Genomic DNA, 115,343 nt, shown 5'->3' with positions numbered 1-115,343 from the left:
CGCCGAGCAGCCCGCCGCCGGGCAACCGCCCCTGTCGGGCGTCAACATAGCAGGCGGGGAGTTCAATTCCGCGCGCAAGCCCGGCGTCTTCGGCAAGGATTATGTCTATCCCGACGCAAGGACGGCCCAGCCCTTCATCGACATGGGGATGCAGATCGTCCGCGTGCCGATCCTCTGGGAACGGGTGCAGCCGGAGCCGCTGAAGCCGCTTTCCACGACAGAGATGGCCCTGATCGACAAGTCGTTCGCCAGTCTGGCGCCGTTCCGGACCATCGTGCTGGATGTGCATAATTACGGCCGGTACGACGGCCAGCGGCTGGACCAGATTTCCAATGGGTCGGCGATGCTGGCCGATCTGTGGCAGCGGCTGGCGGAGCATTACAAGGGCAATGGCGCCGTCGCCTTCGGCCTGATGAACGAGCCCTATGGCATGACGCCCGCCGCCTGGCGGTCGCTGGCGGACGGCAGCGTCGCGGCGATCCGGCGGACGGGGGCGGCCAATCTCATCCTCGTGCCGGGTTCCAAATATAGCGGCGCGCATAGCTGGACCACGGGCGGATCGAACTCCAACGCGCTCGCCTTCGCCGATTTTCGCGATCCCGGCGGCAATTATGCGTTCGAGATGCATCAATATCTGGATGCCGACAGTTCGGGCACGGCGACGAGCTGCGTCAGTCCGGACCTGATCGACGCGCGGCTGGCGGGTGCGACGACATGGCTGCGGACCAATGGCCATCGCGGCTTCCTGGGCGAATTCGGCGCGCCGCCGGACGACAATTGCCTGCGCGGGCTGGAGGTTCTGCTCGCCCATTTGCGCGCCAATGGCGACGTCTGGATGGGATGGGCCTATTGGGCGGGCGGCGCCTGGTGGGGCGCCCGCTATCCGATGAGCGTTCAGCCGAGCGGCGGCCCCCGGCCGCAAGCCGCGGTGCTCAGCAAATATATCGTTGCAAGGGAGCCATGATGAAGCAGTTTTCCGTCATGAGCGCAGCCGCCACGGCGGCCCTCATGATCCCGCAGGCGGCCCTGTCCCAGACCGAGGTGGAGGTTCCGCCCGACGGATTGCGGGTCCGGCCGACCGTGCGCCTGCTCTACGACAGCAACATCCTGCGGCAGAATGACGACCTGGTCGCCGGAGAGCAGGACGACCTGCGCATCACGCCCAGCGTCGACGTGACCTACCGCCGGCAATTCGGTCTTCACCGGCTGACGGTGATCGGGTCGGCGGGCTATGATTTCCACCAGCGTTTCGAATTTCTCGATCGAGAAAGGATCAGTCTTCAGGCCGATGCCGATCTGTCCGTATCCGGTTACTGCCATGTGCAGCCCAGGGCGCGGCTGAATTTCGCGCAATCGAACCTTTCCGATCAGGGCGTGGTCGTCGGCAATACGCAGCGGACGCAGGATTACAGGGTCGCGGTCGACTGCGAGAAGCCCTATGGCTTCTTCCCCGTGGCCGCCGTGGGCTATCTGAATACCAGCAACAGCGCCTCTTCGCGGCGGATATTCGACATCGACACGTCCACGGCGATGGCGGGCATCGGCTATTCCAAGGCCAGCCTGGGCGAAATCCGCGCGACGTTCCAATATGAGCGTTTCCGCCGCCCCAATGCCGACGAGGCGATACCCGGCCTGCGCGACGGCGCGGAAAATTACCGTGCGGGCATCCTCTTCCGCCGGGCCGTGGCGCCGCGCCTGAGCTGGCAATTGGGCGCCAATTATTTCAAGACCAAGCCGCGCGCGCCCGGCATTGCGGACTTCTCCGGCCTGGGGGTGGAGGCGCAGGCGGTCTATACCCCCTCCAACCGGCTGTCGATCCTGTTGGATGTCGACCGCAGCTCCCGCAATCAGAGCAATACGGGCGCGACCTATATCGTGCAGACCGACTTCACCCTGCGCGGCAATCTGAAGCTGGGAGCGCGGTCCGGCCTGTCGGCGGGCGGAAGCTACAGCCGCCGATCGTTCAAGGGCGAATTGCAGCTCGACACACCGCTGCTGCGCCGGTCGGACCGCACCCGCGCGGTCTTTGCCGGCTATCGTTACCAGTTGCGCAGCCGCCTCAATGCCGGGGCGGAGATACGCCATGAGTGGCGAACAACGGCCGTCGACCAGTTCCGGTACAAAAGTACGTCGGGACTGCTGTTCGTCGGACTGGATCTATGAGGTACTGGCCATGAAACCGATCTTCCCTGCCCTTTCCGTCCTGATCCTTGCGTCCCTTTCCGCAGCCGTTCCGGCGGTGGCGGCCGATGCCGCGCCGGGCGCGGCGCTGGCGTCCAGCTACATATTGGGCGCCAATGACGAGATAAGGGTTTCCGTCTTCGGCGCCTATCCGTTCGACGTCAAAACCCGGATCAAGGAGGACGGCAGCGTCACCCTGCCCAGCGTCGGGGAAGTCGTGGCGCAGGGCGTGACCGCCAATGCGCTGGCGACCAAGGTGCGCGATCAGTTGAAGGCGGGCGGATATTTCGTCAATCCGATCGTCAATGTGGAGGTGGTGAGCTATGTCAGCCGGGCGGTGACCGTCTTCGGCAATCTCCAGAATCCCGGCGTCTATCCGCTGGACCGGCCGCAGACGATCGCGATGATGCTGGCCCGCACCGGCGGCGCGCGGACCGATGCCGCCGATTACGCCATATTGCAGCGTCAGGGCGAGGAAGACCGCCGCATCCCGCTGGAAGACCTGAACAGCGCGACGGGAACCGGGCAGATGCTGCGCCCCGGGGATTCGCTGTTCGTGCCCAAGGCGGAGGACGTCTTCATCTACGGCCAGGTCAACAAGCCGGGCAAGATCACCTATGAAAGCGGCATGACGCTGCGCCAGATGCTGGCGCAGGCGGGGGGGCCGACATTGGGCGGGTCCGAAAAGAAGATCAGCCTCAACCGCGGCAACCAGAGGATCAAGCGCGCCGACCTGGACATGCTGGTGAAGCCGGGCGACGTCTTCACCGTCCAGGAACGCATCTTCTGATCAGGCTGGGAAGGAACCCGAAATGTCCCTGTTTTCCTGGATAGCGCGGTGGCTGAGGCCGAAGTCCAAGCCCAAGCCCCAGAGCAAGGAGCTGGCGCGCCGCATGGCGGCCATCCGCGCCGCCGCCGCCGCCGAGCCCGCCACGCCGGCGCCCCCGACGGCCGACATGTTGCGGTCGGCCATCCGCAAGGGGTTCAACTCGACCCAGCCCGTCACCAGTTCCAGCCATCTTCACGGCCGGCAGGAACAGTTGGAACTGCTGGTCGAGGGTGTTCTGGATCGGGGAAATCACGCCCTGATCTACGGCGCGCGGGGGTCCGGCAAGACGTCGCTGGCGCGGGTCTTCGCCAATATGGCCGACGACCGGGGCTTCGTCGTGCTCTATTCGGCGTGCGAACCCGATCAGGATTTCGGGGCGCTCATCAGGCCCTATGTCGATGCCCTGGCCGGGGCGCCGGTCGACTGGCCCGCGGACCGTCCGGTCAATCCGCGGGACGTGGTCGAACAGATCGCGCCGCGCGCCCGTCGCCGCTTCATCCTGATCCTGGACGAATTCGACCGCATCACCGACGGCGCCGTGCAACATGACGTCGCAAGGCTGATGAAGATGCTGTCCGACGCGGCCATGCCGGTTCATATCGTCGCGGTGGGCATCGCGGCGGGGGTCGATGCCCTGATCGCGGGCCATGCGTCCCTGCGGCGGCACATGTCGGTGATCCCGATTTCGCGGATCGAATCCCAGGCGGTGTTCGACATCATCGCCAAGGGCGCGGGGTCGATCGGCATGGGCTTCACCGATGCCAGCCGGGAAACCATCGCCCATCTCGCCTGCGGATCGCCCTATCATGTCCGGCTGTTCTGCGCCCTCGCCTGTTTCGAGGTGATCAAGCGGAAGGAACGGAAGGTCGACCTGCCCGCGACGCTGGCCGGGGTGGCGCGGGCCGTCAATGACTGGGCGCTCACCAATGCGGAGGACGCCGCGCTGTTCCGCAAGGTGATCGCGACGAACAGCCCGCACTGGAGCATGATCGAAACCATCGCCCGCACCGCCGCCGCCCACGGCTTCATCACCCGGCGCGCGCTGGCGGATGAACGGGGCGAGCGCATCCTGTCCCAGTTGCGGGACGCGCTGATCATCGATGCGGCAGAGGATCGCATCGCCTTCCAGGACAGTCTGGCGCCGCAATTCATGCTGGCCATGCTGTTCGCCGCGCAGAACAGCGAGAAGATCGATGAGAACATCATCAGCATGAACGATCTTCATCGCCCGATCGCCGCCGAATAGGCCGGATCGCCATCGAATAGGATAGTGACTATGCTGATATTGGACATATTCCGCGCGATATTGCAGCGCTGGCGGCTGGTGGCGGGGATATTCTGCAGCGTGATGCTGCTGACCGCGATCTGGATATTGATGACGCCGCGCGAATATGTGGCGTCGGCCACGCTGCTGTTCGACACGCGCGCGCCCGACCCGCTGCCGGGCGAGACCCGCGCGGCCGGCGAACCCGCCGCCATGCTGGCGACCGAGGCGCAGATATTGCGCGGGGAGGCGATCACCGGCCATGTCACGCGCGCCCTGGGCCTCGACAAGGAACCCGAACTGCGCAGGCAGTGGTTCGACCAGACCAACGGAACCCAGACCTTCCAGGGCTGGTTGAACCGGCGGGTCCAGAGCGGGCTGGAGGTCACGCCCAGCCCGGCGGGCAGCACCATCGACATCGCCTATCGCAGCACCGATGCGGCCAGATCGGCGGAGATGGCGAATGCCTTTGCCGATGCGTTCAACAAGACCCGCCTGTCGATGAGCAATGATTTCGCCAAGCGCTACGCCGACTGGTTCAAGACCCGCCTCAGCGAATCCGAGGCGCGGATGGAAAGCGCGCAGAGCGAACTGGCGAAGTTCCAGCGCGAGCACGGCATCGTCTCCACCGGGGCGATCGATGCGGAAAGCACGCGGCTGAGCGAATTGTCGTCCAAATTGTCTACTGCCGAAGCGTCCGCCGCCGATGCGGGCGCCCGCGCCGCCGCGGGGGCGAGCATGCCCGAAGTGCAGTCGAGCGGGGTGGTCCAGGGATTGCGCGCGCAGATCGCGACCAAGTCGGCCGAAATCCGCCAGATGTCGGCGGAACTGGGGCCCAGCCATGAGTTGATGCGGGCGGCCAATTCCCAGCTCGCCCAGTTGCGGGCGGCACTGGCGCAGGAAACGGCCAAGACTTCGGGCAGCCTGTCCGCGGCCAGTTCCGCCGCCGCGGCCAACCGGGGCGCCATGCAGTCGCTGCTGAACCAGCACCGCGCCCGCATGCTGTCGCTGGCGGGCGACCGGGGCAAGCTCAACGTGCTGGAAAGCAATGTGGAATCGGCCAAGAAGCAATATGAGACCGAGACGCAGCAAATGGCCGAACTGCGCGCGAAGAGCAGCATCCCTTCGCTGAACGTGCTGCATCTGAACGCCGCCGAGGCGCCCTTGCTGCCGAACGCGCCGAACATTCCCGTGCGGCTGCTGATGATGACGATATTGGGCCTGATGCTCGCCATCGGCACGGCGGTCCTGCTGGAATGGCTACAACCCCGCGTCCGCAGCCGCGATGCGATGACATATCTGACCGGCGTGCCCGTGCTGGGACAGGCCGACCTCCGTCACATCGGACAGCAACTCCGCCTTGAAGGAGCCAAATGGTCATGAGACTCCGATCCACAGAGAGAAGCGAGCAGCCCGGCGCGATCTTCATCGCCGCCGGTCCGGGCGAAAAGCCCGAGATGAATGCCGTGGGGCCGATCCAGGTCGATCCGCTGGTCGTGGCGATCAGCGACCCGGAAGACCGGCTGGCGGTGCAGGCGCGCGACATACAGTCGACGCTGGCCGCGCTCCGCCTGGCGGACGGGCGGGCGCCCTCCTCCATCGCGGTCCTCACGGTCGGCGCGGTCGACGAGGCGGCGATCCTGACCGCCAATGTCGCGGTGTCGGCGGCGCTGAGCGGCTTGCGGACGCTGCTCGTCGACATGAAGCAGTCGGACTTCGTCCAGCACCGGCTGCTCGGCCAGACGCCGGTCACGCCCACCGATCCGGAGGATGACCTCCACGCCTTCGTCCGGCCTGCCTCGATCCCCAGACTGTCCCTGCTGGCGGCCGCATCCGACAGCCGGGATCTGGCCGATATGATGGCCGATTTCGACCTGTGCCTGGTCGACGCCAGCCATGTCGAGGACCTCGCCCTGGCAGCGGCCGGCGCGGAGGTGGCGATACTGGCCGTCAGCCGCGACGCCACCACCACGGCGGACCTCAAGTCCACGATCAACAAGCTGTCGATGCTGGGCATGCCGTTGATCGGCACGGTCATGATCGTGTGACGGCATGAAGCGTGGAACAGGCATGAAGATCGTCCATATCTCCCGCCAATATCATCCGGGCATCGGCGGGCTGGAGAATTTCACCCGCAACCTCTGCGAGGAGCAGGCGCGGGCGGGCCATGACGTGCGCATGGTCACGCTGAACCGCATCTTCGACGGCGATGGCGCGGAACTGCCCGCGCGGGAGACGATCGGCGGGGTGGAGGTCGTCCGCCTGCCCTTCCGCGGGGGACGGCGCTATCCCATTGCGCCGGCGGTGCTGCGCCATGTGCGCGATTGCGACCTGATCCACGTCCATGCCATGGATTTCTTCGTCGATTTCCTGGCCCTCACGCGCTTTCTGCACCAGAAGCCGATGGTGCTCAGCACCCATGGCGGCTTCTTCCACACAGATTATGCGCAGCGGCTGAAGCAGGTCTATTTCCACAGCATATCCCGCCTGTCGCTGAGCCGCTTCCACGCGACGATCGCCTGTAGCGAGGCGGATCAGGACAGTTTCGCGCGCATTTGCCGCCAGAGGCTGACGCTGGTGGAAAATGGCGTCGACATCGACAAGTTCGCGGCCGCCGCCGACCCGGATGCGCGGGCGATCCTCTATTTCGGCCGCATCGCCCCCAATAAGCGGATCGACCGGCTGATCCGCTGGTTCGCCGCGTTGAATGCGCTGGACCCGGCCTGGTCGCTGATCGTCGCGGGCAAGCCGATGGGCGTCGCCCTGTCCGACCTGCGCCGGATCGCCGTCGAACAGGGCGTATCCCAAAAGGTGGAATTCCACGACAGCCCCAGCGACGAGGCGCTTCGCGCGCTGATCGGGCGCAGCAGCATCTTCGCGTCGGCCAGCGCCTATGAAGGGTTCGGCATATCGTTGATCGAGGCGGTTTCCGCCGGCCTCTATCCCGCCGCCAGCGACATTCCGGCGCATCGCCGGTCCTGCGAGAAGCTGGGCGTCGGCACGCTCCTGCATTTCGACGATCCCCTGTCGGCCGCGCGGCTGCTCAAGGATTTCCGCACCGCCAGGGTCAGGGGAGCCCTGAAGGACGCGGCCGAACCGCTGCGCGGCTATAGCTGGCCGGAGGTCTCGGCGCGCATCGTGCATATCTACGACCAGATATTGGGCCATCGCCAGCGGGCCATCGGTCCAGTGAAGGTCGCCGTTCTTTCCCAGACGGAGGCGCTGGCGGAAATCCGGTCCCATGTCCGCGCGCAAAGGCCGAAGGTCATCGCCTTCTGCAATGCCCATATGGCCAATCTGGCGCGGAAGGACGACCGACTGGCCGGGGCGCTGAGCAATGCGCTGGTGCTGAACGACGGCATCGGCGTCGATCTGGCGAGCCGGTTGCGCTATGGCCGCTCCTTTCCCGTCAATCTCAACGGCACGGACTTCATCCCCGCGCTGCTGAAGGACCATCCCGAAGGGCTCCGGCTGTTCCTGGTCGGCGCGGCGCCGGGCGTGGCGGAGCGCGCGGCGGTGACGCTGCGGCGCCTGTGCCCGCGGCTCTCGATCGTGGGAATGCAGCATGGTTTCTTCGACCCGCAGGAGGAAGCGGGCCTGAGCGACCGCATAGGGGCGAGCAAGGCCGATCTGGTGCTCGCCTGCATGGGCAATCCCCGGCAGGAGATCTGGGCGGCGCGCTGGGCGCCGGAGTTCGGACGGCCCGTGCTGTGCGGCGGCGCTTTGCTCGACTTCCTCGCCGGACGGGTGCGGCGCGCCCCGGCCTGGGTGCAGCGGGCGCGGTTCGAATGGGCATGGCGGCTGTTTCAGGAGCCCACCCGGCTCGCGGACCGCTATCTGCGCGGCAATCTGAGCTTCATCGTCCATGCGCTGAAGGATGCCTGGCGCGGGCAGGATTGGGAGGATACGCCCCCGCCAGCCCCGACCACAGCCCTGCGGGGGGCCGATGCGGCCTGACCCCAGCATGGCCCCGCGCCGGACGACCATGCCAAAGCGCATTTCGGTCGTCATCCCGTTCTTCCAGCGCAAGCGCGGGCTGCTGCGCGAAGCCGTGCGGTCGGTCGCCTGCCAATATCTTCCCTGGCCCGCCGAAGTCGAACTGATCGTCGTCGACGACGGTTCGCCAGTCGCGGCCGACCTGGATGTCGATAATCTCGCCTTGCCCGACTGGATCAGGCTGCGCATCATTCGCCAGGCCAATGCCGGCCCGGCGGCGGCGCGCAACCACGGCCTGGACGCCCTATCGCCGGATTCCGGCTATATCGCCTTTCTGGATTCCGACGATCAATGGTCGACGCACCATCTGGCCTGGGGGATCGATACCCTGGGCACGGCGCATGATTTCTACTTCTGCGACAGCGCCATGCCGCCGACGACCATGTTCGCGGCCATGGCGTTTTTCCAGGCGCTGCCGGCGCAGCAGGGGGTCGAATTGCTCGACGGGACGCGCGGCACCTATCGCTTCGTCGGGACGAGCGGCGGATCGTCGATGGTGCGCGACTATCTGTGCCAGACATCGTCCGTGATCCTGCGCAGGTCGGCGGTGGGATCGCTCCGGTTCGAGGAGAGCCTGCGCTATGCCGGGGAAGACTGGCTGATGTGGGCGCGGATCGCGCATCGGGCGCGGGGCATCTGCTTCTCGCTTTCCGCCAACAGCCTGCGCGGCGAAGGCATCAACCTGTATCGCGACGCGCATGAGCGGCTGGGCGGGCGCAACCTGCGGCGCATCCTTTCCATGATCCGGGCGAACGAGCTGATGGGGGCGATCGACGGCATCGATGCGCAAAGCCTGATGCTGACGCAGCAGCGGCGACGCAGCTTCCAGATGGAACTGGCGGCGATCCTGATGCATCCGCGGCTTTATCTGGGCTTGATGGACCGGCTCCAGCGGGCGATGATCGCAAGGGCCTACCGGCACCTGTGGCGTGACCTGCCCGGCTGTTGGACGGAAATCCTGCGCCGCAAGCTGCGCCCGGCGGCCCTGCGGGAGATGCCTGCGTGAAGCTTTATTATTACCGGGCGCCGCAGGGGAATTTCGGCGACGACCTGAACGGCTGGCTCTGGGAAGAACTCGCGCCGGGCCGCTGGTCGGACGAGGATGACGGCGAGCTGTTCTGCGGCATCGGCACGATCATCGGCAACGACATGCCGCAGGCGAAACGGATCAGGGTGTTTTCCAGCGGCATCGGCTATCGTCCCGTGCCCGCCGATTTCGACAGCGGGCGGTGGAAGGTGACGGCGCTGCGCGGGCCGCTGACGGCGCAGGTGGTCGGGCGGCCGGAACGGGCGGTCGCGGACGGTGCGCTGCTGCTGTCGACCCTGCCGCGGCTGAAGCCACTGGCCGAGGAAGAACGGCACGGGACGATCTTCATTCCCCATTATGAGGCGATGGACGAAGGCCCCTGGGAAAGGGCGTGCGGGCTGGCGGGCGTGGAACTGGTCGATCCCCGGCAATGCGCGCATCGGGTGATAGAGCGCATCCGAACGGCGCGGCTGGTGATCGCGGATTCCATGCATGCCGCGATCATCGCGGATACGATGCGGGTGCCATGGGTGCCCGTTGCGTCGTCCCGGCGGATCAACAGCTTCAAATGGCTGGACTGGACCCTGTCGCTGGACCTGCCCTATGAGCCGGTGGCGCTGCCCTCGATCAGCCTGCGGGCCTATTATGAGGGGCAGGTGCAGCGCTGCATCGGACAGGATTTCCGCCTGCCGCGGCCGGACAGGGATAGCGCCATGGCGCATTACCGGCGGATGATGCGGCGGGAGGGCAATGGGCTATGGCAATCGGTGCGCCCCAAGGTGAAGCATCATCTGCGCGCGCTGCCGGGGCGCCTGCCGGCGCAGCGTGCCGCGCGGGGCGCGATGGCGCGGTGGGACAAGCGGCGGACGGAGCGCATGGCGACGGTTTTGCATCGGCTGGTCGGCGCGCCCGCTTTCCTGAGCGGCGATGCGATTTTCGCGCAGAGGGTCGAACAGTTGAGCTATGCGCTGGATGGCATTGCGGGGGGCCGTGAAGGCTGAATATTGCCTGCGGGGGCCTTAACGCGCCAGCGTCCGCGCCCTGTGCCGCCGGACCAGGTGACGGGCCAGCATCGGCCAACTGCGCCGGTCGCGCAGCATTTCCATCAGCAGCGCCCCCGGCCGGCGGGCGCGCAGGTGCGGATAGGCGCGGTTCCAGATCGCCTGGTCGCGGATCGCGTCCGCCCGTTTCGACAACAGCCCCGCCAATGCCCTGTCCGCCCGGATGCGCGGGCGGGCGAGCAGGCCCAGCGTATGGTCCCGCATGGCCTGGAGGTTGAGGATGGTGCGCGACTGGCCCGAACTGTCCGAGGAGATCGAACCGATGCGCTGCGTGAAGAGGTAAAGCCCCTCCCCCATCAGCATGAAGCGCGCGCCGGCCAGCAGCCAGTCCAGAACGAAGGCGAAATCCTCGCCATGGCGGAGGTGAGGCGGATAGTGCAGTCCGCGCGCATGGAGGAAACGGCGGCGGAAGATCGGCTTTAGCTGGCCATAATCGAAGGGGGAACGGCCGGTCATGCACTGGCCGACGAAATCCGCCGCGCCGACCTGCTGCACATGATCGTCCGCCAGCCTGAGCGCCCGGCCCGCCACGGCCTGTGCCTGCCAGTCGAAGAACAGCAGATTGTCGGCCACCAGATCGGCCTCATGCCGCCTCGCCACCCCGGTCATGCGTTGCAGCCGCCCCGGCAGGAACGCATCGTCGGCGTCGAGTATCGCGATCCACTCGCCCTGCGCTTCGGCCAGCCCCCTGTTGCGCGCGACCGAAGGTCCGCCATTTTCCGCGCTGACGATCAGGCGGACATTGTCGTGTATGCGCGTCAGGCCCCGCGCCACCCGCAGCGTGTCGTCGCTCGACGCATCGTCGATGATCAGCACTTCGACCGGCACCTGCTGCGCCAGCGCCGAATTGACCGCGCGAACCAGCGTATCCTGCGCATTATAGGCGGCAATTATCACCGAGACACAAGGGGTTAGGTTCCGCTGCATAGGTGTTATGCCTTACTCGAAACAGGGGTGGGCTTTGGATATAACAGCCGCACAAGCAGCAGCGAATTGAGGGAATACCCCTAGGATATGTCCCAAGGGTCCGAACCCGATCTTCCCAGTGCGGACAGACAACATGCCGATGGTCGCCATTTACAGACGCGGTTTCCTGCCCTTGTCGGAGACCTTCATTGCGGACCATATCCGGTCGCTGCGCCGATACCGCCCCTTCGTCATGGCCGACGACATTGTCGGCGGCCATTATCGGGACGGACAGCAACTGCATCTGCTTCATGAACCCGGCGCCGGAAAGTGGAAAAGGATCAGCAGTCGGCTGACCGGACATTACGACCATCTGGACGGACAACTGTCCTCACGCTCCGCCGGCCTGATCCACGCGCATTTCCTTCAGGACGGCGCGGGCATCCTGCCGCTTGCCCTACGGCGGCGCATGCCGCTGGTGGTGACGGCCCATGGCTATGACGCGACCGTCACCGCCCGCGAACATGCGCGGCGGACAGAGGGGCTCTGGTACCTGATGCTGAAGCCCGTCCTGATGCGCTATGTCGACGGCATCATCTGCGTGTCGAACTGGATCAGGCAGTGCCTGCTGGAGGCCGGCTATCCCGAAGGCAAGCTGCGGGTCATCCGCCTGGGCATCGACCCCGCCGCATTGCCGCAGGTGGATTCCCCCTCGCTGCGCCGGGGCGCGCTGTTCGTGGGCAGGCTGGTCGAGAAGAAGGGCGTCAACTTCCTGCTCGACGCCTGGGCGAAGCTGCCGCCCCGCCTGCGCGAGGAGCCGCTGACCATCATCGGGGACGGTCCGATGAAGCCGGCGCTGATGGATCAGGCACGAAAACTGGGCATCCAGCCGGTATTTGCCGGCCCGCAGCCGCGAGAGGCGGTGTTCGCCGCCATGGCCCGGCACAGGATCTTCGCCATGCCCAGCATCCGCGCCGCGAACGGCGACAGCGAAGGGCTGCCCATCGTGCTGATGGAGGCGCAGGCCCTGGGCATGGCTGTGGTCGCCTTCGACGACGGGCCGATGCGCGAAGCCATCCGGCCGGGGCAGAGCGGCCTGCTGGCGGAGCGGCGCGACACCGGCAGCTATGCCGCGCATCTGGAACGGCTGCTGCTGTCGGCGGATCTGTGCGAAAGCTTCGGCCGGGCAGGACGGGAATGGGTCAACAACAGTTTCCACATCCGGTCCAACATGGCGGAACTGGAAGATTATTATGACGAAATCATCGGCCGCAGGGAGAGACGCCATTGAACATCCCCATTTCGGCCGCCCTCGCACCCCATGGCGTCACCAACGCCCGCATCCTCATCCTGTCGCGCCACGATTATCGCACGGCGCGGCGCGCCAGCGTGCATTTCATCGCCCAGAAACTGGCCGAACGGGGTCATGACGTCGCCTTCCTGTCCATCGGCTACAGCTGGCTGTCGCGGCTGCGCGGCGACAGCCGGGCGGGGCTGGACCCGCGCGCCAACCGCTGGGAAACGGTGGACGGCCTGCGCGCCTATCTGTGGCGGACCCGCTGGCATCCGGTCAAGATGCCGGTGCCCGATGCGCTGACCGGCTGGCTGTTCCACCGCTGGGCCGGCATGGCCTGCCCCGCCCTGGACGAGGCGGCGGCCACGGCGGACCTCATCCTCATCGAATCCGGCATCGCCCCCGCGCTGATCCGGCGGGTGCGGGCCATCGCCCCGCATGCGCGGATCGTCTATCGCGCGACCGACCTGCTGGCGACCGCCGGCGTGCCGCCATGCATCGAAACGACGCTGCAAAGGCAGGCGCGCGACATCGACATGGTCGTGGTCGTCGCCCGCAGCATGCTGCCGCATTTCGACAGCTTCGACTGTCCGCGCATCTTCATTCCCCATGGCGTCGACCTGCGAAACCTGCGCCGGCCGACCGTCAGCCCCTATGACCGGCCGCATAATGCGGTGGCGGTCGGATCGATGCTGTTCGACGAGGGCGCGATCCGCACGCTGGCGCAGGCGGTTCCCCATTTCACCTTCCACATGATCGGAACGCCCAGGCACGCCTTCCCGTCCAATGTGGTGCTGCACGACGAGATGCCCTTCGAACGGACGCTGCCCTATATCCAGCATGCCGATGTCGGGATCGCGGCCTATCTGCCGGCGGAAGCATCGGCCTATCTGGCGGATTCCAGCCTGAAGCTGATGCAATATGGCGCCATCGGCCTGCCCGCCATCTGCCCGGATTTCGCGGTGGGCGAGCATGGGCTGCGTTTCGGCTATCGGCCGGGCGACGCCGATGGGATAGTGCAGGCCTTCGCCAGGGCCGCCCAGACGCGCCGGCGGCCAGCACCGACGCAGGATTGGGGCGATGTGGCCGACCGGCTGGTGGAGGTCGCCCTTGGCTGAGCTTGTCCTGCAAAGAGACGTCCGGATGCAAGGCGCCGGGGACATACTGCGCGCGGTCGTGCCGGTGGCGGCCATGGCGCTGCTGGCGGCGACGGTCCTGTTCAACCCGTTCCTCGCCTGGGTGAACAGCCATGTCGCGCCGATGAGCGGGTCGATCGTGTCCGTGATGCAGGGCGGCATCGTCATCTCTGCATTGCTGCTGGGCCTGTTCCAGCCGGTCGCGCTGGCGGCGCGATGGTGGACGCTGGCCGCGCTGCTGGTGATGGCCGTGCTGCTGACCAGCGCGATCCGGGCGCAGTTCAATCCCAAGATATTAGGCGACGTGCTGCTGATCCCGGCCTTCATCCTGCTGGGCACGGCGTTGCGCGCCGACCTGTTCCGCCGGTCGGTCCTCGTCATGCAGGCGTGCATCCTGCTGGTGGGGGTGTGGGAACTGGCGCGGCCGGACCAATATGGCGCCTTCTTCAACGTGGTCGATTATTATGTGAACACGCGCGGATATGACGCCGACGCCTTCTGGGCGGGCGGATCGCTGTTCCTGAGTTCGGAACGGCCGGGCGGGCGGCTGTTGCTCAACGGCTTCGGTTTCCATCGCGGGTCGTCGCTGTTCCTGGAGCCGGTGTCGCTCGGCAACTGGGCGGTCGTCGTCACCATCTTCACGGCGGCCTGCTGGCGCGAACTGTCGCGCTGGGGCCGGGCCTTCATGGTGGCGTCCACCTTCGCGCTGCTGGTGATCTGCGACGGGCGGCTCGCGATGACGGTCATCCTGCTCTTCTGCCTCTATCTGCCGCTCTGCCGCTATCTGCCCGACCGCTGGAGCGCGATGTACCTGCCTGTCATGCTGGGCCTGCTTTGGCTGGGGGACGCGTTCGGCCTGCTGATGCCCAATGGCGACAATTTCGCCGGGCGGCTGGGCATCGGCCTGCATGCGCTGGGGACGATGGATGCCGCCGCATTGCTGGGGGTCAGCCCCGAATTCGCGCGGCTGGACGATGCGGGATGGGCCGATTTCATCCAGTCCCAATCCGTGCTCATCGCGCTCGGCCTCTGGCTGGCGCTGTCGCTCACCGGGTTCGGCAGGGCGCCGGGCGACCGCATGGCGAAACATGGCACCATGCTGTTCCTCATCCTGTGCCTGCCGATCAGCAATTCGCTGCTCTCGATCAAGACGGCGGCGTTGATGTGGGCGCTCTACGGCTTCTGCTTCGCACGCGGGCGGAGGGCAGCGGACAGCACGCCCCCGGCATGAGCGGGCGGCATATTCCAGCGCTGGACGGGTTGCGCGGCTTTGCCGCGCTGATCGTGATGCTGTCGCATTTTCCCGATGTCGGGCTGCCGCCCTGGGTCAATCACCGCCTGGGCGATTATGGCGTGATGCTGTTCTTCGTGCTGAGCGGTTTCCTGATGGGCCATCTCTATCTGGGGCAGAAGCCCGACGTCGCGGCGCTGCTGCGCTATGGCGCGGCGCGGGCGGGGCGAATCCTGCCGCTTTATCTGGCGGTATCGCTGCTGTCCTTCTTCCTCTTCAGCTATGCCGATCCGGCCTTCATCTATCGCATAGACGGCCAGCAGCTCCTGCGGTTGCTCAGCTTCACCAGCGCGCAGCCGATCTTCTGGTCCATCGGCCCGGAATTCCAGTTCTATTTCCTCTTTCCGCTGGTCTGGATGGCGTTCCACAGCAGCCGCCCGAACAGGCCGGTCGCCTTCCTGGCGCTGGCGACCGCGATCTGCCTGAGCTATGCGGTCAGCAGTTGGACGCCCGGCTTCTCCGTCTTCGCAAAGCTGCACATCTTCATCGCCGGGATCGGCACGGCATTGCTGATGAAGGCGGCGCCGCCGCGCCCGCCGCTCGCCATGCTCGTGCTGGGAAGCGCCCTGGCCTTCCTGGCCGCCATCCTGCTGTCGCCGGCATGGGCCGAACCCTTCCTCTTCCCGTCGACACGCGGCGACCCCAAGCATATCGGCTATTATGGCGATCTGGCGAAGGTCCTGCTCTGCGCCTGCGTCATCCACAGCGCGACCATCGACCATCGGCTGAACGACTGGCTGTGGGGCAATGGCGCGATGCGGCGGCTGGGGGCGTGGAGCTTCTCGCTCTATCTGCTGCACATGCCCGCTTTCTATCTGGCGGGATATTTGCCGATGCCGCCGGCGCCGCGCGCCGTGGCATCGCTGCTGCTGGCGGTCGGCATCGCGGCGCTGTCCCATCGCTTCGTCGAAGGGCCGGCCAACCATTGTTTGCGCCGCCTGCTTGCAAGGCTGTTCGACCGGCAGCCCAAGGTCATCCTATTGCCCGATCTCAGCCGGGCGGAGGTTCGAAGGTGAGACGATAAGGATAAAGCCAGATGCGCAAGGAAAACAGGGTCGCGCACGGGTCGGTGAAGGAGGATGAGGGACGCATAGACTGGCTGGACGTGGCCAAGGGCCTGTCGATCCTGCTGGTCGTCTTCCATCATGCCGCGCTGACGGGTGCTTCCATCGGCCATGGCTGGGCGGTCTTTTCCACGCTCGATGCGCTGGCGAAGCCGGTCCGCATGCCGCTGTTCTTCGCCATAGCGGGGCTGTTCGCCGCCGGGGCGCTCAGCCGGTCCTGGGGCCAGCTGCTGACCGGCCGGGTGGCCAATCTCGTCTGGCTCTACAGCCTGTGGACCGTGATCTACTGGCTGTTCTTCCGCTATTTCGACCCGACCGACGGGCTGAAGCCGCTGGGCCTTTCCAAATGGCAGCTCATCTATATGTGGATCATCCCGCCCAGCGGACAATGGTTCCTGTGGCTGATGGCGATCTATCTGGTCCTTGCCAAGGCGATTGCCCGCTTCCGAAGCCCCGTCCATCTGTCGGCGATCTTCCTGCTTTGCGTCCTGTCGGCCGGGCCGGTGGCGGAACTGCCCCATTATCCGTGGCGCAACGGCCTGCTCTATGCGCCCTTCTTCATCGGCGGGGCATGGTATGGCCGGGCGCTGGCGGAGCGGGCGCCGCGCCATGCCGCGACGCTGATCGTCGGCGGAACGGCAGGCTTTGCGGCCCTTTTGATGCTGACGCGCCATCCCGGCGCGCAGATCGGCCTGTCCATGGCGGGCCTGATGGCGGCAGTCGGCCTCGCCCTGTTGCTCAGCCGGATTTCGTGGCTGAAGGGGCCGCTGATCTTCTTCGGGCGGCGAACGCTCAGCATCTATCTCGGCCATGGGCTGGTCATCGCCGCGCTGTCCATGCCGCTGTCCGTCCTGCCGCTGGGGGATCATGCCTTTCTATGGGTCACGCCCTTCCTGATACTGTTCTCCCTGTTCGGATCGCTGGTCCTTCACGACCGGGTGGGAAGTCTGGGCCGGATGTGGCTCTATAGCGACGAGGGCATGCGGCAGTCCTTGCCGAAGCGGTTCAGCATCTGACTCAGCTGCCGGATGCGCGGCCATGCTGCTTGTCCAGGGCAATCTGGTTGGAAAGCTTCGCCGCGGTCAGAAACTGCCGCTCATTATGGATGGAACCGACGGCGATGAAGAGAATCAGCGCGCCGACGACTGCCTTGCGATAGGGGGAGAACCATCCCAGCGCCGCGAAAGCCAGCGCGGCAACCGCGATGTCCGCCGCGTAGAGGAAGGTGATTTCCCCATAGCCGCTGTGGAAGAGGATCTTCGAAGCCAGGAACAGACCCAGCGCCAAGCCGATGGGCCGCCTCTGCCGGTCGGCCAGCGTTCCCGCAACGCCCCCGGCCAGCAGGACCAGCCAGGCGGCGGCGGCGATGCCGCCCGCGACGCCCCACTGGCCGAGCGGCGCGAACTGGTTGGTCACGACCGTCGAGGAGCCGATCTCCGTCTGCATGTCGGCCCGCTGCGGCGATGGCACGACGCCCGGCATCAGCAGGGCGTTGCGCGCGCTGATGGACGGGCGCCATGCCATGCCGGCTGCGTGCATCTTCGGTCCGGCATAGGTCTTTTCCTTGACGACGATGCGCGGGTCGAGCCAGAAGGCGGCGCGGTGCAACAGCTTCATCTGGACCGCCGATACCGCCGACACCAGAAGGAAGGTGCCCCCGCTGACCAGCAGGAACTGGCGGAACGGCAGGCGGAAGAAGGCGGCCGCCAGCCCCAGGCCCCAATTGGTGATCAGCATCGCGACGCTTGCCGCCGAAGCGACGATCCAGCCGGAGCGGGGCAGGCTCCGCATCGAACAGGTGAAGATCAGCATCAGCACGATGCCGGTCGCGCTGAATGCATAGGTTTCGATAAAGGCATACCAGTGGAGGAAACCGGCGCTGGCGAGCAATGCGAGGGTGAAGCCGGCGGCCGCCGCGGGGGCAAGGCCCATCAGCCGCATCGCCACATGGAAGCCCCCCGCGCTGACCGCGGCGGCGAGCATCAGCAGCAGGCCGATCGCCTGCATCGGCGGCAGGCCCAGCAAGGCCAGCGCCTTGACCGATGACAATGCGGTTATGGAAAAGAGCGGATGGGCGACGGTGCGGTTCTGGTACGGGCTCCAGCGCTCCGTCATGTTGGAGATGACGCGGGGCGGATCGGCCTGGAAATAGATGTTGAACGTGTCATAGACCTGCGGCGACAGCGCCTTGCCGTTGAACAGGCAGATCGCCATGGCCGTCATGCTGAGCAGGATGACCAGCACCAGGTCGACGCGGCCGACGCCGATCGGCCAGATGCGGCGGGCGGGCGCGCCAAGCGCGGTCGCGGCCATCTCAGCTCAGCCCCGTCACGAGCACGCCCGCCACGATCAGCCCGATGCCCCCGAGACGCGCCGGCGAAATCGCCTCCCCCAACAGCCAGAAGCCGCAAATGGCGGTGACCACGATGCCGAGCGCGACGCAGGGATAGGCCTGCGACAGGTTCATGCGGGACAGGACCATCAGCCACGCCCCGGCGCTGAGGCCGAACATCGCCATGCCGACGATCACCAGGGGGGTGGTCGCGATGGTGGTCGCGATCTCGATCGCCGATCCGCGCGCCAGCGCATTCTGCACCGGGACGCCGTTCATGCCGATCTTCATCAGCACCTGCGATCCGGAGGACAGCAGCACGCAGGTCAGGACCAGAAGCGGCCACAGCAGGCCGGCGGCCGCGCGATGTTCAGCCAGGGCTTGGGCAGGCAAGGTTTTCCTCCGGGGATGGGGTCAGTGCGCCGCGAACATGATGAGCAGGACCAGGCAGACCATGCCCGAACTCATGCGGTCGCGCAGGGCGAAGACGACCGGATCGTCGTGGATCAGGCGGCGATGCGCCAGCATCAGCATCCGCCCCACCCAATAGAGCATGATCGGGCAGATGATCCACAACAGGTCGGGATGGCGATAGGAGCCGTTGACGGCCGGCGAGGTGAAATAAAGCGCCAGCACGGTGATGGAGACATAGGCGGAAGCCACCGCCATCGACATCACCATGGTCATGTCGCTGACCTTGTAATTGCGGTTGCTGGCGTCGCCCAGATCGGCGTCCTTGCGCTTGGCGAGTTCGGTGTAGCGCTTGATCAGCGCCAGGCTGGTGAAGAACATGACGGCGAAGGCGAGCAGCCAGTCGGACATGACGATCCCCGTCGCCGCGCTGCCGCCGATCACCCGCACGGCGTAGAGCAGGGATAGCGCGAGGACATCGATCAGGAATTTCCGCTTGAGCACGAAGCTGTAGGCGCTGGTAAGCGCGAAATAGCCGAACAGCACGCCCAGCAGCGGCAGCGACACCATCGCCCCCGTCAGCAGGCCGAGAGTCAGCAGCAGGCCCGAGACGATCAGCGACGCCCCGATCGGCAACTGCCCGCTGGCGAGCGGACGGCCGCGCTTGCTGGGGTGCCGCCGGTCGGCATGCAGGTCGACGATGTCGTTGACGATATAGATGGACGACGCGATCAGGGAGAAGGCGACGAAGGCGCAGAGGCTTTGCAGCAGGGCCAGCCGGGTGATCTCATTGCCGATCAGCGGCGGCACGAAGACCAGCGCATTCTTCACATATTGGTGGACGCGCAACTGACGCAGCCAGAGCCCGGGGCTGGCCCCTTCCTCCGCCAGGGCCTTGAGCGGGCGGCCCCTGCGCTGCATATGGCGGAAGGCGGCAGTGGGCGCGCGCACGGCATAGCCTTGCGCGGCATGCTCCCAGACCGGGACGTCGACCATGGCATTGCCGATATAGTCGAAGCCGCCCTCCCCGAATTCCGCGACCAGCCGGTCCCGCTTGGCCCTGCCCGACAGGTTGGTCGTCCCGTCGGACGCGAACCAGCCGTCGAACAGGCAGAGATGATCCGCGATCTGCGACACCAGCCGGGCGTCGGCCGCCGAGGCGAGGTAGGTCGGCCGTCCCTCCGCCCGCGCCGCGCGGATCAGGGAGAGCACCTGATCGTCATAGGGCAGATAATGGGGATCGAAATCGGGGCTGTCCGCCAGTTCCGCCTTGATCGCCGCCTTGTTCCATCCCGTGCGCAGAAAGGACGAGAGGATGGTGCGGGGTCTGTCGTTGAAGGCCGAGATCAGGCATTCGACCAGCAAGTCCCCCTTGATCAGCGTGCCGTCCAGATCGACGACAAGCGGACAGCATTGGGTATTCACCTGCGGCTTCGACTGGACAGCGACTTGCATGGCTTCCCCTTCACTTCATCCAAACTGATTAGATGTGAGGCGAGGAAGCGAATCAATTAAGGGGAAATTGCTAAGGGTTTTCGCGGTGCGCGGGAAGGAACAGCCTTTCCTGTCACTCCGCGCTTCGGCCGGGTTTGGCGATGCGTTTCACGTCCGCTTCCGTGACGGGTTGGGGATAGGCGTTGCCGAAATGGGTCCGCACATAGGTGATGACCGCCGCCACCTGCGCTGGCGAGAGCATGTCGCTCATCGGCGGCATGGCGCCCTTGCCCTTCGTCACGATGGTGACCGGATAGGCGGGATCGGCCAGCTTCCTGTTCTTCGCCAGAGCCGGAATGGCGCCGCCGCCGCTGCCCATGGCATTGGGCATGTGGCAGGCGGCGCAGATCTGCCTGTAGACCTTCTCGCCATCGACAGCCTTGTTCTTCGCCTGCACGCCGCCGGGCGTGTCGGCATGGCCCGGCGCGGCGAGAAGGGCCAATAGCGGCGGGACGAGGATCAGGGCGCGGCGCGGGCTCATGCCGCCTGCGTCCGCTGGTGGATGCGCGTGATCGCGTCGAGGCCGGAGAGCAGCGATCCTTCCATCCAGCCACCATAATAGCTGGCATGTTCGCCCGCCAGCACCACGCGCCCGTCAATGGCGACCAGATTCTGGTAATGCGCCTCCCGGTTCTCCTCGCTCCAGCGCGAGGTGCATCCCAATATCCAGGGCACGCGGCTCCAGGGCACGGAAACGCCGTTCAGGAATTCCTTGCGATATTGCGGATGGAAGATTTCGCCCTGCGCCAGCGCCGCCTCTATCCGTTCCTGCGGCGTCATGCCGGTCAGTTCGAACGCCCCCGCATCGCGGGCGAACGCGCCCAGCAGCACCGCCGGTCCCGGCGCGAAGAAGCGGTCGTTGGGATAGGATAGCTGCGCGATCGGCTGGTCGGTGAAGCTGTGGCCGCCATAGATATTGTCGTCCTCTTCCCAGAAGCGGCGCTTGAATTCCATTCCCATCTTGAGTTGGCCCGCATAGGGCACCGCCTTCATCGCCGCCGCCAGCTTCGGGCCCACCTGCATCTCGACCTGGCTGATGATCGACAGCGGGATGGTGCACACGCACCAGTCGGCGCTGACGCTGTTCATCCTGCCGCTCGGCACGTCCCTGTAGCTGACGGTCACGCCCTTGCCGTTCTGGGCGACCTTCGTGACCTTGGCATTATAGGTGATGAGTTTGCCGACCTGCTTGGCGAAGGCCTTGCCGATCATGTCCATGCCGCCCACCGGCTGGAACATCGTCGTCTGCATCACATAGTTGAAATAGAAGCTCATCGCCGTCCAGACCTGCGGGTCGAGCACGTCGCCCAGCTTCGCGATCTGCGAGGGCGACGGCGCGCCGCCGACGCCGCCGCCGGGCGGGCGGTCATAGCCCCGCTGGGCGGAGACGGCCACGCTGCTGGTATAGGCCATATTGTCGTCGAGCACGCCCCAGTGGCGCAGCGCCTCCAGCAGCTTCTCCTTGTCCTCCGCGCTCACGCTGCCGTCCAGCGCCTTGGCGTTCGCGGCCTTGGCCAGCAATTCCGAGGTGTGGCCCCGGAAGTCGGTCGCCACCGCCTTGTAGCGCTGCGGCTTGCCGTCAAAGGCTTCGCTGGAATGGATGAAGCCATTATGGTTGAGCTGGATGAACGGCTCCAGCGCCACGCCGAACTGCCGGCAATAATGCAGCAGGCAGTTGTGATGATGCGGGATGCGCCAGGGGCCGGGATTGATATAGTTGCCCGGCGCGAACTGCACCTTCTGCACGGTGCCGTCGCTTTCGGTGAAGGTGTCGCCGCCGCGCAGCGTATAGTTGCGGCCGCCCGGACGGTCCTGAAACTCCAGGACTTTGACCTGATAGCCCGCCTTTTCCAGTTCATAGGCGGCGACCATGCCGGCCAAGCCCGCGCCCAGCACGACGACCGACGCGCCCGGCTTCGCGCCGGAGAGGACGGGCGGTCCGTCGAACTGGGTTTCGGCGGCATGACCCAGCGCGGTCATCGCCTGGTACATGGCCGCCGCGCCACCCGCCTTGCCGATCAGGCCCAGAAGCTGGCGGCGGCTCGGCTGCATGCTATTCTCCATAATACCCCCTGTGCGCGGCGGCGGAAGTTCAGTTGCCCCTGGCAGCGATCGCCTCGATCTCGATCAATTGCTGCGGCCGGGCGAGGCCCGCGATCTGGAAGGCCGAGCGCGTCGGCAGGTTGGGCTGCTCCGCCGTGCCGAAGAATTTCCTGTAGGCCCGCGTCATGCCGTCGCGGTCCATCTTACCGCCCAGCTTGGGGTCTCCCACCAGGAAGACGGTCAGCTTGACCACATCGCCCATGGTGAGACCCATTTCCGCAAGCTGCGCCTTCATCCTGGTGAAGATCGACATTGCCTGCGCCTCGGTATCGCCAAAGGCGCCGGGGCTTTCCGTATCCTTGGGGTCGATGGGCGCGCCGGTCGCGCCGGAGAGGAAATAAAGCGTGCTGCCGGGCGGGACCACGGCGGCGCTGGCGATCATCGCGCCGGGGGCCTGTTTATGCTCCACCGGCGCAGCATGGGCCGTCGATGACAAGGAAGCGGCGGCCACGATGCCGACAAGAGAAAGCCTGAACGCCGACGGATTTGCCATGAACGCCCCCATTCCCATATTGCTGATGCCTGTATCCCGATGAACGAGGCGGGAAGGAAAATCCTCCATGCCTATGTTGCGGTATCATTGCCCGCCGGAAACAAGTTCTGCGACGTCATAATATTTTCCGTTGGCGATCACCTTCCTCACATTGAAAGTGTTCGCGATATTCTCCCGCGGATCGCCCGCGAGGAGGGTAATGTCCGCCAGCTTGCCAGCCTCCAGCGTCCCTGCGTCCAGGTTGAGCGACTTGGCCGAATTGACCGTCGCCGTCTGCAAGGCCTGGAAGGGCGTCAGCCCCGCATCCACATAGGAGGAAAGCTCCGCATGCAGGTTGGTCGCGATCATCGTGTCGGTGCCCGCCGCGACCAGCGTGCCGGCATCGAACATCTTCTTCAGGCTGGTCAGGCTGCCCGCCATCATCGGCCGCAACAGCGCCGCCATCGGATCGCTTTCCGTCACCGTCTTGCGCGCCCAGAGCGGATAGAGGTTGATGCGCGGATCGTCGCGATAGGACGGGTTCTTCTCCAGATAATTGGTCAGGGCGCCGAAATTGGTGGGTGTCAGCGTGCGGCCGCTCCTGCCGAAAAGCTGGATCACATCTTCATAGGCCATGCCCATCGGCCCCTGCTTGGGCGAATAGCCGCGGCGGCTGGTCGCGCCCAGATGCTCGGTCGCGTCGACGCCTGTATAGGCGGCGGGGAAGATTTCATGGCCGGTGACCGGCACGCCCATCTGGTGCGCCGCCTCCACGATGCGCCGCTGGTAGATGTCGGGCATGCGGACATAGCTTTTCAATATGTCATATTTGAGGATGCGGGCGCGCTCCAGCTCCCGCTCCAGATGGGCCGGGCCGGAAACGGCGACGCCCATCTTGTAATAGACGCGCTGCCATTCGAACAGCGGCCCGTTGACATAGAGGCGCGGGCTGATGCGCACGCCCGCTTCGGCTGCCTCCCGGTCCTCTATCGCATCATAGACCTGATTGCCGGGATCGCGCACGGTGGTGATGCCGTAGGCGAGCCATGCGCGTTCCAGATTGGAGCCGAAATCCTTTTGCAGATGGGCATGATGCTCGATCAGGCCGGGGATGGCGGTGAGGCCGGTGCCGTCGACGAAGCGGTCCGCCTGATGCAGCGCCGGATCATGATCGCGGATCGCGGCGATGCGGTTGCCCTCGATCACGATGTCCTTGTCATGCTGGGTCTCGTCGCGGACGGAGTCGACCAGATTGCTGACATGGATCACAATCCGCCCGGTCGGATTGGCGAGGCGATAGGTAAGATCGACCGGAACCTCCCGGATCACGCCGGTTTCGGTATCGATCGCCTTCAGCTTGTCCGACGACTGGTAGAGGATGGTGCGGCTGTCGGCGGTCCAGGTCGGGAAATAGGAGATTTCGGAGGTGTAGCTGCGCGGCGGACCCATCGGCTTGCCGTCGGCGGCGACGGGCCAGATCTTGAGCAGCCCTTCGTAGATCGCCGCCATCTTCGTGCCGTCGGGCGACCAGGCGGGACCGCCGCCGCCCCGCGTGTCGGTTCCGGCATTGTCCTGCGGCACCTGCCAGAAGGGTTCGCCCTTGCCATCGGCGGGGATGACGTAGATCTGGTTGGTGCCCTCGCGGAAGCTGTTGGAATATTTGTAGGAAAGCGCGATGGCGACATATTTGCCGTCCGCCGACCAGGTGGGGCTGCCCGGCTGGCCGAGCGATGCCTGAAGCCGCGTCACCTTCCCGCTCGCCACGTCGACGACGCAGACGCCCGCGACGCCCCAGCGCCCGTCGACGTCGAGGAAGGCGATGCGCCCGCCGTCATGCGACCAGGCCGCGCCAAGCGGCTGGGTGTCCATGTCGGTGAGCTTGCGGTCCTTGCCGGTCCTGAGATCGCGTATCCACAGTTGCGGCAGGCCGCCGCCCTTGTCGGAGGTATAGACGATGCTCTGCCCGTCAGGCGACCATGCGGGATCGGCGTCCAGCGCGGCGTCCTTGGTGAGGTTCTCCGGCACGCCGCCCTTGGAGGACAGGAGGTAGAGATCGCCGAGCGCCACGAAGGCGATGCGGCTGCCATCGGGCGAGATGGTGGGATGGACGATGCCCAGCGCCTTGCGCGGCGCGGTGGAATCCCAGTCGCGCTTCGCCCGCGCATAGCTGGGCTTCACCACCTCCAGCGTGGCGGCGAAATCGACGGTGGAGAGGCGTCCGCCGCTCCGGTGCCTGATCTTGCCGTCCGAGACGTAATAATAGCCGCCCTTCCCCCAGCTTATGCGGAAGGGAAAGACATTCTCGGTCCCGCTGACGGCCTTGCCGTCGACCTCCAGATGGCTGCCCTTCGCGTCCTGCACCACATAGGCCAGTTCGCCGCCGGGGCCGAAGGAGGGCGCATCCACCCTGCCCTCGACCTGCTTGAGCAGGCTTTCCTTGCCGTCCGCCAGCGTCGTTGCGTAGAGCGCCGTCTTGCTGCCCTCTATCCCCGCATAGGCGATCCTCGCGCCATCGGGCGACCAGCTCGGCATCCGGTCCTCGCGCGGATTGCTGCTGACCTGCTTCACTGCCCCGCTGGCGACGTCCAGCGTCCAGATGTCGTAATTGCCGCTGCGGTCGGAGGAGAAGGCGATGGTCTTCCCATCGGGCGACCAGGCCGGTTCGCGATCATCCCACGCGCCCAGCGTCAGCTTGCGCATGTCGCTGCCGTCGGGCTTGATCGTCCAGAGATCGTAGCCGCCGTCGCGATAGGCGAAATAGGCGAGGCGCGATCCGTCGGGCGACCAGACCGGCTGGCGCGCATCGTTGAAATAGTCGGTGATGCGCTTCGCCTTGCCGCCCCTGGCGGGGATGATCCAGAGGCTTCCCTGAAGGTCCACCGCCAGCCATTTGCCGTCCGGCGAGACGGACACGGCCATGGAGGTGCCCTCATGCACGTCGAAGGCGATGGGCTTTTCCCCACCCGGCGGGGGCAGATTGGCGGGCTGGGCATAGGCCGGCACGGCGCAGGCCGACAGCAGGGTAATGGACAGATATTTCAGGGGAGACTTCATCGATCGGTCCTCTTACCAGCCGAAGACATAGCGTTCGCGGCGCACGTCCGCCCCGCCGCGCAGGGTGCCGCTGCCGGGCACGACGCCCGCCGCGACGATGCCGGTGGAGACGGCGAAAGGCCCCAGCACGTCGAGCTTGTGCCCGCGCGCGGCCAGATCGTCGCGCACCGCCTGCGGCACGCGATTCTCTATTTCCAGCACGCCCGGTTCATCCTTCTTGATCGCGAAGGAGGCGTGGAAATGGTTGCTGTTGATGCGCGGCGCCTCGATCGCGGCCTGGAGCGGCTGGTCGAAGGCCAGCACGCGCAGCAGCACGTTCATGATCTGCTGGTCCTGATTGTCGCCGCCCGGCGTGCCGATCGCCAGATAGGGCGCGCCGTTCTTCAGCACCATGGAGGGCGAGAGCGTCGTGCGCGGACGCTTGCCGGGGACAAGCACATTGGGGCTTTCGGGGTCGAGGTCGAAGACGGTCAAGCGGTTGCTCATCGGCACGCCAGTGTCGCCCGCGATATAGGCCCCGCCCAGCAACCAGCCCGAACTGGGCGTGGCGCTGAACAGATTGCCGTCCTTGTCGACCACTTCGATGGCGGTGGTGTCGGCGGTCGGGCGCGGCGGGGCCTTCAGCATATGCGGCGTGAAGGCGGGCGTGGTGCGAGCCTTGCCTTCGAACGCCCAGGGGTCGCCATAGCGATGATCCAGCGACGCTTTCGGCCCGATCTGCTTCGCGCGCTCGGCGGCATAGGCCTTGGACAGCAGGCCCTTCATCGGCACGGTCGCGAAATCCGGGTCCCCGAAATAGGCGTTGCGGTCGTCGAAGGCGAGCTTGATCGATTCCGCGACGATGTGGAGATAGGGCGCGGACCCCGGCTCCATCGACGCGATGCCCGCCGCCTCCGCAATGTTGAGCGCCATCAGCATGGCCGGGCCCTGGCTCCAGAAACCGCCCTTATAGACTTCATAGCCGAAGACGCTGGTCATCGTCGGGGTTTCGACCTTGCCCTTATAGGCGGCGAGGTCTTCATAGCGCATCAGTCCGCCGTCGCGCTCCATCGCCGCGCCGATCCGCCGGGCGACGTCCCCCTTGTAGAAGGCGTCGCGCCCGGCCTGGATCGCAGCCTTGCGGTCCTTCGTCTTCTTATAGGCTGCCCGGTCCGCTTCCGCGATGATGCGAATGGTCTTCGCCAGATTGGGCTGGCGGAAGATTTCGCCCACTTTCGGCAATGCCCCACCCGGATAATAGGTGTCATAGGCGTCCTTCCACTTGGACGTCGCCTTCTTCTGGCTGGCGAAGACTTCGGCCAGGAAGTTATACATGACGAAACCGTCGGCCAGTTCGATGGCGGGTTGCAGCACCTGATCGAGCGTCATCGTGCCGTTTAGCTGCAAGGCCAGGGCCATGGCGTCGACCATGGCGGGGACGGTGCCGCCATTGGGACCGTTGCCGGGAATGACGCCCGCCCTGGCGAACCTGTCCGGCGTGGCGAGCATGGGCGCGACGCCCTGCCCGTTCACCAGCGAGACCTTCTTTGCCTTCGCGTCGTAGATGATGGTCGGTGCTTCGCCGCCGAAGCCGAAATGCGAAATCTCCGTCACGGCGGCCGCGAACACCGCCGCGACGCCCGCGTCCGTCGCATTGCCGCCCGCCATCAATATGCGCGTCCCCGCCGCCACCGCATAATGACGCCCGGCGGCGACGATGCCGAAATTGCCGACGATCTCCGGCCGCAGCGTTTCGCCGGCGCTCACCAGCCGGGTCGGCTCCAGCGGCGCCCTGGCGGCGGGCGCCGCGTCCTGCGCGGAGGCTCCCGCCTGGGCCAGGGCGACGCCCCCCACAGCCAATGCCGCGAAGTCGCGACGGCTCAATCCCTGCCCTGCAGTATCGGTCATGAACGAAGATCCCCTGTAATCGGCATAGTCAGCGCTACCCGAGGGAAAGCAGGCATCTGCCTTGCCGGTCCTTTCCCTGTAACGAGAATGATCCTGCTTTCCACTATGCTTCAGGAAATTTCATGGAATTTTAAAAATATTCATCCGGCCATGGCGGAAATCATGTTCTGATCAGTTCTACTCTCCCGAACGGATGCGATAGTGGGCGTTTCGTCCGTCAATGCATGCTGCCGGCGTGGGGCCGGAAACAACATGGTCCACAGGGGATGATGCCGGAACTCCAGCTATCGGGGGATCCGCGAATGCACAGTCTGGGCCAATTCCCAATATATAAGAACAACCGCCTGTCGTGCACGGGATTCATCGGCGCGCACCTGCCCGATAGCTGAACCGCGCAAAGCCCGTCCGCCGAAGGGATCGGCGGACGGGCTTCATCACAGGGGAACAGCAAGATGAGGGTGAGAAGGAACAGCATTTCGACGCTGGCGGGAGCCAGCCTTTGGGCGTTGACGGCAGGGGCGCTTCACGCGCAGACGGCAGCCGACACCGCTCCGCAGGACAGCGGAGCAGACGCCGAGATCGTCGTCATCGGCACCCAGATCAGGGGCGCGAACACGACCGGCGCGCTGCCCGTCAGCGTGGTGGGCGAACAGCAGATCGAAGCGGTGGCCGCAGTGTCCGGCGCCGATCTTTTCCGGTCCATCCCGCAATTGGGCGGCGTGACCTTCAACGAACAGGTGCTGGGCGGCGGCAATGCGAACGCGGCGCGCGGCGACGTTTCCACCGTATCGTTGCGCGGCCTGGGCCAAGGCAACACGCTGCTGCTGATCAACGGCCGCCGCACCGTGCTGCACCCCACGTCACAGGCCATCACCGGCGTCATCGATTCCGGCGTCCCGACTTTCGGCTATAACGCCAACACCATTCCCGTCGGCAACATAGCGCGCGTCGAAGTGCTGCGCGACGGCGCGGCGGCTCTCTACGGTTCGGATGCTGTTGCCGGCGTCGTCAACAATGTCCTCAATTCCGATTTCAACGGCGCCAAGTTCGACGCGCAATATGGCGGAGCCGAAGGTACCAATCTTCGCGAGTTCACCGTCAATGGCCTGATCGGCAAGGATTTCAGCGAGGGACGCGGCAACATCACCCTGTTCGCCGGCTATGCGCAGAAGTCGAAGCTTTATCTCAGCGATCAGGATTATACCGCCAATGTCGACCGGCGCGGCTATGTCGCGGGCACCAGCTTCGCCGGCGTCTCCGCGTTCAACGGCACCAGCACCAGCACGCCCTGGGGCACGTTCCGCGCACTCAGCCCCGCCGCCAACGGCACCTTCCTCAACCGGACGATCACCAGCAACGGCGTCGCCTTCACCAACAGTTCCAGCCAGTTCCACATCCAACCGAGCACCAACAGCGGATGCCGCATCCCGTCGGGCACCACCGGCACATGCTATGATGACGGCAACGGCGCGACGGAAATGGCGAACGTCGATTCCAACCTGCGCTTCAATTCGCCCGCGACGTTCGACGACCTCACCACCCAGCCTTCGGTCAAGCGCATCAACCTGTTCGCCAACGGGCATTTCGACCTGACCGACAACCTGACCCTCTATGGCGAAGCGGGCTTCTATCGCGGCAAGACGGAAGCGATCATCGGCGCGCCGGGTTCGCTGGCGAACATCCCGATCACCGTCGCCGCCAACGCCTATTGGAATCCGCTTGGGCCCATCGGTTCCCCCAACCGCCTGCCCGGGCTCAGCACCGCCGTCGTTCCGGCGACGGGCCTGCCCGTCCAGATCACGTCCCTAAGCTATGTCGACGTCGGGTCGCGCAGCGTGGAGGTGACCAATTATCAATATCGCTTCCTGGGTGGCCTGAAGGGCAATATCGGCAATTGGGACTGGGATACGGCCGGCCTCTATACATGGGCCACCGCCGCGGATACGCAGGAGAACTTCTCCAACACTTTGCTGCAGGCCGCGATCAACCGCACGACGCCCGACGCCTACAACCCCTTCAACGGCGGTTGCGTCGACGCGCCGTCCATCGGCGACTGCACGCCCAACAGCGACGCGACCATCGACAGCTTCCGCATCAAGGCGACGCGCAAGACACGCACGTCGCTGGCCCTGTGGGACTTCAAGATCTCCAACGCCCATCTGCTGGGCCTGTGGGCGGACAACAGCATCGGCATCGCGGCAGGCGTCGAATATCGCCGCGAAACCTACCATGACAATCGTTCCCCCTATCAGGGCGGCATTCGCGGGGTCGACACCACCTATACCGATGCCGTCACCGGCATCTTCTACGGTTCCGACCTGGGCGGGGCCAGTCCCAGCCCCGACGTGCGCGGCAAGCGCAACGTGAAGTCCGCCTATGCGGAACTCGCCATCCCTATCTTCAGTCCGGAAATGGAGGTTCCCTTCTTCCGCAGCCTCGATTTCCAGATCGCCGGACGTTATGAAGACTATAGCGACGTCGGATCGGTCGCGAAGCCGAAGATCGCGGGAAGCTGGGAACTGCTTCAGGGCATGCGGTTGCGCGGTTCCTGGTCGCAGGGCTTCCGCGCCCCGAACCTTGAGGTGATCAATACCTCCACGCTGGACCGCGTGAACACCGGCATCGACTATGTGCTCTGCGAAGCGGACCTGCGCGCCGGGCGGATTGCCAACTTCTCCCAGTGCAACCGCAGCATCTCCGTCCTGCGGCGCAGCGGCGGCAATCCCAATCTGAAGCCGGAGGAATCGGAAAGCTGGAGCTTTGGCGCGGTCATTTCCCCGCCGCTGGGCGACGGCTGGGGCAAGGTGACGTTCACCGTCGACCGCTGGCGCATCAAGCAGAAGAATGTGGTCGGCCTGCTCGACTATCAGAACGGCCTCAACCTCGATTATCTGCGGCGCGTGCAGGGCAGCAGCAATCCCAATGTCGTGCGCCGCGATCCCACGGCGGACGACGTGGCGCTGGTGGCGGGCACCGGGCTCGCCCCGGTGGGCGAGCTTCTCTATGTGGTCGCCAATTTCGAGAACCTGCTGCCGGTGACGGTGCAGGGCATCGACTTCAACCTCGACTATCTGCTGCCGACCGCATCGATCGGCACCTTCTCCCTCAACGTCAACGCATCGCGCCTGATCAGCTATTATGTCGATGCTCCGGCAGGGGTGACGGCGGTGATCGACGGGCGCTCCGCGGGCCTGGTCAATGCGGGCGTGCCGATCCAGGGCGGGGGCGACGTGGTGGGCCGCGACGGCCAGCCGCGCTGGCGGATCGCGGCGACGCTCGACTGGACGCTGGGGCCGGTCAAGATCGGCGCCTATACGCAGTTCATCGACAGCGTATATGAGAATGCGGTACGCGATGGCTCGACCAATCCCTGGATCGTGAAGGGACAGACGACCGTCAATCTCTATGCCCAATATACGTTCAAAAATGGCGGGCCGCTCAACGACACGAGCATCCAGATCGGCGCGCGCAACATCTTCGACAAGGACCCGCCATTGGCGTCGGGCGGCTATCTGTCGAACCTCTACCAGCCGCAGGCGCGCTACTGGTACACCAGCATCAAGAAATCCTTCTGATGCGGCGGGATGCGGCGCCATGCTCCCGGCGCCGCATCCCCTTTTCCCTTGCCCCCAGGATCGAAGGTTGACCCATGTCCGCTCCCGATAAGCCCCGGCGCCCGGAAGCGCTCGACCGTCGAGAATTGCTGGCCGCCGGGCTTGCGGGACTGGCGCTCACGGGCCTTCCATCCGCCGCCCGCGCGCAATCGGGCGCCCGTGCCCCCGATGCGCCCCGCTCCGGCGGAACGAGCGTCGCGGCGCACCGTGTCGAAGTGCCGATGCCGCATGGCGGCGTCACCGCCGGTCATCCGCTGGCCGCCATGGCGGGAACCCGCATGCTGATGCAGGGCGGCAGCGCGGCCGACGCGGTGGTGGCCACCATGGCGGTGATGAATGTCGTCGAACCCTGGGCATCGAGCGCGGGCGGCAACGGCTTCGCCACCTGCCTCGACCGCAAGGCGGGCAAGGTCCACTCGCTCGCCTTCACCGGCGGCGCGCCGCGCCTGCTCGACCCGCAGGTCGATCCCAAGGCGCTGGACCATGGCCCGAAGGCGTTGACGGTGCCCGGGGCCTTTGGCGGCTGGATCGCGCTTGCCCGGCGATTCGGCAGGTTGCCGCTCGCCACATTGCTGGAGCCGGCGATCGGCTATGCCCGCGACGGCCACCCGCTCGACCCGTCCATCGCCCTGTTCATCGGCCGGGCGCAAAAGACGCTGAGCCTCTATCCGACCAGCGCCGCCCTGTTCCTGCCGGATGGACAGCCGCCTGCGGCCCGCTCGATCTTCCGCAATCCCAATCTCGCCCGCACGCTGCAAGCGCTGGCCGATGCCGAGACGAAGGCGCTGAAGGGCGGCGCGGACCGGGATCGTGCCCTGCAAGCCGCCTATGACTATTTCTACTCAGGCCCCATCGCGCAGGAATTTGCGCGCTTTTCGACCGAAACCGGCGGCTGGCTGCGCCTCGACGATCTCAAGGCCTATCAACCGCGCTGGAGCGATCCGGTCAGCACCCATTATCGCGGGCTGGACGTCTATAGCAGTCCGCTGACCTCCCGCACCGGGCTGGAACTGTGCGAGCAGCTCAATCTGGTCGAGGGTTTCGACCTGGCCGCCCTGCCCGCCGAGGGGCCGCAGCTCATTCATCTGCTGATCGAGGCGATCAAGGTCGCCAAGGCGGATGTCTATCGCTACGCCGCCGATCCCCGCTTCGCCCAGACGCCGGTCGAGGGCCTGCTCTCCAAGCGTTTCGCGGCGGAACGGCGCAGGCTGATCGATCCGGCCCGGGCGGGCCTCTATCCGGAGGGCGGCAATGCCGCCGCCTTCGACCGGGCGGCGCTGGAACAGGCGCGGCCCCGCTTCGCGGCGCGGGGCGACGACCGCACGCGAGGGGGCGACACGACCAGCCTGTCCGCCGTCGACGCGGACGGCAACGCCATCGCCGTCACGACCACCATTGGCGGCGGCTTCGGCACTTTTCTGGTGATGGGCGATACGGGCATCCTCTTCAACAACGGGTTGAGGCTGGGGTCCACCGCACCCTATGACGGGCACCCGAACAAGGTCGCGCCCGGCAGGATCGCGCTTCTGGGCAACGGCCCCACCATCGTTCTGGACAAGGGCCGGCTGCACCTGGTGTTCGGATCGCCCGGCGGCGAAACGATCGGCCAGACACAATTCCAGTTCCTGGTGAACATGGTCGATCGCGGCATGCCGATCCAGGCAGCCATAGAGGCGCCGCGCTTCGCGCTCGATGCCGATCCGAATTTCTACAGGCCCGGCGCTGCCATTACCGTGCAGGCGGAGGGCCGCTTTGCCGATCCGGTGCTGCAAGGGCTGACGGCCATGGGCCACCGGATCGAGAAGGTCGGCCCCTATGCGATCGGCAGCGTCCAGGGCATAGCAGTCGATCCATCGGGCGCGCGCATGGGCGGGGCGGACCCCCGCCGCATGGGCTATGCGGTCGGTTATTGAGGCGACCCGCGAGGCGCTTACCGCTTCCTGAGGGCATCGGGCTTGTGCGCAGCCCGCTTGCCCTCGTCCGTTTCCACGATGAATTCGGGATTGCCCGGCGTGGCGGCCACCTTGTGGCCCTTGATCCGCGTGGTTTCGGTGACCTTCTTCACCACCTTGCCATGGGCCTGTCCGCCATGGCTTTTCCATGTCACGGGATCGCCTTTCCTGAAGGTGCCCGCCATCATGCGCCTCCCGGATCGACGGAGAAGGCGATCTTGCGCCGATCCATTTCCTCGACCACGGCCTGAAGGAAGGGGGACAGATTCTCCGTCTCCTTGTCCGAGGCCGTTTCCCAGCTGTCGATCAGTTCCTCATCGGTCATGTTCCCGACCTCGGCCCTATGATCGCTTTGCGCATCCGCAGCCATGACGATCCTCCGCTCTACGGCCTGGGTCAGTTGCCGTCGTCCATGATCGCTTCGCCGCCTTCCTCCTCCTCCAGGAGAACCGCTGCGGAACCCGAGGCCGAAAGCCGGACCTGATTCCCTTCCACCGCGGCGACCAGCCCGCCGGCAATGAAATGATGATGGTCCCCATGCGATCCGCTGTCGGCCTTGACCATCTTGATCCGGTCGCCTTCCACCTTGTCGACCGTGCCGATGTGCACGCCGTCGGCGCCGATGATGTCCATATGTTCCTTGATTGCGTTCAGCTCTGCCATGTCCGTCTCCTTCTTCCGCCCTGAACGCATGGAGCCGCGCGAGAGATGCGCCGGGCGCCGCCGACTGGCGCGCCGGAGCCACGACTTCACGCAAAACCGCCCCTCTGCCCAGATGGGCCGGCACCGGGCCGCATGCCTTCGGCACGGCCGATCGACGACGAAAGTATCGTCCCGGTCCCGATGCGGACATTGCGACGAATCTCCGGAAAGCTTACGGTTTCAGGCAAGGCCGTCTGCCCGGCCGTCGGCGGTTCAAGGTCGACGCGGCCGGAAAGTCATACTCCGGAGGTATCATCATGTTGGACATGCGCCTTCTGCGCTACTTCGTGGCCGTGGCGGACGAGGGCAATTTCAACCGCGCGGCGGAACGGCTGCACATCGCGCAGCCGCCGCTGTCGCGCGCGATCCAGCAGCTGGAGGCGCATGTCGGCGCGCCTCTGCTGGACCGCGCCAGCCGTCCGCTGCGGCTGACCGGCGTGGGGCGCCTGCTGCATGCGCAGGCGGTGCAGGTGCTGAGCCGCATGGAAGATGTGGAGGCGATGGTGAAGGCGGCGGCGACCAGCCGGCGGCGGCGGCTGGTGATCGGCTTCGTCGCCTCGACCATCTATGCGCGGCTGCCCGAATTGATCCGCGCGTTCCGCAAGGTCGCCGACAATGTCGAACTGGTCATGGTGGAAAGCACCACGCTGGACCAGATCGCCGCGCTGAAGGAAGGGCGGATCGATGTCGGGTTCGGCCGCATCCGGTTCGAGGATCCGGGCGTGCGCCGCATCATCCTGCGCGATGAAAAGCTGGTCGCCGCCTTTCCGATCGACCATCCCCTGGCAAGCGGCGAAGGGCCGATTTCGCTGCGCGAACTGGCGGACGAACCGCAGATCGTCTATCCCCGCGCGCCGCGCCCCAGCTATGCCGATCAAGTGATTTCCCTGTTCCGCGACCAGGCGATTGAGCCGCGCATCGTCCATGAAGCGCGCGAGCTTCAGATCGCCATCGGCCTCGTCGCGGCGGAGGAAGGCATGGCGATCGTCCCCGAATCGGTCCGGCGGGCGCGCAGCCACGACGTCGCCTTTCGCGAACTGGCCGAACCCGCCACGTCCCCCATCATCTTGAGCCATCGTCCCGGCGACCGCTCCCCCGAACTCGCGCTGATGACATCAGTCGTCGCCCGCAAATATGCGGAGTGGGGCTATGACGTGCCCGCCGCGCTGAGCGAGGAATCCTGAGCGGGCTGCGCGAAGCGGCGGTTCCGCCAGTCCACCCCTGCCATTTTTCACGGAGATATGGCGTGCGCCTTCCGCCTCGCTTATGCGGGTAGGAAATCGAAGCGAGGAAGAGAGTTACCCATGGCCCTGGTGAAAAAGGCTGCGCTCGGCAAGGCTGGCCGTGGCAGATCGGTCGCATCCTCTCCTGACGACCGGCCGGCAATGGACAAGTCCGTGGCCCCCATCGGGTCCAGCCCGCCCAAACGGCTCCCTGCACGGCCGGGACGCAGGCGCAAGCCCCTGACCGCGGTCGAGCGGCTCGACCAGGCGACGCAGGAACTGGCCAGCGGGTTGGGGGAATCGGCGTCCGCCGCGGCCGAACTCCAGCGCAATGTCGAGCAGATGGCGAGCGGCGCGGAGGAGGCGGCCAGCGCCGCGCAGGAGTCGCTCGGCCTCGTCGGCCATCTGCGCGCCAATTTTCGGGAAGCGAGCATCCGCGCCGCCGCATCGCGCAGCCAGACCGAAAGGCTGGAGGCGTCGTTCAAGGAAATCTCCGAACAGATCGATGCTTCCGTCGCGGCGATAGAGTTGAACGCCCGCCGCCAGCTTGGCTCGGTCACGGTGATAGAGCAGTTGGAACTGGCCGCCGCCCGCATCGGCGCGGTGGGCGACGCCATGGGCGACCTGGCCGAACAGACCGGCATGCTGGCGCTGAACGCGTCGATCGAGGCGACCCGCGCCGGGGACAGCGGCAGGGGCTTCGGCATCGTTGCCGACGAGGTTCGCGAACTGGCCGAAGCGTCGGAGGCCAGCGCGACCGACATCCGCGCGATTGCGACGGGCATCGTCGCGGAGGTCCGCGCGATTGCGGCGCGGGTCCGCGCGGCCAGCGAACGCGCCAGCGGGGAGGCGCGGAGCGGCAGCCATGTCAGCACAGCCCTGGAAGAAGCGCGGGACGCCCTCGCCACCGTTCTGGGCGGCGCGCAGGAGATCGCCGCCGCCGCCCTCCAGGCCGAGGTCGCCGCCACGGAATCGGAACGCGGGGCCGAGCAGGTCGCTAGCGCTGCGGAGGAACAGTCCGCCGCGGCGGCCGAGGCGCAGCAGGCGATAGAGCAGCAGGCCGCCTCGCTGGAGCAGAGCCAGCAGACGGCGGAAGCGCTGGCGGCGCTGAGCGGCGCGCTGGGGACGGAACGGGCCGGTTCGCAGGAGGTCGAGCAGATCGCCGTGGCCGCCGAACAATTATCCGCCACGGTGCAGGAGCTGTCGGGCGCATCCAGCCAGATCCAGATCGCCATCGAGCAGATTGCGCGCGGCGCACAGCTTCAAAGCGCCGCCACATTGCAGGCCAGCGCCGCCATGGGGCAGATCGAAACCAGCGCCACCATTGCAAAGGACAGGGCGGCCGGCGCGGTCGAAAGCCTGGACGGGCTGGTCGCGACGGTCGGGGAAGGAAGCGCGAAACTGACCGGCCTGATCGACGGCGTGGGCGCCGCCGTCGAAGACACGCGCGCCGTGCTGGACCTGCTCGGCAGGCTGAACGAAACGGCGCGGCGGGCGGAGAAGGTGGCCGACACGCTGGCGCTCGGCGCGCTCCAGACCAACATGCTGGGGGTGAGCGGCGCGGTGGAGGCGACCCGGTCCGGCGAAGCGGGCGAAGGCTTCACGACCGTCACGGCCGACATTCGGAAACTGGCGCGCAGCCTGGCCGCCAATGCCGAAGAAGGCAAGGATGTCGTGCGCGCCATCCAGGAAGGCATTCAGATCGCGCAGCGCACGCTCGACCAGATCGCCGCGGCGGGGGAGACGGAAACGACGCGCAACGAAGCGCTGCTTGCCCGCTTCGCCGGCATGGCTGCGGAGCTGAACGCGACCCGCGCCGACAATGGCGTGATCCTCGATGGCGCGGAGGCGATACAGCACGCCGCGCGAGAGGTGCGAAGCGGCTGCGAGCAGATCGCCAAGGCGGCCGAACTGGCGGCCGAAGCAGCGCGGGAGGCGGGCGCTGCCGCTCACCAGCAGGCGCAGAGCGCGGAAATGCTGGCTGCGGCCATTGAAGACATCGCCTCTCTCGCCGCCTCGCTCAACAGCGGAGAGTCCGGCGCATGACGGCGGGCGACCGGCTCGTCTTCCGTGCCGGTGACAGGCGCTATGCCGTGGCGGCGGGCCGCGTGCGCGAACTCGCCCGATTGCCGCGGCTGACGCCGGTTCCACTGGCGCCGCCGGGTCTGCTGGGGCTGGGCAATGTGCGGGGAGAGACGATCGCGGTGCTTTCCCCGGCCGCGATGACCGGCGGCGAAGCGCTGGGCGCGGCGCGCCATTTGCTGGTGCTGGGGGGCAGCGATCCCATCGCCCTGGCCATCGATGCGGTGGAAAGGTCCGACGGGGACGAGGCGGGCAGGATCGAGGATTTCCCCCTCGACCAATGGATCGCACAGGCCTTTCCCCTGCGCGCGAGTGCGCGACGCGCCACCGCAGGCGGCGCCATGGCACGACCTGTCCGGCACGCCATGCGGGACGACCGGCTGGCGCTGCTGCGCGTGGCGATAGGCGATCAGAGCTTCGCCCTGCCCCTGGAGGAGGTTGCGCAAGTGCTGCGCATGCCGCGCGACGTGGCGCTGCTCCCCGGCGCGGATGCAGCCGTGGTGGGGACGATCCGCTGGCGCGACCGGTCGCTGGGCGTGCTGTCGCTCGCGGCGCTGCTGGGCCTTGCCGGCGATGAGGGGGCGGAGACGGACCGTGCCCGGCGCCGCATCGTCGTGGTGACGCTCGGCGGGCAGGATCTGGGACTGCTGGTCGATCATGTCGAAGGACTTTTGCGCGTGTCGCCCGGGCGGATCGACAGCCTGCCCACCGCCCTGTTGCGGACGGAGGGCGAGGCGCGGATCAGCGCCATTTGCCGTCCGGAGGGCGGCGGCCGGCTGGTGTCGATCCTGGCGGTCGACGAACTGCTGCGTGATCCCGCCGCGCGCCTGCCGGTGACGAAGGATCAGCGAACCGGCAAAGCCGCGCCTGCATCCTCGCCCTCCAGCCAGCGGATGTCCCTGCTGCTCGTCCGCATCGGTCCCCATGACCTTGCCCTGCCGGTCGGGGCCATCGACAAGGTGATGGGGCCGCCGGAGCGGCTGACCACGCTGCCCGGGGCGCCGCCGTGGCTGGCGGGCCTGGCGGCGGCTGGCGGCGAACCGCTCGCGGCGGTCGATCAAGTCATGCGTCTGACGGGTTCCCCGGCCAGCGGAGCGCGGCGACGGCTGATCGTGCTCCGCACCGACGGCCGGCGCGTCGGCTTTCTGGTCGACGAAGCGCGCACCGTCCTTGCCGTCGAACGCAGCATGCTCGTTCCCGCACCCCTTCCCGATGCGCTGGCCGATGGGATTTTCGGAGAGGTGCTGCACGCTTCGGACGGTGGCGGCAGAACGCTGCTCGTCGTCCAGCCGGCAGCGTTGCTTTCTTCAGCCGAGCAAGCCCTTATGGCCGAAATCGCCCGCCGCCAGCCGACGCCAGCGCCATGATCCGACTGCTGATCGTCGACGACAGCCCATTGATGCGGCAGCTTCTGACCGAAATCTTCGCAGAAGCCGGGGATTTCGAGACAGGCACGGCCCGCAACGCCGACGAAGCCCTGACACAGCTCAGCGCGTTCCAGCCCGATGTCGTGACGCTGGACATTCACATGCCCGGAATGGACGGGCTCGCCTGCCTGGACCGCATCATGGTCGAGCGGCCCACACCGGTCGTCATGCTGTCCTCCCTCACCGAAGCCGGGGCGGACGAGACGCTGGAAGCGCTGGCGCTGGGCGCGGTCGATTTCATTCCCAAGCCGCGGGGACCGCTGTCGATCGAGATCGAAGGAATCGCGGCCACGCTTGTCGCCAAGGTCCGCGAGGCCGCCAGCGCCCGCATCCCGCGCAGCGCCCGGCTGACCGAGCGGGTCCGGCGGCGCGCCGCCGCCACGCGCCTTGCGGGCGGCTCCGCTGCTCCCGTCCGCCCGTCCATGCCCAGACGGGCCGCGACAGCCATTCCACCCCGCAAGCGGCCCGCCCGCCTTCCTTCGCACGGGAAAGCCGAGGCGCTTTCAGGGATAGAGGCGGTGCTGGTGGGCGTCTCCACCGGTGGGCCGTCGGCGCTGGACGCGCTGCTCGGTCCGCTGCCTGCCGACTTCCCCTGGCCCATCGTCATCGCCCAGCACATGCCGTCCAGCTTCACCGGGCCGCTGGCCCGCCGCCTCGACCGGGGATGCGCCATCGCGGTGGAGGAGGTGCGGCAGCCCCGCCCCCTTCGCCCCGGCACCGCCTATATCGGGCGGGGAGACGCGGACCTGATCTTCTCCCGCCGGGATGGCGTGCCCCAGATACTGGCCGCCCCGATGCGGGCGGATCGGCTATGGCATCCCAGCGCGGACCGGCTGGTCGAAAGCGCGCGGGCGCTGTTCCCGCCACGGGCGCTGGTCGCCGTGCTGATGACAGGCATGGGGCATGACGGGGCGGAGGCGATGGCCGCCCTCCACCGGGACGGCGGCCATGTGCTGGCGCAGGACGAGGCAAGCTCGGTCGTCTGGGGCATGCCCGGCGCGCTCGTTGCGGCGGGCGGCGCCGATCTGGTCCTGCCGCTGGAAGAACTGGCGGCGCAGCTCCTCGCCTGGGCGCAGGGATGACGCAGGTGCCCGAAACGCTGCTTGCGGGATCGTCGCTGACGCGGCTGACGGCGCTGCTCTACCGCCTGACCGGCATGAAGTTCGACGAGAAGAAGCGCTTCTACCTCGAACGCCGGGTCGCGCACCGCATGGACCGGACCGCGACAACCGACATCGCCCGCTACCTCCTGCTGCTGGAGCGCGATGCGCACGAGCGGCAGATGCTGATCAACGCCGTCACCATCAACGAGACCTATTTCTTCCGGGAGGAGCATCAGCTCACCGCGCTGGCGGACGAGATCCTGCCCAGGATCGCCGCGGAAAAGCGGCCCGGCGACCTGATCCGCATCTGGTCCCTTCCCTGCTCGACCGGGGAGGAAGCCTATTCGATCGCGCTCTGGCTGCTGGAGCGATGGCCGCTGGTCGACGCCTATCATGTCGAAATCGTCGGGTCGGACATCGACACCCACGCGCTCGATGCCGCGCGGGACGGCCAATATGGGGCGCGCGCCCTCGCCCGGCTGCCGGCGGACATGCTCGCGGCCTATTTCGAACGCGAGCATCAGCACCGCCGACGGATCGTCCAGGACCTGCGCGAATCCGTGCTCTTCACCCAGGCGAACCTGAACGATGCGGCTTCGGTGGCGAACCAGGGCCGCTTCGACATCGTGCTTTGCCGCAACCTGCTCATTTATTTCGACGACGAATCGCGCATCGCCGCCGCCCGGCATCTGCACGAGGCGCTTCTTCCCGGCGGCTATCTCCTGCTCGGCCATAGCGAATCCATGGCCCGGATCGACGAGCGCTTCGATCTGGTTCGCTTGCGCCAGGCAATCGTCTATCGTCGGCGCTGATGGACGAGCTGCTTCAACAATTCCTGCTCGAAGGACGCGATCTGGTGGCGGATGCGCATGCCGCCTTGGTGGCGCTCGGCCGCGACGCACGGGATCGCCCGGCGCTCGACCGGCTGTTCCGCGCCACCCATACGCTCAAGGGGTCGGTCGCCCTGTTCGACATGGCGCCGGCGGAACGGCTGCTCCACGTCGCAGAGGCCCGACTCGAAGGTGCGAGGAAAGGCGACGGGGCGTTGGACGAAGCCATGCTCGACCTGTTGATGCAGGCGATCGACCAGACCGACCGCTGGATCGACGCCATGGAGGGCGCCGCTTCCCTGGACGCCGACGCCGCCGGCCTTTCGGACCGCCTGATCGCCCTGATCGCAGGGGACGGGGAAACCGGTGAAGCTGACCTCCCCCTGCCTGTCTCACCCCGGGTCGCGGCTGATCAGGACTGGATCGCCGCCCTGCGCAGCCGCGCCGAACTGGCCATGGTCGACCCCGGCCGGGCGAGAACGGCCTTCCGCTATACCCCCGATCCCGACTGCTTCTTCCGGGGCGAGGACCCGCTGTCCATGGTCGAGAATGTGCCGCAATTGCTGGGCATCGCCATATTGCCCGCCGGCGATGCCTGGCCGGACCTCGCCGCCTGCGAGCCGTTCCGCTGCATGGCCGCCATAGAGGGGTTGAGCGCCGCCGACGAAGCGCAGGTGCGCGCCGCGTTCCGGCTGGCGCCCGATCAGATTGCGGTCGCGCCGTTCAATCCGTCTCCAGCGGCAAGCGATTCTGCCCCCTATGCCACCGAACTTGCGGCCACGCTCAGGGTCGAGGCGGTCCGGCTCGACCGGCTGGCCGACCAGAGCGGCGAACTTGCCGTCGCGATCCGTGCGCTGCAACCGATAGCGGCCCGCCTGCGCGCCATCGATCCGCTGCTCGCCGCCGAACTCCGTGCCGCGGAGGACGAGATCGCCCGCGTCGCCGGACAGCTCCAGCGCTCGGTCGCGCAGGTGAGGCTTGTGTCGCTCGAACCCGTGCTGCGCCGCCTGCCGCGGCTGGCGCGGGAGGCCGCGGCCATGGTGGACAAGGCGATCCGCTTCACCATCGAGGGGGAGACGGCGCAGGTCGACAAGCAACTGGCCGACCAGTTGTTCGAACCCCTGCTCCATCTGGTGCGCAACGCCGTCGACCACGGGCTGGAGCCGGCCGGGCAGAGGGTGGCCAGCGGGAAACCCGCCGAAGGGCGGATCGGGCTTGCCGTCCGGCAGGATGGCGGCCATATCTCCATCGTCCTGACCGATGACGGGCGCGGGATCGATCCGCAGGCGATGCGGGCGGCAGCCGTCGCCAAGGGCCTGATGAGCGGCGAGGCGGCGGCCGCGCTCAGCGACGCGGAAGCCTTGCATATCGTCTTCCTCCCCGGTTTTTCCACCGCCGAAAGCGCGACCATGCTGTCGGGCCGGGGTGTCGGCATGGACGCCGTGCGGGTGGCCGTCGAACGGCTGGCGGGGACCATCGCGATCCAGAGCGATGTCGGCCGGGGCACGCGCATCACCCTGCGCCTGCCGGCCAATGCGATCACGACTCCGCTTCTGGTCGTCGCGGCGGGGGACCGTCAGCTCGGCGTCAGGCTGGACCAGATCGTTGAAACCGCGCGGATCGACGCCAGCGCGGTCCAGCCGGTCGGTCAGGCGCATGCCTGCATATTGCGGGACAGGACCGTGCCCGTGCTGGACCTGGCGGCGCTGCTGGGGCTGGAACCCACGAGCGGCGCGCTTGCCCGGCTGGTGGTGACCGATGCCGGACCCTGCCGCACCGCGCTGCGCGTGGCTGCCTTCGGGGAGCGGTTCGACGCCGTCGTGCGCGAAAGCACGGGATTGCTGGCCGCCATGCCCGCCGTGGCGGGTACGGCGATGATGTCCGACGGCAGCGTGCTGCTGGTGCTGGACCTGCCGGAGCTGGTGGCATGAGCGTGGTCGTGGAGGAGGACCGGATCATCCTCTCTGGCGCTGCGACGGTGGAGGACGCCGAACCGCTGCTGGCCGCGCTGCTGGAGCATCCCCATCACAGGATCGACATCGCCGGGCTGGCGCGGGCGCATCTTGCCGTGGTGCAGTTGGTCCTCGCCGCCGGCCGGCCCGTCATCGGCCCGCCCGAAAGCCCGTTCCTGCGGGAAATCGCCTTTGCATCGCCAATGCGGATCAAGGTGTAACAATTTCATATCTGCGATTGCGGTTCCTTCCTATAGAAGAAGCTGAAGGCCCGACCGGGTCGAGATTGAGTGGAGTCATGAATGCCCGTTACCGTGTTGATCGTGGACGACAGCAAACTCGCGCGGATCGTCGCGGGAAAGGCATTGGCGGAACTTCAGCCCGACTGGCAGAAAATCGAGGCCGGCAGCGGGGCGCAGGCGCTGGAACTGCTGGGCAAGGAGCGGATCGAAGTCGCTCTCATCGATTTCAACATGACCGAACAGGATGGGCTGGAACTTGCAGGTGAGATACGCGCTTTGAGGCCGGACATGCCGATCGCGATCATCACCGCCAACATCCAGGACGAGATCATCGCGCAGGCGCGGGCGATCGGCGCCGCCTTCATCGCCAAGCCCGTCACCAGCGAGGGCCTTGCCGGCTTCCTGACCGGCGCTGCGCTCAAGCTGAGGTCCAGCCAGGAATGATAACGGGCCACGTCGCGCTGAGCGAACTCGAACAGGACGCCCTGACCGAGATCGTGAATATCGGCGTGAGCCGCGCCGCCTCTTCCTTGAGGAAGATGATCGGGGACCAGGTCGTCCTGTCCGTCCCTTCGGTGGAGGTCGTGAGCCAGCGCCGCGCCGCCCGCCTGATCAGCGAGCGCGAAGTGGTCGACCTGATCGCGGTGCGGCAGGATTTTTCGGGTCCCTTTTGCGGGCGGGCCTTGCTGATCTTCCCCGAAACGAACAGCCTGGAGCTGGTTCGGGCGGTGACGGGCGGCGCCCTTTCGGCCGAGGAAGCGGTCGAGATGGAGCAGGAGGCGCTGGCCGAGACGGGCAACATCATCCTCAACAGCTGCCTTGCGACCATGGCCAACATGCTCAAGCGGTCGCTGTCCATGACCATCCCCGAAGTGCTGCGGGGCAATGGCGCGACCCTGTTCGAAATCGACGAAACGACAGGGTCGGAAGGGCTGGTCCTCTTTCTCTACATCGACTTTGCGGTGCGCCAGCGCGACATTCGCGGCTATATCGCGATGCTGATGGACATTCCTTCGCTCGCCACGCTCAAGCAGTTGCTCGACGAGTTCATCTCGCGCATCGTGGGCGAGGATGGCTGACGAAGCGATCATCGGAAACGCGGATCAATTGCGCGCCGTGCTCGCGGCGGCGGGGGCCAGCGGCGCCTGGGACTGGGACATCGTCCGGGACCGGCTGACCGTCGATGCCCGTTTTGCCGAGCTGTACGGATTGGGCGCCGATGCCGCCGACCAGCCATTGCCGACCGCCGCCTTCTTCCGCGCCATCCATCCGGAGGATCGCGCCCGCATCCGCATCGCGGTCGCTGGCATGCTGGCGGGCTCCGAATTCTTCTCCAAGGAATTCCGCATCATCGCTCCGGACGGTGCGATATTATGGATGCACGGCCGGGGCCGGAGCCAGCTTGACGATCAGGACGAGCCGATACGTTTCACCGGGCTGCTGGTCGATGTGACCGACCGCAAGCGCACGGAGGAGCGGCTCCGCATCGCGCAGAGCGCCGGCGGGATCGGCACGTTCGAATATCGGGACGGCTTTGCGACAGTGTCGGTCTCCAGCGAATTCTGCCGGCTGCTCGGCCTCCACCCCGCCGACCGGCTGCCGGTCAGGACGATCAACGCGGTCGTGTGCGAGGACGAGGAGCCGTTGATACCCGAAGACGGTGCGGAACCTGCCAGCATCGACAGCGTGTTCCGCATCCGCCGCAGCGACGATGGCGCGGACCGATGGATCGCCCGCCGTGGCGAGGCGATTCGCGACAGCGAGGGTAGCGGTTACCGGCTGCTGGGCGTCATCTATGACGTGACCGATGCGAAGCTTCAGGAAACGCGGCTGCGCGAATTGAACGACACGCTGGAGCAGCGCGTCGCGCAGGAGATAGACGAACGCCTGCGGGCGGAGGATGCGCTCCGCCAGGCGCAGAAGATGGAGGCCGTCGGCCAGCTTACCGGTGGCATCGCGCATGATTTCAACAATCTGCTGACCATCATCACCGGCAGCGTCGACATGGCGCTGCGGCGGCTCGACAATTCGGCCGATCCCAGGGTGGGCCGGGCGCTGGACAATGCCATGCGCGGTGCGGAAAGGGCAGCGGCGCTGACCCAGCGCCTGCTTGCCTTCTCCCGCCGGCAGCCGCTCGACCCCCGTGCCGTGGAGGTGCCCCGCCTGCTGGCCGGCATGTCGGACCTGCTCACCCGCACCATCACCGAAGCGGTCGCCATCGCCATCGAGGCGCCGGACGACGTCTGGACCATAGAGGCCGATCCGCACCAGCTTGAAAATGCGATCCTCAACCTGGCCGTGAACGCCCGCGACGCCATGCCGCAGGGCGGATCGCTGACCATCGCCGCGGGCAACCGGCAGGTCGCCGCGCACCAGAGCGACGAAAGCCATGTCAGTCCCGGCGATTATGTGGCGATCACGGTAAGCGACAACGGCACCGGCATGGACGCGGACACCCTGACCAAGGTGTTCGATCCCTTCTTCACCACCAAGGAGGTCGGGAAGGGCACGGGCCTTGGCCTGTCCATGGTCTATGGCTTCGCCAAGCAATCCGGCGGCAGCGTGCTGATCGACTCGGCATTGGGGGAAGGCACGACCGTGACGCTGCTGCTGATGCGCAGCGTCCAGAGCGCGGAACCGCCCGCCGATGCGATGGACGAGCGCGAACCCTTCGGCAGCGCGTCGGAAACGATCCTGGTTGTCGAAGATGACGACGATGTTCGCGCCTATACGGTGGGAACGCTGCGCGAGCTGGGTTATCGGGTGGTGGAGGCGCATGACGGTGCCTCCGCCCTTGCCCTGCTGGACAAGCAGGACCAGCCGATCAAGCTGCTGATCACGGACGTCGTCATGCCCCGCATGTCGGGCAGCGAACTCGCCGCTGCGGCCCGCGCCCGGCAGCCCAGGCTGCGCATCCTCTACACATCGGGTTATCCCAGGGATGCGATCATGCGCGACGGACGGCTGGACAGCGGCGTCGAACTGCTGGCCAAGCCCTTCACCTTCCGCAGCCTGGCGGAACGGGTACGCGAGATCATCGACAAGGGCTAGGACGCGCTGCGTCGAACGCGGGCGCAGGTCATCGGTGGCGCCTCATTCCGCTGCGTTGAACGCCACCTGCTCGATCTCCCGCGCCGTGGCGTGCAGCAGTTCGATCACCTCGTCATGCCCGATCTTCCTCGCGCTCAGCGACTGCGATATGGATATGGCGGCGGGCACCATGCCGTCCGGCCTTCGGATCGGAACGGCCGCGCAGGTCAGGTCTTCGGCAATTTCTCCATCGTCGATCGCATATCCCTGCCGCGCCACCAGATCGAGCTCGCATGCCAGGGCGCCGGCATCGACGATGGTGCGCGGGGTAAGGGCGACGAAGGGGCCGTTGGCGAGATAGGCGTCCCGCTCGCCGCGGGGAAGATGGGCCAGCAGCACCTTGCCCATGCCGGAGCAATAGGCCTCCAACTGCATTCCCACCCGCGTGAACAGTCCTGCCGCCCCCTGGCCGATCTTCAGGCGATAGGTGACCATGTCATTTTCCAGCGTCCCCAGCTGCACGATCGTCCGCGCCTTCACGGCCAGCCGGTGCATGGCGGGCGCGGCGACGTTGACGATCAACTGCTTTTCGTCGAGCCGCTGCAAGAGCCGCAGCAGCCGCGCCCCGGCGACATGCCGTCCGCGCCCGACCGGCGTCAGATACCCTTCCTCGACCAGCGTCGTCACCTGCCGGTGGGCCGTCGCCACGGGCATGTCGATGGACCGCGCCAGCGCGGAAACGCTGTTCTGCCCGCCATCGGCCACAACCTCCTCCAGCATGGCCAGGGTCCGCTTGAGCGAACTGATTTGCGGCGTCCTGTTTCTCATGATGTGAGAAGATCACAGCTTGGCCCGGTGGCGTCAAGTACAAAGCTCCCTTATTCTCATGCGCTGTGAGGCGGGCCGTACCCGGCGCCGGCGACATGCGTTTCCTTTACGAAAAGGCTTGAAGGATATGGCCAAAACCAAGGTTGCGATCATCGGATCGGGAAATATCGGCACCGACCTGATGATAAAGATCATGCGTCTTTCGGAGACGCTGGAAATGGGTGCCTTCGTCGGCATCGATCCGGAATCGGACGGGCTGAAGCGCGCCGCCCGCATGGGCGTGCCCATCACGGCGGAGGGCATTGACGGCCTGATCGCGCTGGAGGGTTTCAAGGACATCGCCATCGTGTTCGACGCGACGTCGGCAGGCGCGCACAAGCGGCACAATGAACTGCTCCAGGCGCATGGCAAGCGGGTGGTCGACCTGACGCCCGCGGCCATCGGCCCCTACACCATTCCGCCCGTCAACGGCGAAACCAACCTGGACGCGTCGAACGTCAACATGGTGACCTGCGGCGGCCAGGCGACCATCCCCATCGTCCATGCCGTCAACCGCGTCGCGAAGGTGCATTATGGCGAGATCGTCGCCTCCATCGCCTCCAAGAGCGCAGGTCCCGGCACGCGCGCCAATATCGACGAATTCACCGAGACCACCAGCCAGGCGATCGTCGACGTCGGCGGGGCGAGCCGCGGCAAGGCCATCATCATCCTCAACCCCGCCGAGCCGCCGCTGATCATGCGCGACACCGTTTATTGCCTGTGCGACGACGCCAGCCAGGACGAGATCCGCGCCAGCATCGACCGCATGGTGGCCGAAGTGCAGACCTATGTGCCGGGATACCGGCTGAAGCAGGCGGTGCAGTTCGAACATATCGGATCGAACCGTCCCCTGCGCATTCCGGAGATGGACGGGGAATTCACGGGCCTCAAGGTCAGCGTCTTCCTGGAGGTCGAGGGAGCCGCCCATTACCTGCCCGCCTATGCCGGCAATCTCGACATCATGACCTCGGCCGCGTTGCGCACCGCCGAAAAGATCGCCGTCCGCATGCATGAAGGAGCCGTCGCATGACCTTCGATCCGACCCAGACCAAGCTCTACATCCAGGACGTCACGCTGCGCGACGGCATGCATGCCGTCCGTCACCAATATAGCATCGACCATGTGCAGAAGATCGCCCGGGCGCTGGACGACGCCAAGGTCGACGCCATCGAGGTCGCCCATGGCGACGGCCTTAGCGGGTCGTCCTTCAACTATGGTTTCGGCGCACATACCGACCATGACTGGATCGCCGCCGTGGCGGACGTGCTGGAACATAGCGTCCTGACGACGCTGCTGCTGCCCGGCATCGGCACGGTGCACGATCTGAAGCATGCCTATGATCTGGGCGTGCGGTCGGTGCGCATCGCCACCCATTGCACGGAGGCGGATGTTTCGAAGCAGCATATCGAGGCGGCGCGCAACCTGGGCATGGACGTGTCCGGCTTCCTGATGATGAGCCACATGACCGATCCGGATGCGCTGGCGCAGCAGGCCAAGCTGATGGAAGATTATGGCGCGCACTGCGTCTATGTCACCGACAGCGGCGGCGCACTCAACATGGAGCAATATGCGGCGCGGCTTCAGGCCTATGATCGCGTGCTGAAGCCCGAGACGCAGCGTGGCGTGCACGCCCACCATAATCTTTCGCTGGGCGTCGCCAATTCCATCGTCGCCGTGCAGAACGGCGCGGTCCGCGTCGACGCCAGCTTGGCCGGCATGGGAGCCGGCGCCGGCAATGCGCCGCTGGAGGTGTTCATTGCCGCAGCGGACCGCTATGGCTGGAACCATGGCTGCGATCTCTATGCGTTGATGGACGCCGCCGAAGAACTGGTCCGCCCCCTGCAGGACCGGCCGGTGCGCGTGGACCGCGAAACGCTGACCCTGGGTTATGCGGGCGTCTATTCCAGCTTCCTGCGCCATGCGGAAAAGGCGGCGCAGGACTATGGCCTCGACACGCGCAGCATCCTTGCGGAAGTGGGCCGTCGCAAGATGGTCGGCGGTCAGGAGGATATGATCGTCGACGTCGCGCTGGATCTCAGCGCGAAATAAGCGGCGGGGCGGCTCCGCCCCTTCGCCCGTAAGCAAGCCCCTGGCCTGACGGTTCTTCCGTCAGGCCAGGGGCGAGCCAGGCCTCACACCCGTTCCCAGATAGCCGCGATGCCCTGGCCGCCGCCTATGCACATGGTCGTCAGACCCAGGCGGCCGCCGGTGCGCTGCAGTTCATAGACCAGCTTGGTGGTGATGATCGCGCCCGTCGCCCCCACCGGATGGCCCAGCGAAATGCCGCTGCCATTGGGATTGACCCTTGCCGGATCGAAGCCCAGCTCCCGCGAGACGGCGCAAGCCTGCGCCGCAAAGGCTTCGTTGGATTCGATCACGTCCAGATCGCCCACGCCGATCCCCGCCCGCTCCAGCGCCTTGCGCGTGGCGGGCACCGGGCCGATGCCCATATAGGCCGGATCGACCCCCGCATGGCCATAGGCGACCAGTCGCGCGAGCGGCTTCAATCCCTGCGCCTTCACCGCCTCCCCGCTTGCCAGCACCACGGCGGCGGCGCCGTCGTTGATCCCCGACGCATTGCCGGCCGTCACTGTCCCATCCTTCTGGAAGACGGGCTTCAGCTTGCTGAAATCCTCCGGGGCCGCATCGGCGCGCACGAATTCGTCGGTGTCGAACGGCACCGGCTTGCGCCGCACCGTCACCTCCACCGGCACGATCTGCTCCCTGAAATAGCCCTGCGCGATGGCGTTCGCCGCCCGCTTCTGGCTTTCATAGGCGAGCGCGTCCTGGTCTTCCCGCGAAATGCCGTAGCGGGCAGCGACATTCTCCCCCGTGACGCCCATATGGATGCCGTGGAAGGGATCGGTCAGCGCGCCGGTCAACCCGTCCTGCACCACCGCATCGCCCATCTTCTGGCCCCAGCGGGCGGCGGGCAGGAAATAAGGCGCGCGGCTCATGATCTCCACGCCCGCGCCCAGCGCGATGTCGCAGTCACCGAGCATGATCGACTGGGCTGCGGTAAGGATCGCCTGCAAACCCGATCCGCAGAGGCGGTTGACGCTGTGCGCCGGAGTTTCCTGCGGAATGCCCGCGCCGATCGCCGCTATGCGCGCGGCATAGGCGTCGCGCGGCTCGCAAGGGATGACATTGCCCAGTACGACATTGCCGATCAGGCTTGCGTCGAGCCCCGCGCGCTCGATCGCCGCCCGCGCCACATGCGCACCCAGTTCGCCCGGCTTCTGATCCTTGAGCGAGCCGCCGAAGCTGCCGATGGCCGTCCGCGCCGCCGATACCAGAAAGACATCCGTCATATGCTGTTCCTGTCCTGAATGTTGAGATCCCCGAAGCGCCCACCCTCGGCAGCGAGCCGCTCGATCAGCGGGGCGGGCGTCCATGCCCAGCCGTTACGGCCGGCGGCAAGGGCGCGAAGCCGGTCCAGAACGGTGGACAAGCCCATGATGTCGGCCTGGAACATCGGTCCGCCGCGTTCGCGGCCGAAGCCATAGCCATGGATGTAGATCATGTCGACGTCGACGGGACGATAGGCGATTCCTTCCTCCACGATCCGCGCGCCTTCATTGACCAGGGCCAGCAGGCAACGGCCGACGATTTCCTCATCGCTGATCGCGCGCCGCTCAAGGCCTGTCTCGGCGGAGTAATCCTCGATCAGCCTTGTGATTTCCGGATCGGTTTCCGCCGTCCGGCCATCCGGATAGGCGTAGATGCCCTTGCCCGTCTTCTGTCCGAACCGCCCCAGTTCACAGATGCGGTCTATCACGCCCGAATAGGGCCGGTCGGGCTGTTCCGCCATACGGCGCTTGCGGATCGCCCAGCCGATGTCCTGTCCAGCCAGATCCATCGTCCGGCACGGTCCCATCGCCATGCCCCACCGCTCCATGGCGGCGTCGATCTGCTGCGGCAGCGCGCCTTCCTCCAGCATGAACCAGACCTGGCGCAGATATTCCTCGAACATGCGGTTGCCGATGAAGCCGTCGCACACGCCCGACACGACGCCGACCTTGCCGATCCGCTTGCCCAGCGCCATCGCGGTCGCCAGCACATCCGGCGCGGTTTCCCTGCCGCGAACCACTTCCAGCAACCGCATGATATTGGCGGGCGAGAAGAAATGCAGGCCGACGACCCGCGACGGATCGGCCACCAGCGCGGCGATGGCGTCGAGGTCGAGCGTCGATGTGTTGCTCGCCAATATCGCATCCGGCCGGGCGATCGCATCGAGCGCGGAAAAAACCTGCTTCTTGACGCCCATATCCTCGAACACCGCCTCGATCACCAGATCGGCATCCGCGAGCGCCTCCAGTTCGGTCGCCGCCGTGAAGGCGGCGATGCGCGCATCGGCCACGTCCTGACCGATCCTGCCCTTCTCCACATCGCGCTGGATCGTCTTGCAGATGGTGGCTTCCGCCTTGGCGAGCGCCTCGGGCCGCAGTTCGGCCATCGTTACGGGCAGGCCCGCATTCAACAGCGCAAGCGCGATGCCCGTGCCCATCAGGCCGCCGCCCACAACACCGACATGACCGACGTCACGGGGGCGCACGTCCGGCGCCAATCCGGGAATGCGCGCCACAGTCCGCTCCCCGAAAAATGCGTGACGCAGGCCGCGAGAGGCCTCGGAGCGCAGCAATTCCCCGAACAGCGCCGCTTCCAGGGCCAAACCGGCGGCCAGATCGCCGGACAGCGCCGCGACGCAATCGACGATCCGGGCAGGCGCCTGGCTCAGCCCGGCCCGCAGCTTCGCCCGGCGCGACGCGACGGCCCCGGCGAGGTCGGCAGGCACCGGCAGCGTGCCCGTACGGCGCAGCGGAGGCACGTTGCGCGCCACCTCCAGCGCCGCCTCCACAACATCGCCGTCCACCAACTGATCGACCAGTCCCGCCGACAATGCGCGCTCCGCCGTCACGGGCTTGCCCGACAGCATCATGTCGAGCGCGGCGCCTGCCCCGATCAGGCGCGGCAGGCGCTGCGTACCGCCCGCGCCGGGCAGCAGGCCCAGCGTCACTTCGGGCAGGCCAAGGCGGCTTCCCGCCTGGGCAACGCGGTAGTGGCCCGCCATGGCCAGTTCCAGGCCACCACCCAGCGCCATGCCGTGGATCGCCATGATCACCGGCTTGCCGCACGCCTCGACCGTCGCAATCAGATGCCGCAGCCGGTCGACCTGCTCGGGATCGCCATCGAAATCGCCGATGTCGGCGCCGCCACAGAACATCCGGCCGGCGCCGGCGATCACGATGGCGCGGCAGGCGGGATCGCTCGCCGCTTCCCCGACTTTCGCCCCCAGTTCCTCGACAAAGCCGTTGCCCACCGAAAGGGCATTTACCGGTCCGTTGGACAGGCGCAGGACAATGGTCGCACCCGCCCGGGTCATCTCGATGGCCATGATGATCCTTTCGTTCAGAAGGCGTCGGCGCCAAGCGCCATGATCGTGGCCTCACCCGCCGCGATGCCGGCTGCCAGCCCCTGGGCCTGCGGCAGCATCCGTTGCGCGAAATAGTCGGCCAGCGCGCGCTTCGCCGCATGCAGCGGCGCATCGCCCCGCGCGGCGGTGGCCATGCGCGTCCACATCCAGCCCATGGAGACCAGCGCGAAAAGGCGCAGATAGTCGACCGCCGCCGCTCCGGCTGCGTCGACCCCCGCGCCGCGCAGCGACGCGGTCACGCCGCGCAGAAGGGTGAGCGCGTCGCCCGTCTTCGCTGCAATGTCCAGCCCCGCCCCAGCTTCCAGATCCGCGTCCACCAGGGTGAAAAAGCCATCGACCACCGCGCCGCCCGCCATGGGAAGCTTGCGTCCGACCAGATCCATCGCCTGCACGCCATTGGTGCCCTCATAAATCTGGGCGATGCGGGCATCGCGGACATATTGCTCCATGCCCCATTCGCGGATGTAGCCATGCCCGCCGAACACCTGCTGCGCCTGCACCGCGCTTTCGAAGCCGAAGTCGGTGAAGGCCGCCTTCACCACCGGCGTCAGCAGCGCGACCAGCGCATCCGCCTTCGCCCGCTGGGCGGCATCGGGATGATGATGCGCCCGGTCGAGTTGCAAGGCCGTCCACCCGGCCAACGCCCGTCCGGCCTCCACAAAACCCCGGATATTGAGCAGCATGCGCCGCACATCGGCATGTTCGATGATCGCCACCGGACCCCGCGCGCCATCGGCGCTGCGTCCCTGGAGCCGCTCCTTCGCATAGCCGGCGGCCTGTTGATAGGCTGCGCCGGCAATGCCCAGCCCCTGGATGCCGACCATCAGACGCTCGGCATTCATCATGGTGAACATGGCGGCCAGACCCCTGTTCGGTTCCCCCACCAGCCAGCCGGTCGCGCCGTCATAGTTCATCACGCAGGTCGGCTGGGCGTGGATGCCCATCTTCTTTTCCAGCGCGCCCACCGACATGGCGTTGCGGATCGTGAAGCCGCCATCGGCGTCGGGCAGATATTTGGGCACCAGGAACAGGCTGATCCCCTTCACCCCCGCCGGGGCATCGGGCAGGCGCGCCAGCACCAGATGGACGATGTTGCCGCCGAAATCATGATCGCCCGAGGAAATGAAGATCTTCTGCCCGGTGACGGCGTAGCTGCCGTCGGCGCCGGGCGCCGCCTTGGTCTTCAGCAGCGCCAGGTCCGTGCCCGCGCCGCTTTCGGTGAGCGCCATGGCGCCGGTCCATTCGCCGCTCACCATGCGCGGCAGATAGGTGGCCTTCAGCGAATCGCCGGCATGGGCGATGATCGCCTCGCACGCGCCGCGTGTCAGGCCCGGGAACAGGCCGAAGGACAGGTTCGCCGCCGACAGCATCTCGTCCAGCCAGAGCTGGAGGATGAAGGGCAGCCCCTGCCCGCCATATTCCGGCTCCGCCGATAGCGATGCCCAGCCCGCAGCCGCGAAGTCCCGCCAGGCGTCGGCAAAACCCTCCGGCGTCTTCACCGATCCGTCGACGAGATGGCTTCCCTCCTCATCCCCATGGCGGTTGAGCGGGTGCAGCCGGTCGGCGCACATCCGGCCCGCTTCCTCCAGGACGGCCACCGCCAGGTCGGCATCGACCTCCTTTCCGATGCCCGCCATTGTCCGGTCGAAGCCGAGAACCTCCGTCAACAGAAAGCGATAATCGTCTATCGGGGGAACATAGCTGAACATCGGGACTCTCCTGGAAATCGCGGGCCTCTGCTATACCAAACATCTGTTACAGTCAATCGCGGCGCATCCCCTGCCATCTGGCAATCCCCAAGGTCCACGACCGACTTATTAACATTCCGGAAACCCACCGGTGCGAATAGTCGGAAAATGCCCATACCAGCGATCGTCGACCAGCCACCCGAGTCCGAAAACAGGCGAGACGCCGCGCGTTGGCGCATTCGCCTGGAACTTCCCGGCACGTCCGACGGCGCGAGCACGAATGTGGTGATCCACGACATCTCGACCGCCGGCATGCTGATAGAGACCAGGTCGACGCTGGAGATCGGGCAGAGCATCATGCTGTCCCTGCCCAATGCCGACCGGGTCGTGGCCCGCGTCGTCTGGCAGAACGAGACCCTGTTCGGCTGTCGTTTCGAAACGTCGCTGCCCCAGGGCGCGGTAAGCGCGATCAGGCTGCGCAGTCCAGGCCGCGACGATGTGAAGCCTGCCGGCGATCCGCCGGAGGAAGCCGCCGCAGAAGGATTGGGCGAACGCCTGCTCCGGCTGCGGCATGAAAAGGGGCTGAGCCGCACGGCATTGTCCGAGCGGACGGGGTTCAGCAAGCCCACCATCTGGGGATGGGAGACAGGCAGGACGACCCCGAGAAGGGAAAATCTGCGCATTCTTGCGGCGGTCTTCGGCCTGTCCGAGCAACAGCTGCTGTACGGCAGGGGGCGTCCGCCGCTTCGGGAAACCGACGCATCGGGCGCGGAGGCCTATGCCCGGTCGCTGAAGGAGGTCATCGATCAGGCGAAGACGCGCATTGCCGAAGCGGCCGGGGTGAGCAAGCTCAAGGTGCAGATTTCCATCGAATTTTAGCACGCGGACGCCCTCCCCCGGCGGGGCGGGGATCATTCATGCCGAAAGACGGCGACGATCTGCGCCGCAATCTCCGCCGGAGCAAGCTTGCCGGGACGGTACCAGTCGGCGGTGGCGTTCAATTGCGCCAGAAGCAGGTTGCGATAGATCGACCGGTCGATAGGGGCCGGCAGCGGCAGTTCCTCGACCAGCGAACGAAACAGCCCTTCGAACCGGTCGCGCCGCGCGATCAGCTGTTCGCGGACATCATCCGGCACTTCCCGAAAGTCGTTCATCATCGGCGTGGTGAGGGAGCCGGGGGCAAGCTGGATGTCCAACAATGTCGCGCAAGCCGCGTACAGCCGGGCCCAAGGATCGGATTGCGCCCGCACGGCCGCGGCTATGCGTTCCTCCGCCCTGTCGAGCGCGGCATTGTGCAGTTCCACGAACAAGGCGTCCTTGGACCTGATATGATGGTAAAGCGAACCGCCCAGCACGCCCGCCTGCTCCCCGATGTCGCGCATGGATGTACCGCGATAACCCTTTTTCGCGAATAGCTGGGCGGCGATCTCCAATATCTGGCGGCGGCGCGACGATGGCTCGTCATTCGGTCCAGAAGGCGGCACAGGCTTTGTCATCGTCGCGGCGCTAGCACATCCTTAAATGCCCGCGAAGCCTCTGTTCCCGATGAAGGGACCGGCGCTTCATCTTTGCCCGATCCGGCCTCCTCAGATGGCCGCGTCGAGTTGGCGCATGATCTCCCGTCGGCGCCGTTGCGCTTCGAAGCGGGCGCGCTCCGGATCGCCGTCGAGGATCGCGGCGATGATGGCGCGCCTTTCCCGCTTCCAGCGCTGCTTGCCCTCGCTTCCGCCATAGACCGGCCCGCGCGGATATTCGGCATAATGGTGCACGGCCACGCGGGAGAGCAGTTCCATCAGCGGGCGGTCGACCATCAGGTAGAGAATGTCCAGCATGCTCTGGTCGAATGCGCCGCGCTGCCGCGCCGTATTGCGCCCGTCGATGGATTTGACCAGCGCCGCAAGCTCCTGCCGAAGCGCCTCGTCCGTGGCGCGCGCCGCCGCCGCCATCAATTCGCAGTCGAGCAGGGTGATGATGTCGATGGCCTCCGGATGCGCCGAATGATGCAGCGCCAGGAAGCCGGAAATCGCCTGGCTCAAACCCTCCGCATCGGGCCGGGTGCCGTAATAGCCGCCGCCGGGGCCGCGCCGCACCTTCAGGAATCCCTCATGCTCCAGCACGCGCGCCGCCTGCTGCACGGTGACGATGCCCACGCCCAGCGCCTTCGCCAGATCGGGCAGGGATCCGATCTGCGCTTCGGGCGGCTGGGCGACGATCATGTCACGCAGCTTCGCCACGGCCGCCGTCACCAGTCCTTCGCGGGAATTCTGCTTGCGGATGCTCATCTTACTCCTCGTCTGGGGTCCGACCGCCCATAGCGAATTTGCCGGCAAAAGGGCACTCCTCATACACCCCGCCCTATTATGTGCATATTATTTGTTTGATTCTTTCCGGTTTGGCGGTATTGCGATTCATAGGGGTCGATAATGGGCATATTAGTATGGGCTGAGGATAGGACGGCTTTTGGCCGCGCCAGAGCCCTGCCAACATGGGACGAGGGTGGATGCAGTGAAGATCGGCATAGTGAAAGAGATGGCGCCCGGTGAGCGCCGCGTTTCCGGCACGCCGGAAACGGTCAAGAAATTCAAGGCGCTGGGCGCGGAAGTCGCGGTGGAAGCAGGCGCGGGCCTGTCCGCCGCCATATCCGATGCGGACTATGTCGCCATGGGCGCGACGGTGGCGGATCGCGCCGCTACTGTGGCGGATGCCGACATCATCCTGGGCGTGCAGGGGCCGGACGTGGCCAGCATCGCGGGCGCCAAGCCCGGCGCGTGGATCGTCGCGGGCCTCAACCCCTTTGTCGAGCGGGCGCGGGTCGACGCCTATGCCGCCGCCGGTTTCGAGGCGCTGGCGATGGAGTTCATGCCGCGCATCACCCGCGCGCAGTCGATGGACATTCTCTCTTCCCAGTCCAACCTTGCCGGCTACAAGGCGGTGCTGGACGCGGCGGCCGAATATGGCCGGTCCTTCCCAATGATGATGACGGCGGCGGGCACGGTGTCGCCGGCAAAGGCGTTCATCATGGGCGTCGGCGTCGCCGGCCTGCAGGCGATCGCGACCGCGAAGCGGCTGGGCGCGCAGGTTTCCGCCACCGACGTGCGCTCCGCGACCAAGGAGCAGATCGAGAGCCTGGGCGCCAAGGCGATCTTCGTCGAGAGCGTCGCGGGCATCGAGGGCGAGGGCAAGGGCGGCTATGCCACCGAAATGTCCGAGGATTATCAAAAGGCGCAGGCCGAGCTGGTGTCCGGCCATATCGCCAAGCAGGACATCGTCATCACCACCGCGCTGATTCCGGGCAAGCCCGCGCCGCGCCTGATTTCGGACGCGCAGATCGCGTCGATGAAGCCGGGCAGCGTGATCGTCGACCTGGCCGTCGAGCAGGGCGGCAATGTCGAGGGCGCGGTGCTGGGCGAGGTGGTCGAACGGCACGGCGTCAAGATCGTCGGGCACAAGAATGTGCCCTCTCGCCTCGCCGCCGACGCATCGGCCCTGTTTGCGCGCAACCTCTATAACTTCCTCTCCGCCTTCTGGAACAAGGACCGGAACGCGCCGGTGCTGGACGAGGAAATCGGCAACGCCATCCGCGTGACGCAGGGTGGGAAAGTCGTCAGCGAGAGGCTGCTTCAATTGACGGGGGCACTGTCATGAGTTCGCTTAATCCCGATTATCTGTTCGTCTTCATCCTGGCGGCCTTCGTCGGTTTTCAGCTCATCAAGAAGGTGTCGCCGCTGCTGCATTCGCCTTTGATGTCGCTGACCAACGCCATCGCAGCGGTGGTGATCGTGGGGGCGATCAGCATCACGGGCGAGGAAGGCGCGACGCCGCTGGCGAAGACGCTGGGCTTCGTCGCGGTGTTCTGCGCCACGGTCAATCTGGTCAGCGGTTTCATGATCACCGACCGCATGCTCAAGATGTTCAAGCCGCGGGGGAAGTGAGATGAACGCATTCGTACCCTTTGCGGCGATCATCGCATCGTCGCTGTTCATCCTGGCGCTGATGTGGATGAGCCACCCGTCGACGGCCCGCCGGGGCGTGCGCGCGGGCGAGATCGGCATGCTGGTCGCCATCGTCGGCGCGCTGGTCCAGCATGAGGTGGTCGATTACAACCTGATCCTCATCGCCATGGTCGCGGGCGCGGCCGCCGGCATCCCGATGGCGCTGCTGATGCCGATGACGGCGATCCCGCAGCGGACCGCCATCTCCCACGCCTTCGGCGCGCTTGCCGTGGGCCTGATCGGCGCGGCGGAATATTACAAGCACGCCCATGGCGAATATGCCGGCAGCTTCATCATGTGGGCGCTGATGTTCGAGATGCTGCTGGGTTTCTTGACCTGCACGGCATCGGTCATCGCCTTCGCGAAGTTGCAGGAGATCATGGGCAGCCGTCCCGTCTCCTTCGTCGGGCAGCGGGTGGTGAACGGCGCCGTGGCGCTGGCGGCGCTGGTGATCGCCGCGATGCTCGCGCTCGATCCGACGCAGACCTGGCTGTTCCCCGCCTTCGTGGCGCTGGCGCTGCTGTTCGGCATATTGCTGGTGATCCCGATCGGCGGGGCGGACATGCCGACCGTGATCGCGCTGCTCAACAGCTATGCGGGGCTTGCGGCGAGCGCCATGGGCTTTGCCCTGGGGAACAAGCTGCTGATCGTGGCGGGCGCGCTGGACGGTGCGTCGGGCTTCATCCTGGCGGTCATCATGTGCAAGGCGATGAACCGCAGCTTCGCCAATGTCATGTTCGGCGGCTTCGGCAAGGTCGTGGCCGGCGCGGCGGGCGGCAAGGACGACCGCGTTGTCCGTTCGGCCTCGGCCGAGGAAGCGGCGTTGCAGCTTGAAAACGCCAGCAGCGTCGTCATCATTCCGGGCTATGGCATGGCGGTGGCGCAGGCGCAGCACAAGGTGAGCGAACTGTATCAGGCGCTGACCAAGAAGGGCGTCGACGTGAAGTTCGCGATCCATCCGGTCGCGGGCCGCATGCCGGGACATATGAACGTGCTGCTGGCCGAAGCGAATGTACCCTATGAGCAGTTGATCGAGCTGGACGACATCAACCCCGAACTGCCGCAGGCGGACGTGGCGCTGATCATCGGCGCCAACGACACGATCAATCCGTCGGCGCGCGACGATCCGCAGAGCGCGATCGCGGGCATGCCGATCATCGAGGCGGATCGGGCCAAGTCGGTCTTCGTGATCAAGCGTTCGATGAATGCGGGCTTCGCCGGGATCGACAATCCGATCTACTATAACAGCAACACCCAGATGCTGTTCGGCGATGCCAAGGACATGGTCGGCACCATCGCCAAGGAACTGGCTGGCGGCGGTTCGGGCCTGCATTGAGCGACGGACTGGCGCCTCCCTCCGCAGCATCCGAACGGATGGAAGGGCGGCGGGCCGGTGCGGGCTGGACGCCTTCGCGAGCGGGGCGGAAGAATGGCGCAGTCCTGTCCGCCCTGCACCACCGTCATCTTGAAAGGCGACAAAGGTCGTTCCGGGATTATGCCTCTGGAACGACCTTTGTTTTTGCGGCATGTCTTGCAGGATTGGCGGAGGGGGGCTTCATGCGTCTGATATGTCCTGCGATAATCTCGGTTGCGGTCCTGGCTCCCCAGGCGCTCTTTGCTCAGCCTTCCGCGCCGAATGCCCAGGGCGACCTGTCCGTCACCATCTATAATAACGATCTGGCGCTGGTGCAGGACGTCCGCCGCATCACCCTGCCCTCCGGACGCTCCCGGCAGGAATTTCCCGATGTCTCGGCGCGCATTCGCCCGGAAACGGTGACATTGTCGGGAGAAGGCATCGGCATTGTCGAGCAGAATTTCGACTATGACCTTTTGTCGCCCGCATCGCTGATGGAAAAGGCGGTGGGCCAGACGATCACCCTGCTGCGCACCAACCCAGCCACCGGCGCGGAAACGCGGGAACAGGCAATGGTGCTCGCGGCCAATGGCGGCGTGGTGCTGAAGATCGGTGAGCGGATCGAGGTGCTGCGCGACGATGGTCTGCCTGTGCGGGTCATTTTCTCCTCCATTCCGCCCAATCTGCGCGCGCGCCCGACGCTGAGCGTCACCATGGATGCGCCGCAGGGCGGTGCAAGGCCGGTGACGCTGAGCTACCTGACGCCGGGCATGAGCTGGAAATCGGACTATGTCGCCCTGTTCGACGAGAAAGCGGGCAAGCTCGACATGCAGGGCTGGATCACGCTCAACAACAGCACCGGCACCACTTTCGCCAACGCCCGCGCCCTGCTGGTCGCTGGGGAAGTCGGACAGGTGCAGCAATCTTATGGCGGCTATAATGGCGGTCGGCCCCAGCCTCGCGGAAACCGGCCCGGCACGGAGAGCGGCGGCGAGCAACTGGGCGACTTCCATGTCTATCCGATCGAGGGTCGCACGACGATCGCCAATGCCCAGACCAAGCAGGTGAGCTTCCTCGACACATCGGGCGTGCCGGCGGAACGCGGTTACGAGTTCCGCAGCAACTGGATGGAAAGCAAGGACCAGGCGGAAAGCGCCGCATCGGTGCTCAAATTCTCCAATGCCAAGGCGTCCGGAATCGGCGCGGCCCTGCCTGCGGGCACGGTTCGCGTCTATATGCGGGATGCGCGCGGGCAGGCCCAGTTCATCGGGGAAAGCGGCATTCCGCACACGCCCGGCGGCTCCACCCTCGCCCTGCGAACGGGCGACGCCTTCGACGTGAAGGTGCAGCCGGTGGTCGAGCAGCGCGACACGATCACGACGGACGAATGGACGAAGACCGAGCGCTGGCGCGTCGCCTATCCCGACGGCACAAAGGCGGAAGGCTATGTCGAGCGGCCGCAGAAATATTTTCGCACGCGGATGCGCTACATCGTCACCAATGCCAAGCCGGTGCCGGTGAATGTCGACGTGGTCCAGTCCGGCCTGTCCCAATGGTGGTGGTGGCGCGACCTGCGCGTGCCGGAGGAGAGCATTCCCGGCGTGCAGGAAACGGCTGACGTGCGGCGCTGGGTGGTGCCGGTGCCCGCCAATGGCAAGGTCGAACTGACCGCCACTTTCCTCACCCCCTGGTAAGCGCGGCCATGCCCCGCCTGTGGCTGTGGCTGATGATCATGCCGCTCTGGGCGCCCCTGGCCGCCAGGGCGCAGTTGCCGGTCGTGATCTCCAGCGGTCCGGACAAGGTGGCGGTCACGCTCTACCGCGATCCGGACCGGGGAGAGGCTCCGCTCGACCGCGATCAGCCCGGCGCCTTCGCCCTGATCGCGGAGACTCGCACGGTTATGTTGCCGCCGGGCGAAGCCGTGATCCGGTTCGAGGGGGTGGCGAGCGGCATCGTGCCGCAATCGGCGATCCTCTTTGGCGCGCCCCCGCGGGAGCGCAATCGCGACGCGGCGCTGCTGTCGCAAAAGGGGCTGGTTGACGCCTTTACCGGGCAACGGGTGATCCTTCGCCGCACCGACCCGGCGAGCGGCAGGACGGTCGAGGAAAGCGCGACCGTGCGATCCGCCGCCGACCGTCTGGTGGTGACGACCATGCGAGGCGTGGAGGCGCTCTATTGCTCCGGACTGCACCAGACGCTCCTCTATCCGGGGGCGCCCGCGACCCTCTCCGCAAAGCCGGTGCTGACCATGACGACCAGGGACCAGCCCGGCGGCCCTGCGACGATCACCCTGGCCTATATCGCCACCGGCTTCGACTGGGATGCGACCTATGTCGGCACATTGGCCCCGGACGGCCAGTCGCTGGACCTGCTCGGCTGGCTGACGCTGGCGAGCGCGGACGACACCAGCTTTGCCGATGCAACCGCTTCCGCCATAGCCGGAAGGGTGAACCGTTCGGAGGACAGCCGCGACGACAGCGGCGAAAGGGCGCGTGAAGAAGCCCGCTATCTGAACAGGTTCAGCGCCTGCTGGCCCGCCGGGACGACGAGCGACCTGGGCAGCGGCACGCCGCCGCCGCCGCCTGCACCGCCGCCCATGGCCATGATGGTGGCGGGCGAAGACATTGTCGTGACGGCCCAGCGGCGGCAGGAAGGCATGCTGTCGGCCCCCGCTCCTGTCGCCGTGGTCGCCAGGGCAGAAAATCTGGGCGACCTCAAGCTGTACCGCATTCCCGTTCCCGTCACCGTCGCCGCCCGTGCACAGAAGCAGGTGGCCTTTCTGGTGAAGCAGAAGGTGAAGGGCAGCCTGGTCTATCGGACGGAGATGAGGTGGGAAGAGCCGGACGATCCCCGGATGCTGTTCCGCTTCCGCAACGGCAGGAAGGATGGCCTGGGCGATCCCCTTCCGGCGGGACGCGCGGTTCTCTATCAGGACAGCCCCTGGGGCCGCATGTATGTCGGGGAAAGCACCACAGGCGACAAGACCGTCGACGAGGAAGTCGAATGGTCCTTCGCGCAAGCCAGCAACCTGACACTGGAACCGGAACAGGAAGAGGCGGGCAAGGGCATCCTCCATCACAACCTTGCCGTGCGCAACGCCAATCCCTTCCCCATCCGTTTCGAGATCGACTTTCCAACGAACGGCGGGCGGCTATTCAGCGGCTTCAGCGGTCGCCTGACGAAAAAGCCGGGCAAGCAGGTCTGGGCCATGACGGTGCCGGCGAACGGGACGATCCGCCTGCGCTTCCGATCCGCCGGGCAGCCGAATTAGCGCCCGGCTCTGGAGCGCATCCGGATTCCCGCGAAACCAGTATCCCGGCAGAAGCCCGGCGCCCCTTTACTGATCCAGGCCCAGCCCCCCTTCCCCGAATAACAGGATGGAGTCAGCGCGCGCCAGCGCCACCAGAGCCAGCCCCGCCCCCGCCGCCCGTTCGGCTGCAAGGCGCGTCGGCGCGGAGATCGTCACCAGCAGGGGGCAGTCCGCCAGCACGGCCTTCTCCACCAATTCATAGGAGCAGCGCGAGGAAAGCAGCGCAAAGCCGCCATCCCATGCCCATCCACGCCGCCACATCGCGCCGATCAGCTTGTCGAACGCATTATGCCGCCCGACATCCTCCCTCGCGAGGCGGATCGTGCCGTCTGCCGCCACCAGGGCGGCCGCGTGGGCCGCGCCGGTTCTCGCATTGAGCGGTTGATGTCCTTTCAATTCCCCCAGCGCCCGAAAAACCGCCTGTTTGTCGGCCCGTGACGAAACCGTGACGGAGGGCAGGGGCCGGATCGCCTGTTCCAGATTCTCCACCCCGCAAATTCCGCAGGACGATTCCGAGGCGCGATGCCGCACCCGGCTCAGCAAGGCCTCCGTTCGCTCCTGCGGCAAGGTCGCCCGGGCAATGATCCCTTGTTCGGTCGCATGCACATCCACCTCGAACGGCGCATCTTCCCGGCCGATCAACCGCTCCGCCAGCGTGAAACCCAGCACCAGTTCCTCCACATCGGCGGGCGTAGCCATCAGCACGGCATAGCCGATGCCGTTGAATTCGATGGCGATCGGCACTTCCTCTGCCAATTCCCGCGTCACCGGGGTGATGGGGCCTGCCGGCGTTATGTGCCTGAAGGTGAAGGGCCGATCTTCGGGCGCGGCGCTCAAGGCGCCACGACCCGGCCGACAGCGGCGGCGGCTATGGGAGACAGTGCGCCGGGACGCGCGGTCGCCAGCAAAGCAATGCGCTGCTTCATCGCCGGATCCCAGAAGGCGCGGATATGGTCCGCCGTCATGGCGACAGCTTCCGCCTCGCCCAACGCCGCGACATTGCGGGCGATCTGGTTCGCCATGTAGATCAGGCGGTCCTCGGTCGACATGACTTCATTTTCATCGCTCATGCGCCCGATCCTATTCGGCCGCTTCCAAGGGCGCAATGCGCCTGCTGTGCCGTGCCTGCTCCGCATAGTCGCGCTGCCAGTCGCTCGGTCCGTTGGAGCGCATGACCTGGACCGCCGTCACCTTATATTCCGGGCAATTGGTGGCCCAGTCCGAATAGTCGGTGGTGATGACATTGGCCTGCGTGTCGGGATGATGGAAGGTGGTGTAGACCACGCCCGGCGCCACCCGCTCGGTGATCAGGGCGCGCAGGCTGGTTTCCCCGGCCCTGCTCTTGAGCGAGACCCAGTCGCCATCGCTGATCCCGCGATTTTCGGCATCGTTGGGGTGGATTTCCAGCCGGTCCTCCGGATGCCAGGCCGCGTTTGCGGTCCGCCGCGTCTGCGCGCCGACATTATATTGGCTGAGGATGCGCCCGGTGGTCAGCAACAGTGGGAAGCGCGGCCCGGTCTTCTCATCGGTCGGCACATAGTCGGTGACGACGAACTTGCCCCTCCCCCGCACGAAGCCGCCGATATGCATGGTCGGCGTGCCGTCGGGCGCTGCATCATTGGCAGGCCATTGCAGCGATCCCTCTGCATCCAGCCGGTCATAATGCACGCCCGCGAAGGTGGGCGTCAGCGCGGCGATCTCGTCCATGATTTCGGAAGGGTGCGCATAGGACCAGCCCAGCCCCATGGCCTGCGCGACCAACTGGACGATCTGCCAATCGGCATGGCCGTTGAGCGGCGCCATCACCCTGCGCACGCGCTGGATGCGGCGTTCGGCGTTGGTGAAGGTTCCATCCTTTTCCAGGAAGGTCGATCCGGGCAGGAAGACATGGGCATAATTGGCCGTCTCATTGAGGAACAGGTCCTGCACGACGACGCATTCCATCGCGGCAAGCCCCGCCGCGACATGATGGGTGTTGGGATCGGACTGGAGAATATCCTCGCCCTGGATGAAGATGCCCTTGAACGTGCCGTCCGTCGCCGCGTCGAGCATGTTGGGGATGCGCAGCCCCGGCTCCGCATCCAGCGTGACGCCCCAGGCCTGTTCGAACTGGCCGCGCACCGCATCGTCGGAGACATGGCGATAGCCCGAAAATTCGTGCGGGAAGCTGCCCATGTCGCAGGCGCCCTGCACATTATTCTGCCCGCGCAGGGGATTCACGCCCACGCCTTCGCGCCCGATATTGCCGGTCGCCATGGCAAGGTTGGCGATCGCCATCACGGTCGAGCTGCCCTGGCTGTGCTCGGTCACGCCCAGTCCGTAATAGATCGCGCCATTGCCGCCGGTCGCATAAAGCCGGGCGGCGGCGCGGACCTCCGTCGCCTCGACGCCGGTAAGGGGCTCGACCGCTTCGGGCGAGCGCTGCGGTTCGGAAACGAAATCGGCCCATTCGGCAAATTCATCCCAATCGCAGCGATCGCGGATGAACGCCTCGTCATAGAGCTTTTCCGTCACGATCACATGCGCAAGCGCCGTCAGCATGGCGACATTGGTGCCGGGCCGGAGCGGCAGATGATGGGAAGCCTCCATATGGGGCGACTTCACCAGATCGATCCGCCGGGGATCGATGACGATCAGCTTGGCGCCCTGCCTGAGCCGTTTCTTCATCCGGCTGGCGAAGACCGGATGGCCGTCGGTCGGATTGGCGCCGATGACAAGGATCACGTCGGCCTGCATCACGCTGTCGAAATCCTGCGTGCCCGCCGAGGTGCCGAAGGTCGTCTTCAGCCCATAGCCGGTGGGGGAATGGCAGACCCGCGCGCAGGTATCGACATTGTTGTTGCCGAAACCCTGGCGGATCAGCTTCTGGACGAGGAAGGTCTCCTCATTGGTGCAGCGGCTGGACGTGATGCCGCCGATGCTGCGCGTGCCATATTTGGCCTGGATGCGCCGAAACTCGCTGGCGGTATGGGCGATGGCCTCCTCCCACGACACTTCGCGCCAGGGTTCGTTCACGGAGGCGCGGATCATGGGTTTGAGGATACGGTCGCGATGCTGGGCGTAGCCCCAGGCGAAGCGGCCCTTGACACAGCTATGCCCGCGATTGGCCTTGCCGTCCTTCCATGGCACCATGCGCACCAGCTCCTCGCCCCGCATCTCGGCGCGGAAGGTGCAACCGACGCCGCAATAGGCGCAGGTGGTGACGACTGCGCGATCCGGCGTGCCGATCTCCACCACCTTCTTCTCGGTTAGGGTCGCGGTCGGGCAGGCCTGCACGCAGGCGCCGCAGGACACGCATTCGGACGAGAGGAAATCCTGCCCCTGCGAAGGCGACACCTTGGAATCGAAACCCCGCCCTTCGATGGTCAGGGCGAACGTGCCCTGCACCTCGTCGCAGGCGCGCACGCAGCGGGAGCAGACGATGCATTTGCTGGGATCGAAGTCGAAATAGGGGTTCGACTGGTCCTTCGCCTGCCCCATATTGGTCGCGCCGTCATAGCCATAGCGCACGTCGCGCAGGCCCACGGCGCCCGCCTGCTCCTGCAATTCGCAATCACCATTGGCCGGGCAGGTCAGGCAGTCGAGCGGATGGTCGGAGATGTACAGCTCCATCACCCCGCGCCGCAACTGCTTCAGCCGCTCGCTCTGCGTCCGCACCACCATGCCCTCGGCAATCGGCGTGGTGCAGGATGCGGGATAGCCGTTGCGTCCTTCCACTTCGACCAGGCAGAGGCGGCACGAACCGAAGCTTTCGACATTGTCGGTCGCGCACAGCTTGGGGATCGAACAGCCGGTCAGCGACGCCGCCCGCATGATCGACGTGCCTTCCGGCATCGTCACGGTATCGCCGTCGATGGTGAGGGTCACGCTCTTGCCCGTCGCAATGGCGGGCGGCGTTCCATGGTCGGTTTCGCGTGTGTAGCTCATTCCGCAGCTTCCTTCACCGGCGACTTGGCACCGAAATCCTCGGGAAAATGATCGAGCGCGCTCAGCACCGGATAGGGCGTGAAACCGCCCAGCGCGCAGAGCGAGCCATATTTCATCGTATCGCAAAGGTCGCGCAGCAACGCCGTCTGCGCTTCCAGCCCGGTATCGATCCGGTCGGGTGTGCGGGAATTGAGCGCTTTCTGGAGATACCCCTCCCAATTACGCCCGGCCTGAACGACGGTCGCGCTATCCCGCGCCGCGATGATCCGGTCCATCACCTCGACGCCCCGCGTCGACCCAATCCGGCAGGGCGTGCATTTGCCGCAGCTTTCGACAGAGCAGAATTCCATCGCGAAGCGGGCCATATGCGCCATGTCGACGCTGTCGTCGAACACGGTGATCCCGGCATGGCCGATCAGCCCCCCCGCCTGCGCGAAAGCCTCATAATCGAAGGGCAGATCGAACATGCTGGGCGGGAAATAGGCGCCAAGGGGGCCGCCGACCTGCACCGCGCGGACGGGCCGCCCGCTGGCCGTGCCGCCGCCGATGTCGTTCACCAGTTCGCCCAGCGTGATGCCGAAGCCGATCTCATAGAGGCCGCCATGCTTCACATTGCCCGCAAGCTGCACCGGGATGGTGCCGCGCGACCGGCCGAAGCCGACGTCCGCATAGGCCTTCGCCCCTTCCGCCAGAATGAAGGGAACCGCCGCCAGGCTGAGCAGATTGTTGATCACCGTCGGTCGTCCGAACAGCCCCGCCAGCGCCGGGAGAGGCGGCTTTGCCCGCACCTGCCCCCGCTTGCCCTCGATGCTTTCGAGCAACGCAGCTTCCTCGCCGCAGACATAGGCGCCCGCCCCGACGCGCACTTCGAGCGTGAAAGGCGCGGTCCGTTCGGCGGAGAGTTGGATCGCTTCCCGCATGGTGGCGATGGCGAAGGGATATTCGCTGCGGATATAGATATAGCCGTGGCTTGCTCCCGCGGCATGACCGGCTATCGCCATTCCTTCGATCAGGCAGAAGGGATCGCCTTCGACCAGCATCCGGTCGGCAAAGGTGCCGCTGTCGCCTTCATCGGCATTGCAGACGATGAACTTGGCGTCCGAAACCGCATCCAGCACCGTCTGCCATTTGATGCCGGTGGGAAAGCCCGCCCCTCCCCGCCCGCGCAGGCCGGATGCCTTCACCGCATCCACCACCGCCTGGGGCGTCATGCCGCGCGCCGTTTCCAGCCCGCGCCAGCCGCCATGTTCGGCATAGTCCTTCAGGCTGAGCGGATCGATCACTCCGCAGCGCGCGAAGGTGAAGCGTTGCTGCCCGGCGAAGAAGGGCAAGGCCGCGACGTCGCCCAACCTCGCTTCATGGCTGCCGTCCAGCACGGCCGCGACGTCCGCCGGTCCGACCGGCCCGAAGCCGGTCCGCTTCCCCTCCCTTTCGACCTCGACCAAGGGCTCGATGGAAAAGAGTCCCCGGCTGCCGGTGCGCACCACCTCGCATCCTGCGGCTTCGAAGGCGTGGGCGACCTCGTCCGCGCCCAGGGCGACGGAGGCCATGTCCCGGCTGACATAGACCCGCTTCATGCCGCGATCTCCTGCGCGATCCGGTCCAGCGTGGCCGCATCGATCCGCGCGACCGGCCTTCCGTCGACAAGGGCGTTGGGACCGACGGCGCACAGGCCGAGGCAATAGACGGGTTCCAGCGTGACCTGTCCGTCCGGGCGCGTCTGGCCCATGGGGACGCCCAGCCGATCGGTTGCGGCCTTCTCGATTGCCGTGGCGCCGCGGGCCTGGCAGCTTTCGGCGCGGCAGAGTTTTACGACATGCCGGCCGGCGGGGGTTCGGCGGAAATCATGGTAGAAGGTCACAACTCCATGAACGTCTGCGCGACTGAGGTTGAGTGCGGTGGCGATGGCGGGGATGGCTGCATCATCGATAAAGCCTATCTCTTCCTGCAACATGTGCAGTAGCGGGAGCAGGCGGTCGCGGGTGCGGCCATGGGTCCGGGTCCAGTCCTCTATCAGCCTCGTTGCGTCTTCCTGCTGCATCTTTTCCGCCCTTTCCTGCGCGCCATGCTGCGCTCTGGCGGGAGTGGCGTCAAATCGAAGACGATCATGTTTGATAGAGATTATCTATCAAACTGCCGTTACGATCATTCCGTCTTCGACCGTCACGGGCCAAGGGGTCAGCGCTGCCCCGGCGCAGGGGCCGCCCAGGCATGCGCCGTCGGATGGCGCGAAGAGGGCGCCGTGCCAGCTACAGGCGATCAGGGCGCCGTCGGGCGTCAGATAATCGTCCAGCTTCTGCGCCAGGGGCAGGCCCATATGGGGGCAGCGGTCGACATAGCCGCGGACTTCGTTTCCGATGCGCAGGACGAAGCCGTGGAAGCGGCCCTTGCGCATCTGGATCACGAAATTGCGCGCCTTGCCGTCCGCTATGCTGTCGAGTGGAGCCAGGGCCACGCCCGGCGGGGTCGCGGTCAGCCGTTCGTCCTCGCTCATGGGTCGGCGTCGGGCTGGACGGACGGATGGGCCATTGCGAAGGCGTCCAGCGCCCGCGCCTTTTCCCCCGCCGCGACGAGGGCGGGGAAGGCGGACAGGTCGACATGGAAGCGCTCCGCCGAATAGAGTTGCGGCACCAGATAGCAGTCCGCCAGCCCCGGCCGATCGCCAAAGGCGAAGCCCCGGCCATGGCGCGTCACCAATGCCTCCAGCGCGGCGAAGCCGTCCGTGATCCAGCGGGCGATCCATGTGTCCAGGGCGGGCTGGTCCGCGCCGAAGTCCTGCTTCAGCGCCTGAAGGACGCGCAGATTGTTGAGCGGATGGATGTCGCAACCGATCAGCGCCGCCATGGAGCGCACGACCGCCCGCCCCTCCGCATCGGGCGGCAGCAGGGGCGGTTGCGGCCAGCGTTCCTCGATCCACTCCAGAATGGCGGGGCTTTGCGTGAACGCAAAACCCTGCGCCTCCACGGCGGGGACCAGCCCTTGCGGGGACAGGGCGCGATAGTCGGGTTCCCGCTGCGCGCCGGTGCGCAGGTCGTGCGTGACCTGATCATAGGCCACGCCCTTCAGGTTCAGCGCGATCCGTACGCGATAGGAGCTGGTCGAACGCCAATAGCCGTGGAGGGTGAGCGCGCTCATCGCGCCGGCTCGATCAGGGCGCGGCATTCCCCGAAGCCGATGGGGACATAGCCGTCCGCCCGCGCCACCGCCTTCAGCGCCAGTTCGTCGCCATCCTGCAAAAAGGCGCGTTCCTCACCGGTCGGCAGGAGGATCTTCGTCTTGCCGCCCTCGGTCAGTTCCATGAGGCTGCCATAGCTGTCCGGCGTCGGGCCGGAGAGCGTGCCCGTCCCCAGCAGGTCGCCGGGATTGAGGTTGCAGCCGTTGGACGCATGATGGGCGACGATCTGCTGCGCGGTCCAGTACATGGAGGAAGCGGGGCCGCGCGAGAGGCGCATGGGCGCGAGGCCCAGCGCCCGCATGTTTGCGCTCGACAGATGGACCTCCAGATCGACGGACAGCGCGCCATGGGCCTGATCCTGTTCGTCCCACAAATAGGGCAAGGGTTGCGGGTCGCCCTGCGGCCTTGGAGGCTGGGCGATGCGGAAGGGGGCCATGGCCTCCGCCGTCACGACCCAGGGGGAGATGGTGGACTGGAAATTCTTGGCGAGGAACGGGCCCAGGGGCACATATTCCCATGCCTGGAAGTCGCGCGCCGACCAGTCGTTGAGCAGGCAGAAGCCCGCTATATGGTTCGCCGCCTCGGCAATCGGCACAGGCTCCCCCAGCGCATTGCCCGCGCCGATCCAGATGCCCAGTTCCAGCTCATAGTCCAGTCGTTGGCTGGGCCCCACCACCGGAGCGTCGGCATCGGGGGCCTTGCGCTGGCCCTGCGGGCGGATCACCGGCACGCCTGACGGCCGGATGGAGGATGCCCGTCCATGATAGCCGATGGGGACATATTTATAATTGGGCAGCAGCGGATTGTCGGGGCGGAACAGCTTGCCGATATTGGTGGCGTGGTGAATGCCGACATAGAAGTCGGTATAATCGCCTATCGCGGCGGGCAAATGCAGCGCGCAGTCCGCCGCCCGGTGCAGCAGGGGTTCGACGGCGTGGCGCTGCCCTTCATCGCTGAAGAGGGCGCTGAGCCAGCGGCGCAGCGCCAGCCGGTCCGCCGCCGGGAGCGCCATCAGGGCATTGAGGGCGGTTCCGTGCAGGACAGCGGCCGCCGCGGCGGGAAGCAGGCCCGCTTCGGCGGCGGCGCGCAGGTCGAAAATCCGCTCCCCTATCGCCACACCTGCCCGCGCCGCGCCGCCGGGGGGCGAGAAAATGCCGTAGGGCAGGTTCTGGACCGGGAAGTCGGGATGGCCATCGGCTCCCTCGACCCAGCTCGACCGGGCGGGATCATGGGTTTCGTCGATCTGCGGGAAGCTCATGCCCCCTCCTCTTCTCTTGAACCGGCCCCTTGCGGCAGTTGCGCCTTGGTGAAGCCGGACCAGCAATCGTCATAGTCCAACTGGCCCAGCGGCGTTTCCATCGCGAAGCGTGTCGGGCGAAAGGCGAAGCGGCTTTCGAACATGAAGGCCATGGTGTCGCTGATCCGGTGCGGTTTCAACTCGGCGGCCAGCGCGCCTTCATAGCTGGCCTTGTCCGGTCCGTGGCCCGCCATGCAATTGTGCAGCGACGCGCCGCCGGGCGCGAAGCCCCCTGCCTTGGCATCATAGACGCCGTGGATCAGGCCCATGAATTCGCTCATCACATTGCGGTGAAACCATGGCGGGCGGAATGTATCCTCCGCCACCATCCAGCGCGGCGGGAAGATCACGAAGTCGCAATTGGCGGTTCCCGCCCGGTCGCTGGGGGAGGTCAACACGGTGAAGATCGACGGATCGGGATGGTCGTAGCTGACCGTGTTCATCGTGTTGAACCGGCGAAGATCGTAGCGGCAGGGCGCGAGATTGCCGTGCCAGGCCGCCACGTCGAAGGGGGAATGGTCCTGCGTCGTCGTCCATAACCGGCCGGCGAATTTCTGGACGATTTCGTGGGGGCTGTCGTCATCCTCGAACCAGGCGGCGGGCGTTTCGAAATCGCGGGCGTTGGCGAGGCCGTTGGCGCCGATGGGGCCGAGGTCGGGCAGGCGGAACAAGGCCCCGTAATTTTCGCAGACATAGCCCCGCGCCGTTCCATCGGGCAGGTCCACCCTGAACCGCACGCCGCGGGGGATCAGCGCGATCTGTTCCGGCGCGACGTCCATCACGCCCATTTCGGTGGTGAGACGCAGCCTGCCCTGCTGCGGCACGATCAGCATTTCGCCGTCGGCATTGGTGAAGGCGCGCTTTTCCATCGGGCGGTTGGCGGCGTAGAGGTGGACGGCCAGGCCCTCGCCCGCCGCCGGGTCGCCCGCGCCGCAATAGCTGATGAGGCCGTCGAGGAAATCCACCGGTCTTTCGGGGAGCGGCAGGGGGTCCCAGCGCAGGCGGTTGGGCGTCGGGGGGGCTTCGTCGAAGGGGCCGCTGCGCAGGAGGGTTTCGGCCTCATAGGGGCGGTAGGGCGGGTGATTGGCCGCTGGGCGCAGGCGATAGAGCCAGCTTCGCCGGTTTTCCGAACGGGGCGCGGTGAAGGCGGTGCCGGACAGTTGTTCGGCGTAAAGGCCATAGGGGGCGTGTTGCGGGGAGTTGCGGCCCACCGGCAGGGCGCCGGGCGCCGCCTCCGTCGCGAAATGATTGCCGAAGCCTGTCAGCATGGCGGCTGCGGATGGCCTGCTCTCTCCCATTTCGGCGCGACTCCTGTGGTATCAATTGTTACCATCATAGCGCTTTGCCGATGAAGTATCAAATGTTACCAGTTGCGGATGACCGCCAAGACGCTGCGCCTCGATCAGTTCATTCCCTATCGCCTGTCCTTCACGGCGGCGTTGCTGAGCGACACCATCGCGCAAAGTTATGAGAGGCTGTTCGGGATCAGCATTGCGGAATGGCGGGTCATCGCCTGGGTGGCGGAGCTTGGCGGCGTTACGCAGCAGCAGATCTGCGCCCGGAGCCGCATGGACAAGGTGACGGTCAGCCGGGCGGCGATTGCGTTGACCGGGCGGGGGATTGTTCAGCGCCTGCCCAATGCGGAGGACCGGCGGTCGCATCTGCTGGCGCTGACCAAAGAAGGGTGGCGGTTGCATGGGGCCATCGCGCCCAGAGCGCTGGAGCTGGAGAGCGGGATATTCTCGCATTTCAGTGCGGAGGAGGTGGAGGCTTTTGTGGCTATGTTGCGGCGGATCGATGCGATTGTGTTGGGGGAAAAGGAGGAGGAGAGAGGATAGTCCTTTTACCCATCGCCTCAGTGAGATGCGTCCACTTGAGGTTCAGGGCGGGGCCTTTCAGAACGCTCCGCTTGGGAGGCCCAATGGATGCTGAAAGGAGTTCAGCATGACGGGGAGTGGGGGCGCTCCTTAAACCGCCTCGCTCCGTCCTGAAATGTCCCGCGCCACGGTCAGGACCGCTTGCGCCAGCGGGCCCAGCGGGGCGCGGTCGGAGACGATCACGCCGATGCGGCTCCCCTCCTCCGCGTCGGGCAGGGCGAAGGTGCGCACCCAGTCCAGACCGTCCAGCAGCATCGCATGGCTGTCGGGCACGATGGAGCAGAGCCGCCCCTGCCGCACCAGCGCGAACAGGGCGACATAGCTGTCCGCCGTCACCACCGGGCGCAGCGCGAGGCCACGCTCGCCCAGCCGGGCGTCCAATATGCGCCGGTTCTGCATGCCCTGATGGAGCAGGCACAGCGGCAGGGCGGCGACATTCTCCCAGTCCGGCGGGCGCTTTTCATCCAGCACGCCGCGCGCCGCCACCAGCATGTAGCGCTCGACATAAAGGGGCGCGGCCAGCATGTGGGAGGGCGGCTCGAAATCCAGATAGGTGAGGCCGGCGTCCAGTTCGAACGCGGCGAGCTCCCGCTCGATCTGGCGCGAGGTCAGCGCCCGGACCAAGATGTTGAGGCCGGGATGCCGCTCCAGCAGCGCCTCCACCAGCGGGCCGACGGCGGGCATGGCGGCCGGGATCGCGCCCAGGCGCAATTCGCCCTGCAAGGGGCCCTTGGCGACCGCCGCCGCCTGCATCAGATTGTCCGCCGCCGCGACAAGCTGCTGCGCCCAGGGGAGGATCGCCCGGCCTTCGTCCGTCAGGCCAGCGTAGCGGCGGTTGCGCTGGATCAGGCGTTTGCCGAGTTGCGCCTCCAGCGCGGAAATGCCGGCCGAGAGCGTGGGTTGCGAGACATGGCAGGCGGCGGCGGCGCGGGCGAAATGCCCTTCCCTCTCCAGGGCCAGGAAATATTGAAGAAGGCGGGTCTGCATGCGCGCTTTGCTCTCTTTTTTCCGGCTGATAGGGCAAAGTGGCGCTCCGTAGAAGCCGGGTCTGGACGATGGGCGCAACTCTCACTATATACCGCTCGGTATGGAAACACAGACTCAGACAGCGAGGGGACGCCCGAGGGAGTTCGATCCCGAAGAAGCGCTCAGTGCCGCGCTGACCGTCTTTTGGCGGCGCGGCTATGAAGGCGCGTCGATGGCGGAACTGACCGAGGCGATGGGCATCACCAAGCCCAGCCTCTACGCCTGTTTCGGCAACAAGGAATCGCTGTTCCGCAAGGCGCTCGACCTCTATGAGCGCGACAAGCTGTGCTACATCAAATCCGCGCTGGACGAACCCACCGCAAAGGGCGTGGCGGAACGGCTGCTGCGCGGGTCGCTGGCGATCCAGACCGGGACGACCGATCCGCATGGCTGCCTGGGCGTGATCAGCGCGGTCGCCTGCGCCACCCAGGCCGAGTCGATCCGCGACGAGGTCATCGCCCGCCGCGCCTCCTCCGACGCGGCCCTGGTGGCGCGGCTGGAACGGGCGCGGGAGGAAGGCGACTTTCCCGACACGATCGAGCCGAAGGCGCTGGCCACCTATCTGACCGCCGTGGTGCAGGGCATGGCCGTGCATGCGGGCGCGGGGATGTCGCGCGAACTGCTGGAGCAACTGGTGGAGACGACGCTGGCCGTCTGGCCGGGGAAGTGACGGAAAACCGGGCTTTCCGGAATTCCATACCGAAAAATTACCAAACGGTATAAAAAGCCTGTTGACCCTGCTGCTGCACCGCATTATATACCAGTCAGTATTGAATAGACCTGCTCTCCAAAAGGGGTCACATGATGCGGACGTTTCTCAAACCCTGTCGTCGCTGACGACCTGACGCGACCAGCCCAACAGGGCGGCGCGACCTGACCATCATTCCATTGTTCGACGCGCGGCCCGCCGGTCGCGCGGCGGAGAGGTTTTTTTCCACGTTCGGCCGGGATGGCTCGCAGCGGACGACGATGCGTCGGCCCGATTCCCGGTTGCGCGTCATGCACAGGGGAATTGCCATGGCATTTCTGCAACTTGCCACGCTGGCCGAAGATGGCGGAGCGATTGGCGTCAAAAGGGCGGCGAACGCCGGTTTCGCGCCCGTCGAATGGCAGATCATCCAGCTTGCGCGGCGGGACGGCCTGTCGTCGCTGCGCGCGCCGGACCGCTGGGACCGGGTGAAAAGCTGGATATTTGGGGAGCGGGCCAATCCGCGCCTTGCCAACAAGCGGCTGGAGAGCCTGCGCCGTTTGGCGGTCGACGCCTGGCATCGCGGCTATGCGGTCCGCCCTTCCTTCCTGAAGGCCTTTTTGAAGGCCGGATTCAACGAGGGCCAGCTCGAAACATTGCTGGCCAGCATCAGCGCGCAACGGCGCTTCCAAGGTTCCCGGAGCTGACACCCATGAACATGCACACCCCCATCGACGTCGACACCAGGTCGGCAACCCCCCTCGCCCGCTGGCGAAAGCGCCATGTTTCGCTGGGCGTGATCGCGCTCGCCATCCTGGGCGGGGTGACGTGGAAGCTGATCGACAGGCCCGAGGCGCAGGCCGCCGCCACCCCGCTGGTCACCGTGGGCGTCTCCGCCCCGCTGACCCGCGCGGTGACGCAGTGGGACGATTATGTCGGACGCTTCGCGCCCAGCCAGACGGTCGAGATTCGTCCCCGCGTGTCGGGGTCGGTGACGGCGATCCACTTCAGGGACGGCGATTATGTGAGGGCGGGGCAACTGCTCTTCACCATCGATCAGCGGCCTTTCCTCGCGGCTCTGGCGGAGGCGAAGGCCAGCACGGCGAGCGCCCGCAGCGCCTTGCTGCTGGCGCAGAATGATTATAGCCGCGTCCAGCGTCTGACGGGGGACGAGGCGGTTTCGGCGAGTGAAGTGGACTCGCTCCGGTCGCGGTTGCAGGCGGCGCAGGCCGCGCTGGCGGGGGCGCAGGCGCGGGAGCGGCAGCGGGCGCTCGACATGGAGTTCACGCAGGTCCGCGCGCCGATTTCGGGGCGGGTTTCGGACCGGCGGGTCGATATCGGCAATCTCGTCTCGGCGGGTGAAGGGGCGGGCGCGACATTGCTGACGACGGTCAACAAGCTCGATCCCATTTATTTCAACTTCGACGCTTCCGAGGCGCTGTACCTGAAGTCGCAGCGCGACAGGGGCGCTGGCGGGGCGGTCGAGGTGCGGTTGCAGGATGAAGCGGATTATCGGCACAAGGGGCGGCTGGACTTCACCGACAATGGGCTCGATCCGCGTTCGGGGACGATCCGGGTGCGGGCCGTGTTCGACAATCCGGACATGTTCCTGACGCCGGGGCTGTTCGGCAATATGCGGCTGGCCAATGGCGGCAAGGTCAATGCCTTGCTGGTGCCGGATGAGGCGATCCAGTCCGATCAGGCGCGCAAGACCGTGCTGGTGGTCGGGCGGGACGACAGCGTCGCGGCGAAGCCGGTGGAGCTGGGTCCGGTGGTGGACGGGCTGCGCATCATCCGCGCGGGGCTGACGCCCGGCGACCGGGTGATCGTGTCGAACATTCAGGCGGCCATGCCGGGTGCGAAGGTCGCGACGAAGCCGGCGGCGATCAAGGCGGCTCCGGCGCCGGTTGCGGCGGTGGATGCGGCGGCGCCGGTTGCGGCGCAGGCGACCTTTGCGCGCTAAGGCATCACCCCCTCCCCGTTCGGGCTGAACCTGTCGAAGCCCTGCACTTTTCCTTGAAGAGAAGTGAAGCCCCCTTCGACTGCCTGCAAGGCAGGCGCTCAGGACAGGCTTCGACAAGCTCAGGGCGAACGGAGGCAGAGGTAGGAAATCAAGCTGAAACGCGCGCTCCCCGGATCGCGAACCCCTTTTCACGCCATCGAGGAATTCGTCCGATGCGCCTCTCCCGTTTCTTCATCGACCGGCCGATCTTTGCCGCCGTGATCGCGGTGATCATCACCGTGGTCGGGGCGATCGCCTTTGTCGGTCTGCCCGTTTCGCAATATCCCGACATCGTGCCGCCCACAGTCACGGTGTCCGCCCAATATCCCGGCGCATCCGCCGAAACCGTCGCGTCCACCGTCGCCGCGCCGATCGAGCAGGAGATCAACGGCGTCGACGACATGCTCTACCAGAGCAGCCAGTCGACCGGCGACGGCAAGGTCACGATCACCGTCACCTTCAAGGTCGGCACCGATCTGGACGCCGCGCAGGTGCTGGTCCAGAACCGCGTCGCCGTCGCCATCCCGCGCCTACCCGAAGAGGTGCAGCGGCTGGGCGTCGTCACGCGCAAGACCACCCCGGAATTCCTGATGGTCGTGAACCTCCAGTCGCCGGACGGGACGTTCGACCGCGATTATATCTCCAACTATGCGCTGACGCAGGTGCGCGACCGGCTGGCGCGGCTGGACGGCGTGGGCGACGTGCAGCTTTTCGGATCGCGCGACTATGCGATGCGCATCTGGATCGACCCCGACCGCGCCGCCGCGCTCAACCTGACGGCGGGCGAGATCGTGCAGGCCCTGCGCGCCCAGAATGTGCAGGTGTCCGCCGGTTCCATCGGCCAGCCACCTTATGATCGCGGTGAAGCCTTCCAGCTTGGCGTCGAGATGCAGGGCCGCCTGACCGAGCCGCAGCAGTTTGCGGACATCGTCATCCGCACCGATGCGGACGGCCGCCAGGTCCGGGTGGGCGACGTCGCCCGCGTCGAACTGGGCGCGCAGGATTATGGCATCAACACCTATCTGTCGAACAAGCCGACCGTCGTCATCGCGACGATGCAGCGCCCCGGCTCCAACGCGCTGGACGCGGCGGAGAAGGTGAAGGCGGAGATGGAGCAGCTTTCCAAGCGCTTCCCCAAGGGGCTGGAATATAGCGTCATCTACAATCCGACCGAATTCATCGCCCAGTCCATCGACGCCGTCTATCACACGCTGTTCGAAGCGGTGATCCTGGTCGTGCTCGTCATTCTGGTCTTCCTCCAGAACTGGCGCGCGGCGGTCATCCCGATCATCGCCATTCCGGTCTCGCTGATCGGCACGGCGGCGATCCTGGCGGGGCTGGGTTATTCGCTGAACAATCTGTCGCTGTTCGGGCTGGTGCTGGCCATCGGCATCGTCGTCGACGACGCCATCGTCGTGGTCGAGAATGTCGAGCGCAATATCGAGCATGGCATGTCGCCGCTGGAGGCCGCCCGCGTCTCCATGGATGAGGTGTCCACGGCGCTGATCGCCATCGTCCTCGTCCTGTGCGCGGTGTTCGTGCCGACTTTGTTCATCACCGGCATTTCGGGCGCTTTCTACCAGCAGTTCGCCGTCACCATTTCGACCGCGACGATCATTTCGCTGATCCTCTCGCTCACTCTGTCTCCGGCGGCGGCGGCCTTGCTGCTGAAGTCCAAGCCCCATGCCCAAAATGGCGGGCATGATCTGGACAATGCGCCGCGCTGGCGCCAATTGGCCGGGCAGGCGGCCGACCGCTTCAATCGCGGCTTCGACCGGCTGAGCGCTGGCTATGCCCGCCTCACCCGCTTCCTCGTCGCGCGGCCCAAGAAGATGCTGCTGACCTATTCGGGGCTGATCGCCGCCACCATCGCCCTGTTCTGGGTGACGCCCGGCGGCTTCATCCCCGCGCAGGATCAGGGCTATTTCCTCGCAGTCGTGCAACTCCCCTCCGGCGCGTCGCTGGAGCGCACCGACAAGGTGACGCGGGAGGTCGCGGCGAGAATCCTGCCGGTCAAGGGGCTGCGCGGCGCGGTGATGTTCGCCGGTTTCCATGGCCCTTCGCAGACGCAGGCGCCCAACAGCGCCGCCATCTACTTCCCGTTCAAGACCTTCGCCGAGCGTCGGCAAGAAGGCGTCACCTATGCCGGGATCATGGAGCAGGCGAACAAGGCCGTCGCCGGTTATGACAAGGCCCGCATCCTGCTCGTGCCGCCGCCGCTCATCCAGGGCATCGGTTCGGCGGGCGGATACCGCCTGATGGTGCAGGACCGCGAGGATCATGGCTATGCCGGGCTGAACAAGGTCGCCCAGGACTTCATCGCCAAGGCGAACCAGACGCCCGGACTCAACATGGTCTATACGCTGTTCGATGTCGGCACGCCCCGCGTCTATGCCGATGTGGACCGGCGCAAGGCCGACCTGCTGGGCGTGCCGCCGGAGCGCGTGTTCGAAGCGATGCAGGTCTATCTGGGCTCCGCCTTCGTCAACGACTTCAACCTGCTGGGGCGCACCTATCGCGTGACCGCGCAGGCCGATGCCGACCATCGCGGCACGGTGGCGGACATCGCCAATCTGAAGACCCGGTCGAACAGCGGGCAGATGGTGCCCATCGGTTCCGTCTCGACCTTCAGGGACAAGACCGGTCCCTATCGCGTGGTGCGCTACAACCTGCTGCCGGCGGTGGAGATCGACGGCGATACCGCGCCCGGATACAGTTCGGGCCAGTCGCTGACGACGATGGAGAAGCTGGCCGATTCCACCCTGCCCGCCGGTTATGGCAAGGAATGGACGGGCGTCGCCTATCAGCAGGTGATCGCCGGCAATACGGCGGGCGTCGTCTTCGCCATGGCGGTGTTCTTCGTCTTCCTGGTGCTGGCGGCGCAATATGAAAGCCTGACGCTGCCGCTGTCGATCATCCTGATCGTGCCGATGTGCCTGTTCGCGGCCATGCTGGGCGTGAACCTGCGGGGCATGGACAATAATATCCTGACGCAGATCGGGCTGGTCGTGCTGATCGCCCTGGCGGCGAAGAACGCGATCCTGGTGGTCGAGTTCGCCAAGCAGGCGGAGGAGGAACAGGGCCTGTCGCCGGTGGATGCCGCCGTTCAGGCGGCGCAGACCCGGTTGCGTCCGATCCTGATGACCAGCTTCGCCTTCATCCTGGGCGCGGTGCCGCTGGTGATCGCGAGCGGGGCGGGCGCGGAGCTGCGGCAGGCTTTGGGCACGGCCGTCTTCTTCGGGATGACCGGCGTGACGGCGTTCGGCCTGCTTTTCACCCCCACTTTCTATGTCGTGTGCCGCGCATTGGGCGACCACTTTTCCCGCAAGGGCAAGGGTCAGGCCCCCGCCGCGCTGCAACCCGCCGAATAAGGAACGGCATGATGATCAAGACACTCCTCCCCCTCCTGCTCGGTGCGTCGGCCCTGACCGCCTGCGCCGCAGGGCCGGACTATAAGGCCCCGGCTACCCCGACCGCTGCTGCCGGGGCCTTTATCGGCGCGGCCGGTCCGGCGGCCAGCACAGCAGTCAGCATGGCTGAGGCCGACGAGCATTGGTGGCGGCTCTACAGCGATCCGGTGCTGGACGGGCTGGTGCAGGACGCGCTGAAGGCCAATAGCGACATCCGCGTGGCCGTCGCCCGGCTGGAAAAGGCCCGCGCCCAGTTGCGCGGCGCCCGTTCCGACAGGCTGCCGCAGACGACATTGAGCGGTTCGCCCAGCTATGGCCGGGCGTCGGCGGCCCAGACGCTGCCGGGAGCCGACCGCGAGAACTGGACCGTCGATGCGGGGTTGAACGTCGCCTATGAGGTCGATCTGTTCGGGCGGGTGAAGCGCAGCATCGAGGCGGCGAAGGGCGACGTCAACGCCGCGTCGGCCGATGCCGACGCGGTGCGCGTGGCGGTGGTCGCGGACACGGTGCGCGCCTATGTCGACGCGACCAGTTCGGCGGAGCGGATCGCGGTGGCGCGGCAGACGGTGGCGCTGCTCGACAACAGCATCCGCATCACCAATGCGCGGTTCGAGGTGGGCCGGTCGGACCGGCTGGACGTGATCCGCGTGACGGCGCTGCGCGACCAGCAGGCGGCGATCATCCCCAGCCTGATCGCGGACCGGGACAGCGCGCTGTTCCGGCTGGCGACGCTGACGGGGCGGACGCCGCAGGAGCTGCCCGCGCCGGTGCAGGACCAGAAGACGACGCCCGGCCTCAGCCAGCCCATACCGGTGGGGGACGGACGCGCTTTGCTGGCCCGGCGTCCGGACGTGCGGGCCGCCGAGCAGCGGTTGGCCGCCGACACGGCGCGGATCGGGGTGGCGACGGCGGACCTTTATCCGCGCATCACGCTGGGCGGATCGATCGGCACGACGGCGGTGGGCGGCGGCGATATTTTCGGCGGCGGGCCGTTCCGCTGGCTGCTGGGGCCGCTGATCAACTGGGCCTTTCCCAACAGCCAAGCCAATCGCGCAAGGATCGCGGCGGCAAGGGCCGATGCCGACGGGTCGCTCGCGGCGTTCGACGGCACGGTGCTGCAGGCGCTGGAGGAAACCGAGACGGCGCTGTCCGTCTATGCCCATGCGCTGGAGCGCCGCGATACGCTGAAGGCCGCGCGGGAGGCTGCCGGGCGGGCGGCCCGCATCAGCCTTGCCCGGCAGCGGGAGGGGCAGATCGATTTCCTGACCGTGCTGGATGCGCAGCGGACGCTGGCAGCGGCGGAGAGCGATCTGGCGACCGCCAACCGGGCGGTGGCCTTCGCCCAGGTCGACCTGTTCAGGGCGCTGGGCGGCGGCTGGACCAGCAGTTGAGCCCGCAGCGCGGCGGCGGTCAGAAGCGCGCCGAAACGCGCCCATAATAGAAGCCGCCGCTCAGCCCGAACGGCGCGAAATTGCCGTAGGCGCCCGATCCGTCATAGGCGATCACGCCATGGCGGTCGGGATAGACGTCGAACAGATTGTTCGCGCCGACCGACAGCGTCAGCCGATCGCTGATGTCATAGCCGACATCGAGGTCCGCGATCCATTTCGCGCCGAAGCGCCGGTCGCCGGTCGCGACATTGCTCGATTCCACATAGCGGCCGAAGCGGGTCAGCCGCGCCAGCGCATGCAGGCGGCCCAGCGACCAGTCGTTCGTCAGCACCAGCTTCGTGCGCGGGGTCGCGGCGACGAGGTCGCGCTGCGCCTGGCGCCCGAACAGGGTGACGTTGAGCGAGGCGAGTTCCGGCGGCGTGTCGACGACATGGGTGATCTTCGTGCGGTTATAGCTGTAGGCCGCGTTCAGGCGGAAACTGCCGAGCGCGCCGGTGCGCAGCGTATATTCCGTCACGACGTCGATGCCGCGCGTGCGGGTGTCGATGGCGTTGGCGAAGAATTGGGCGCTGTCGACATCATCGATGCCGTTGGCGACCAGGATCGCGCGGATGGCCGCGCCTCCATTGGCCGCCGTGCCGAGGAATTCGGTCTTGACGATGCGGTCGTCCACCGCGATCTGATAGGCGTCGACGGTGAGGCGGAACGGGCCGCGCTCAAAGGACAGGCCCGCCGTGTAGTTGAGCGACTTTTCCGGCTTGAGCGGGGTGGCGCCCAGCGCCTGCGCGGCGATGCTGCCGACCGGCAGGAATTTCGATGTGGTGCTGACCCGGTTATTGCCGATGATCGTCGCCGTGTTCTGCGTGGTCGAAAAGCCGCCCTGCGCCAGCGAGGGAGCGCGGAAGCCGGTGTTGACGCCGCCACGGACGGCAAGGCCGGGCGCGAACTCATAGCGGGTCGAGAATTTGCCCGACACCGTGTCGCCCGCGCTGTCGTCATAATGTTCGAAGCGCCCGGCGACGCCGACGAACCAGCCGGGCGTCAGGTCGGTCGACAGGTCGACATAGGCGGCGATGTTGTTGCGGCTGAGCGTCGCCTCGTCCGCCGGAGAGGTTCCGGTGAAGGAAACCAGTCCCGGCGATGGCGACCGCCCGCCATAGGCGTTGCCGAAGGGCGTTCCGTCGGCGGGGATCACATAGCCGCCGTCGCGGTAGCTGTCCGGCTCCCCCGCGCGGTTGCGGAACTTCTCCCAGCGATGCTCGAACCCGATGGCCACGTCGAGCGGACGGGCCGTGCCTATGTCGTAGCCGCGGGTGAATTCCAGATTGTTGACCCAGAGGTCCTGTATCTGCTTGCCCATGAAGAAGCTTGTCGGGCTGGACGGGCCGAGCGAAGGGTTGAGGGTGCCTTCGGCGCCCAGCTTCACATGATCCCGCCCATAGCTGGTGGAGAGGTCGAACGACCAGCCTGCCGTCAGATCGCCGCGCAGGCCGATGGCGGATTGCCAGTCCCATTCCTCGATGCGCCGGCGCGCCTGGAAGCCGGAGGGATAGAGGCCGGGAAGGGATGTCTGGCCCTGCACATTCGCCTGCCCGCCATAGCCGGTGGTCGCCGGGAAGATCGCGCCGCGCTTGTCATCGATGTCGCGATAGCTGAGGGTGGAAAAGCTGTAGGCGGTCAGCGCGCCGAGGGGCAGTTCGGCATTGACCGATCCGTTGACGATCTTGTCCCGGTTGGACCGGCCATAGCCGCCCGCGATCAGATGATCCGCATGGGCCTCGCGCGGGTCCGGGGCGCCGTTCACGAAGGGATAGACATAGGGCACGGGTTCGGCGGAGCTGTCGGCGCGGTCGTGATACTTCCCCTCCACGGCGATGCGGACGAAGCCGTCGCCGCCGATGCGGGTGCCGTAGCTTAGCCCCTGCTGCACCAGTGCGCCGCCCTTTTCGTAAAGCTGCCCGGCGGTGGCTGAGAAGGAGCCGCCCTCCGGCGCGTCGTCCAGCAGGATGTTGATGACGCCGGAAATCGCGTCCGACCCATATTGGGCGGCGGCGCCGTCGCGCAGCACCTCGATCCGGCCCACGGCGTTGGTGGGGATGAGGTCGATGTCGACCGGGGTGGAACCGCCCGATATGCGCGAAAGGTTATTGATGAGCGCGGTCGTGTGCCGCCGCTTGCCGTTGACCAGCACCAGCAGATAATCGCCCGACAGGCCCCGGATGGAGATGGGGCGCACGCTGGCCGAGGTGCCGCCGCCGCCCAGCGCCGGCATGGTGAGGGAGGGGATGATGTTGCCCAGCACTTCCTTGAGGCCCGTGCGGCCGGTGGCCTGCAATTCCTGGGGACTGATGACGTCGATGGGCACGGGGCTGTCCGCCACCGTCCGGCCCCCGCCCCGGCGCGTGCCGGTGACGACGATGGCCGATCCGGCGGCTTCCGCATCGTCGGCGGCGGCAAGCTCCTGCGCGGCGGCGAAGGATGGAAGGACGGCGCCGGAAAGTGCGGCGCCGGCGAGAAGCAGGCTTTTCATCGGAGATCCTTCGAAATGAAAAAGGAGAGCGTCAGTCCCGCCGGGCCAGGGTCGTGGCGTTGAAGGACGGGTCATAGGCGCCGCGAATGTCGGGCAGCGCGGGGATGATGCCGGCGCGGCGGTAACGGGCAAAGATTTCGGCCTGTTCGCGAACCAGATCATCGTTTATCGGTTCCGCCGTGCCGATATAGGCCGTGATGGAGAAGCGGGCGACCTTGAAGGGCAGGCCGGTCTCCTGCGCCAGCGTCCGGGCGAAGGCGTCGGGATGCGCCGCCGCCCAGCGCCGCGCCCGGCTCAGCCGCGCCAGGAAATCGGCCAGTATCGGCCGCTTGGCGTGGATCGCGGAGTCCGATGCCGCAAAGAAACCCGTCTGGGCGGGAAGGCCGCTGGCATCGGCCAGCACCCGGTCGCCATTTTCCATGACAGCGATGCCGACATAGCTGCCCCAGGTCGACCAGGCGTCGATCGCGCCGCTTTCCAGCGCCGCCTTGGCCGCGCCGTTGTCGAGATAGGTCCAGCGGACATCGGACGACGCAAGGCCCGCTTGTTCGATCAGGCGGAGCGCCAGATCCTGCCCGGCCGAACCGCGCACCGTGGCAAGCTTGCGCCCCTTGAGCTGCGCCACGGACCGGACCGGCGAGTCCTTCGGCACGACGATGGCGGAGGCGCGGCCAACGCCGGGGCCCTGCGGGCGATAGGCGAAGACCGCCTTGATCTTCGCGCCGCCCGCATAGGCGAAGGCGAAGGGCGGAGCGCCGACGCCCCCCACATCGATCGCGCCCGCGGCCAGCGCCTCCAGCAAGGGAGAGGCCGCCGGAAACTGCGCCCATTCGATCCGGTAGGGCAGATCGTCCAGTTCGCCGGCGGCGCGCATCAACGCCTGCGCGCCGCCGCGCTGATCCCCGATCTTCAGGACGGGGCGGCCCGGATCGCCCCCGCCATGCGGGCGGAGCGAGGCGAAGCCGATGGCGGCGAGCGCGATCAGGGCGAAGAGGACGATCCAGGGAAGAAGAACCCTGCGCCGGGAGAGGATGGTGCGCGTCATGGCGTCTCCAGGACCGGCGGCGGCGGCAGCCGCAACCGGCCCGCCAAGGATCAGAGGTTCGCGTAGAGCGGTTCGTCCGCGATCAGGATGCGTTCCAGCACGCGCGGGAAATCGCCATAGTTGCGCACGGCATAGTGAACCGCCGCCCGATTGTCCCAGAAGGCGACCGAGTTGGGACGCCAGGAAAAGCGGACCTGATATTCGGGCCGCTTATATTGCCGGACGATCTCCTCCAGCAATTCGCGGCTCTCCGCCAGTTCCACGCCCAATATCTGCGGCCGCTGGGTATAGTTGACCCAGAGGATCTTCTGCCCGGTTTCGCGATGGGTGCGCACGACGGGATGCGCGACGATCGGATAGTCGTGCCCAGCGCCGACCAGAGCTTCCCGGAAGTCATGGGTGACGTGCAGCCCCTCCAGCCGCGCCTTGACGTCGTCCGACAGCCCTTCATAGGCGAGATGCGCGTCGACCCAGATGGTGTCCCCGCCGACATCGGGCAGGGTGACGGCGCGCAGCACGGCGCCCCAGGTCGGCACCAGCCGCCAGCTCGTGTCGCTGTGATAGGCGTCGCCCGGCCTTACGTCCCGATGGATGCGCTTTTCATATCGGGCCGCGTCGGCCGCCGCGATCTTGTGGATGGGCGCGATCCTGGAATCGGCGGTGGTGCTGGGATGGGTGTAGAGCGGGCCGAAGGCCGCGGCGAAGGCGGCATGCTGTTCATTGGTCAGCGGCTGGTCGCGGAAGAACACGACCTTGTAGCGCAACAGGGCGGCGCGGATCGCGTCGCGCTGTCCGGGGGAAAGCGGCCTGCTGAGATCGACGCCGTCGATTTCGGCGCCGATGGTCGGTTGCAGGGGGCGGATGCCGATGATCCCATCGGCGCGGTCCAGAATATCTGCTGCTGCGGAGGACATATCATCACCTTTCAAGGTCGCCGGACGATTTCCGTGCAGGACCATTGCTAAGGGATGGATGCGCCGTCCGGTTATGATGATTGGTCGGCATGCTTTGAATATACGAATATTATTGGCAATACTCATTCATGTGGAAATACGGTTCGTTCAATATCATTGCCTTGGCGGAACAATTGATCGATCCTCCTATTCCAATCATTCATGGTTCTTCGGGCAGAGAAAATAACTGTTCGCCGTCCGAAGCCTGTAGATCGGAACGGAAGGAGCGTCGCCACATCCGGTCGGGATCGTGGCAATTGCCGGAATAACGGAGATCGCGCCGATGGATTATGTGACGATCGATTTCGAAGCGAGCTGCCTTCCCCGTCATGGCCGGTCCTTTCCCATCGAGGTCGGAATAGCCGATGCGAAGGGCGCCCGGTCCTGGCTGATCCGTCCCCTGACCGACTGGCGCGCATGGGACTGGACGCGGGAAGCGCTGGACCTGCACGGCATAAGCCCGGAGCAGCTGGAGCAGGAGGGCATGCCGGCCGATCGGGTCTTCGCCGAACTCGACCGGGCGGTCGGCGGACGGCGCCTTGTCGCGGACAGCGGCATCGACGGTTATTGGTGGGATATGCTGGCGAAGGCCGCCGGCCGGGAAAGCGCCCGTCCGATCGAGCATGTCTCCGCCATCCTCGACACGCTGGCGGTGACGAGCGAGGACATATTCGCGGCGCAGCGGCATGCGGACCGGCTTTGCCCGGCCCGCCATCGCGCGGCGAACGATGCGCTGTGGCTGTGGACAGTGTTGGCGAAGCTGGAACCGTGCGCCGGGGAGTTGCCGCATCCGGCATATTTGCCGTCGCTGCCCAATTACGAGCCGCGCTCAATGGTTTTGCAGAATCGATAAATGGCCGACCATTATGCGTTGGTCGGCCGATGGGCGGAATAATAGACCGGTCCGCGCCAATCATTGAGCGAGAACCGATCATGTCCCAGCACCGTCACATCAAGCTCGGCTTCATCCTGCACGGCGTCGGCCGCACCTGGAACGACTGGCGGCACCCCGGCCGCGACGTCAATGCCAGCACCAGCCTGGCCTTTTACCAGAAGCAGGCGGCCACCGCCGAACGCGGCAAGTTCGATTTCCTCTTCGTCGCGGACAGCCTGTCGATCACGGAGAAGTCCAGTCCGCATTATCTCAACCGCTTCGAGCCGATCACCATCCTGTCCGCGCTGGCGGCGACCACATCCCGCATCGGGCTGGTGGGGACGCTGACGGTCAGCTATTCCGAGCCGTTCAACGTCGCGCGCCAGTTCGCCTCGCTCGACCATCTGAGCGGCGGCCGGGCGGGATGGAACATCGTGACGTCCTGGCTGGGCGATACCGCCGCCAATTTCAGCAAGACCGAGCATCCGCCCCATGCCGTGCGCTACCGCATCGCCGGGGAATATCTGGACGTGGTCCAGGGCCTGTGGGACAGCTGGGAGGAGGACGCCCATGTCGCGGACAAGGAAAGCGGCCAGTTCGTCGATCCGGAGCGGCTCCACCGGCTGGACCACAAGGGCGAGTTCTTCCAGGTGCGCGGGCCGCTCAACATCAAGCGGACGCCGCAGGGCCAGCCGGTCATCTTCCAGGCGGGCGCTTCGGACGACGGGCGCAATTTCGCGGCGAAGCGGGCGGAGGTCATCTTCACCCATGCCGAGGACGAGGAGGCGGGCCGGGCCTATTATGCCGATGTGAAGGCGCGGGCCAAGGGTTTCGGCCGCGATCCGCACCAACTGTTCATCCTGCCGGGAATCGCCCCGATCGTCGGAGAGACGGACGAGGATGCGGAGGCGCGTTATCGCGAACTGGCGTCGCTGGAATCGATCGATACCGGCCTTGGCTTCCTGTCGCGGACCTTCAACGACCATGATTTCCGCCAATATGATCTGGACGCGCCCTTTCCGGACGTCGAGCATATCGGCATCAATAGCCAGCAGAGCGCGACGTTGCGGATATTGGCATTGGTGCGCGCCGAAAAGCTGACCCTGCGGCAAGTGGCCGAAAGGCTGGCGACGCCGCGCGGCGCCTTCGTCGGATCGCCCGAGACCGTTGCCGACCGGTTGCAGCAATGGTTCGAAAGCGGCGCCGCCGACGGCTTCGTCGTGTTCGAGCCGCTGCCCGGGCAGCTCGACCTGTTCGTCGACAGGGTGATCCCGATCCTGCAGGCGCGCGGGCTGTTCCGCACCGAATATGAAGGCACCACCTTCCGCGAACATCTGGGCTTGGCCCAGCCGGACAATCGCTACAGCAGCAAAGCGGCCGAAAAGAGCGCCGCCTGATCGCCCGCGGGCCGGGCTTTGACGGAGGGGAGCGGCAAGGTCGCTCCCCCTTGCAGCCGGTCGGATCGCGAACCGGAGCGGGATCGATCGTCCGGAAATCGCCCTATATTCCGCACCGTTCCATCTATGACGAAAACTCGATTGCCTCAATAATCTACCGATATAGTAGATAATTCAGCGCAGGGACGGGGCCGAAGCCATGTCCCGCCCGCGCGGATCATGCGACAAATCATAAGCAGGGGGACTTCATGCATTCGGTGAAAATCTGGGCCGGGGCCGGCGTGGCCCTGGCGGCGGTGGCGCTTGCCCAAGGCGCGCAGGCGCAGGTGCAGCCCGCCGACAATGCGGCAGCGGCGGCCGCGAGTGAACGCGACGCGATCATCGTCACGGGTACGCGCCGGACGGATCGCACGGTCAGCGAATCCGCCGTGCCGGTGGACGTCTTCAGCGCCGGCGACCTGGCGTCGCAGGCGACCAGCGACATCAAGGCCGCGATCAAGAATCTGGTTCCCTCCTTCAACCTTCAGCGCAACGCGCTGTTCGACGGATCGGCCTTCGTCCGGCCGCCGACGTTGCGCGGCCTGCCGCCGGACGAGACGCTGGTGCTGATCAACGGCAAGCGCGTCCACCGTTCCGCGCTGGTGCAGGTGAGCGGCGGGTCGCTCGCCGCCGGGTCGCAGAGCGCCGACCTGTCGCAGATTCCCGGCGCGGCGGTCCAGCGGGTCGAGGTGTTGCGTGACGGCGCCGCCGCCCAATATGGATCGGACGCGATTGCCGGCGTCATCAACTTCGCGCTGAAGAGCAATGTGGAAGGGCTGAGCCTCAACGCGCGCTATGGCGAATATTATGAGGGCGACGGGCGCGACATCCAGTTGTCGGGCAATTGGGGATTGAAGCTGGGCAATGAAGGCGGCTTCATCAACCTGACCGGCGAATATATCAACGCCCATGACACCAATCGCGCCGTACAGCGTCCGGACGCGGTGGTTCTGGAAACGCTGGGCTATGACGTCAAGCAGCCGGTGACAAAGTTCGGCAGTCCCGACACCGAAGCCTATCGCTTCTTCGTCAACGCAGAACTGCCGCTGGGCGACGACGCGCTCTATTTCTTCGGCAATTACGGCTATTCGGATCAGGTCATCGACTTCAACTACCGGCGTCCGATCGCCGTGACGACGACAGGGCCGGCCGGCAGTCCCTTCACCTTCGGCAAGTCGATTTCGCTCTATTATCTCGACCGCAATGCCGATGGGACATGGAATGCCGATGGGCGGACCTGGAATGACGCCAATATCTTTCCCAATGGCTTCACGCCGCGGTTCCGCAGCACCAATACGGACATTTCCGCTGTCGGCGGCTATAAGGGCGAAATCGGCGGACTGCATTATGACGCCAGCATCGGTTACGGCCAGAACCGGATCAAATATTATATCAGCGACACGTTCAACCCGTCGCTGGGGCCGGATTCACCGACCGACTTCTATGACGGGTCGCTGGAGCAGCGCGAGCTGAACGCCAATCTGGACCTCAGCTATCCGCTGGAGATCGGCCTTGCCAGCCCGCTCAACATTGCGGGCGGCTTCGAATATCGGCGCGAGAGCTTCCTGATCGGCGCGGGCGACGCGGCGTCCTATACGCAGGGCATCTATGCGTCCCAGACGGTGCGGCGCGCCGACGGTTCGACCTTCCTCGTCACGCATCCGGTCGGCTCCAACGGCTTTCCCGGCTATGGCCCGACATCGATCGTCGACCGGTCGCGCGCCAGCCAGGCGGCCTATCTGGACCTGGAGGTGGACGTGACGCCGCGCTTCACTCTGGGCGGGGCGGTGCGTTACGAACATTATGACGACTTCGGCGGCACGACCAATGTGAAGGCGACGGCGCGTTATGCGTTCAGCGACGCCATCGCGTTGCGCGGGGCGGCCAGCACCGGCTTCCGCGCGCCGACGCCGGGGCAGCTTTACCTGCGCAACCTGCAGACCTCCTTCATCGGCACCAATCCGGTGCCGGTGCAGATCGCCACATTGTCGCCCGAAGACGCCGCCGCCAGATATTATGGCGCGACCGCATTGAAGCCCGAGGAGTCGGTCAATTTCAGCGGCGGTCTTGTCCTGACGCCCACACCGTCCTTCACCATCACGGCGGACTATTATAATATCAAGGTGACGAACCGCATCGGACTGACCAGTCGGGTTTCGGTGACGGATGCGGATCGGGTGCAACTGGCCGCGCTGGGCGTGGTCGATCCCAATTCGCTGGGCGCGGTCCAATATTTCACCAATGGTTTCGGCACCCGGACCCAGGGCGTGGACTTTGTAGCGAATTATCGGGCGAATACGGGCTGGGGCAAGTTGGGATCGTCGCTGGCGGTCAATTACAACCGTACGAAGCTCAGCTATCGCCGGACCATCACCTTGCCGGGCGGACGGTCCCTGCAACTGATCGACGACGAGCGCAAGCGCGACATCGAGACGCTGCTGCCCCGCTGGCGCGGCGTGTTCACCCAGACGGCGGAGGCGGGGCCGGTCGATGTCGTCGCCCGCGCCAATTATTTCGGCAAGTTCACCAATAACCAGATTGCCTCCAATGGCGGGAACAAGACTTTCGGCGCGGAAGTCTCCTTCGATCTGGAGGTTGGCGTGAAGATCGCGGACAAGTTCCGGATCGCCGTGGGCGGGGAGAATATCTTCGACAATTATCCCGACCGCGAGACCCGGCTGCTCTATCCTTCCACGGGCGCTCCGGCGAGCGGGTTCGTCTATCCCGACGCCTCGCCGCTCGGCGTGCTGGGCGGCTTCTGGTATCTCCGTGTCTCGGCGGAGCTTTAAGGGCGTGGCGCCGCTCGACCGGCGCGCCCTGCTCCGGTCGCTGGGCGGCGCCACGCTCGCGGCGGCGCTTCCCGCTCCGGTCGTTGGTGCGACCCGGACGGACGGGGTGGGGAGCGTCGTCATCCTGGGCGCGGGCATCGCCGGGCTGGTCGCCGCAAGGGAACTGGAGCAACGCGGCGTCGACGTCACCGTGCTGGAGGCGCGCGGGCGCGTCGGCGGGCGGGTGTGGACGCTGCGCGGCGGCGACAGCTTTACCGACACAGACGGGACGACGCAGCGGGTCGGCTTTGGCGACGGGCTGTACCTGAATGCGGGCGCGGCGCGGATTCCCAGCCATCATGACGGCGTTCTGGGCCTCTGCCGGGACCTGCATGTGCCGCTGGAGGTGCTGGTGAACAGCAGCCGCAGCGCCTTCATCGCGGATGCGGACGGGCCGCTGCGGCTGCGGCAGGCGGCGAACGACCTGCGCGGGCATCTGTCCGCCCTGCTGGAAAAGGGACTGCGCGCCGGGTCGTTCGACCAGACGATCGATGCGCCCACGCGCAAGGCGCTGGAAAGCTTCCTCACCGGCTATGGAGACCTGGCGGCGGACGGCCATTATGGCGGCAGCGCGCGGTCGGGGCTGGCGCGGCCGCCGGGCGCGTTCGACGAGGTGCAGCAGGCGGTGGCGCCGCGAACGCTCGACCAGTTGCTCGCCAATCCCAATCTGGCGGGCCTGCTGTTCGAGGAAGAGATCTACATGCAGGCGACCATGCTGGCGCCCGTCGGCGGCATGGACCGGATTCCCCGCGCGCTGGCAGCATCGCTGCGCAAGCCCGTCGTCACCGGGGCGGACATAGTGGAGATCAGGCGGGCCGGCGCGGGCGTCGGCATCGTCTGGCGCGATGCGAAGGGCGGCGCGCAGGTCGTGCGGGCCGACCGCGCCATCATCACCCTGCCCCTGCCGGTGCTGGCGGGCATCAAGGGCGATTTCAGCGCGCCGGTGAAGCGGGCGATAGCCGCCGCTCATTATCAGGATACGGTCAAGGTCGCCTTCCAGAGCCGTCCCTTCTGGGAAGAGCAGCAGGTTTATGGCGGCCTGTCCTTCGTCGGCGGCGAAACCTCCGTCATCTGGTATCCGTCCGACCGTTTCCAGCAGCCGCAGGCGGTCCTGCTCGCCGCCTATATGGCATTGGACGCGGCGAAGAGCTTTGCCGCGCGGCCGATCCCGGAGCAGATCGCGCTGGCCCGCGCCGCCGTCGATCGCATCCATCCCGGCCATGGCGCGGACCTGCAATCCCCGGTCGTCGTCAACTGGCGCAAGACGCCCCATAATCTGGGGCCCTGGCTGGACTGGCATGCGGACGGCAACAGCCTGGACGATTTTCGCCTGCTCAACCAGCCCGATGGCCCTTTCCTGTTCGCGGGCAGCCATTTGTCCCAATATTCGGGCCATTGGCAGGAAGGCGCGGTGCTTTCCGCCCGGCGCGCCGCCGATGCGCTGGTACCGTCGCCCGCAAACGTCACCCCCCGTCACGCCTGAAAGAAGGAGTTTCCATCATGTCCCATCCCCTCATCCGTCCCCTCGCCGCGCTGGGCCTGCTGGTCGGCGGCGCCGGCAGCGCCCATGCCGCGTCGGAGGTCGTCCGGCATGGCGCCGAGGGCCCATCGCCCATATTGACCGGCGTGACCGTGCCCGCCGGGGCGGAGACGCTCTATCTGAGCGGGCAGGTGCCGCCCGTGGCCGACAAGGCGGCCGACCCCACGACACCCGCCGCCTATGGCGACACGCGGACGCAGACGGTCGGCATCTTCCGCAAGATCGAGGCGCTGCTGGCGGCACAGGGTTATGGCCTGCAGGACGTGGTCAAGCTGACCGTCTTCCTGGTGGGCGATCCCAAGCTGGGCGGAAAGCAGGATTTCAAGGGATTTTCCGAAGGCTACGCCCAGTTCTTCGGCACGGCGGCGCAGCCCAACAAGGTCGCCCGGTCGACGGTGCAGGTCGCCGCTCTCGCCAATCCGGGCTTTCTGGTCGAGATCGAGGCGGTCGCCGTCAAGGCGAAATAAGCGGCTCCGTTCAGAAGCTTCAAACAGCCTATGAGAAGGCCTCGTTGGTCACTGTCCCACCGCCTGGTCTAGACTTTTCCCATATTCGGAGGATTTGGACATGGCGGACACGGCGCAGCGGCGGTTGCATCTTGGCGCGATATTGGAAGGGGTCGGGGCGGATCATGTCAGTTGGCTCGACCCCGAGCTGCCGGGCGACGCCAGCATCGACATCGACTGGTATATCGACAATGCCCGGGCGGCGGAGGCGGCGAAGTTCGACCTGGTCTTCATCGTGGATTCGCCCTTCATCACGCCCGATACCGCGCCGCATTTCCTGAACCGGCTGGAGCCGCTGACCCTGCTGTCGGCGGTGGCGGCGTCGACGTCGCGCATCGGGCTGGTGGGCACGCTCACCACCTCTTACTGGGAGCCCTATAATGTCGCGCGGCAATTCGGGTCGCTCGACCAGATCAGCCGGGGCCGGGCCGGATGGAACGTCGTCACCACCGGGCTGGAGGGCGCCGCCCGCAATTATGGGCGGGAGGAGCATTTCGACCACAAGCTGCGCTATGCCCGCGCCCGCGAATTCGTCGATGTGGTGCAGGGCCTGTGGGACAGTTATGAGGACGACGCCTTCCCCCGCGACCGCGAGGCGCGCATTTTCCTGGACAAGGCCAAGCAGCACCGGCTGGACCACAAGGGCGCACATTTTTCGGTCGCCGGGCCACTGGCGCTCAGCCGGTCGCCGCAGGGACAGCCGGTGATCTTCCAGGCGGGGGACAGCAATGAGGGCCGCAACCTGGGCGCGGCCATTGCCGAGGGCACCTTCACCAGCGCGGAGGATTTCGAGACCGGGCGGGCCTATTATGCGGACATCAAGGCGCGGGCGGCGGCGCTGGGGCGCAATCCCGACCTGATCAAGGTGCTGCCCGGACTGGCGCCGATCATCGCAGAGACCGACGAAGAGGCGCAGGCCATCGCCGCGGCCGCGCAGGAAGCGCTCGACGTCGGCAAGCTGCTGGTGCAGATCGGGCGGGCGTTCAACTATCACGACTTTTCCCGCTACGATCTGGACGCGCCCTTCCCCGACCTGAGCGGCGTCACGCTGAACAGCTACAAGGGCCATGCCGAACGGATCATCCGCGTGGCGCGGGAGGAAGGGCTGACGCTGCGCCAGGCGGCCTATCGCTTCGGCCAGTGGCGGACGGACTTCGTGGGATCGCCCGAGACCATAGCGGACGAGATCGAGCGCTGGTTCACCGGGCGCGCCGCCGACGGTTTCCTGCTGCGGGTGACGCGGCCCAAGGATTTCAGGCTGTTCCGGGAGCGGGTCGTGCCGATCCTGCAGGCGCGCGGATTGTTCCGCGGCGATTATGCGCACCGCACCCTGCGCGGACATCTGGGCCTGCCGGTTCCGGAAAACCGGCATGCGCGGGAACAGCACGCGATCGCCGCGGAATGACGGAGGAAGGGATCGACCTTCAGGCCGACGTGCTGATCATCGGCGGCGGCATGGCGGCGTGCTGGGCGGCGATCGCCGCGGCGCAGGCGGGCGCCGACGTGCTGCTGGTCGACAAGGGATTCGTCGGCACCAGCGGCGTCACGGCGACGGGCGGCCCCAATCACTGGTGGGTCGCCCCCGAACCCGGCAAGCGCGAAGCCGCCGTCGAGGAACGCCATGCGCGCAGCTTCGGACTGGCCGAGCGGCACTGGATGGCGCGCATCATCGAGGAAAGCTGGATCGCCCTGCCCACGCTCGCCCGCTATTATCCCTTTGGCGGCGACGGCAGGGGCGGCACCTTCTATCCCGGCGTGCGCGGCCCGGAATATATGCGCGCCCTGCGGCGCTATGCGACCGATGCGGGGGTCCGGATCCTCGACCATCACCCGGCGCTGGAACTGCTGGTGCATGACGACGGATCGGTCGCGGGCGCGGCCGGGCATGCGCGCCTGACGGGGCAATCATGGCGGGCCCGGGCGGGCGCCGTGATCATGGCGACGGGCGGATGCGCCTTCCGTTCCGGGCTGATCGGCAGCCATGGCAATACCGGCGACGGGCTGCTGATGGCGGCGGAGGCGGGCGCCGCGCTGTCCGGCATGGAATTTTCCGTTTCCTATTCCCTCTCCCCCGCGTGGAACTCGACACGCACCCTGCCCTATTTCGCCGCGCGCTTCTTCGACCAAGACGGCCGGGAACTGGACATTCCGCCGCCCATAGGCGGGGAAGGCGCGCATCTGAGGGCACTGGCGAGCGCCATGCTGGCCGGGCCGGTCATCGCCGACCTCAGCGATGCGCCGGAGGGGTTGAAGCCGATATTGCGGCGCATCCAGCCTGCCTCCCCCACGCCGTTCGAGCGGCGCGGGCTGGATATTTTCCGGGACCGGTTCGAGATCAAGCTGTTCGGGGAAGGCACGGTGCGGGGGACCGGCGGGTTGCAGGTCGTGGACGCGCATTGCCAGACGAGCCTGACCGGACTCTATGCCGCCGGCGACAGCGCGACCCGGGAACTGGTCGCCGGGGCGACGAGCGGCGGCGGCGCGCAAAATGCCGCCTGGGCGCTGACCTCCGGCCGGATCGCCGGTGCGGCCGCGGCGGCACGGGCGAAGCGCGACGGGCGGCGTCTGGGCGCGGCGGCGCGGGCCGTCGGCCAGGCGGGGTTGCGCCCGGCCGCTTCCCCGCGCCCGGTCGATCTGAAGGCGGTCCTGCCGGTCGTTCAGCATGCCACCATCGGTTATGACGACGCCCTTTGGCGCAGCGCGCCCAAGCTGGCGCGGGCGCGTGACGCGCTGGACGGCGCGTGGCGCTTGCTGGCCGATCATGGCCAGGGCGTGGGGCTGGACAGGGTCGGGCTGCGCGAACATGCCGCGATGATCGCCGCTGCGCGCTGGGTGACCGCGGCCGCCCATCGACGCGACGAGAGCCGGGGCATGCATATGCGTGCGGACCGCCCCGCGACGGACGCCGCGCTTGCCAGCCGCCTGCTGACCGGCGGCACCGACAAGGTCTGGACCCGTTTCGAAACCCCCGCCTTGCAGGAAGCCGCCGCATGATCGCCCATATCTTCGAAGACCGGTGCACCGCCTGCCAGGCATGCGTTTCGGCCTGCCCCACCCATGTGCTGGATGCCGGGCCCGATGGCGCGCCCCGGATCGCGCGGCTGGACCAATGCCAAACCTGTTTCCTGTGCGAGCTTCATTGCGAAGCCGACGCGATCTATGTCGGTCCGGACCAGAGGCAGCCCGAAGCGATCTCGCCAGAGGCGATCCTGGCGTCCGGGCATCTGGGGCGGCTGCGCCACGACCATGGCTGGGACCGGGAGCCGGAGCCGGGCAGCACGGGCCATTTGCATGACTTCTGGCAGCTGGGCCCGCTGCTGCGCGAAGGCGCCGAGATCGCGGCGCGCCGCTATGCCGAACGCCATGCGTCCGACAGGGCGTGAGTGACGGACAGGGCGGGGAGCGATGCCGGCGCATGAGCCGGTTCTGCGGCTGTCGAACCGATCGATCCATGACGCCTGAGCAGGCGGGCCGTCCCCTCGCCTTTCCCGCATTGGCCATGGGAAAGGCGAGGCGTTCCGTCAGCCGATATGCTGGTCCACATGGTGGAGGACGGTTTCCGCTTCGGGGCGGTCGAGCCAGTCGGGGCTGACCTGCAACCAGCGCAGCACGCGCCCCGCGCCGACGAGCAGGAAAGCGGGCTGGGGCAGTTCCCAACTGCCCGTGCCCGTCACTTCACCGATCCAGCCGGCCGGCGGCGGCGAGGGACGATGATCGGGCTGGAAACTGATGTTCAGCAGCCGCGCCAGCGCGTTATCCGCGTCGGTTGCGACGAGAAAGGGCAGATCGTGCCGCGTCTTGACCTCCCGCAGCAGCAACGGCGGTTGCGGGCTCAACGCCACGAGCGGAATGCCGCGCTGGCGAAGGCCGGGGAACAGCGCATCGGCATAATAGGGCAAGGCGATATTGCAGGCCGGACAACCGGCATAGCGGAAGAAGAGGAACAGCGCGGCGCCGCCTGAGGTCAGTTCGTCCAGGCCGAACGTATCGCCCCCCACCTCCACGAAGGACAGAGGCGGCAGCACGGTGCCCGGCTGGGCCACGGCGGCGGGATCGAAACGGTCCAGCAACTGCTTGCGTTGCCGGGCATTGCCCTCAAGCTGGGCCGGGGGCCAGCTCCTCTCCCGCTCTGCCTGCAAAGCGGCATAGCGAGCCTTGAGCGTTTCGTTGACTGTCGTGGCCATGATGATCTCCTTCGCCGTGCACCTCCCTCATTTTGGCGGCGACCCGCGACCGCCACCAATGAGACTTGCCCGGCCAATCACGAAGAATGATCATAGATCGGTTGCATTCGAGGGGCCCGAGCCGGCGAACGGGCCGGTTTTCGTGAGAATTTCCCGGTCGGGTGGGCCTGTGCCGGCATGGAGATCGAAACTGGCCATCGCAGACGGGCCTAGGTGGCACCCCGCTGTTCGCCGCCCTCGCCGCTCGCCGGCGTGATCCCGGCGGCCAGGGCGAGCTGAAGCAGTTCGGTCAGGCTGTTCGCGTTCAGCCGATTCATCACCTGGGCGCGGTGCAGTTCGACCGTCCGGGGGCTGATGCCGAGCTTCTGGCCGATGATCTTGTTGGTCCCGCCGTCGACCAGGCCGACCAGCACCTCGCGTTCGCGGGGCGTCAGTCGCGCGATGCGGGCGCTGGCGTTTTCGTCCCGCGTTGGCGCCCGCGCCGAAGCCTGGCACTCCGCAATGGCGCCGGCAAGGCTGGCGCGCATCGACGCCTCGTCTCCGGCAAGGATGTAGTCGACGGCGCCCGCCTTCATCGCGGAAACCGCGCACGTCACATCGGCACCCGCCATGTCCAGCGCGATGGTGGGTATCGTGATCGCCCGCGCCCTGAGCTCGCGTGGCACGGACAGCCCCTCGTCCCGCCCCTTGCGCAGGTCCAGGAGCACGCAGCCCGGCGAGAGGACGGGCGCCATGTCGAGAAAGGCGGAACCGCTGTCGAACGTCCGTCCGCGATAACCCAGCGCCCGAACCAGCGCGCTCAGCTTGCGCGCCTCGGCCGCCTTGCCGCTCACCACATAGACATGGCGGACATCGTCCTGGGTAAGGTCTTCGGTGATCCCGCCGATCCGGGTCACAGCGCCCGTGTCGTCGAAAATCGGAAAGCTGGTGTCCCGAAGCCAGCGCATGGCGCCATCGCGGGGCCGCACGATCCGGTATTCGAACTGCACGACGTCTCCGGCCTTCACGGCGGCGAGGGCGTGGCCGACCTGCGGGCGATCCTCCGGGTGCACGTCCTTCATCCATTCGGCGAAGTCGCTCGCCGCCTCCTGACAGGGCACGCCCCAGATCCGCTCATAGGCGGCGCTCCGGTAGATGATCGCGCCGGCGACCGGGTCGCCGATCCAGATCAGGTTGCTGCTATGCGCGGCGAAGCTGCGGAATTGCGCCTCGCTCGCGCGGATCGCGGCCTCCGCCCGCCGCTGCGCCGTCACGTCGATCGCGGCGCCGATGAACCCGACCGCGCGCCCGTCGGCGAAGCTGGTGCGGCCGGAGGTGGCGATGCGGCGCGTGATGCCGTCTTCTTTCCCGATCACGCGATATTCGACATTATAGCTGCCGTCGCCACGGGGATCGACGCAGCGCGCAATCGCATCGCGGACCGGCTGGCGATCGTCGGGATGAATGCCGGCTTCGAACACCGTCATGTCGACCGGCGTATCGGCAGGCAGGCCCCACATCGCCCTTAGCCGCTCGTCCCACTCCAGCGATCCGGTGTCCGGGTTCCACGAGTAGATGCCGATGCCCACCAGTTCGGTCGCCGCCCTCAGACGGGCTTCGCTACTGCGAAGGGCGTCCGCGAACCGCCGCCATTCGCTGGTGTCGCGCGCCGGCCCGTCGTCGTCGTCGGAACAGAGCGCTTCACTGCCTTCCCGGGCGGCCGTTGGTCGTAACTCTTGCACCACGGCGCCGGCTCTCCTCAAACGCTTGCCGCCCAGTCGGCAAAAGCCGGTGACCGGGGAAGGTTCCCTAGGGATCGCCCTTATGGGTTGCGGGCGGGGCGAGCCCCAGATGGGCGCCATCCAACCAAGGAGACCGGCATGAAAGCCCTAGTCTGGCACGGCAAGGAGGACATCCGATATGATACCGTATCCGATCCTTCGATCGAAAACCCCCGCGACGCCATAATCAAGGTTACAAGCTGCGCGATTTGCGGTTCCGACCTTCACCTTTTCCACAATCTGATCCCTGCCATGCTGCCCGGCGACATCATGGGCCATGAGACGATGGGCGAAGTCGTCGAAGTGGGCAGCGCGGCCAAGGATTCGCTCAAGAAAGGCGACCGCGTCGTCATACCCTTCACGATCCAGTGCGGAGAATGCGACCAGTGCCGGCGCGGCAACTTCTCGGTCTGTCAGCGGACGAACCGGAAGGGCGGACTGGGCGACAAGGCCTTCGGCCACAGGACGGCGGGGCTGTTCGGATACACCCACCTGACCGGGGGCTATCCGGGCGGTCAGGCCGAATATCTGCGCGTGCCGTTCGCGGACACCACGCACATCAAGGTGCCCGACGGGATCGAAGACGAGAAGCTCCTCTTCCTTTCCGACATCCTGCCGACGGGATGGCAGGCCGCCGTTCAGGCCGACATCCAGCCGGGCGATACGGTGGCGGTCTGGGGCTGCGGCCCGGTCGGCCAGATGACGATCCGATCGGCCATCCTGCTGGGCGCCGAGCAGGTGATCGGCATCGATCACCTTCCCGAACGCCTGTCCATGGCCGCGGCGGCGGGCGCCATCACCATCAACTTCGAGGAGGAAAGCGTCGTCGAGCGGCTGAACGAGCTTACCGGCGGAGAGGGGCCGCACAAGTGCATCGACGCCGTCGGCACCGAGAGCCATGTCAATCTGGGCCAGCCGGACACGCTGATCGACCGCGCCAAGCAGATGCTGATGGTGGAGAACGACCGGCCGCATGTGCTGCGCGAGATGATCTATGTCTGCCGGCCTGCCGGCGTCATCTCGATCATCGGGGTCTATCTTGGCCTGGTCGACAAGATTCCGATGGGGCAAGCCATGAACAAGGGCCTGACCTTCCGCATGGCGCAGGCGCACGTCCCGCGCTGGACGGGCGATCTCCTCCGCAGGATCGAGGACGGCCAGATCGACCCCTCGTTCGTCATCACCCACAAGGTCGACCTGTCCCAAGGTCCCGAGATGTACGCCACGTTCCGCGACAAGGCGGATGGCTGCATCAAGGTCATGCTCCAACCCTGAAGGAAGCACCCATGCCTCTCACCAATCTCACCGGTATCGCGCGGTCCGACGGGGACCCCCGCGTCAAGCAGAAGGGTCCAAGTTCGATGAGCAGTGCCGACCGGCTGGCGCGCGCGCTCGGCTGGTTCTCCATCGGCCTGGGCATCACCGAACTGGTGGCGCCCGGGCGCATCGCCCGCGCGCTGGGCCTTGACGACAAGGAAGGCCTGATCCGCGCCTATGGCGTGCGCGAACTGGCCAGCGCGATCCCGACCCTGTCGGTGGACAAGCCGCTGGGGCTTGCAGCCCGGATCGGCGGCGACGCGCTCGACCTGGCCACCCTGGCAACCGGCTTGCACCGCGACAATCCCAAGCGCGGCAATGCCGCGATCGCCATCGCCCTGGTGGCGGGAATCACTCTGCTCGACATCATCGCCTATACGGGCGTCAAGGCTGTGCACCGCCGCGACCCACATTCCGGGGAGCGGGACTATTCCGATCGGTCGGGCCTTCCGCGGGGACCGCAGGCCTCACGCGGGCTTGCCCGCGAGGACTTCGACATTCCGCCGGATTATCGGGCGGAGGGCCAGACGGCGGACGCTGTTCCTCACCTGGTCGCCTAGCGTCGCCAATCCCTGACCCGGCGAAGGCGTTCGCCGGCGACAGCGGAGCCCGGCCGCAATTTGAATGAATGAGGGATGATCATGGATCGAACCGGCAAAATCCTTATCGTCGTGACCAATGTCGACCAATATGATCGAGTGGGGTTCAGGACCGGCCTCTGGCTTGGGGAGCTTACCCATTTCTGGGATGCGGTCGAGGAGCATGGCTTCCAAAGCGAGATTGCGAGCCCGTCGGGCGGCTGGGTCCCGCTCGATCCCCAGGGGCTGATGATGCCCGAAATGGGGCACAACAGCCGCCTTGGCGGCGACGTCACCCGCCATTATCGTGACAGGCAGTTCATGGACCGCCTCAACCACAGCCTGCCGCTTGGCGAGGTCAGCGTCGCGGACTATGACGCCATCGATCTGGCGGGCGGCCATGGCACGATGTGGGACTTCCGCTCGCCCGAGCTTGGCCGCCTCCTTGCCGAATTCCATGACAGCGGGAAGATCGTATCCGCCGTCTGCCATGGCCCGGTGGGGTTCATTGAGGCAAGGCTGGGCGACGGCCGTTGGCTTGTGCAGGACAGGGACGTGACCGCCTTCTCCTGGGCCGAGGAACAGGCCGACAATCGCGAAGACATCGTACCGTTCAACCTGGAGGAAGAATTGAAGGCGCGCGGCGCGCGCTACACCAAGGCTGTCTTGCCGTTCGGCAAGCATGTCGTGGAGGACGGACGGCTGATCACCGGCCAGAACCCGGCGAGCGCGCGCGGCGTCGGCGAAGCGGTCGCCCAGGCCCTGCGGAAGTCCGCGCCACCGGTCCACGGGGATGCCGCCGCCATATAAGGGTCGAGGAGCCGAAAGAGCGGGCCGGTGGGAACCGGACTGCCGACCGGGCGCTGATCCCCGGCCGCCCGATTGCGCCTGTTGAGGGTAGGACATGATCATCGAACAGATATTCGGCGCGGCGTTGATCCTGCTGTTCCTCGCCGACATCTTCCTGACCGTGCTCTATGCGCGGGCGGGCACCGGGCTGCTCGCGCCCCACTGGAACCGTGGGATGTGGGCGCTGCTCCACGGCATCGCCGGGCTGTCGGGCAGGCGTCGCGGCACGATGCTCTCATTCGCCGGCCCGCTCATCGTCGTTTCGCTGATAGGCTTTTGGGCGATCGGCCTTTCGCTGGGCGCTGCGCTCGTGATCCGGCCGGAACTCGGCACCGCGATCCGGCCGTCCAGCGGCGAGTCCCCGACCGACTTCGTGACAGCGCTTCTGGTCGCGGGGAACAGTCTGTCGATCGTCGGGGGCGGCGATTATTCGCCTCACACGACCGGCACGCGCCTGCTCTTCCTCATAAATTCGCTGATCGGCGCGTCGGTGCTGTCACTGGTGCTGAGCTATCTTGTCCAGGTCTATTCCGGCCTGCGCGAACGCAATGTCCTGGCGCTCGCGGTTGACCTGATGACCGACGGAACCGGCGATGCGGCGGTGATGCTAGCCCGGCTCATGCCGGAAGGCGAGGCGAGCAACGCGTCCAGCGAGCTGGGCAATCTCGCCCGATCGCTCGCCGCGACCAAGGAGGCGCACCATTTCTATCCGCTGCTGTTCTACTTCCGCTTCGAGGAGCCGCTCTACGCCGTGTCGCGGTTGACCTTCGTCCTGCTCGACGCGGCTACCCTGATCGAAACCGCGCTGGATTCCCGGCGCCATGGCGCTGCGGCGGCCTTCGCCCCGGCCGCCTCGATGCGACGCGGCGCCCGGCTGCTGCTGGAGACGCTGGATTCGAACTTCCCGACCGCCGACGTCCGCAGCGATGCCGCCGCCGAGGCCCAGCGCCTCCGCCAAAGCTATCTGCATGCGATCCGGACGCTCAGAAACGCCGGGATCGCGGTGAAGGCGGACGGCATCGAGGCATATGTCGCGGCGCGGCAGGAATGGGAACCGCTGGTCCGGCGCGTTGCTCCGACCCTGGGCTATGCCATGCCCGAGATCGACCGGCGGCCCGCGCGAACGGAGACAGGCGCCGCATATTGACGCTTGCGATTTGGGCTGCCGACCGCAATTCTGCGGTGAAGATTGGAGGCAGTCGTTGTTAGGATCAGAGGCACCCATGGGAAACGCCAATGGTCGCCCAAAAGGACAGGTAGCGCAAAAGATATTGGTGCGTCCGATCTGCCGGCGTGAACGTTGTGTAGCTGAAGAACGCCATCCTGTCGCAAGTGACTGGGACCTTTCGATCGAAGAGCTGATGGATCGAAATCATCCACGGCGCGCTTCCCCGTTGCCGACGACTTCGCGAAAGAACAAAGCCAGGCGGTCGCGCGTGCCCTGATCGAGAGATTGGGAGAGGAACAGCCGCCTCTCCCAGGTGCCGACCTTGACGATCGGCACCAGGCGGTGTTGGCGATCCAGCCTCTGCACAGTGGAATGCAGCATGATGACGGCCCCCGCGCCCTGCGTGGCCAGTTCCACGGCAACCTCGTGATGCTGCACCTCGCTGTGCAAAACCGGTTGCATGACTCCGGCCGATGCGAGCATGCGCAGTTGGTCGCAGGTCCGCAGCGGCGGAATGTTCCAACTGATGAAGGGGAGCGACTGCAAGCCCCTTAGCTTCGCCTGGTCGCGCAGCTCCCGCGTGGCGAAGACGAAGGCCGGCTCTGCGAAGATCGGTTCGAACCCGCCTTGCGGATCGGATTGCTCGCGGGAGAATATCGCGCAGTCCAGAATGCCCCGCGCCACCTGGTCGTCGACATCCGCTCCAGACGCGTTGTGGACGAAATCCAGGGCAATGTCGGCATTCTCCATCAGGAAACGCGGCAGCGCGGGCCGCACATATTCGTTAAGCAGGAAGGTGCCGATGAAGATGCGCAGCTTCTGCGGCGTCGCCCCGCGGAACAGCCGTCCCAGCTCATGCCCCTTCTGGACGAAGGTCTTGACGCCTTCCTGGAAGCGTTCGCCTTCGGCTGTCAGGCGCATGCTGCGTCCCGCCCTGCGGTGGAACAGGGTGGCGCCTATCTGCTGTTCCAAGGCGCGCATCTGCTCGCTGACGGCAGCCTGGGATATGCGCAGATTTTCCGACGCCTGACGGAAAGACTGCGCCCGGCCGACCGCCAGGAAGATTTCCAACTGGCGCGGCGTGAAACGGAACATGGCCGATCTCTCCCCCCTGCTGCTGCCGCGCCTCTGCGGGCGCTGCACCAGGGTATAGGCTGCACCTTGTCACCGGGCAAGGTCGAGCCCCATTGTCCTGCCGCCTCCTTATGGCGACAGTACCCGGAACAAGCGGGGCCGACGGATGATCGGCCAGATCATGGAGGGGGAGATATGAACGGGAAACGACATCTGGCGCGCCGCATGCCGAGGCTGGCGCTGCTCGCCGGGCTCTGCCTGCCGGCGATGGCGGCCGCGCAGGACGATGCCGGATCGTCCGGCATCCAGGACATTGTCGTCACCGCGCAGAAGCGCGCGGAAAATGTCCAGGACATCCCGATCGCGATCAACGCGCTGGGCGGAGAGGCCCTGGCCGAACGGCGGATCGCCGATCCGACCGATCTGGTCCGGCAATTCCCGAACCTGAGCTTCAAGCAGAGCTCTGCCGTCAATGCGGGCATTTCCATCCGCGGCGTCGGCACCCAGAATTTCCACCTTACGGCGCAACAGGCGGTGGGCCAGTATCTGGACGAGGTGTCGCTGGTGACGCCTTTCTCCAGCACCTTCGGCCTGTTCGACCTGGAACGGGTGGAGATATTGCGCGGGCCGCAGAACACCCTGTTCGGCCGCAACACCACCGGCGGCGCGATCAACTATGTGTCGCGCCGGCCCGACGCGGGCCAGGGCTTCAACGGCTATGCCCGCATCAATGCCGGGCGCTTCAACCGGATCGATGTGGAAGGCGCGATCGGCGTGCCGCTGACCGATACGCTCGCCATCCGCGTGGCGGGGCAGGTGCAGACCCGCGACGGCGTGTTCCGGGATGTCGCGACCGGCGAGAAGATCGGGTCGACGAAGCGCTATTCCGGCCGCTTCGGCATCGGCTGGCAACCCGATGACGACACGGAATTGCTGCTGTCGGGCCGTGTCGGCTATAATCGCGGATCGCGTCCGCCGCGCAAGGCGGTCGGCCGTTTCCTGCCCGACGGCGTCACCCCATGCCCCGCCAACGATCTGGGCGTCGAACAGTTCGAACGCGTCAATAATTGCGTGTCGACCGGCAAGGGCGGCCTGACCTTCAATCCCTCCCTGTCGCGCTGGCGCGACGCCTATGACGCGGGCAGCAATCTGGCCGATGTCGATTTCGAGGGCGGATCGCTGCGCCTGCGCCATGATTTCGGCGGCTTCTCCCTGACCGCAATCTCCGCCTTCGACCGCACCAAGGTTCTCTATGCGGAGGAAGGCGGCGGCCTGCCCTACGCCCAGTTCCAGGTGTTCCAGGACGCGCTCTACGACGTCTATTCGCAGGAGGTCCGGCTGACCTCCGGCGCGGACGGGCCGTTGAAATGGATCGCCGGGGCCTATTGGTCCTATGAAAAGGACAGCCTGGCCACCATCGTGCGCAACAATTTCGCCGGACCGCCGACGCTGGCGGTGGTGCCGATGGTCGCCATCGACCAGAAGGCGGAGATCGCCTCCTTCTACGGGCAACTCGACTATGCGCTGACCGACCGGCTGGACATCAGCGCGGGCCTGCGCTGGACCAATGACAGACGGCAGGGCCTGCGCGACGTGATCACCGCCCTCGACAGCGTGACCGGCCTGCCCGGCGCGGCCCGCCTGCCCGCCGACTTCTTCTTCTCGCGCGGCTTCCTGACCGGCCTCGCCGCCAATTTCACCCTGCCCTGCGCGGCCGGCGTGGTCGGCTGCCACGGCCCGCTCACGCCCTTGAAGCAGGATGTCAGCAAGCTGGCGGGCAAAATCTCCGCCAATTACGAACTGGCGACCGACGTCATGGCCTATCTCAGCTATTCGCGCGGCTTCAAGTCGGGTTCCTTCGACATCCGCGCCCAGGGCGTGTTCAACGGCACCGGCAACACCCCGGTCCGCCCGGAAACGCTCAACGCCTATGAACTCGGGCTCAAGTCGCGCCTGTTCGATCGCCGGGTGCAGATCAACGTCGCGGCGTTCCGCTACGACTGGAAGGACCTGCAGACCTTCGGCCAGGTGCCGGTGCTGGGCCCGGCCTTCATCAACCTGCCCAAGGCGCGGCTGACCGGCGTGGAGGCAGAGGCGAAGATCGCGCCCGGCGGCGGCTTCGAACTGGACCTGGCGGGCGCCTTCCTCGACACCGAGGTGATCGACGTCGGCGCGCTCACCCCGCAGACCGCGCTCAAGGGCGCGCCGCTCCAGCAATCGCCGCGCTGGTCGTTCAACGGGACCGCAAGCCAGACCGTCGAGCTGGGCGACAATCGCCTGACCGGGCGGCTCAGCGGCCGCTATGTCGGCGCGCAATATAATGAACTGACCAAGGCGCGCAGCGGCTATATCGATCCCAGCTTCTTCGTCGACGCCTCCATCGGCTTCGATTTCGGGCGGGACCGGCGGCACCAGATTTCCTTCTACGCGGACAATCTGACCTCGGAAAAGACCTGCCTGCGCAAGGAGCCGTTCGACGGCCTCAGCAACACCAACACCTGCGTGCCCAACGAAGGAACGGTCCTCTACGGCGTGACGCTGTCGACGCGCTGGTGACCGGACAGGAGGTTTGACGACATGAAGACATCGATGACCGGCGCGATGACGCGCCGGGCGGCGCTCGCCGCCCTGGGTTCGGCGGTGGCGGCCCCCGCCGTCGCCCGCGGCGGGCGATCCGGCCCGCGCCGGCCCAACATCCTCTATATCATGGCCGACGACATGGGCCATGCCGACCTGGGCTGCTATGGCAGCCGCAACATCCGGACCCCGGCGATCGACGCCATTGCCGCTCGGGGCGTGAAGTTCGGCAACGCCTATGCCAATAGCTGCGTCTGCTCACCCACCCGCGTCGCCCTGCTGACCGGCCGTTACCAGGGACGGTTCCGCATCGGGCTGGAGGAGCCGATCGCCTTCAACGGCGCCGAACTGTCCCTGCCCCGCGGCACCAGGACCCTGCCCGGCCTGCTGCGGGATCTGGGCTACACGACCTCGCTGGTCGGGAAATGGCATATGGGGGAACTGCCGGCCTCCAGCCCGCTCGATCACGGCTATGACTATTTCTTCGGCATAGCGTCGGGCGGCACCGACTATTTCGCCCATGCGACCAGCATCAACGGCCATGAGATGGGCAAGCTGTTCGAGAACCGGACGGAAATCGACCGCCCCGGCTATCTGACCGACCTGCTGGGCGCGAAGGCGATCGATCGGATGCAGCAGGCGGCGCGGCAGGACCGCCCCTTCTTCATCAGCCTGCACTTCACCGCCCCCCATTGGCCCTGGCAGGGCCCCGGCGACGCCGCCCAGGGCAGCGCCACCGCCGATCCGCGCCAGATGGACGGCGGCAATGTCCGCGCCTATGCCGCGATGATGGAGAGCATGGACGCCAATGTCGGCCGCGTGCTGGCCGAACTGGCGCGGCTGGGGCTGGAGGAGGACACGATCGTGATCTTCACCAGCGACAATGGCGGAGAGCGCTTTTCCGACAGTTGGCCGCTGACCGGGATGAAGGGCGAATTGCTGGAGGGCGGCATCCGCGTGCCCCTGATCGTCAGTTGGCCCGCCCATCTGCCCAAGGGGCGCGACAGCGCGCAGGTGACCATGTCGATGGACGCGCTACCCACGCTGCTGTCGGCGGCGGGCGGCGACCCCGGCCGGGTGGAGGGGCTGGACGGCATCGACCTGATGCCCTTCCTGCGCGACGTCGACAGCAGGACCGACCGCACGCTGTTCTGGCGCCACCGCGCCGGCGACCAGATCGCAGTGCGCAGCGGCCAGTGGAAATATCTGCGGTCCTACGGGCGGGACTATCTGTTCGACCTGTCGCAGGATGAGCGCGAACGCGCCGACCGCAAGGCGGCGATGCCCGGCAAGGTCGCCGAGCTCAAGGCCGCCCATGCCGGCTGGCTGGCGCAGATGCTGCCCTATCCGGAGCATAGCTATAGCGAGGACATGCTGGGCAAGTTCGCAGACCGCCCCGGGGAATGAAGGGCGTTCGCGGCGTTCAGCCGCCCGCCTGCTTCAATCGATAGTCGAGCTGCCGCCGGGACATGCCGAGCATGCGCGCCGCATCCGCGACATTGCCCCCGGCGCGGCGCAGCGCCTCCTCCACCAGCGCGGCCTCATAATCCGCCAGCAGCAGCGGCGCCCTTTCGATGTCGGGTATCAGCGGCGCGCCGGTGACCGCCAGCCTGCCGTCCGGGCGCACATGCGCCTGTTCGCGGCTGTCGGGTTCCAGCACGATCGACAGGGTGTCGACGTCGATCCGCCCGCCCGGTTCGGCCAGCAGCACGCCGCGCTCCAGCACATTCTCCAGCTCGCGCACATTGCCCGGCCAGCGATAGGCGATCAGCGCGCGCATCGCCTGGTCGGACACGCCGCGCACCGGCTTGCCGTGCCGCCGGGTGAGCCGTTCCACCAGCGCCTCGACGAACAGCGGAATGTCGGCCGCCCGATCGCGCAGCGGCGGGATGGCGACGGGAAAGGGGTTGAGCCGGTAGAAGAGGTCGGCGCGGAACGTCCGGGCCGCCACCGCCGACGCCAGATCGACATTGGTCGCCGCGACGATGCGGACATCGACATGGCGCAGCCTGTCGCCGCCCAGCCGCTCCACCTCCCCCGTCTGGAGCACGCGCAGCAGCTTGACCTGCGCGGGCAGGGGCAGGTCGCCCACCTCGTCCAGGAACAGCGTGCCGCCGTCCGCCCGCTCGAACCGGCCGAGCCGCTGCCGCTGGGCCCCGGTATAGGCGCCGGGCTCGACGCCGAACAGCTCGCTTTCGATCAGGTCATGGGGGATGGCGCCGCAATTGATCGCGACGAAGGGCTTGTCGCGGCGCGGCCCGTTGTCGTGCAGCCAATGGGCGAACACTTCCTTGCCGACGCCCGTTTCCCCGGTCAGCAGGACGGTGATGCTGCTGTCGGCGGCGCGGCGCAGCAGGTTCATCGACTTCAGGAAAGCGGGCGACTGGCCGATCAGCGATCCGGCCTGCTTTTCCCGCCGCAGGGATGCGCGCAGTTCCCCGATCTCCTCCGCCATGGCGCGCAACTGGCCGGCTATGTCCTCCGGGTGCATGGCCTTCAGATAGGGGTCGTCCGCGGGCAGGTCGGACGCGATCTCGCCCACGATGGTGCAATGCGGGTCGCCCTTCGCCTTGCACATCGTCTCCCGGAAGATGACCGGGCGGCCCATGAAGGCGCTGACATAGCCGGAGGCATAGCCCAACTGGTTCCAGCAGGTGGCGTGTTCGCCGATGCCGAAATGGACTATCTGGCTTTCCGCCTCCCAGCTTTCGGTCCAACGGAACTCGCCGTGGAAACGCCCGGCGTCCAGGTCCAGCTCGCACCGGATGGTCTCCACCTGCACCAGCCCTTCCAGCTTGTGCAGCCGGGGGCCCAGCAGGAAGACCTCCTCATAATCGCGGTCGCCCACCATCTTGCGGGCGATCTCCGCATCCTGCATGCCGGATTGATAGCCCATGCGCATCAGCAGCGCGCCGGCCCGGCCTTCGCCCAGCGTGCGCACCATTTCCGCCCGCAGCGCGCCCAGCGACCCGGCGTGCAGCAGCAGCATCCGCTGTTCGTCCAGCCAGACGGTGCCGGTGCCGGGGTCGAACCGCAATTTCGACCACAGGTCGATCCGGCCCGATCGGTCGTCGAGCGCCTTGCTCGCCATCTTTGCCCTTCTCCCCTCGCCGGTCCGGCCGTTTCGCCGCTTTCAGCCCGATCCTAGCGCAATATCCGGTCAGATGCGCCTGAAAAGCGGACTTCGAACCTGCTGCGCGTCTGCGGCGGAGAAGAATTTTTCGGTGTAGATGTCCTTTTCGAACAGGCGCCCCTGCATCAGCGTGGCAAGGCAGGCCTCGATCATCACCGGCGGACCGCAAAGATAGGCCTTGTGTCCGCGGAAATCATTGTCGAAAGCCGCCCTGGCGGCTTCGTGGACATAGCCGCGAAAACCCGTCCAGCCGCTGTCCGCCGGTTCGTCCGAAAGCGCGGGGACGTAGCGGAAATTGGCATGGGTCCGGGCCAGCGCCTCGAACTCTTCATGATAATAAAGCTCCTCCCGGCTGCGCGCGCCATAGACCAGCGTGATCGGCAGCGTCTCGTTGCGGGCGATCAGGTCGAGGATCATCGAGCGGGGCGAGGACAGGCCCGAACCACCGGCCAGGAAGAGCATGGGCGCCTTCGCCGAATGGCGCACGAAGAAGCGGCCATAGGGGCCGGACAGCTTCACCCGGTCGCCCTCCTTCAGATGCTCATGTATCCATGTCGTCCCGACGCCGCCGGGCACGATGCGGATATTGAGTTCGACGGCGCCGGGCGCATGGGGATTGCTGGCGAGGGAGAAGGCGCGGGTCAGAACCCCCTCCTCCCCACCGTCAGGTTCACATATTGCCCCGCCTGGAAGCGGATCGGGCGATCCAGCGCGACATGGATGCCCCTGATGGTCGGGGTCAGCGGATCAATGCGGGTGACGACGCCCTCGAAATCCTCGACCGGGATTCCCAATGCGTCGGGGTCTTCCTCTATATCCGCCTCTATGCTGACATCGCTTTCAAGGCGGGCGCAGCAGGCCAGCGCCTTGCCCTCGTCGCGCTCGAAATCCATGAGCGCGAAGCTGGACGCCTCCCCATGGTCGATTTCGCTGTCCGTCACCTGGATCTTGCAGGTGGCGCACAGGCCATGACAACAGGCATGCGGCAACCAGATGCCCGCGCGCAGGCAGGCGTCGAGGATGGTCTGCCCCTCCGCCACTTCCACCTCGTCGCCGGTGGTTTCGATGGTCAGCGTGTAGCTCATCAGATGCCGGCTCCGTTCAGGCCGTCGCGGCCAGGCGTGCGGAAGCGCAACGCATCCTTGTGGCTGAGGCCATTGGCCGCGATGCTGGCCTGCATGTCGGGGGCGAAGGCTTCGCCGTTACGGGTCCAGACGGCGCTGTTCCAGTCGATCCCCGCCCAGTCGGGATGCTGGCCGAAAATCTCCGCCATGGGTCCGGCGATGAAGTGCGCGAAGGGCAGGTCCGGCGGCAACGGCCAGGCATAGGGGCTGGAAAAGAGCAGATGCCCGTCCCAGCCGGCATAGATGACGCAGGCGCCGTGGAAATTTTCAGCCTTGTCGGCCGGTTCGAATTCATAGGTGTCGATGGCTTTGACGGCCATGATGTCTCTCCTGGAATATGATCCCTTCCGTGAGGGCGGTGTGGCCGGCTGTCAGTCGTTGGCCTTTGCAAGGCCGCGCCACATGGCGAAGTTCCTTTCATCCGTGGACCCGTTGTGCAGGCCGTTGTCGCGGCCATGTTCGATGCGGAAGAAAGCCAGCGCCTCGGCGGCGGGATTGAAGCCCTCGGCCGTCGGGTCCGTGCCGGGGCGGAAGGCGTTGCCCTTGAAGACCTCATGCCCGGCGATCTTCGACTGAATGAATTTTTCCGGTTCATCCTCGAAAATTTCGCGGCAATGGTCGGAACAGAAATGATATTGCTCGCCCTTGTAGTCGGCATGGCGCTGGCACAGTGTCAGCGGATCGCCCGGTTCGGTGAACATCATCGGAATCTGGCAGACCTGGCACTGCATCGGCACGGCCGTCGCCTCGAACGGCTTTCCTTCCGCTTCGCACTTCGCCCAATATTCATAGCGCGGACGGTAATAGCGGTCGAACGTGTCCGGATATTTGGCGGACAGCCAGTCCATGTCCTCCTTCGACGGCAGCCAGACATGGAAGTCGCTGGTGCCGCGCGCCTGATAGAAATGGCACCATGCGATATGGGACAGGTGGTCGCGCTCCAGCCTGATCTGCTCGACGCAGGGCGGCATGACGATGCCGTAGCGGGCGAGATCGCGGAACAGGGCGCCGCAATTCTCCTCGAAATAGATTTCCCACGCCTCCGCCCAGCTCATCACCCGCTTGGGCAGCATGTAATCCTGCATCATCGCGACCAGCGTCAGCAGCCGCACGCCGCGCCAGGTCCATTTGTTCAGCCATTTCTGGACGATGGGGACATTGACCGGGTCCTGCTCCAGCACGAACTTGATGACCTCCAGCCCCAGGGTCATGTGCCGCGCCTCGTCCGACTGGGCGGAAAAGCCGAAGGTCATCGCGCCCATGTCGCCATTATAGGCCGCGCCCGAAATGAAGGGCACGAAGACGAGGTTGGTCAGCACATATTCGAAGGCGAAGCCGATGGCGACGATGAATTCGAACGGGCCGCCAGTCGCCGCATCCTCGAAGAAGCTCTTGGGCACCTGAAGATAGGGCAGATAGTCGTGATGATGGCGGAACTCCGCCATGCCGCTATAATAGCGGTTATAATTGCTGATGGCGTGGATCTGCGTCTGCGAATGGCGCATTTCGTCCAGCGACTGCATCATGCAGGCGACGCGCGGGCCGACGCCCCGGAATTGCCGCCCGATATGGGCGAACCCCCGGTGCGACATATATTCCAGCGGGGCGAAGCCGTTGACGAACAGCTTCACCGTATTGATGTAGCGCGCGTCGGACAGGGTGAGATGGCCGTTGCTCTGAGCGAAGGCGTCGACGATGGCGTAGAGCTTCCGCTCCTTTTCCGCCTGATATTTCCAATAGGCGTCCATGGTCAGGCGGAACGGGTCTTCCCATGCGTCCCAGTCGTGGATTTTGATCCCCTCGAACCGGTCCATCGGGAAGATGTCGTCGATCGGCTGATAGCTCGGTTCCCAGCCCAGGCCCCGCGTCATCAGCGCATAGCGTTCCTTGAGGCCGAGTTTCTTCTTCTTCGTGACGGGCATGTCCATGGCTCAGCGGTCCCAGCTCAGAGTGAAGATGTCGTCGGTCTCGTCCACGCGGCCCGACAGGGAGATCATGTTGACGTGCAGTTCCTGAAGGTCGAAATCGCGGCCGATCAGCTCTTCGATCGTTTCGCGGCGCACGACCAGCGTGCCCGGCGCGGTGATGCGCACCATCGCCGGCTGCGGGTCCAGGCTGGCGGCGGGATTGTCCGCCATGATCGCGTCGATGACATGGCGGGTGTCGTCATTGGCCTGAAGCGCGAGGAAGACGGTGCTGCTCATGCGCGGACCCCCGCCCTGGCGGCGCGGGCGTCGAGCGCGGCGCACAGTTCGTCCATGACGGCGGCGGACCGGTCCCCCAGCCCCATTTCGGCCAGCGGACAGAGCGCCGCGGCGGCGCGCGGCGTCCATTTGGCGATCCACTGGCCGATCAGCGCGGCATTGCCCGCATCGTCGGCACAGGCCGCCTTGATCTGCGCGTCGACCCATTTGCGCGTTTCCGCCGCCCATTCATTCTGGAACTGCGTGACCATCGCCACCGCGGCGCCGCCGCGCTGCGCCAGGTCGCCGTCGACGATCGTCTGGAAGACCAGGGGATAGAGCAGGCCGTCGAGCACCAGATCCTGCGCTACGAACAGTTCGAACCAGTCCTGCTCCACGAACAAGTCCTCGACCAGGCGGCGCAGCGATTGCCAGCGCACGTCGTGCAGCCATGCCTCCTTGGCCGCGTCCAGCGCTTCGGGTTCGGCGAGCAGCAGGCCAAGGCGCGTGTCGAACTGCGCGATGCCCAGCTGGTCCATCGCATAATAAAGCGCCGGCTGGGTGATGCCCGTGCCATAGCCATAGGCGGCGATGAAGTCATTGTTCATCGACGCGCCCCAGGCGACATGGCGCAGCGGCAGGATCAGGTCGAGCGCGAGGGCGCGGATGTCGTCGGGCAATGCGTCGGCCAGGCCACGCGTCTCCACGAAGTCGAAGGCGGCCTCCGCCGCTTCCTGCTGCCTGGCGCGGGCCAGGACGTAGCTGCCGTAATAATATTGGCGCGGATCGCGGAAGGCGTACCAGTCCGCCATCTTCAGCTTCGTGCGGCTTTCGTCGAAATAATCGTGGGCCGGGTCCCAGAGCGGACGATAATGCTGGTTGCCCGTGGTCTGGAGGCCGATCGTGCCCTCCTGATAGCGGGACGCCGGCTTGTCGCCGCCGATATGGCGCGCGACATGGCCATAGGTCTGCCGCTGCGGCGCGATGGTGACGGTGCGCAGGTCCATCTGCATGGGGTCGGTCTCTCCTCTCTTGCTTATCGGGCTTCGCCGGCGAGCACCCGCGCCAGCCGGGCGTCGAAATCGTCCTGCTCCAGCGGCTGGCCGGTCACGTCGGTCACGCGGTTGACGGCGCAGAATTCCTCGAACGCCGCGGTCGGCATCAGCAGTTCCACGAAGATTTCCGGGGCGCCGATGGCGAAGTCGAATTCGATCAGGCCGTTTTCGCGGCGGTTGCGGACGCGCACGAACTTCGCGTCCAATATGTCGGATTGCGGTCGTTCCGCCATCTTCCTCTCCCGGCTGTTGCCTTGTCCTTTCTGTTTAGCAAGGCCCATGCCAGTTCGATTTTCCCGGAAATCCGGACTTTTCGCGCACGCCGCATCGACAATTTTGTCATGGGCGGGCCGCCGTCGACAATTTTGTCGAAATCGCGCCCGCCCCTTCCCGCCCAAAAAAAGGACCGCCCGGACCGGGCTGCGGAGGCAGCCGATCCGGACGGTCATGGCAGGCCGCGCGCGGGAACCGTCCCTTGCGCCCTCTGTCCCGCGACGCCCGACCGGCCACGGGAACCCCCTTGTCCTCAGTTGCGCACGCGCAGGGTCAGGAACCATTCGCGCGGGCGGCTGAATACGCCCGAATAGATCGCCTCCGCATTGGTGTAGCCGGACACGACGGCGCGGCGGTCGGCGATGTTGGTGACCCCGGCCTGAATTTCGTAGCGTTCGCCGGGCGCGCGCCAGGTGACGGAACCGTTGAAGAAGCTGCCTGCCGGCGTGGCCAGCACCGGCGTATTCGCCTCGTCATTATAGGTCTTGCTGGCATAGGTCCAGTCGACCCGCGGCGTGAAGCTGCCGATGCCGCTGGTCTCGAAAGTGTAGGCGGTGCCCGCCTGCGCCTGCCATTTGGGCGTGTTCACGAACTTCTCCTTCCCCGTCAGCGGCACGCCGGGCAGGATGCTCTGATATTCCGCGTCCAGATACCCAAGGCTGGCGTCCAGCGTCCAGTTGCGCACCGGGGCCAGGTTCAGCTCGGCCTCCACGCCGCGGATGCGTCCGTCCCCGCCATTGGCGGTGACCGGGGACGACCCGTTATGGAAGGTGAGTTGGATGCTGTTATATTCCGTGTTGAAGGCCGCGACGTTCAGCCGGACGCGGCGGTCGAACAGTTCGGACTTGATGCCGATTTCCGTCGTATAGGCCTTTGAGACCTGTGCGCGGGTGGGCGTAGACAGAAGCGTTGATAGCTGATTCTATGGGCTTTCCAAGAAGGAGAGCAGCGGATGGCGC

The 115,343-nt window shown here is 66.4% G+C and carries 97 protein-coding genes (1 of these 97 running past the window's edge); 54 read left to right on the top strand and 43 right to left on the bottom strand.

The features are described 5' to 3' along the window. The 9 genes in view from K7W03_RS00480 to K7W03_RS00440 are tightly spaced (at most 30 nt apart) and all read left to right on the top strand, a layout consistent with a single transcriptional unit that may run on beyond the window. A protein-coding gene (locus tag K7W03_RS00480) for a glycoside hydrolase family 5 protein (protein WP_222885206.1) crosses the window boundary here: on the top strand, positions 1–964 show its 3' portion. Its footprint begins 62 nt before the window's first position; only the last 964 of its 1,026 coding nucleotides appear in the window; its start codon lies beyond the left edge, outside the window; it ends in the stop codon at positions 962–964. A gap of 17 nt (positions 965–981) precedes the next feature. Beyond that, positions 982–2,163, top strand: a complete 1,182-nt coding sequence (locus K7W03_RS00475) for an outer membrane beta-barrel protein (protein ID WP_226869582.1) — start codon at positions 982–984, stop codon at positions 2,161–2,163. 10 nt (positions 2,164–2,173) lie between these two features. Further along, on the top strand, positions 2,174–2,971 hold the full coding sequence (locus tag K7W03_RS00470) for an SLBB domain-containing protein (protein ID WP_025547673.1): 798 nt from the start codon (positions 2,174–2,176) through the stop codon (positions 2,969–2,971). Positions 2,972–2,993: 22 nt separating this feature from the next. After that, entirely contained in the window at positions 2,994–4,256 is a 1,263-nt protein-coding gene (locus K7W03_RS00465; protein ID WP_222885205.1) for an ATP-binding protein, read from the top strand. Positions 4,257–4,286: 30 nt separating this feature from the next. Further along, complete coding sequence (locus K7W03_RS00460; RefSeq protein WP_025547675.1) at positions 4,287–5,657, top strand: exopolysaccharide biosynthesis protein; 1,371 nt, start codon at positions 4,287–4,289, stop codon at positions 5,655–5,657. After that, complete coding sequence (locus K7W03_RS00455; protein WP_037481691.1) at positions 5,654–6,322, top strand: tyrosine-protein kinase family protein; 669 nt, start codon at positions 5,654–5,656, stop codon at positions 6,320–6,322. The genes K7W03_RS00460 and K7W03_RS00455 overlap by 4 nt, the downstream gene beginning before the upstream one ends. 22 nt (positions 6,323–6,344) lie before the next feature. After that, complete coding sequence (locus tag K7W03_RS00450) at positions 6,345–8,231, top strand: WecB/TagA/CpsF family glycosyltransferase (protein WP_099186510.1); 1,887 nt, start codon at positions 6,345–6,347, stop codon at positions 8,229–8,231. Between the two features lie 28 nt (positions 8,232–8,259). Beyond that, positions 8,260–9,276 (top strand): glycosyltransferase family 2 protein, encoded by a 1,017-nt coding sequence (locus K7W03_RS00445; RefSeq protein ID WP_226869581.1) that lies wholly within the window; start codon positions 8,260–8,262, stop codon positions 9,274–9,276. Beyond that, positions 9,273–10,298: a polysaccharide pyruvyl transferase family protein gene (locus K7W03_RS00440; RefSeq protein WP_222885204.1), complete on the top strand. Its 1,026-nt coding sequence runs from the start codon at positions 9,273–9,275 to the stop codon at positions 10,296–10,298. Before K7W03_RS00445 ends, K7W03_RS00440 begins: the two co-directional genes overlap by 4 nt. An 18-nt stretch (positions 10,299–10,316) precedes the next feature. Here K7W03_RS00440 and K7W03_RS00435 read toward each other — a convergent pair whose 3' ends face one another. Next, the gene (locus tag K7W03_RS00435; RefSeq protein ID WP_226869580.1) at positions 10,317–11,285 is read right to left on the bottom strand and encodes a glycosyltransferase family 2 protein; all 969 of its coding nucleotides are present in this window, start codon (positions 11,283–11,285) and stop codon (positions 10,317–10,319) included. 133 nt (positions 11,286–11,418) lie between these two features. Here K7W03_RS00435 and K7W03_RS00430 point away from each other — a divergent pair, with 133 nt between their 5' ends. Genes K7W03_RS00430 through K7W03_RS00410 form a run of 5 tightly spaced genes read left to right on the top strand, consistent with a single transcriptional unit; the run spans position 11,419 to position 17,065 of the window. Beyond that, a complete protein-coding gene (locus K7W03_RS00430) occupies positions 11,419–12,555 on the top strand; it encodes a glycosyltransferase (protein WP_025547684.1) in 1,137 nt (378 codons plus the stop codon). Further along, positions 12,552–13,676, top strand: a complete 1,125-nt coding sequence (locus K7W03_RS00425) for a polysaccharide biosynthesis protein GumK (RefSeq protein ID WP_222885203.1) — start codon at positions 12,552–12,554, stop codon at positions 13,674–13,676. The genes K7W03_RS00430 and K7W03_RS00425 overlap by 4 nt, the downstream gene beginning before the upstream one ends. After that, positions 13,669–14,925 carry a polysaccharide biosynthesis protein GumE gene (locus K7W03_RS00420; protein WP_226869579.1) on the top strand — a complete coding sequence of 419 codons (1,257 nt, stop codon included), beginning with the start codon at positions 13,669–13,671 and terminating at the stop codon, positions 14,923–14,925. Before K7W03_RS00425 ends, K7W03_RS00420 begins: the two co-directional genes overlap by 8 nt. Next, on the top strand, positions 14,922–16,001 hold the full coding sequence (locus K7W03_RS00415) for an acyltransferase family protein (protein ID WP_222885202.1): 1,080 nt from the start codon (positions 14,922–14,924) through the stop codon (positions 15,999–16,001). The genes K7W03_RS00420 and K7W03_RS00415 overlap by 4 nt, the downstream gene beginning before the upstream one ends. Positions 16,002–16,021: 20 nt before the next feature. Beyond that, entirely contained in the window at positions 16,022–17,065 is a 1,044-nt protein-coding gene (locus tag K7W03_RS00410; RefSeq protein ID WP_222885201.1) for an acyltransferase family protein, read from the top strand. Between the two features lies 1 nt (position 17,066). Here K7W03_RS00410 and K7W03_RS00405 read toward each other — a convergent pair whose 3' ends face one another. The 8 genes from K7W03_RS00405 to K7W03_RS00370 form a co-directional block, all read right to left on the bottom strand. Then, on the bottom strand, positions 17,067–18,362 hold the full coding sequence (locus tag K7W03_RS00405; protein ID WP_222885200.1) for a hypothetical protein: 1,296 nt from the start codon (positions 18,360–18,362) through the stop codon (positions 17,067–17,069). A gap of 1 nt (position 18,363) precedes the next feature. Beyond that, positions 18,364–18,774, bottom strand: coding sequence for a DMT family transporter (locus tag K7W03_RS00400; RefSeq protein ID WP_025547692.1), 411 nt, complete (start codon positions 18,772–18,774; stop codon positions 18,364–18,366). A gap of 21 nt (positions 18,775–18,795) precedes the next feature. Beyond that, positions 18,796–20,247, bottom strand: a complete 1,452-nt coding sequence (locus K7W03_RS00395; protein ID WP_222885199.1) for a UbiA family prenyltransferase — start codon at positions 20,245–20,247, stop codon at positions 18,796–18,798. 112 nt (positions 20,248–20,359) lie between these two features. After that, entirely contained in the window at positions 20,360–20,767 is a 408-nt protein-coding gene (locus K7W03_RS00390; protein WP_061936013.1) for a c-type cytochrome, read from the bottom strand. After that, positions 20,764–22,350: a flavin monoamine oxidase family protein gene (locus tag K7W03_RS00385; RefSeq protein WP_222885198.1), complete on the bottom strand. Its 1,587-nt coding sequence runs from the start codon at positions 22,348–22,350 to the stop codon at positions 20,764–20,766. The genes K7W03_RS00390 and K7W03_RS00385 overlap by 4 nt, the downstream gene beginning before the upstream one ends. A gap of 28 nt (positions 22,351–22,378) precedes the next feature. Next, positions 22,379–22,882: a RidA family protein gene (locus K7W03_RS00380; protein WP_103001866.1), complete on the bottom strand. Its 504-nt coding sequence runs from the start codon at positions 22,880–22,882 to the stop codon at positions 22,379–22,381. 84 nt (positions 22,883–22,966) lie between these two features. Beyond that, positions 22,967–25,915 carry an amidohydrolase family protein gene (locus tag K7W03_RS00375; protein WP_222885197.1) on the bottom strand — a complete coding sequence of 983 codons (2,949 nt, stop codon included), beginning with the start codon at positions 25,913–25,915 and terminating at the stop codon, positions 22,967–22,969. 12 nt (positions 25,916–25,927) lie between these two features. After that, positions 25,928–27,802: a gamma-glutamyltransferase family protein gene (locus K7W03_RS00370; RefSeq protein WP_222885196.1), complete on the bottom strand. Its 1,875-nt coding sequence runs from the start codon at positions 27,800–27,802 to the stop codon at positions 25,928–25,930. 452 nt (positions 27,803–28,254) lie between these two features. Between K7W03_RS00370 and K7W03_RS00365 the strand changes: the two genes are divergently transcribed. Both K7W03_RS00365 and K7W03_RS00360 read left to right on the top strand, forming a co-directional pair. Next, entirely contained in the window at positions 28,255–31,377 is a 3,123-nt protein-coding gene (locus K7W03_RS00365) for a TonB-dependent receptor domain-containing protein (RefSeq protein ID WP_173664335.1), read from the top strand. 74 nt (positions 31,378–31,451) lie between these two features. After that, positions 31,452–33,329, top strand: a complete 1,878-nt coding sequence (locus K7W03_RS00360) for a gamma-glutamyltransferase family protein (RefSeq protein WP_222885195.1) — start codon at positions 31,452–31,454, stop codon at positions 33,327–33,329. Positions 33,330–33,346: 17 nt separating this feature from the next. On the opposite strand, the gene K7W03_RS00355 is transcribed toward K7W03_RS00360, so the two are convergent. The 3 genes from K7W03_RS00355 to K7W03_RS00345 are packed head-to-tail and all read right to left on the bottom strand — an operon-like array spanning position 33,347 to position 34,031. Further along, positions 33,347–33,553, bottom strand: coding sequence for a DUF2945 domain-containing protein (locus K7W03_RS00355; RefSeq protein ID WP_044662960.1), 207 nt, complete (start codon positions 33,551–33,553; stop codon positions 33,347–33,349). Next, positions 33,553–33,738, bottom strand: a complete 186-nt coding sequence (locus K7W03_RS00350) for a hypothetical protein (RefSeq protein ID WP_044661103.1) — start codon at positions 33,736–33,738, stop codon at positions 33,553–33,555. The genes K7W03_RS00355 and K7W03_RS00350 overlap by 1 nt, the downstream gene beginning before the upstream one ends. Before the next feature lie 26 nt (positions 33,739–33,764). After that, positions 33,765–34,031, bottom strand: coding sequence for a DUF2171 domain-containing protein (locus K7W03_RS00345; protein WP_048578136.1), 267 nt, complete (start codon positions 34,029–34,031; stop codon positions 33,765–33,767). A 299-nt stretch (positions 34,032–34,330) separates the two neighbouring features. On the opposite strand from K7W03_RS00345, the gene K7W03_RS00340 reads away from it, so the two are divergent. The 10 genes from K7W03_RS00340 to K7W03_RS00295 all read left to right on the top strand — a co-directional run bounded on the left by K7W03_RS00340 (position 34,331) and on the right by K7W03_RS00295 (position 45,980). Further along, positions 34,331–35,254, top strand: a complete 924-nt coding sequence (locus K7W03_RS00340; RefSeq protein ID WP_025547710.1) for a LysR family transcriptional regulator — start codon at positions 34,331–34,333, stop codon at positions 35,252–35,254. A 120-nt stretch (positions 35,255–35,374) separates the two neighbouring features. Beyond that, the gene (locus tag K7W03_RS00335) at positions 35,375–37,339 is read left to right on the top strand and encodes a methyl-accepting chemotaxis protein (RefSeq protein WP_222885194.1); all 1,965 of its coding nucleotides are present in this window, start codon (positions 35,375–35,377) and stop codon (positions 37,337–37,339) included. After that, positions 37,336–38,742, top strand: coding sequence for a chemotaxis protein CheW (locus K7W03_RS00330; RefSeq protein ID WP_222885193.1), 1,407 nt, complete (start codon positions 37,336–37,338; stop codon positions 38,740–38,742). Before K7W03_RS00335 ends, K7W03_RS00330 begins: the two co-directional genes overlap by 4 nt. After that, the gene (cheB, locus tag K7W03_RS00325; RefSeq protein WP_222885192.1) at positions 38,739–39,884 is read left to right on the top strand and encodes a chemotaxis-specific protein-glutamate methyltransferase CheB; all 1,146 of its coding nucleotides are present in this window, start codon (positions 38,739–38,741) and stop codon (positions 39,882–39,884) included. Before K7W03_RS00330 ends, cheB begins: the two co-directional genes overlap by 4 nt. Beyond that, positions 39,881–40,717 carry a CheR family methyltransferase gene (locus K7W03_RS00320; protein ID WP_222885191.1) on the top strand — a complete coding sequence of 279 codons (837 nt, stop codon included), beginning with the start codon at positions 39,881–39,883 and terminating at the stop codon, positions 40,715–40,717. The genes cheB and K7W03_RS00320 overlap by 4 nt, the downstream gene beginning before the upstream one ends. Next, positions 40,717–42,666 carry a chemotaxis protein CheA gene (locus tag K7W03_RS00315; RefSeq protein ID WP_222885190.1) on the top strand — a complete coding sequence of 650 codons (1,950 nt, stop codon included), beginning with the start codon at positions 40,717–40,719 and terminating at the stop codon, positions 42,664–42,666. The genes K7W03_RS00320 and K7W03_RS00315 overlap by 1 nt, the downstream gene beginning before the upstream one ends. Continuing rightward, a complete protein-coding gene (locus K7W03_RS00310; RefSeq protein ID WP_222885189.1) occupies positions 42,663–42,908 on the top strand; it encodes a hypothetical protein in 246 nt (81 codons plus the stop codon). Before K7W03_RS00315 ends, K7W03_RS00310 begins: the two co-directional genes overlap by 4 nt. Before the next feature lie 81 nt (positions 42,909–42,989). Further along, positions 42,990–43,373 carry a response regulator gene (locus K7W03_RS00305; RefSeq protein WP_025549511.1) on the top strand — a complete coding sequence of 128 codons (384 nt, stop codon included), beginning with the start codon at positions 42,990–42,992 and terminating at the stop codon, positions 43,371–43,373. After that, a complete protein-coding gene (locus K7W03_RS00300) occupies positions 43,370–44,008 on the top strand; it encodes a chemotaxis protein CheX (RefSeq protein ID WP_025549510.1) in 639 nt (212 codons plus the stop codon). The genes K7W03_RS00305 and K7W03_RS00300 overlap by 4 nt, the downstream gene beginning before the upstream one ends. Continuing rightward, positions 44,001–45,980: a hybrid sensor histidine kinase/response regulator gene (locus K7W03_RS00295; RefSeq protein ID WP_222885188.1), complete on the top strand. Its 1,980-nt coding sequence runs from the start codon at positions 44,001–44,003 to the stop codon at positions 45,978–45,980. Before K7W03_RS00300 ends, K7W03_RS00295 begins: the two co-directional genes overlap by 8 nt. 42 nt (positions 45,981–46,022) lie before the next feature. On the opposite strand, the gene K7W03_RS00290 is transcribed toward K7W03_RS00295, so the two are convergent. Next, on the bottom strand, positions 46,023–46,787 hold the full coding sequence (locus K7W03_RS00290; protein WP_222885187.1) for an IclR family transcriptional regulator: 765 nt from the start codon (positions 46,785–46,787) through the stop codon (positions 46,023–46,025). 127 nt (positions 46,788–46,914) lie between these two features. Between K7W03_RS00290 and K7W03_RS00285 the strand changes: the two genes are divergently transcribed. Continuing rightward, on the top strand, positions 46,915–47,856 hold the full coding sequence (locus tag K7W03_RS00285) for an acetaldehyde dehydrogenase (acetylating) (protein WP_061936050.1): 942 nt from the start codon (positions 46,915–46,917) through the stop codon (positions 47,854–47,856). After that, positions 47,853–48,875 carry a 4-hydroxy-2-oxovalerate aldolase gene (gene dmpG / locus K7W03_RS00280; RefSeq protein ID WP_048576899.1) on the top strand — a complete coding sequence of 341 codons (1,023 nt, stop codon included), beginning with the start codon at positions 47,853–47,855 and terminating at the stop codon, positions 48,873–48,875. Before K7W03_RS00285 ends, dmpG begins: the two co-directional genes overlap by 4 nt. An 83-nt stretch (positions 48,876–48,958) precedes the next feature. On the opposite strand, the gene K7W03_RS00275 is transcribed toward dmpG, so the two are convergent. The 3 genes from K7W03_RS00275 to K7W03_RS00265 are packed head-to-tail and all read right to left on the bottom strand — an operon-like array spanning position 48,959 to position 53,969. Continuing rightward, a complete protein-coding gene (locus K7W03_RS00275) occupies positions 48,959–50,137 on the bottom strand; it encodes an acetyl-CoA C-acyltransferase family protein (protein WP_048576898.1) in 1,179 nt (392 codons plus the stop codon). Beyond that, positions 50,134–52,221: a 3-hydroxyacyl-CoA dehydrogenase NAD-binding domain-containing protein gene (locus K7W03_RS00270; RefSeq protein WP_222885186.1), complete on the bottom strand. Its 2,088-nt coding sequence runs from the start codon at positions 52,219–52,221 to the stop codon at positions 50,134–50,136. Before K7W03_RS00270 ends, K7W03_RS00275 begins: the two co-directional genes overlap by 4 nt. A 14-nt stretch (positions 52,222–52,235) precedes the next feature. Further along, positions 52,236–53,969, bottom strand: a complete 1,734-nt coding sequence (locus K7W03_RS00265; RefSeq protein WP_222885185.1) for an acyl-CoA dehydrogenase family protein — start codon at positions 53,967–53,969, stop codon at positions 52,236–52,238. Positions 53,970–54,116: 147 nt separating this feature from the next. Here K7W03_RS00265 and K7W03_RS00260 point away from each other — a divergent pair, with 147 nt between their 5' ends. Continuing rightward, positions 54,117–54,827 (top strand): helix-turn-helix domain-containing protein, encoded by a 711-nt coding sequence (locus K7W03_RS00260; protein WP_222885184.1) that lies wholly within the window; start codon positions 54,117–54,119, stop codon positions 54,825–54,827. Between the two features lie 32 nt (positions 54,828–54,859). Here K7W03_RS00260 and K7W03_RS00255 read toward each other — a convergent pair whose 3' ends face one another. Together K7W03_RS00255 and K7W03_RS00250 are read right to left on the bottom strand one after the other, a co-directional pair. Beyond that, entirely contained in the window at positions 54,860–55,444 is a 585-nt protein-coding gene (locus K7W03_RS00255; RefSeq protein WP_025549503.1) for a TetR/AcrR family transcriptional regulator, read from the bottom strand. Positions 55,445–55,534: 90 nt separating this feature from the next. Then, a complete protein-coding gene (locus tag K7W03_RS00250; protein ID WP_025549502.1) occupies positions 55,535–56,230 on the bottom strand; it encodes an FCD domain-containing protein in 696 nt (231 codons plus the stop codon). 223 nt (positions 56,231–56,453) lie between these two features. On the opposite strand from K7W03_RS00250, the gene K7W03_RS00245 reads away from it, so the two are divergent. The 5 genes from K7W03_RS00245 (at position 56,454) to K7W03_RS00225 (ending at position 62,565) form a co-directional block, all read left to right on the top strand. Further along, positions 56,454–57,593 (top strand): NAD(P) transhydrogenase subunit alpha, encoded by a 1,140-nt coding sequence (locus K7W03_RS00245; RefSeq protein WP_222885183.1) that lies wholly within the window; start codon positions 56,454–56,456, stop codon positions 57,591–57,593. Further along, positions 57,590–57,880 (top strand): NAD(P) transhydrogenase subunit alpha, encoded by a 291-nt coding sequence (locus K7W03_RS00240; protein ID WP_025549500.1) that lies wholly within the window; start codon positions 57,590–57,592, stop codon positions 57,878–57,880. The genes K7W03_RS00245 and K7W03_RS00240 overlap by 4 nt, the downstream gene beginning before the upstream one ends. Position 57,881: 1 nt before the next feature. Continuing rightward, positions 57,882–59,276 (top strand): NAD(P)(+) transhydrogenase (Re/Si-specific) subunit beta, encoded by a 1,395-nt coding sequence (locus tag K7W03_RS00235; protein ID WP_044661092.1) that lies wholly within the window; start codon positions 57,882–57,884, stop codon positions 59,274–59,276. Between the two features lie 221 nt (positions 59,277–59,497). Beyond that, positions 59,498–60,988: a DUF4139 domain-containing protein gene (locus tag K7W03_RS00230; protein WP_222885182.1), complete on the top strand. Its 1,491-nt coding sequence runs from the start codon at positions 59,498–59,500 to the stop codon at positions 60,986–60,988. 8 nt (positions 60,989–60,996) lie between these two features. Continuing rightward, a complete protein-coding gene (locus K7W03_RS00225; RefSeq protein WP_222885181.1) occupies positions 60,997–62,565 on the top strand; it encodes a DUF4139 domain-containing protein in 1,569 nt (522 codons plus the stop codon). Positions 62,566–62,631: 66 nt separating this feature from the next. Here the strand turns inward: K7W03_RS00225 and fdhD are convergent, their stop codons facing one another. From fdhD to hmgA, 9 genes are all read right to left on the bottom strand, one after another. After that, positions 62,632–63,441, bottom strand: coding sequence for a formate dehydrogenase accessory sulfurtransferase FdhD (gene fdhD, locus K7W03_RS00220; protein WP_222885180.1), 810 nt, complete (start codon positions 63,439–63,441; stop codon positions 62,632–62,634). Further along, positions 63,438–63,674, bottom strand: coding sequence for a formate dehydrogenase subunit delta (locus K7W03_RS00215; RefSeq protein WP_222885179.1), 237 nt, complete (start codon positions 63,672–63,674; stop codon positions 63,438–63,440). The genes fdhD and K7W03_RS00215 overlap by 4 nt, the downstream gene beginning before the upstream one ends. Before the next feature lie 10 nt (positions 63,675–63,684). After that, complete coding sequence (fdhF, locus tag K7W03_RS00210) at positions 63,685–66,531, bottom strand: formate dehydrogenase subunit alpha (RefSeq protein ID WP_222885178.1); 2,847 nt, start codon at positions 66,529–66,531, stop codon at positions 63,685–63,687. Beyond that, complete coding sequence (locus K7W03_RS00205) at positions 66,528–68,108, bottom strand: NADH-ubiquinone oxidoreductase-F iron-sulfur binding region domain-containing protein (RefSeq protein WP_222885177.1); 1,581 nt, start codon at positions 68,106–68,108, stop codon at positions 66,528–66,530. The genes fdhF and K7W03_RS00205 overlap by 4 nt, the downstream gene beginning before the upstream one ends. Next, on the bottom strand, positions 68,105–68,572 hold the full coding sequence (locus tag K7W03_RS00200; RefSeq protein ID WP_222885176.1) for a formate dehydrogenase subunit gamma: 468 nt from the start codon (positions 68,570–68,572) through the stop codon (positions 68,105–68,107). The genes K7W03_RS00205 and K7W03_RS00200 overlap by 4 nt, the downstream gene beginning before the upstream one ends. Positions 68,573–68,659: 87 nt before the next feature. Further along, positions 68,660–69,025 (bottom strand): Rieske (2Fe-2S) protein, encoded by a 366-nt coding sequence (locus K7W03_RS00195; RefSeq protein ID WP_222885175.1) that lies wholly within the window; start codon positions 69,023–69,025, stop codon positions 68,660–68,662. Continuing rightward, positions 69,022–69,666 (bottom strand): maleylacetoacetate isomerase, encoded by a 645-nt coding sequence (gene maiA, locus K7W03_RS00190; RefSeq protein ID WP_222885174.1) that lies wholly within the window; start codon positions 69,664–69,666, stop codon positions 69,022–69,024. The genes K7W03_RS00195 and maiA overlap by 4 nt, the downstream gene beginning before the upstream one ends. Then, entirely contained in the window at positions 69,663–70,964 is a 1,302-nt protein-coding gene (fahA, locus tag K7W03_RS00185; protein WP_222885173.1) for a fumarylacetoacetase, read from the bottom strand. Before fahA ends, maiA begins: the two co-directional genes overlap by 4 nt. Then, positions 70,961–72,271: a homogentisate 1,2-dioxygenase gene (gene hmgA / locus K7W03_RS00180; protein ID WP_103001853.1), complete on the bottom strand. Its 1,311-nt coding sequence runs from the start codon at positions 72,269–72,271 to the stop codon at positions 70,961–70,963. The genes fahA and hmgA overlap by 4 nt, the downstream gene beginning before the upstream one ends. A gap of 108 nt (positions 72,272–72,379) precedes the next feature. Here hmgA and K7W03_RS00175 point away from each other — a divergent pair, with 108 nt between their 5' ends. Further along, the gene (locus K7W03_RS00175) at positions 72,380–72,841 is read left to right on the top strand and encodes a MarR family winged helix-turn-helix transcriptional regulator (RefSeq protein ID WP_222885172.1); all 462 of its coding nucleotides are present in this window, start codon (positions 72,380–72,382) and stop codon (positions 72,839–72,841) included. Between the two features lie 129 nt (positions 72,842–72,970). Here K7W03_RS00175 and K7W03_RS00170 read toward each other — a convergent pair whose 3' ends face one another. After that, the gene (locus K7W03_RS00170) at positions 72,971–73,867 is read right to left on the bottom strand and encodes a LysR family transcriptional regulator (RefSeq protein ID WP_222885171.1); all 897 of its coding nucleotides are present in this window, start codon (positions 73,865–73,867) and stop codon (positions 72,971–72,973) included. 100 nt (positions 73,868–73,967) lie between these two features. Between K7W03_RS00170 and K7W03_RS00165 the strand changes: the two genes are divergently transcribed. From K7W03_RS00165 to K7W03_RS00145, 5 genes are all read left to right on the top strand, one after another. Beyond that, complete coding sequence (locus K7W03_RS00165; protein ID WP_048576883.1) at positions 73,968–74,576, top strand: TetR/AcrR family transcriptional regulator; 609 nt, start codon at positions 73,968–73,970, stop codon at positions 74,574–74,576. Between the two features lie 347 nt (positions 74,577–74,923). Next, on the top strand, positions 74,924–75,301 hold the full coding sequence (locus tag K7W03_RS00160; protein ID WP_222885170.1) for a hypothetical protein: 378 nt from the start codon (positions 74,924–74,926) through the stop codon (positions 75,299–75,301). 5 nt (positions 75,302–75,306) lie between these two features. After that, complete coding sequence (locus K7W03_RS00155) at positions 75,307–76,557, top strand: efflux RND transporter periplasmic adaptor subunit (protein WP_222885169.1); 1,251 nt, start codon at positions 75,307–75,309, stop codon at positions 76,555–76,557. A gap of 212 nt (positions 76,558–76,769) precedes the next feature. Continuing rightward, positions 76,770–79,967, top strand: coding sequence for an efflux RND transporter permease subunit (locus tag K7W03_RS00150; RefSeq protein ID WP_222885168.1), 3,198 nt, complete (start codon positions 76,770–76,772; stop codon positions 79,965–79,967). Positions 79,968–79,975: 8 nt separating this feature from the next. Then, entirely contained in the window at positions 79,976–81,397 is a 1,422-nt protein-coding gene (locus tag K7W03_RS00145; RefSeq protein WP_413469282.1) for an efflux transporter outer membrane subunit, read from the top strand. A 19-nt stretch (positions 81,398–81,416) separates the two neighbouring features. Here K7W03_RS00145 and K7W03_RS00140 read toward each other — a convergent pair whose 3' ends face one another. From K7W03_RS00140 to K7W03_RS00130, 3 genes are read right to left on the bottom strand one after another with little or no spacing between them, the layout of a single operon-like run. Next, positions 81,417–83,927 carry a TonB-dependent receptor plug domain-containing protein gene (locus K7W03_RS00140; protein ID WP_103001858.1) on the bottom strand — a complete coding sequence of 837 codons (2,511 nt, stop codon included), beginning with the start codon at positions 83,925–83,927 and terminating at the stop codon, positions 81,417–81,419. Between the two features lie 31 nt (positions 83,928–83,958). After that, complete coding sequence (locus K7W03_RS00135) at positions 83,959–84,972, bottom strand: ABC transporter substrate-binding protein (RefSeq protein WP_222885167.1); 1,014 nt, start codon at positions 84,970–84,972, stop codon at positions 83,959–83,961. A gap of 50 nt (positions 84,973–85,022) precedes the next feature. Further along, positions 85,023–85,886 carry a TauD/TfdA dioxygenase family protein gene (locus tag K7W03_RS00130; RefSeq protein ID WP_044661083.1) on the bottom strand — a complete coding sequence of 288 codons (864 nt, stop codon included), beginning with the start codon at positions 85,884–85,886 and terminating at the stop codon, positions 85,023–85,025. A 322-nt stretch (positions 85,887–86,208) separates the two neighbouring features. Between K7W03_RS00130 and K7W03_RS00125 the strand changes: the two genes are divergently transcribed. The 8 genes from K7W03_RS00125 to K7W03_RS00090 all read left to right on the top strand — a co-directional run bounded on the left by K7W03_RS00125 (position 86,209) and on the right by K7W03_RS00090 (position 96,492). Next, entirely contained in the window at positions 86,209–86,778 is a 570-nt protein-coding gene (locus K7W03_RS00125) for a hypothetical protein (RefSeq protein WP_222885166.1), read from the top strand. An 80-nt stretch (positions 86,779–86,858) separates the two neighbouring features. Further along, positions 86,859–88,196 (top strand): LLM class flavin-dependent oxidoreductase, encoded by a 1,338-nt coding sequence (locus K7W03_RS00120; RefSeq protein ID WP_048576877.1) that lies wholly within the window; start codon positions 86,859–86,861, stop codon positions 88,194–88,196. 248 nt (positions 88,197–88,444) lie between these two features. Continuing rightward, positions 88,445–91,024, top strand: coding sequence for a TonB-dependent receptor plug domain-containing protein (locus tag K7W03_RS00115; protein WP_222885165.1), 2,580 nt, complete (start codon positions 88,445–88,447; stop codon positions 91,022–91,024). A 4-nt stretch (positions 91,025–91,028) separates the two neighbouring features. Continuing rightward, the gene (locus K7W03_RS00110) at positions 91,029–92,546 is read left to right on the top strand and encodes a flavin monoamine oxidase family protein (RefSeq protein ID WP_222885164.1); all 1,518 of its coding nucleotides are present in this window, start codon (positions 91,029–91,031) and stop codon (positions 92,544–92,546) included. Between the two features lie 17 nt (positions 92,547–92,563). After that, positions 92,564–93,070, top strand: coding sequence for a RidA family protein (locus K7W03_RS00105; RefSeq protein ID WP_025547998.1), 507 nt, complete (start codon positions 92,564–92,566; stop codon positions 93,068–93,070). A gap of 100 nt (positions 93,071–93,170) precedes the next feature. Then, positions 93,171–94,514, top strand: a complete 1,344-nt coding sequence (locus K7W03_RS00100; RefSeq protein ID WP_222885163.1) for an LLM class flavin-dependent oxidoreductase — start codon at positions 93,171–93,173, stop codon at positions 94,512–94,514. Then, the gene (locus K7W03_RS00095) at positions 94,511–96,103 is read left to right on the top strand and encodes an FAD-dependent oxidoreductase (RefSeq protein ID WP_222885162.1); all 1,593 of its coding nucleotides are present in this window, start codon (positions 94,511–94,513) and stop codon (positions 96,101–96,103) included. Before K7W03_RS00100 ends, K7W03_RS00095 begins: the two co-directional genes overlap by 4 nt. After that, positions 96,100–96,492 (top strand): ferredoxin family protein, encoded by a 393-nt coding sequence (locus tag K7W03_RS00090; protein WP_222885161.1) that lies wholly within the window; start codon positions 96,100–96,102, stop codon positions 96,490–96,492. The genes K7W03_RS00095 and K7W03_RS00090 overlap by 4 nt, the downstream gene beginning before the upstream one ends. A gap of 138 nt (positions 96,493–96,630) precedes the next feature. Here the strand turns inward: K7W03_RS00090 and K7W03_RS00085 are convergent, their stop codons facing one another. Both K7W03_RS00085 and K7W03_RS00080 read right to left on the bottom strand, forming a co-directional pair. After that, positions 96,631–97,293 (bottom strand): peroxiredoxin-like family protein, encoded by a 663-nt coding sequence (locus K7W03_RS00085; protein ID WP_222885160.1) that lies wholly within the window; start codon positions 97,291–97,293, stop codon positions 96,631–96,633. Positions 97,294–97,502: 209 nt separating this feature from the next. Next, positions 97,503–99,014, bottom strand: a complete 1,512-nt coding sequence (locus tag K7W03_RS00080) for a PAS domain-containing protein (protein ID WP_222885159.1) — start codon at positions 99,012–99,014, stop codon at positions 97,503–97,505. A 138-nt stretch (positions 99,015–99,152) separates the two neighbouring features. Here K7W03_RS00080 and K7W03_RS00075 point away from each other — a divergent pair, with 138 nt between their 5' ends. From K7W03_RS00075 to K7W03_RS00060, 4 genes are all read left to right on the top strand, one after another. Next, positions 99,153–100,328 (top strand): zinc-dependent alcohol dehydrogenase, encoded by a 1,176-nt coding sequence (locus tag K7W03_RS00075; protein WP_025548007.1) that lies wholly within the window; start codon positions 99,153–99,155, stop codon positions 100,326–100,328. 11 nt (positions 100,329–100,339) lie between these two features. Then, positions 100,340–100,930 carry a hypothetical protein gene (locus K7W03_RS00070; protein WP_102999902.1) on the top strand — a complete coding sequence of 197 codons (591 nt, stop codon included), beginning with the start codon at positions 100,340–100,342 and terminating at the stop codon, positions 100,928–100,930. An 81-nt stretch (positions 100,931–101,011) separates the two neighbouring features. Beyond that, positions 101,012–101,758, top strand: a complete 747-nt coding sequence (locus tag K7W03_RS00065; protein WP_222885158.1) for a type 1 glutamine amidotransferase domain-containing protein — start codon at positions 101,012–101,014, stop codon at positions 101,756–101,758. 94 nt (positions 101,759–101,852) lie between these two features. Beyond that, positions 101,853–102,944: a potassium channel family protein gene (locus tag K7W03_RS00060; RefSeq protein WP_222885157.1), complete on the top strand. Its 1,092-nt coding sequence runs from the start codon at positions 101,853–101,855 to the stop codon at positions 102,942–102,944. Positions 102,945–103,169: 225 nt separating this feature from the next. On the opposite strand, the gene K7W03_RS00055 is transcribed toward K7W03_RS00060, so the two are convergent. Next, positions 103,170–104,060 carry a LysR family transcriptional regulator gene (locus K7W03_RS00055; protein ID WP_037481824.1) on the bottom strand — a complete coding sequence of 297 codons (891 nt, stop codon included), beginning with the start codon at positions 104,058–104,060 and terminating at the stop codon, positions 103,170–103,172. 174 nt (positions 104,061–104,234) lie between these two features. Between K7W03_RS00055 and K7W03_RS00050 the strand changes: the two genes are divergently transcribed. Together K7W03_RS00050 and K7W03_RS00045 are read left to right on the top strand one after the other, a co-directional pair. Beyond that, a complete protein-coding gene (locus K7W03_RS00050; protein WP_222885156.1) occupies positions 104,235–106,595 on the top strand; it encodes a TonB-dependent receptor in 2,361 nt (786 codons plus the stop codon). A 21-nt stretch (positions 106,596–106,616) separates the two neighbouring features. Continuing rightward, entirely contained in the window at positions 106,617–108,023 is a 1,407-nt protein-coding gene (locus tag K7W03_RS00045; protein ID WP_025548017.1) for a sulfatase, read from the top strand. A 16-nt stretch (positions 108,024–108,039) separates the two neighbouring features. Here K7W03_RS00045 and K7W03_RS00040 read toward each other — a convergent pair whose 3' ends face one another. The 9 genes from K7W03_RS00040 to K7W03_RS00005 all read right to left on the bottom strand — a co-directional run bounded on the left by K7W03_RS00040 (position 108,040) and on the right by K7W03_RS00005 (position 115,288). Beyond that, positions 108,040–109,707: a sigma-54-dependent Fis family transcriptional regulator gene (locus K7W03_RS00040; protein WP_025548019.1), complete on the bottom strand. Its 1,668-nt coding sequence runs from the start codon at positions 109,705–109,707 to the stop codon at positions 108,040–108,042. Between the two features lie 69 nt (positions 109,708–109,776). Next, positions 109,777–110,268, bottom strand: coding sequence for a hypothetical protein (locus K7W03_RS27650; RefSeq protein WP_319024272.1), 492 nt, complete (start codon positions 110,266–110,268; stop codon positions 109,777–109,779). A 122-nt stretch (positions 110,269–110,390) separates the two neighbouring features. Then, on the bottom strand, positions 110,391–110,834 hold the full coding sequence (locus K7W03_RS27645; RefSeq protein ID WP_226869576.1) for a 2Fe-2S iron-sulfur cluster-binding protein: 444 nt from the start codon (positions 110,832–110,834) through the stop codon (positions 110,391–110,393). Next, positions 110,834–111,193 (bottom strand): phenol hydroxylase subunit P4, encoded by a 360-nt coding sequence (locus K7W03_RS00030; protein ID WP_025548022.1) that lies wholly within the window; start codon positions 111,191–111,193, stop codon positions 110,834–110,836. Before K7W03_RS00030 ends, K7W03_RS27645 begins: the two co-directional genes overlap by 1 nt. A 51-nt stretch (positions 111,194–111,244) precedes the next feature. Continuing rightward, positions 111,245–112,801 carry a YHS domain-containing protein gene (locus K7W03_RS00025; RefSeq protein WP_025548024.1) on the bottom strand — a complete coding sequence of 519 codons (1,557 nt, stop codon included), beginning with the start codon at positions 112,799–112,801 and terminating at the stop codon, positions 111,245–111,247. Between the two features lie 3 nt (positions 112,802–112,804). After that, positions 112,805–113,077 carry an MmoB/DmpM family protein gene (locus K7W03_RS00020; RefSeq protein ID WP_007684796.1) on the bottom strand — a complete coding sequence of 91 codons (273 nt, stop codon included), beginning with the start codon at positions 113,075–113,077 and terminating at the stop codon, positions 112,805–112,807. After that, the gene (locus K7W03_RS00015; protein WP_044661077.1) at positions 113,074–114,069 is read right to left on the bottom strand and encodes a phenol hydroxylase; all 996 of its coding nucleotides are present in this window, start codon (positions 114,067–114,069) and stop codon (positions 113,074–113,076) included. The genes K7W03_RS00020 and K7W03_RS00015 overlap by 4 nt, the downstream gene beginning before the upstream one ends. 23 nt (positions 114,070–114,092) lie before the next feature. Further along, positions 114,093–114,344, bottom strand: a complete 252-nt coding sequence (locus K7W03_RS00010; RefSeq protein WP_025548028.1) for a phenol hydroxylase subunit — start codon at positions 114,342–114,344, stop codon at positions 114,093–114,095. Positions 114,345–114,637: 293 nt separating this feature from the next. Further along, positions 114,638–115,288, bottom strand: coding sequence for a TonB-dependent receptor domain-containing protein (locus K7W03_RS00005; RefSeq protein WP_226869588.1), 651 nt, complete (start codon positions 115,286–115,288; stop codon positions 114,638–114,640). Positions 115,289–115,343 lie beyond the last annotated feature (55 nt).

This window comes from Sphingobium sp. PNB (genome assembly GCF_019873065.1).
GTDB lineage: Bacteria > Pseudomonadota > Alphaproteobacteria > Sphingomonadales > Sphingomonadaceae > Sphingobium > Sphingobium fuliginis.
The sequence above is the reverse complement of the archived record's forward strand: the minus strand, read 5'-3'. Positions and strand labels throughout refer to the sequence as shown.

Bases quoted from the DNA above. Each gene is read 5' to 3' on its own strand.
- cheB (WP_222885192.1), top strand. From the start codon at position 38,739: ATGATCCGACTGCTGATCGTCGACGACAGCCCATTGATGCGGCAGCTT.
- K7W03_RS00205 (WP_222885177.1), bottom strand. From the start codon at position 68,108: ATGAAGCGGGTCTATGTCAGCCGGGACATGGCCTCCGTCGCCCTGGGC.
- K7W03_RS00335 (WP_222885194.1), top strand. From the start codon at position 35,375: ATGGCCCTGGTGAAAAAGGCTGCGCTCGGCAAGGCTGGCCGTGGCAGA.
- K7W03_RS00235 (WP_044661092.1), top strand. From the start codon at position 57,882: ATGAACGCATTCGTACCCTTTGCGGCGATCATCGCATCGTCGCTGTTC.
- K7W03_RS00240 (WP_025549500.1), top strand. From the start codon at position 57,590: ATGAGTTCGCTTAATCCCGATTATCTGTTCGTCTTCATCCTGGCGGCC.
- K7W03_RS00290 (WP_222885187.1), bottom strand. From the start codon at position 46,787: ATGAGAAACAGGACGCCGCAAATCAGTTCGCTCAAGCGGACCCTGGCC.
- K7W03_RS00060 (WP_222885157.1), top strand. From the start codon at position 101,853: ATGATCATCGAACAGATATTCGGCGCGGCGTTGATCCTGCTGTTCCTC.
- K7W03_RS00285 (WP_061936050.1), top strand. From the start codon at position 46,915: ATGGCCAAAACCAAGGTTGCGATCATCGGATCGGGAAATATCGGCACC.
- K7W03_RS00105 (WP_025547998.1), top strand. From the start codon at position 92,564: ATGTCCCATCCCCTCATCCGTCCCCTCGCCGCGCTGGGCCTGCTGGTC.
- K7W03_RS00150 (WP_222885168.1), top strand. From the start codon at position 76,770: ATGCGCCTCTCCCGTTTCTTCATCGACCGGCCGATCTTTGCCGCCGTG.
- K7W03_RS00360 (WP_222885195.1), top strand. From the start codon at position 31,452: ATGTCCGCTCCCGATAAGCCCCGGCGCCCGGAAGCGCTCGACCGTCGA.
- K7W03_RS00120 (WP_048576877.1), top strand. From the start codon at position 86,859: ATGTCCCAGCACCGTCACATCAAGCTCGGCTTCATCCTGCACGGCGTC.
- K7W03_RS00465 (WP_222885205.1), top strand. From the start codon at position 2,994: ATGTCCCTGTTTTCCTGGATAGCGCGGTGGCTGAGGCCGAAGTCCAAG.
- K7W03_RS00445 (WP_226869581.1), top strand. From the start codon at position 8,260: ATGCCAAAGCGCATTTCGGTCGTCATCCCGTTCTTCCAGCGCAAGCGC.
- K7W03_RS00095 (WP_222885162.1), top strand. From the start codon at position 94,511: ATGACGGAGGAAGGGATCGACCTTCAGGCCGACGTGCTGATCATCGGC.
- fdhF (WP_222885178.1), bottom strand. From the start codon at position 66,531: ATGAGCTACACACGCGAAACCGACCATGGAACGCCGCCCGCCATTGCG.
- K7W03_RS00155 (WP_222885169.1), top strand. From the start codon at position 75,307: ATGAACATGCACACCCCCATCGACGTCGACACCAGGTCGGCAACCCCC.
- K7W03_RS00310 (WP_222885189.1), top strand. From the start codon at position 42,663: ATGAGCGTGGTCGTGGAGGAGGACCGGATCATCCTCTCTGGCGCTGCG.
- K7W03_RS00225 (WP_222885181.1), top strand. From the start codon at position 60,997: ATGCCCCGCCTGTGGCTGTGGCTGATGATCATGCCGCTCTGGGCGCCC.
- K7W03_RS00015 (WP_044661077.1), bottom strand. From the start codon at position 114,069: ATGCAGATGGACCTGCGCACCGTCACCATCGCGCCGCAGCGGCAGACC.
- K7W03_RS00330 (WP_222885193.1), top strand. From the start codon at position 37,336: ATGACGGCGGGCGACCGGCTCGTCTTCCGTGCCGGTGACAGGCGCTAT.
- maiA (WP_222885174.1), bottom strand. From the start codon at position 69,666: ATGAGCGCGCTCACCCTCCACGGCTATTGGCGTTCGACCAGCTCCTAT.
- K7W03_RS00200 (WP_222885176.1), bottom strand. From the start codon at position 68,572: ATGCAGCAGGAAGACGCAACGAGGCTGATAGAGGACTGGACCCGGACC.
- fahA (WP_222885173.1), bottom strand. From the start codon at position 70,964: ATGAGCTTCCCGCAGATCGACGAAACCCATGATCCCGCCCGGTCGAGC.
- K7W03_RS00390 (WP_061936013.1), bottom strand. From the start codon at position 20,767: ATGAGCCCGCGCCGCGCCCTGATCCTCGTCCCGCCGCTATTGGCCCTT.
- K7W03_RS00215 (WP_222885179.1), bottom strand. From the start codon at position 63,674: ATGAGCGATGAAAATGAAGTCATGTCGACCGAGGACCGCCTGATCTAC.
- K7W03_RS00045 (WP_025548017.1), top strand. From the start codon at position 106,617: ATGAAGACATCGATGACCGGCGCGATGACGCGCCGGGCGGCGCTCGCC.
- K7W03_RS00345 (WP_048578136.1), bottom strand. From the start codon at position 34,031: ATGGCAGAGCTGAACGCAATCAAGGAACATATGGACATCATCGGCGCC.
- K7W03_RS00130 (WP_044661083.1), bottom strand. From the start codon at position 85,886: ATGTCCTCCGCAGCAGCAGATATTCTGGACCGCGCCGATGGGATCATC.
- K7W03_RS00320 (WP_222885191.1), top strand. From the start codon at position 39,881: ATGACGCAGGTGCCCGAAACGCTGCTTGCGGGATCGTCGCTGACGCGG.
- K7W03_RS00470 (WP_025547673.1), top strand. From the start codon at position 2,174: ATGAAACCGATCTTCCCTGCCCTTTCCGTCCTGATCCTTGCGTCCCTT.
- K7W03_RS00415 (WP_222885202.1), top strand. From the start codon at position 14,922: ATGAGCGGGCGGCATATTCCAGCGCTGGACGGGTTGCGCGGCTTTGCC.
- K7W03_RS00460 (WP_025547675.1), top strand. From the start codon at position 4,287: ATGCTGATATTGGACATATTCCGCGCGATATTGCAGCGCTGGCGGCTG.
- K7W03_RS00100 (WP_222885163.1), top strand. From the start codon at position 93,171: ATGGCGGACACGGCGCAGCGGCGGTTGCATCTTGGCGCGATATTGGAA.
- K7W03_RS00085 (WP_222885160.1), bottom strand. From the start codon at position 97,293: ATGGCCACGACAGTCAACGAAACGCTCAAGGCTCGCTATGCCGCTTTG.
- K7W03_RS00475 (WP_226869582.1), top strand. From the start codon at position 982: ATGAGCGCAGCCGCCACGGCGGCCCTCATGATCCCGCAGGCGGCCCTG.
- K7W03_RS00165 (WP_048576883.1), top strand. From the start codon at position 73,968: ATGGAAACACAGACTCAGACAGCGAGGGGACGCCCGAGGGAGTTCGAT.
- K7W03_RS00250 (WP_025549502.1), bottom strand. From the start codon at position 56,230: ATGAGCATCCGCAAGCAGAATTCCCGCGAAGGACTGGTGACGGCGGCC.
- K7W03_RS00010 (WP_025548028.1), bottom strand. From the start codon at position 114,344: ATGGCGGAACGACCGCAATCCGACATATTGGACGCGAAGTTCGTGCGC.
- K7W03_RS00385 (WP_222885198.1), bottom strand. From the start codon at position 22,350: ATGGAGAATAGCATGCAGCCGAGCCGCCGCCAGCTTCTGGGCCTGATC.
- K7W03_RS00030 (WP_025548022.1), bottom strand. From the start codon at position 111,193: ATGGCCGTCAAAGCCATCGACACCTATGAATTCGAACCGGCCGACAAG.
- K7W03_RS00170 (WP_222885171.1), bottom strand. From the start codon at position 73,867: ATGCAGACCCGCCTTCTTCAATATTTCCTGGCCCTGGAGAGGGAAGGG.
- K7W03_RS00395 (WP_222885199.1), bottom strand. From the start codon at position 20,247: ATGCAAGTCGCTGTCCAGTCGAAGCCGCAGGTGAATACCCAATGCTGT.
- K7W03_RS00370 (WP_222885196.1), bottom strand. From the start codon at position 27,802: ATGACCGATACTGCAGGGCAGGGATTGAGCCGTCGCGACTTCGCGGCA.
- K7W03_RS00055 (WP_037481824.1), bottom strand. From the start codon at position 104,060: ATGTTCCGTTTCACGCCGCGCCAGTTGGAAATCTTCCTGGCGGTCGGC.
- K7W03_RS00295 (WP_222885188.1), top strand. From the start codon at position 44,001: ATGGCTGACGAAGCGATCATCGGAAACGCGGATCAATTGCGCGCCGTG.
- K7W03_RS00435 (WP_226869580.1), bottom strand. From the start codon at position 11,285: ATGCAGCGGAACCTAACCCCTTGTGTCTCGGTGATAATTGCCGCCTAT.
- K7W03_RS00135 (WP_222885167.1), bottom strand. From the start codon at position 84,972: ATGACGCGCACCATCCTCTCCCGGCGCAGGGTTCTTCTTCCCTGGATC.
- K7W03_RS00145 (WP_413469282.1), top strand. From the start codon at position 79,976: ATGATGATCAAGACACTCCTCCCCCTCCTGCTCGGTGCGTCGGCCCTG.
- K7W03_RS00230 (WP_222885182.1), top strand. From the start codon at position 59,498: ATGCGTCTGATATGTCCTGCGATAATCTCGGTTGCGGTCCTGGCTCCC.
- K7W03_RS00050 (WP_222885156.1), top strand. From the start codon at position 104,235: ATGAACGGGAAACGACATCTGGCGCGCCGCATGCCGAGGCTGGCGCTG.
- K7W03_RS00350 (WP_044661103.1), bottom strand. From the start codon at position 33,738: ATGGCTGCGGATGCGCAAAGCGATCATAGGGCCGAGGTCGGGAACATG.
- K7W03_RS00065 (WP_222885158.1), top strand. From the start codon at position 101,012: ATGGATCGAACCGGCAAAATCCTTATCGTCGTGACCAATGTCGACCAA.
- K7W03_RS00195 (WP_222885175.1), bottom strand. From the start codon at position 69,025: ATGAGCGAGGACGAACGGCTGACCGCGACCCCGCCGGGCGTGGCCCTG.
- K7W03_RS00115 (WP_222885165.1), top strand. From the start codon at position 88,445: ATGCATTCGGTGAAAATCTGGGCCGGGGCCGGCGTGGCCCTGGCGGCG.
- K7W03_RS00365 (WP_173664335.1), top strand. From the start codon at position 28,255: ATGAGGGTGAGAAGGAACAGCATTTCGACGCTGGCGGGAGCCAGCCTT.
- K7W03_RS00380 (WP_103001866.1), bottom strand. From the start codon at position 22,882: ATGGCAAATCCGTCGGCGTTCAGGCTTTCTCTTGTCGGCATCGTGGCC.
- K7W03_RS00375 (WP_222885197.1), bottom strand. From the start codon at position 25,915: ATGAAGTCTCCCCTGAAATATCTGTCCATTACCCTGCTGTCGGCCTGC.
- K7W03_RS00090 (WP_222885161.1), top strand. From the start codon at position 96,100: ATGATCGCCCATATCTTCGAAGACCGGTGCACCGCCTGCCAGGCATGC.
- hmgA (WP_103001853.1), bottom strand. From the start codon at position 72,271: ATGCTGACAGGCTTCGGCAATCATTTCGCGACGGAGGCGGCGCCCGGC.
- K7W03_RS00040 (WP_025548019.1), bottom strand. From the start codon at position 109,707: ATGGCGAGCAAGGCGCTCGACGACCGATCGGGCCGGATCGACCTGTGG.
- K7W03_RS00025 (WP_025548024.1), bottom strand. From the start codon at position 112,801: ATGGACATGCCCGTCACGAAGAAGAAGAAACTCGGCCTCAAGGAACGC.
- dmpG (WP_048576899.1), top strand. From the start codon at position 47,853: ATGACCTTCGATCCGACCCAGACCAAGCTCTACATCCAGGACGTCACG.
- K7W03_RS00275 (WP_048576898.1), bottom strand. From the start codon at position 50,137: ATGACGGATGTCTTTCTGGTATCGGCGGCGCGGACGGCCATCGGCAGC.
- K7W03_RS00300 (WP_025549510.1), top strand. From the start codon at position 43,370: ATGATAACGGGCCACGTCGCGCTGAGCGAACTCGAACAGGACGCCCTG.
- K7W03_RS00070 (WP_102999902.1), top strand. From the start codon at position 100,340: ATGCCTCTCACCAATCTCACCGGTATCGCGCGGTCCGACGGGGACCCC.
- K7W03_RS00270 (WP_222885186.1), bottom strand. From the start codon at position 52,221: ATGGCCATCGAGATGACCCGGGCGGGTGCGACCATTGTCCTGCGCCTG.
- K7W03_RS00075 (WP_025548007.1), top strand. From the start codon at position 99,153: ATGAAAGCCCTAGTCTGGCACGGCAAGGAGGACATCCGATATGATACC.
- K7W03_RS00430 (WP_025547684.1), top strand. From the start codon at position 11,419: ATGCCGATGGTCGCCATTTACAGACGCGGTTTCCTGCCCTTGTCGGAG.
- K7W03_RS00140 (WP_103001858.1), bottom strand. From the start codon at position 83,927: ATGAAAAGCCTGCTTCTCGCCGGCGCCGCACTTTCCGGCGCCGTCCTT.
- K7W03_RS00020 (WP_007684796.1), bottom strand. From the start codon at position 113,077: ATGAGCAGCACCGTCTTCCTCGCGCTTCAGGCCAATGACGACACCCGC.
- K7W03_RS00405 (WP_222885200.1), bottom strand. From the start codon at position 18,362: ATGGCCGCGACCGCGCTTGGCGCGCCCGCCCGCCGCATCTGGCCGATC.
- K7W03_RS27645 (WP_226869576.1), bottom strand. From the start codon at position 110,834: ATGAGCTACACGCTGACCATCGAAACCACCGGCGACGAGGTGGAAGTG.
- K7W03_RS00260 (WP_222885184.1), top strand. From the start codon at position 54,117: ATGCCCATACCAGCGATCGTCGACCAGCCACCCGAGTCCGAAAACAGG.
- K7W03_RS00160 (WP_222885170.1), top strand. From the start codon at position 74,924: ATGGCATTTCTGCAACTTGCCACGCTGGCCGAAGATGGCGGAGCGATT.
- K7W03_RS00315 (WP_222885190.1), top strand. From the start codon at position 40,717: ATGGACGAGCTGCTTCAACAATTCCTGCTCGAAGGACGCGATCTGGTG.
- K7W03_RS00255 (WP_025549503.1), bottom strand. From the start codon at position 55,444: ATGACAAAGCCTGTGCCGCCTTCTGGACCGAATGACGAGCCATCGTCG.
- K7W03_RS00305 (WP_025549511.1), top strand. From the start codon at position 42,990: ATGCCCGTTACCGTGTTGATCGTGGACGACAGCAAACTCGCGCGGATC.
- K7W03_RS00450 (WP_099186510.1), top strand. From the start codon at position 6,345: ATGAAGATCGTCCATATCTCCCGCCAATATCATCCGGGCATCGGCGGG.
- K7W03_RS00125 (WP_222885166.1), top strand. From the start codon at position 86,209: ATGGATTATGTGACGATCGATTTCGAAGCGAGCTGCCTTCCCCGTCAT.
- K7W03_RS00265 (WP_222885185.1), bottom strand. From the start codon at position 53,969: ATGTTCAGCTATGTTCCCCCGATAGACGATTATCGCTTTCTGTTGACG.
- K7W03_RS00175 (WP_222885172.1), top strand. From the start codon at position 72,380: ATGACCGCCAAGACGCTGCGCCTCGATCAGTTCATTCCCTATCGCCTG.
- K7W03_RS00410 (WP_222885201.1), top strand. From the start codon at position 16,022: ATGCGCAAGGAAAACAGGGTCGCGCACGGGTCGGTGAAGGAGGATGAG.
- K7W03_RS00455 (WP_037481691.1), top strand. From the start codon at position 5,654: ATGAGACTCCGATCCACAGAGAGAAGCGAGCAGCCCGGCGCGATCTTC.
- K7W03_RS00355 (WP_044662960.1), bottom strand. From the start codon at position 33,553: ATGGCGGGCACCTTCAGGAAAGGCGATCCCGTGACATGGAAAAGCCAT.